This is a genomic window from Nocardioides psychrotolerans (genome assembly GCF_943371775.1).
GTDB classification, from domain to species: domain Bacteria; phylum Actinomycetota; class Actinomycetes; order Propionibacteriales; family Nocardioidaceae; genus Nocardioides; species Nocardioides psychrotolerans_A.
The window spans coordinates 1-114990 of record NZ_CALRWD010000001.1 but is presented as its reverse complement, the minus strand read 5'-3'; the positions used below and the strand labels follow the sequence as shown (position 1 = coordinate 114990).

The 114990-nt window shown below is 71.9% G+C and carries 101 protein-coding genes; 38 read left to right on the top strand and 63 right to left on the bottom strand.

Annotated elements, in window-relative coordinates; all coding sequences use genetic code 11:
* The first annotated feature begins 47 nt into the window (after positions 1-47).
* Positions 48-1148: a GNAT family N-acetyltransferase gene (locus AAG827_RS00505; RefSeq protein WP_341923794.1), complete on the top strand. Its 1101-nt coding sequence runs from the start codon at positions 48-50 to the stop codon at positions 1146-1148.
* On the opposite strand, the gene AAG827_RS00500 is transcribed toward AAG827_RS00505, so the two are convergent.
* From AAG827_RS00500 to AAG827_RS00490, 3 genes are all read right to left on the bottom strand, one after another.
* On the bottom strand, positions 1138-2358 hold the full coding sequence (locus AAG827_RS00500; protein ID WP_341923793.1) for an MFS transporter: 1221 nt from the start codon (positions 2356-2358) through the stop codon (positions 1138-1140). The two genes, AAG827_RS00505 and AAG827_RS00500, sit on opposite strands and share 11 nt — an antisense overlap.
* Positions 2359-2451: 93 nt before the next feature.
* On the bottom strand, positions 2452-2859 hold the full coding sequence (locus AAG827_RS00495; RefSeq protein ID WP_341923792.1) for a hypothetical protein: 408 nt from the start codon (positions 2857-2859) through the stop codon (positions 2452-2454).
* Between the two features lie 80 nt (positions 2860-2939).
* Positions 2940-5150: an NADP-dependent isocitrate dehydrogenase gene (locus AAG827_RS00490; protein ID WP_341923791.1), complete on the bottom strand. Its 2211-nt coding sequence runs from the start codon at positions 5148-5150 to the stop codon at positions 2940-2942.
* Positions 5151-5398: 248 nt separating this feature from the next.
* On the opposite strand from AAG827_RS00490, the gene AAG827_RS00485 reads away from it, so the two are divergent.
* On the top strand, positions 5399-6478 hold the full coding sequence (locus AAG827_RS00485) for an MIP family channel protein (protein ID WP_341923790.1): 1080 nt from the start codon (positions 5399-5401) through the stop codon (positions 6476-6478).
* Between the two features lie 4 nt (positions 6479-6482).
* On the opposite strand, the gene AAG827_RS00480 is transcribed toward AAG827_RS00485, so the two are convergent.
* Entirely contained in the window at positions 6483-7229 is a 747-nt protein-coding gene (locus tag AAG827_RS00480) for a hypothetical protein (RefSeq protein WP_341923789.1), read from the bottom strand.
* Positions 7230-7347: 118 nt separating this feature from the next.
* On the opposite strand from AAG827_RS00480, the gene AAG827_RS00475 reads away from it, so the two are divergent.
* The gene (locus AAG827_RS00475) at positions 7348-8334 is read left to right on the top strand and encodes a malate dehydrogenase (RefSeq protein ID WP_341923788.1); all 987 of its coding nucleotides are present in this window, start codon (positions 7348-7350) and stop codon (positions 8332-8334) included.
* Between the two features lie 78 nt (positions 8335-8412).
* Here AAG827_RS00475 and AAG827_RS00470 read toward each other — a convergent pair whose 3' ends face one another.
* From AAG827_RS00470 to AAG827_RS00450, 5 genes are all read right to left on the bottom strand, one after another.
* Complete coding sequence (locus AAG827_RS00470; protein WP_341923787.1) at positions 8413-8790, bottom strand: DUF3017 domain-containing protein; 378 nt, start codon at positions 8788-8790, stop codon at positions 8413-8415.
* Positions 8787-9635: a bifunctional methylenetetrahydrofolate dehydrogenase/methenyltetrahydrofolate cyclohydrolase gene (locus AAG827_RS00465; RefSeq protein ID WP_341923786.1), complete on the bottom strand. Its 849-nt coding sequence runs from the start codon at positions 9633-9635 to the stop codon at positions 8787-8789. The genes AAG827_RS00470 and AAG827_RS00465 overlap by 4 nt, the downstream gene beginning before the upstream one ends.
* A 141-nt stretch (positions 9636-9776) precedes the next feature.
* Complete coding sequence (purH, locus tag AAG827_RS00460; protein WP_341923785.1) at positions 9777-11333, bottom strand: bifunctional phosphoribosylaminoimidazolecarboxamide formyltransferase/IMP cyclohydrolase; 1557 nt, start codon at positions 11331-11333, stop codon at positions 9777-9779.
* A gap of 135 nt (positions 11334-11468) precedes the next feature.
* Positions 11469-12089, bottom strand: a complete 621-nt coding sequence (purN, locus tag AAG827_RS00455; protein WP_341923784.1) for a phosphoribosylglycinamide formyltransferase — start codon at positions 12087-12089, stop codon at positions 11469-11471.
* 10 nt (positions 12090-12099) lie between these two features.
* A complete protein-coding gene (locus AAG827_RS00450) occupies positions 12100-13380 on the bottom strand; it encodes a DUF6350 family protein (protein ID WP_341923783.1) in 1281 nt (426 codons plus the stop codon).
* Between the two features lie 116 nt (positions 13381-13496).
* On the opposite strand from AAG827_RS00450, the gene AAG827_RS00445 reads away from it, so the two are divergent.
* From AAG827_RS00445 to AAG827_RS00435, 3 genes are all read left to right on the top strand, one after another.
* On the top strand, positions 13497-15356 hold the full coding sequence (locus tag AAG827_RS00445) for a hypothetical protein (RefSeq protein WP_341923782.1): 1860 nt from the start codon (positions 13497-13499) through the stop codon (positions 15354-15356).
* Positions 15357-15464: 108 nt separating this feature from the next.
* The gene (locus AAG827_RS00440; RefSeq protein WP_341923781.1) at positions 15465-15989 is read left to right on the top strand and encodes a sigma-70 family RNA polymerase sigma factor; all 525 of its coding nucleotides are present in this window, start codon (positions 15465-15467) and stop codon (positions 15987-15989) included.
* Positions 15982-17382, top strand: a complete 1401-nt coding sequence (locus AAG827_RS00435) for a hypothetical protein (protein ID WP_341923780.1) — start codon at positions 15982-15984, stop codon at positions 17380-17382. Before AAG827_RS00440 ends, AAG827_RS00435 begins: the two co-directional genes overlap by 8 nt.
* A 90-nt stretch (positions 17383-17472) precedes the next feature.
* Here the strand turns inward: AAG827_RS00435 and sucD are convergent, their stop codons facing one another.
* From sucD to AAG827_RS00420, 3 genes are all read right to left on the bottom strand, one after another.
* Positions 17473-18354, bottom strand: a complete 882-nt coding sequence (gene sucD, locus AAG827_RS00430; RefSeq protein WP_341923779.1) for a succinate--CoA ligase subunit alpha — start codon at positions 18352-18354, stop codon at positions 17473-17475.
* Positions 18355-18364: 10 nt separating this feature from the next.
* Positions 18365-19525: an ADP-forming succinate--CoA ligase subunit beta gene (sucC, locus tag AAG827_RS00425; protein WP_341923778.1), complete on the bottom strand. Its 1161-nt coding sequence runs from the start codon at positions 19523-19525 to the stop codon at positions 18365-18367.
* A 150-nt stretch (positions 19526-19675) separates the two neighbouring features.
* The gene (locus AAG827_RS00420; RefSeq protein WP_341923777.1) at positions 19676-20050 is read right to left on the bottom strand and encodes a hypothetical protein; all 375 of its coding nucleotides are present in this window, start codon (positions 20048-20050) and stop codon (positions 19676-19678) included.
* Positions 20051-20337: 287 nt separating this feature from the next.
* On the opposite strand from AAG827_RS00420, the gene AAG827_RS00415 reads away from it, so the two are divergent.
* Positions 20338-21291, top strand: coding sequence for a M23 family metallopeptidase (locus AAG827_RS00415; protein WP_341923776.1), 954 nt, complete (start codon positions 20338-20340; stop codon positions 21289-21291).
* 55 nt (positions 21292-21346) lie between these two features.
* Here the strand turns inward: AAG827_RS00415 and pcrA are convergent, their stop codons facing one another.
* From pcrA to AAG827_RS00385, 6 genes are all read right to left on the bottom strand, one after another.
* Positions 21347-23725: a DNA helicase PcrA gene (gene pcrA, locus AAG827_RS00410; RefSeq protein WP_341923861.1), complete on the bottom strand. Its 2379-nt coding sequence runs from the start codon at positions 23723-23725 to the stop codon at positions 21347-21349.
* Positions 23726-23816: 91 nt separating this feature from the next.
* Positions 23817-24173 (bottom strand): hypothetical protein, encoded by a 357-nt coding sequence (locus tag AAG827_RS00405; protein WP_341923775.1) that lies wholly within the window; start codon positions 24171-24173, stop codon positions 23817-23819.
* A gap of 76 nt (positions 24174-24249) precedes the next feature.
* On the bottom strand, positions 24250-24717 hold the full coding sequence (locus AAG827_RS00400; protein ID WP_341923774.1) for a universal stress protein: 468 nt from the start codon (positions 24715-24717) through the stop codon (positions 24250-24252).
* Between the two features lies 1 nt (position 24718).
* Positions 24719-26155, bottom strand: coding sequence for an APC family permease (locus AAG827_RS00395; RefSeq protein WP_341923773.1), 1437 nt, complete (start codon positions 26153-26155; stop codon positions 24719-24721).
* A gap of 85 nt (positions 26156-26240) precedes the next feature.
* Complete coding sequence (locus AAG827_RS00390) at positions 26241-26921, bottom strand: response regulator transcription factor (RefSeq protein WP_341923772.1); 681 nt, start codon at positions 26919-26921, stop codon at positions 26241-26243.
* The gene (locus AAG827_RS00385) at positions 26914-28194 is read right to left on the bottom strand and encodes a PspC domain-containing protein (RefSeq protein WP_341923771.1); all 1281 of its coding nucleotides are present in this window, start codon (positions 28192-28194) and stop codon (positions 26914-26916) included. Before AAG827_RS00385 ends, AAG827_RS00390 begins: the two co-directional genes overlap by 8 nt.
* A gap of 144 nt (positions 28195-28338) precedes the next feature.
* Between AAG827_RS00385 and AAG827_RS00380 the strand changes: the two genes are divergently transcribed.
* From AAG827_RS00380 to AAG827_RS00345, 8 genes are all read left to right on the top strand, one after another.
* A complete protein-coding gene (locus tag AAG827_RS00380; protein ID WP_341923770.1) occupies positions 28339-29628 on the top strand; it encodes a PspC domain-containing protein in 1290 nt (429 codons plus the stop codon).
* On the top strand, positions 29625-29945 hold the full coding sequence (locus tag AAG827_RS00375; protein ID WP_341923769.1) for a hypothetical protein: 321 nt from the start codon (positions 29625-29627) through the stop codon (positions 29943-29945). The genes AAG827_RS00380 and AAG827_RS00375 overlap by 4 nt, the downstream gene beginning before the upstream one ends.
* Positions 29942-30169, top strand: coding sequence for a PspC domain-containing protein (locus AAG827_RS00370; protein WP_341923767.1), 228 nt, complete (start codon positions 29942-29944; stop codon positions 30167-30169). Before AAG827_RS00375 ends, AAG827_RS00370 begins: the two co-directional genes overlap by 4 nt.
* Positions 30170-30191: 22 nt before the next feature.
* The gene (locus AAG827_RS00365) at positions 30192-30734 is read left to right on the top strand and encodes a YbaK/EbsC family protein (RefSeq protein ID WP_341923765.1); all 543 of its coding nucleotides are present in this window, start codon (positions 30192-30194) and stop codon (positions 30732-30734) included.
* 51 nt (positions 30735-30785) lie between these two features.
* Positions 30786-32525, top strand: coding sequence for an ABC transporter ATP-binding protein (locus tag AAG827_RS00360; RefSeq protein ID WP_341923764.1), 1740 nt, complete (start codon positions 30786-30788; stop codon positions 32523-32525).
* A complete protein-coding gene (locus tag AAG827_RS00355; protein WP_341923763.1) occupies positions 32522-34285 on the top strand; it encodes an ABC transporter ATP-binding protein in 1764 nt (587 codons plus the stop codon). The genes AAG827_RS00360 and AAG827_RS00355 overlap by 4 nt, the downstream gene beginning before the upstream one ends.
* A 91-nt stretch (positions 34286-34376) precedes the next feature.
* A complete protein-coding gene (locus AAG827_RS00350) occupies positions 34377-36491 on the top strand; it encodes an acyltransferase family protein (RefSeq protein ID WP_341923762.1) in 2115 nt (704 codons plus the stop codon).
* A gap of 28 nt (positions 36492-36519) precedes the next feature.
* The gene (locus AAG827_RS00345) at positions 36520-37056 is read left to right on the top strand and encodes a GNAT family protein (protein WP_341923761.1); all 537 of its coding nucleotides are present in this window, start codon (positions 36520-36522) and stop codon (positions 37054-37056) included.
* A gap of 35 nt (positions 37057-37091) precedes the next feature.
* Here the strand turns inward: AAG827_RS00345 and npdG are convergent, their stop codons facing one another.
* On the bottom strand, positions 37092-37772 hold the full coding sequence (npdG, locus tag AAG827_RS00340; protein WP_341923760.1) for an NADPH-dependent F420 reductase: 681 nt from the start codon (positions 37770-37772) through the stop codon (positions 37092-37094).
* Positions 37773-37943: 171 nt separating this feature from the next.
* Between npdG and AAG827_RS00335 the strand changes: the two genes are divergently transcribed.
* Positions 37944-39983 carry an acyltransferase family protein gene (locus AAG827_RS00335; protein ID WP_341923759.1) on the top strand — a complete coding sequence of 680 codons (2040 nt, stop codon included), beginning with the start codon at positions 37944-37946 and terminating at the stop codon, positions 39981-39983.
* A gap of 107 nt (positions 39984-40090) precedes the next feature.
* Positions 40091-41119: an LLM class F420-dependent oxidoreductase gene (locus tag AAG827_RS00330; RefSeq protein WP_341923758.1), complete on the top strand. Its 1029-nt coding sequence runs from the start codon at positions 40091-40093 to the stop codon at positions 41117-41119.
* A gap of 438 nt (positions 41120-41557) precedes the next feature.
* On the opposite strand, the gene AAG827_RS00325 is transcribed toward AAG827_RS00330, so the two are convergent.
* Entirely contained in the window at positions 41558-42295 is a 738-nt protein-coding gene (locus AAG827_RS00325; RefSeq protein WP_341923757.1) for a MerR family transcriptional regulator, read from the bottom strand.
* 120 nt (positions 42296-42415) lie between these two features.
* On the opposite strand from AAG827_RS00325, the gene AAG827_RS00320 reads away from it, so the two are divergent.
* From AAG827_RS00320 to AAG827_RS00285, 8 genes are all read left to right on the top strand, one after another.
* Complete coding sequence (locus AAG827_RS00320) at positions 42416-43564, top strand: acyl-CoA dehydrogenase family protein (protein ID WP_341923756.1); 1149 nt, start codon at positions 42416-42418, stop codon at positions 43562-43564.
* A gap of 112 nt (positions 43565-43676) precedes the next feature.
* Entirely contained in the window at positions 43677-45545 is a 1869-nt protein-coding gene (locus AAG827_RS00315) for an AMP-binding protein (RefSeq protein ID WP_341923754.1), read from the top strand.
* Positions 45546-45735: 190 nt separating this feature from the next.
* A complete protein-coding gene (locus tag AAG827_RS00310) occupies positions 45736-47943 on the top strand; it encodes an MMPL family transporter (protein ID WP_341923753.1) in 2208 nt (735 codons plus the stop codon).
* Between the two features lie 76 nt (positions 47944-48019).
* Positions 48020-50563 (top strand): bifunctional FO biosynthesis protein CofGH, encoded by a 2544-nt coding sequence (locus AAG827_RS00305; protein WP_341923752.1) that lies wholly within the window; start codon positions 48020-48022, stop codon positions 50561-50563.
* A 340-nt stretch (positions 50564-50903) separates the two neighbouring features.
* Positions 50904-51959: a substrate-binding domain-containing protein gene (locus AAG827_RS00300; protein ID WP_341923751.1), complete on the top strand. Its 1056-nt coding sequence runs from the start codon at positions 50904-50906 to the stop codon at positions 51957-51959.
* A gap of 131 nt (positions 51960-52090) precedes the next feature.
* Positions 52091-52867 (top strand): ATP-binding cassette domain-containing protein, encoded by a 777-nt coding sequence (locus AAG827_RS00295; protein WP_341923750.1) that lies wholly within the window; start codon positions 52091-52093, stop codon positions 52865-52867.
* A 19-nt stretch (positions 52868-52886) separates the two neighbouring features.
* Positions 52887-54161, top strand: a complete 1275-nt coding sequence (locus tag AAG827_RS00290) for an ABC transporter permease (protein WP_341923749.1) — start codon at positions 52887-52889, stop codon at positions 54159-54161.
* 9 nt (positions 54162-54170) lie between these two features.
* The gene (locus tag AAG827_RS00285; protein ID WP_341923748.1) at positions 54171-55394 is read left to right on the top strand and encodes an ROK family protein; all 1224 of its coding nucleotides are present in this window, start codon (positions 54171-54173) and stop codon (positions 55392-55394) included.
* A gap of 10 nt (positions 55395-55404) precedes the next feature.
* Here AAG827_RS00285 and AAG827_RS00280 read toward each other — a convergent pair whose 3' ends face one another.
* The 3 genes from AAG827_RS00280 to xylB are packed head-to-tail and all read right to left on the bottom strand — an operon-like array spanning position 55405 to position 59213.
* Entirely contained in the window at positions 55405-56595 is a 1191-nt protein-coding gene (locus AAG827_RS00280) for an ROK family transcriptional regulator (RefSeq protein ID WP_341923747.1), read from the bottom strand.
* 2 nt (positions 56596-56597) lie between these two features.
* Positions 56598-57767 carry a xylose isomerase gene (gene xylA, locus AAG827_RS00275; RefSeq protein ID WP_341923745.1) on the bottom strand — a complete coding sequence of 390 codons (1170 nt, stop codon included), beginning with the start codon at positions 57765-57767 and terminating at the stop codon, positions 56598-56600.
* A gap of 48 nt (positions 57768-57815) precedes the next feature.
* Complete coding sequence (xylB, locus tag AAG827_RS00270; RefSeq protein WP_341923744.1) at positions 57816-59213, bottom strand: xylulokinase; 1398 nt, start codon at positions 59211-59213, stop codon at positions 57816-57818.
* A 127-nt stretch (positions 59214-59340) separates the two neighbouring features.
* Between xylB and AAG827_RS00265 the strand changes: the two genes are divergently transcribed.
* Together AAG827_RS00265 and AAG827_RS00260 are read left to right on the top strand one after the other, a co-directional pair.
* Positions 59341-59805, top strand: coding sequence for a DUF5709 domain-containing protein (locus AAG827_RS00265; protein WP_341923742.1), 465 nt, complete (start codon positions 59341-59343; stop codon positions 59803-59805).
* Positions 59806-59906: 101 nt separating this feature from the next.
* Positions 59907-60050: a GPGG-motif small membrane protein gene (locus AAG827_RS00260; RefSeq protein ID WP_170259047.1), complete on the top strand. Its 144-nt coding sequence runs from the start codon at positions 59907-59909 to the stop codon at positions 60048-60050.
* A gap of 37 nt (positions 60051-60087) precedes the next feature.
* Here the strand turns inward: AAG827_RS00260 and AAG827_RS00255 are convergent, their stop codons facing one another.
* Positions 60088-60474, bottom strand: a complete 387-nt coding sequence (locus AAG827_RS00255) for a VOC family protein (RefSeq protein WP_341923741.1) — start codon at positions 60472-60474, stop codon at positions 60088-60090.
* A 77-nt stretch (positions 60475-60551) separates the two neighbouring features.
* On the opposite strand from AAG827_RS00255, the gene AAG827_RS00250 reads away from it, so the two are divergent.
* The gene (locus tag AAG827_RS00250) at positions 60552-61412 is read left to right on the top strand and encodes a TIGR03619 family F420-dependent LLM class oxidoreductase (RefSeq protein ID WP_341923740.1); all 861 of its coding nucleotides are present in this window, start codon (positions 60552-60554) and stop codon (positions 61410-61412) included.
* A 19-nt stretch (positions 61413-61431) separates the two neighbouring features.
* Here the strand turns inward: AAG827_RS00250 and AAG827_RS00245 are convergent, their stop codons facing one another.
* The 7 genes from AAG827_RS00245 to AAG827_RS00215 form a co-directional block, all read right to left on the bottom strand.
* Positions 61432-61704 (bottom strand): Rho termination factor N-terminal domain-containing protein, encoded by a 273-nt coding sequence (locus AAG827_RS00245; RefSeq protein WP_341923739.1) that lies wholly within the window; start codon positions 61702-61704, stop codon positions 61432-61434.
* Positions 61705-61900: 196 nt separating this feature from the next.
* Positions 61901-62104 (bottom strand): hypothetical protein, encoded by a 204-nt coding sequence (locus AAG827_RS00240; protein ID WP_341923737.1) that lies wholly within the window; start codon positions 62102-62104, stop codon positions 61901-61903.
* A gap of 52 nt (positions 62105-62156) precedes the next feature.
* Positions 62157-63470: a calcium-binding protein gene (locus tag AAG827_RS00235; RefSeq protein ID WP_341923736.1), complete on the bottom strand. Its 1314-nt coding sequence runs from the start codon at positions 63468-63470 to the stop codon at positions 62157-62159.
* A 130-nt stretch (positions 63471-63600) separates the two neighbouring features.
* Positions 63601-65025 (bottom strand): alpha/beta hydrolase domain-containing protein, encoded by a 1425-nt coding sequence (locus AAG827_RS00230; protein WP_341923735.1) that lies wholly within the window; start codon positions 65023-65025, stop codon positions 63601-63603.
* Positions 65026-65111: 86 nt separating this feature from the next.
* Positions 65112-66695: a glutamine-hydrolyzing GMP synthase gene (gene guaA, locus AAG827_RS00225; RefSeq protein WP_341923734.1), complete on the bottom strand. Its 1584-nt coding sequence runs from the start codon at positions 66693-66695 to the stop codon at positions 65112-65114.
* 410 nt (positions 66696-67105) lie between these two features.
* On the bottom strand, positions 67106-68833 hold the full coding sequence (locus AAG827_RS00220; protein ID WP_341923733.1) for a GMC family oxidoreductase: 1728 nt from the start codon (positions 68831-68833) through the stop codon (positions 67106-67108).
* Positions 68830-70458, bottom strand: a complete 1629-nt coding sequence (locus AAG827_RS00215; RefSeq protein ID WP_341923732.1) for a succinic semialdehyde dehydrogenase — start codon at positions 70456-70458, stop codon at positions 68830-68832. Before AAG827_RS00215 ends, AAG827_RS00220 begins: the two co-directional genes overlap by 4 nt.
* 119 nt (positions 70459-70577) lie before the next feature.
* Between AAG827_RS00215 and AAG827_RS00210 the strand changes: the two genes are divergently transcribed.
* Positions 70578-71093 (top strand): hypothetical protein, encoded by a 516-nt coding sequence (locus AAG827_RS00210; protein ID WP_341923731.1) that lies wholly within the window; start codon positions 70578-70580, stop codon positions 71091-71093.
* Positions 71094-71104: 11 nt separating this feature from the next.
* Here AAG827_RS00210 and AAG827_RS00205 read toward each other — a convergent pair whose 3' ends face one another.
* From AAG827_RS00205 to AAG827_RS00150, 12 genes are all read right to left on the bottom strand, one after another.
* A complete protein-coding gene (locus AAG827_RS00205) occupies positions 71105-71731 on the bottom strand; it encodes a hypothetical protein (protein WP_341923730.1) in 627 nt (208 codons plus the stop codon).
* 18 nt (positions 71732-71749) lie between these two features.
* Positions 71750-73195: an aldehyde dehydrogenase gene (locus AAG827_RS00200; protein ID WP_341923729.1), complete on the bottom strand. Its 1446-nt coding sequence runs from the start codon at positions 73193-73195 to the stop codon at positions 71750-71752.
* 56 nt (positions 73196-73251) lie between these two features.
* Positions 73252-74373 carry a hypothetical protein gene (locus tag AAG827_RS00195; RefSeq protein ID WP_341923728.1) on the bottom strand — a complete coding sequence of 374 codons (1122 nt, stop codon included), beginning with the start codon at positions 74371-74373 and terminating at the stop codon, positions 73252-73254.
* A 3-nt stretch (positions 74374-74376) separates the two neighbouring features.
* The gene (locus tag AAG827_RS00190) at positions 74377-75510 is read right to left on the bottom strand and encodes a phosphotransferase family protein (RefSeq protein ID WP_341923727.1); all 1134 of its coding nucleotides are present in this window, start codon (positions 75508-75510) and stop codon (positions 74377-74379) included.
* 60 nt (positions 75511-75570) lie between these two features.
* Entirely contained in the window at positions 75571-76077 is a 507-nt protein-coding gene (rnhA, locus tag AAG827_RS00185) for a ribonuclease HI (protein ID WP_341923726.1), read from the bottom strand.
* Positions 76077-77183, bottom strand: coding sequence for a GuaB3 family IMP dehydrogenase-related protein (locus tag AAG827_RS00180; RefSeq protein WP_341923725.1), 1107 nt, complete (start codon positions 77181-77183; stop codon positions 76077-76079). The genes rnhA and AAG827_RS00180 overlap by 1 nt, the downstream gene beginning before the upstream one ends.
* 44 nt (positions 77184-77227) lie before the next feature.
* Positions 77228-77881, bottom strand: a complete 654-nt coding sequence (locus AAG827_RS00175; RefSeq protein ID WP_341923724.1) for a TetR family transcriptional regulator — start codon at positions 77879-77881, stop codon at positions 77228-77230.
* A 10-nt stretch (positions 77882-77891) separates the two neighbouring features.
* The gene (gene guaB / locus AAG827_RS00170; protein WP_341923723.1) at positions 77892-79394 is read right to left on the bottom strand and encodes an IMP dehydrogenase; all 1503 of its coding nucleotides are present in this window, start codon (positions 79392-79394) and stop codon (positions 77892-77894) included.
* A 166-nt stretch (positions 79395-79560) separates the two neighbouring features.
* Entirely contained in the window at positions 79561-80469 is a 909-nt protein-coding gene (locus AAG827_RS00165; RefSeq protein ID WP_341923722.1) for a GNAT family N-acetyltransferase, read from the bottom strand.
* A 166-nt stretch (positions 80470-80635) separates the two neighbouring features.
* The gene (gene groL / locus AAG827_RS00160; RefSeq protein WP_341923721.1) at positions 80636-82261 is read right to left on the bottom strand and encodes a chaperonin GroEL; all 1626 of its coding nucleotides are present in this window, start codon (positions 82259-82261) and stop codon (positions 80636-80638) included.
* Positions 82262-82339: 78 nt separating this feature from the next.
* Positions 82340-82633, bottom strand: a complete 294-nt coding sequence (gene groES, locus AAG827_RS00155) for a co-chaperone GroES (RefSeq protein WP_309648777.1) — start codon at positions 82631-82633, stop codon at positions 82340-82342.
* Between the two features lie 205 nt (positions 82634-82838).
* Entirely contained in the window at positions 82839-83858 is a 1020-nt protein-coding gene (locus AAG827_RS00150) for a hypothetical protein (protein WP_341923720.1), read from the bottom strand.
* Between the two features lie 71 nt (positions 83859-83929).
* Between AAG827_RS00150 and AAG827_RS00145 the strand changes: the two genes are divergently transcribed.
* Positions 83930-85090: a class I SAM-dependent methyltransferase gene (locus AAG827_RS00145; protein ID WP_341923719.1), complete on the top strand. Its 1161-nt coding sequence runs from the start codon at positions 83930-83932 to the stop codon at positions 85088-85090.
* 20 nt (positions 85091-85110) lie between these two features.
* Here the strand turns inward: AAG827_RS00145 and AAG827_RS00140 are convergent, their stop codons facing one another.
* On the bottom strand, positions 85111-85743 hold the full coding sequence (locus AAG827_RS00140; protein WP_341923718.1) for an MBL fold metallo-hydrolase: 633 nt from the start codon (positions 85741-85743) through the stop codon (positions 85111-85113).
* Positions 85743-86843: an S-(hydroxymethyl)mycothiol dehydrogenase gene (locus tag AAG827_RS00135; RefSeq protein WP_341923717.1), complete on the bottom strand. Its 1101-nt coding sequence runs from the start codon at positions 86841-86843 to the stop codon at positions 85743-85745. Before AAG827_RS00135 ends, AAG827_RS00140 begins: the two co-directional genes overlap by 1 nt.
* Before the next feature lie 197 nt (positions 86844-87040).
* On the opposite strand from AAG827_RS00135, the gene AAG827_RS00130 reads away from it, so the two are divergent.
* Both AAG827_RS00130 and AAG827_RS00125 read left to right on the top strand, forming a co-directional pair.
* On the top strand, positions 87041-87568 hold the full coding sequence (locus AAG827_RS00130) for a SigE family RNA polymerase sigma factor (RefSeq protein WP_341923715.1): 528 nt from the start codon (positions 87041-87043) through the stop codon (positions 87566-87568).
* On the top strand, positions 87565-88806 hold the full coding sequence (locus AAG827_RS00125; RefSeq protein WP_341923714.1) for a hypothetical protein: 1242 nt from the start codon (positions 87565-87567) through the stop codon (positions 88804-88806). Before AAG827_RS00130 ends, AAG827_RS00125 begins: the two co-directional genes overlap by 4 nt.
* Before the next feature lie 18 nt (positions 88807-88824).
* Here the strand turns inward: AAG827_RS00125 and AAG827_RS00120 are convergent, their stop codons facing one another.
* Positions 88825-89433 carry a hypothetical protein gene (locus AAG827_RS00120; RefSeq protein WP_341923713.1) on the bottom strand — a complete coding sequence of 203 codons (609 nt, stop codon included), beginning with the start codon at positions 89431-89433 and terminating at the stop codon, positions 88825-88827.
* A 148-nt stretch (positions 89434-89581) separates the two neighbouring features.
* Here AAG827_RS00120 and AAG827_RS00115 point away from each other — a divergent pair, with 148 nt between their 5' ends.
* Both AAG827_RS00115 and AAG827_RS00110 read left to right on the top strand, forming a co-directional pair.
* Positions 89582-90061 carry a hypothetical protein gene (locus tag AAG827_RS00115; RefSeq protein ID WP_341923712.1) on the top strand — a complete coding sequence of 160 codons (480 nt, stop codon included), beginning with the start codon at positions 89582-89584 and terminating at the stop codon, positions 90059-90061.
* Entirely contained in the window at positions 90058-91359 is a 1302-nt protein-coding gene (locus AAG827_RS00110) for a hypothetical protein (RefSeq protein WP_341923711.1), read from the top strand. Before AAG827_RS00115 ends, AAG827_RS00110 begins: the two co-directional genes overlap by 4 nt.
* 70 nt (positions 91360-91429) lie before the next feature.
* On the opposite strand, the gene tsaD is transcribed toward AAG827_RS00110, so the two are convergent.
* The 9 genes from tsaD to glmS all read right to left on the bottom strand — a co-directional run bounded on the left by tsaD (position 91430) and on the right by glmS (position 100580).
* Entirely contained in the window at positions 91430-92476 is a 1047-nt protein-coding gene (gene tsaD / locus AAG827_RS00105; protein ID WP_341923710.1) for a tRNA (adenosine(37)-N6)-threonylcarbamoyltransferase complex transferase subunit TsaD, read from the bottom strand.
* Between the two features lie 4 nt (positions 92477-92480).
* The gene (gene rimI, locus AAG827_RS00100) at positions 92481-92939 is read right to left on the bottom strand and encodes a ribosomal protein S18-alanine N-acetyltransferase (protein WP_341923709.1); all 459 of its coding nucleotides are present in this window, start codon (positions 92937-92939) and stop codon (positions 92481-92483) included.
* The gene (gene tsaB / locus AAG827_RS00095; RefSeq protein WP_341923708.1) at positions 92936-93571 is read right to left on the bottom strand and encodes a tRNA (adenosine(37)-N6)-threonylcarbamoyltransferase complex dimerization subunit type 1 TsaB; all 636 of its coding nucleotides are present in this window, start codon (positions 93569-93571) and stop codon (positions 92936-92938) included. The genes rimI and tsaB overlap by 4 nt, the downstream gene beginning before the upstream one ends.
* A 22-nt stretch (positions 93572-93593) precedes the next feature.
* The gene (gene tsaE / locus AAG827_RS00090) at positions 93594-94487 is read right to left on the bottom strand and encodes a tRNA (adenosine(37)-N6)-threonylcarbamoyltransferase complex ATPase subunit type 1 TsaE (protein ID WP_341923707.1); all 894 of its coding nucleotides are present in this window, start codon (positions 94485-94487) and stop codon (positions 93594-93596) included.
* Positions 94484-95572, bottom strand: coding sequence for an alpha/beta hydrolase (locus AAG827_RS00085; protein ID WP_341923706.1), 1089 nt, complete (start codon positions 95570-95572; stop codon positions 94484-94486). The genes tsaE and AAG827_RS00085 overlap by 4 nt, the downstream gene beginning before the upstream one ends.
* Positions 95569-96768 carry an alanine racemase gene (alr, locus tag AAG827_RS00080; RefSeq protein ID WP_341923705.1) on the bottom strand — a complete coding sequence of 400 codons (1200 nt, stop codon included), beginning with the start codon at positions 96766-96768 and terminating at the stop codon, positions 95569-95571. Before alr ends, AAG827_RS00085 begins: the two co-directional genes overlap by 4 nt.
* A 36-nt stretch (positions 96769-96804) precedes the next feature.
* Positions 96805-98208: an NAD(P)H-hydrate dehydratase gene (locus tag AAG827_RS00075; RefSeq protein WP_341923704.1), complete on the bottom strand. Its 1404-nt coding sequence runs from the start codon at positions 98206-98208 to the stop codon at positions 96805-96807.
* 157 nt (positions 98209-98365) lie between these two features.
* Positions 98366-98719 carry a holo-ACP synthase gene (locus AAG827_RS00070; protein WP_341923703.1) on the bottom strand — a complete coding sequence of 118 codons (354 nt, stop codon included), beginning with the start codon at positions 98717-98719 and terminating at the stop codon, positions 98366-98368.
* A 16-nt stretch (positions 98720-98735) separates the two neighbouring features.
* On the bottom strand, positions 98736-100580 hold the full coding sequence (gene glmS / locus AAG827_RS00065) for a glutamine--fructose-6-phosphate transaminase (isomerizing) (RefSeq protein WP_341923702.1): 1845 nt from the start codon (positions 100578-100580) through the stop codon (positions 98736-98738).
* A 66-nt stretch (positions 100581-100646) separates the two neighbouring features.
* Between glmS and coaA the strand changes: the two genes are divergently transcribed.
* Complete coding sequence (gene coaA, locus AAG827_RS00060) at positions 100647-101633, top strand: type I pantothenate kinase (protein ID WP_341923701.1); 987 nt, start codon at positions 100647-100649, stop codon at positions 101631-101633.
* Between the two features lie 12 nt (positions 101634-101645).
* Here the strand turns inward: coaA and AAG827_RS00055 are convergent, their stop codons facing one another.
* The 4 genes from AAG827_RS00055 to rplM form a co-directional block, all read right to left on the bottom strand.
* Entirely contained in the window at positions 101646-102332 is a 687-nt protein-coding gene (locus tag AAG827_RS00055; RefSeq protein WP_341923699.1) for a hypothetical protein, read from the bottom strand.
* Between the two features lie 70 nt (positions 102333-102402).
* The gene (gene glmM, locus AAG827_RS00050; RefSeq protein ID WP_341923697.1) at positions 102403-103749 is read right to left on the bottom strand and encodes a phosphoglucosamine mutase; all 1347 of its coding nucleotides are present in this window, start codon (positions 103747-103749) and stop codon (positions 102403-102405) included.
* Positions 103750-103763: 14 nt separating this feature from the next.
* A complete protein-coding gene (rpsI, locus tag AAG827_RS00045; RefSeq protein ID WP_341923696.1) occupies positions 103764-104264 on the bottom strand; it encodes a 30S ribosomal protein S9 in 501 nt (166 codons plus the stop codon).
* Between the two features lie 33 nt (positions 104265-104297).
* Positions 104298-104741 (bottom strand): 50S ribosomal protein L13, encoded by a 444-nt coding sequence (rplM, locus tag AAG827_RS00040; RefSeq protein WP_309648403.1) that lies wholly within the window; start codon positions 104739-104741, stop codon positions 104298-104300.
* Positions 104742-105020: 279 nt separating this feature from the next.
* Here rplM and AAG827_RS00035 point away from each other — a divergent pair, with 279 nt between their 5' ends.
* Positions 105021-106310, top strand: coding sequence for a citrate synthase (locus tag AAG827_RS00035; protein ID WP_341923693.1), 1290 nt, complete (start codon positions 105021-105023; stop codon positions 106308-106310).
* 81 nt (positions 106311-106391) lie between these two features.
* A complete protein-coding gene (locus tag AAG827_RS00030) occupies positions 106392-106883 on the top strand; it encodes a hypothetical protein (protein WP_341923691.1) in 492 nt (163 codons plus the stop codon).
* On the opposite strand, the gene AAG827_RS00025 is transcribed toward AAG827_RS00030, so the two are convergent.
* The 4 genes from AAG827_RS00025 to AAG827_RS00010 all read right to left on the bottom strand — a co-directional run bounded on the left by AAG827_RS00025 (position 106825) and on the right by AAG827_RS00010 (position 113575).
* Entirely contained in the window at positions 106825-108174 is a 1350-nt protein-coding gene (locus AAG827_RS00025; RefSeq protein WP_341923690.1) for a M1 family metallopeptidase, read from the bottom strand. The genes AAG827_RS00030 and AAG827_RS00025 overlap by 59 nt on opposite strands.
* The gene (locus tag AAG827_RS00020; RefSeq protein WP_341923688.1) at positions 108171-112028 is read right to left on the bottom strand and encodes a Pls/PosA family non-ribosomal peptide synthetase; all 3858 of its coding nucleotides are present in this window, start codon (positions 112026-112028) and stop codon (positions 108171-108173) included. Before AAG827_RS00020 ends, AAG827_RS00025 begins: the two co-directional genes overlap by 4 nt.
* Positions 112029-112092: 64 nt before the next feature.
* Complete coding sequence (locus AAG827_RS00015) at positions 112093-112545, bottom strand: EVE domain-containing protein (RefSeq protein WP_341923686.1); 453 nt, start codon at positions 112543-112545, stop codon at positions 112093-112095.
* A 64-nt stretch (positions 112546-112609) separates the two neighbouring features.
* Positions 112610-113575 (bottom strand): YihY/virulence factor BrkB family protein, encoded by a 966-nt coding sequence (locus AAG827_RS00010; RefSeq protein WP_341923684.1) that lies wholly within the window; start codon positions 113573-113575, stop codon positions 112610-112612.
* Between the two features lie 104 nt (positions 113576-113679).
* Here AAG827_RS00010 and AAG827_RS00005 point away from each other — a divergent pair, with 104 nt between their 5' ends.
* A complete protein-coding gene (locus tag AAG827_RS00005; protein ID WP_341923682.1) occupies positions 113680-114918 on the top strand; it encodes a trypsin-like peptidase domain-containing protein in 1239 nt (412 codons plus the stop codon).
* Positions 114919-114990 lie beyond the last annotated feature (72 nt).

Here is a 114990-nt window from a genome sequence, read left to right as displayed (position 1 = left end):
AGGGTTAACGGTTTGCCCGGCACCGCGCCGGTTGGCAGGGTGCTCCCATGTCGCTAGCTCCCACCCTCACCGACGGCGTCGTCACCCTCCGGGCCCACACCCCCGAGGACGCCTCGGGGGTCGTGGAGCAGTGCCTGGACCCGCTCTCGCAGCAGTGGACGGCCGTGCCGGTGCCCTACGCCCGGGCGGACGCCGACGCCTACGTCAGCGAGGTCTGCCCCGTCGGGTGGCTCTCCGACACCGAGTGGGCCTTCGCGGTCGAGGCCGAGGGCCGCTTCGCGGGCACCGTCTCGCTGCGCAACGAGGGCCACCGGCGCGCCGAGATCGCCTACGGCGCGCACCCGTGGGCGCGCGGCACCGGTCACCTCGAGCGCGCGGTGCGGCTGCTGCTCGACTGGGGCTTCACCGAGCGCGACCTCACGACAGTGGTCTGGTGGACGCGCCAGGGCAACTGGGCCTCGCGCAAGCTGGCCTGGAAGGTCGGCATCGAGGTCGAGGGCGCCGTGCGCCGGTGGGTGACGCACCGCGGCGAGTCCCATCCGTCGTGGGTCGGGACGTTGCTGCGCGAGGACGCCCGGGAGCCGCGGTCCCCGTGGCTCGACTGCCCCGTGCTCGTCGAGGACGGCGTGCGGCTGCGCCCGATCGTCGCCACCGACGCGGCGCGCATCCAGGAGGCGTGCTCCGAGGCCCGGACCCAGCACTGGCTGGGCCAGCTCCCGAGCCCCTACACCGTGGACGACGCGCTCGCCTACGTCGAGACCCGCACCCAGCAGCTCGCGGAGGCCACCGGTGTCACCTGGGCGGTCACCGCACCCGACGACGACGTCCTGCTCGCGACGATCGGGTGGTTCAACCACACCGCCGGCGTCGACTGCGAGATCGGCTACTGGACCCACCCGGACGCCCGCGGGCGGGGCCTGATGACCCGGGCCATGGGGGTGGTCACCCGGCACGTCGTGGCGGAGCTGGGCGTCGCGCGGGTCACGGCCTACGCCGCCGTCGACAACACGGCCTCACGACGGGTGATCGAGGCCAACGGCCTGCGCCAGTACGGCGTCGAGCGTCTCGGGATCCAGCTGCGGGACGGCCGCGCCGACATGGCGCTCTACGACGCGCTGGCCGCCGAGGTGCCGCCGCTCACGCGCTGACCGTCTCGCGGCGGTTGCTGCGGAGCTGGGCACGGGCCGAGACGACGAGCACGACGAAGCCGGCCACCGAGAGGCCCACCCCGACGAGGGCCGGCGCGCGGTAGCCGTAGCCGGCGGCGATCACCAGGCCACCGAGCCAGGCGCCGAGCGCGTTGGCGACGTTGAGCGCGGCGTGGTTCATCGCGGCGCCCAGGGTCTGGGCGTCGCCGGCGACGTCCATCAGCCGGAGCTGGAGGTTGACGACCAGCACCGACCCGAGCGTCGTGATGCCGAAGGCCACGGGCAGCAGCAGCCAGCCGTGGGGAGCCGCGAAGAAGAACAGCACGAGCAGCACGCCCATGCCGACCGAGGAGCCCAGCAGGGAGCGCATGATCGACCAGTCGGCGAGCTCGCCGGCCAGCCAGGTGCCGGCGACCATCCCGAGGCCGAAGACCAGCAGGAAGACCGGCACGGCGCCGTCGCCGAGACCGCCGAGCTCGGTGACGGTCGGCGCGATGTAGGAGAAGACGGCGAACATGCCGCCGAAGCCGACCGCGCCCACGAGCAGCGTGAGCCAGACCTGCGGCTTGGAGAAGGCCGCGAGCTCGCGACGGCCGGTCGCCTCGCTGTCGCCGGGGATCGACGGCACGAAGGCCAGGATCATCGCGACCGTCACCAGGGCGAGGATGGAGACCGCCCAGAACGCGGCGCGCCACCCGAGGTGCTGGCCCAGCCAGGTGGTGGCCGGCACGCCCACGACGTTGGCGACCGACAGGCCGAGCATGACCATCGCGACCGCGCGTCCCTTGCGCTCCGGCGGCGCGAGGCTGGCCGCGACCAGGGACGCCACGCCGAAGTAGGCCCCGTGCGGGAGACCGTCGAAGAACCGGGCCAGGGCGAGCAGCTCGAAGCTCGTCGCCAGCGCGCTGAGCGCGTTGAACACGGCGTACGCCGCCATGAGGGCGACGAGCAGTCCCCGGCGCGGCCACTTGGCACCGAAGAACGCGAGGACCGGCGCGCCCACCACGACGCCGAGGGCGTAGGCGGAGATCACGTGGCCGGCCGTGGGGATGGAGACGTCGACGCCGCCGGCGATCTCGCGGATCAGGCCCATCGTCACGAACTCGGTCGTGCCGATGGCGAAGCCGCCCATCGCCAGCGCCAGCACGGCCAGGGCGAAGTGCGGGGCCCGCGTGGGCGTGGGCGAGGTGGTCCCGAGGGTCGTCGACATCGTCACCCATCCTCCAACCGCCGGCCCGCGTGCTCCTATTCCTCAGGGCTGATCAGGCCGGTGACGTGCGGCACGACTCCGTGCGGGCCGGGCTCAGCAGAGGTTGCCGAACTCCTCGACCGCGGTGTCGAGGTCGGCCTCGGCGTCGGCCACGGCCTGGTCGTCGACCGGGGTGCCCTCACGGGCAGCGTCGGCCTGCGCGACGAGCTTGTCGAGCGCCTCGCGGGCCTGCGTGATCTTGCCGCCGGTCTCGCCGTCGACGCGTCCCTCGAGGGCCTTCAACGAGTCCCGCAGGGCAGTCAGCTCACGGCGCGCGGCCTGCGGGTCGGCGTTGAGCTCCTCGACGGCCTGCTTGGCCTGGTCGCTGGCCTCGTCCATCGCCGTGCGCGCCACGGAGCACGCCGCGTCGCTGGCGGTGTCGCGGGCGAGGTCCTCCACGTCGGAGCAGCCCACGAGAGTCACGGAGAGGAGCAGGGCGGCACCGGCGGCGAAGAGCTTCATGCGCCAGACGCTAGCCGAGTCGGCGCAATGTCACAGACCTGGCTGCAACATCGCGCCGACTCGGCGAGGGGTGGTGCGGGTCAGAACGCGGCGAGCGCCTCGTTGAGCGTCGTCGAGGGGCGCATCACGGCCTCCGCCTTGGCGTCGTCGGGCTGGTAGTAGCCACCGATGTCGGCGGGGTGGCCCTGGACGCCGTTGAGCTCACCGACGATCTTCTCGGCGTCAGCGGCCAGCGACTCGGCGAAGGGCTTGAAGACGGCCGCGAGGTCGGCGTCCTCGGTCTGCGCGGCGATCTCCTGGGCCCAGTAGAGCGCCAGGAAGAAGTGCGAGCCGCGGTTGTCGATGCCACCGATGCGACGGGTGGGCGACTTGTCCTCGTTGAGGAAGGTCTCGGTCGCCTTGTCGAGCGTGGCGGCGAGGACCTTGGCGCCCTTGTTGTCCGCGAAGTCGGCGAGGTGGTCGAGGCTCGCGGCGAGCGCGAAGAACTCACCGAGGCTGTCCCAGCGCAGGTAGTTCTCCTTGACCAGCTGCTGCACGTGCTTGGGGGCCGAGCCGCCGGCGCCGGTCTCGAAGAGGCCGCCGCCGTTCATCAGCGGGACCACCGACAGCATCTTGGCCGACGTGCCGAGCTCGAGGATCGGGAACAGGTCGGTGTTGTAGTCGCGCAGGACGTTGCCGGTCACCGAGATGGTGTCCTTGCCCTTGCGGATCCGCTCGAGGGAGTAGGCCGTCGCGTCGGCCGGCTTCATGATCTCGATCGTGAGGCCCTCGGTGTCGTGCTCGGGGAGGTAGTCGGCGATCTTGGCGATCAGGTTGGCGTCGTGGGCGCGGGCCTCGTCGAGCCAGAAGATCGCGGGCACGCCGGTGGCGCGGGCACGCGTGACGGCGAGCTTGACCCAGTCGCGGATCGGGGCGTCCTTGGTCTGGCACGCGCGCCAGATGTCACCGGGCTCGACCGTGTGCTCGATCAGCGCCTCACCGGCGCTGTTGACGACCCGCACGGTGCCGGCGGCCGGCACCTCGAAGGTCTTGTCGTGCGAGCCGTACTCCTCGGCCGCCTTGGCCATCAGGCCGACGTTGGGGACCGAGCCCATGGTGGCCGGGTCGAAGGCGCCGTGGGCGCGGCAGTCGTCGATGGTCGTCTGGTAGACGCCGGCGTAGGAGGAGTCCGGGATCACCGCGAGGGTGTCGGCCTCCTCGCCGTCGGGGCCCCACATGTGGCCCGACGTGCGGATCATGGCGGGCATCGAGGCGTCGATGATGACGTCGGAGGGCACGTGCAGGTTGGTGATGCCCTTGTCGGAGTCCACCATCGCCATGGTCGGGCCGTCGGCCAGGCCCTGGTCGATGGCGGCCTTGATGGCGTCGCCGTCGGGGAGCTGCGCGACCGCGTCGAGCAGGGCACCGAGGCCGTCGTTGGGCGAGATGCCCGCGGCGGCCAGCTGCTCGCCGTACTGCTCGAAGAGCGTCGGGAAGAACGCCTGCACCACGTGGCCGAAGATGATCGGGTCGGAGACCTTCATCATCGTGGCCTTGAGGTGGACCGAGAAGAGGACGTCCTCGGCCTTGGCGCGGGCGATCTGCTCGGTGAGGAAGCGGCGCAGGGCCGCGACGCTCATGAAGGTGCCGTCGACGACCTCGCCGGCCAGGACCGGGATCGACTCCTTGAGCACGGTGACGGCGCCGTCGGTGCCGACGTGCTCGATGCGCAGCGTGTCGTCGGCCGGGATCACGACGCTTTTCTCGTTGGAGAAGAAGTCGCCCTGGTCCATGGTCGCGACGTTGGTCTTGGACTCGGGGACCCAGGCGCCCATGCGGTGCGGGTGCGCCTTGGCGTAGTTCTTGACCGACAGCGGCGCGCGGCGGTCGGAGTTGCCCTCGCGCAGGACCGGGTTGACCGCGGAGCCCTTGACCTTGTCGTAGGCGGCGCGGGCGGCCTTGTCCTCGTCGGTGTCCGCGGTCTCGGGGAAGTCCGGGATGTCGTAGCCCTTGTCCTGCAGCTCCTTGATCGCGGCCTTGAGCTGCGGCACGGAGGCGGAGACGTTGGGCAGCTTGATGATGTTGGCCTCGGGCGTCTTGGCCAGGTCGCCGAGCTCGGCGAGGGCGTCGTCGACGCGCTTCTCGTCGGTCAGGCGGTCCGGGAACTGCGCGAGGATGCGCCCGGCGAGGGAGATGTCGCGCGTCTCGACCTCCACGCCGGCCTTCGCGGCGTAGGCCGCGATGATCGGGAGGAAGGAGTACGTCGCGAGCAGCGGCGCCTCGTCGGTGTGGGTGTAGATGATCTTGGCCATGTCCTGCGGCTCCTGAAACGGTGGCGAGTGGACGAAAAGTTCCTTGACGTCAAGATACCTGACCGCACGGTCGAGGTCCGACCCGGCCAGCCTCGCACCCCGGGCCGCGGTGCGGCAACGGAGGCGTACGACGGGTGGTGGCGGACGGTGGTCGCGTCGTCGTGGCTGCCTCCCCGGGAGCCTGCGTCAGGTCTAGAGTGCTCGCGTCCCGAGGTTTCGCACCACTCGTCCCAGGGGAAGGCACGCCCATGACTGAAACTCCCACCCCACCCACCACGGCCCAGAAGTTCAGCGCCGAGGTGATCGGTACCTTCGTCCTGGTGCTCTTCGGCTGCGGCACGGCCGTCTTCACCGGTGTCGACCTGGTCGCCACCGGGCTCGCCTTCGGCCTCGCCGTGATGCTCATGGCCTACGCCGTGGGCCGCGTCTCGGGCGGACACTTCAACCCCGCGGTCACGCTCGGCGCCATCATCGGCGGCCGGCTGCCGTGGAGCCAGGCCGGCCTCTACATGGGGGCCCAGGTCCTCGGCGGCCTGCTGGGCGGCGGCGTCCTGCTCGTCCTGCTCCTGGGCGTCGACGGGTTCTCGGCCTTCGACGACTCCATCGGCGCCAACGGGTGGGGCGACGACGGCACCGGCTACGCCCTCTGGGCGGCCCTGCTGATCGAGCTCGTCCTGACCGCCATCTTCGTCTTCGTCATCCTCGCCGTCACCGACGAGCGCAACGAGCACCCGGCCATGGCCCCCCTGGTCATCGGCCTGACGCTGACGGCCATCCACTTCGTCGCGATCAACGCCACCGGCACCTCGGTCAACCCCGCTCGCTCGATCGGCGCCGCGGCCTTCAGCGGCCCCGACCCGCTGATCCAGCTGTGGGTCTTCATCCTCGCGCCGCTCCTCGGCGGTCTCGCCGGTGGCTTCCTCTACCCCGCGGTCTTCGGTCGCGCCTCCGACCCGGTCCCCGGCTCGGGCTTCAGCTTCGGCTCCCGCCCCGCTGCTGCCGCCGTCCCCGGCTACGGCATGCCCGACCAGTACCAGCAGCAGTGGAACCAGCAGAACCCCGCCTACCCGCCCGCCACCCAGGCTCCGGCCCAGGCCACGCAGACCTCGATGCCGACGCCGACCGCGCAGCAGACGCCGCAGGCGGCCCAGGGTGGCCAGGCCGCGCAGTCCGGATGGGGCGAGCAGCCGATCATCCAGGACGGCTGGCAGTGGGACCCCCAGGCCCAGCAGTGGATCCCGGCCCAGCAGCAGGCACCCCAGGCCCAGTGGCCCTCCACTGACCAGGGGGGCGGCCAGACCCAGATCCGGCCGCCCGAGGGGCACTAGCGCGTCAGCTGTCGGCCTCGATCGTCGTGGCCGACAGCTCGAGCGTCTCGTCCGAGGCGCCGGTCAGGGTCTCTCGGTGGACCAGGCCGGCGCCTCGTGCGTAGAAGCCGCGCTGCACCAGGCCGTCGGGGGTGCTGACGTCGATCACGACCATGTCGTCGAGCTCCCCCAGCACGGTGTCCGCGGTCCCGTCCAGGGCCGCGACCTCGGCGGTGAGGCCGTCGCCGCCCGGCACCAGGGCCTCGCGATAGCCGTCGCCGACGCGCGGGGTGGCGAGCATCGCGATGCCGGCCTCGGCGCCGTCCACGCCGGCCTCCCAGTCTCCCTCCCGGCCCAGCCACCACACGTTGCCGCGGGTGTCCTGGGCGTAGTAGTCGGTGGTCGGCGTGGTCATCCAGCCGTCGACGTCCACCTCGCCGGGCCCCGGCGCTGTGAAGGTCGCGACGGTCTCGACCGCGGTCGCACTGACCCCCGCGACGGTGACCGGCGCGTCGGCCACCGTCACGACGACTCCTCCCCCGGGTCCGCCCGTGACCTCGTAGGCCCACCGTGCTCCGGGGGTCAACGGCAGCCACGGGTTGTCGACCCCGTCGACGTAGTCGTCCGGGTCCGGGCTCGGCGTCGGCACCGTCAGCTCGTCCACGCCCGCGGGTGGGCTCGGGTCCGAGGCCGTGCCGCAACCCGCGCCCAGGGCGAGCAGGGCGACCGCCGTGACCGCTCGTCGTACGACGCGGGGAGCGTGGTGGGTCATGGCGCCATCGTCTCCCACGCCCACGACCCCGGTCATCCGGGGCGCCTGCGCGCTGCTAGCGTCGGCCGGGATCCACCCACCGTCTGTCACGCCCCGTTCCTGCCTTGAGGAGTACCCCGTGAGCACAACCCCGTTGAAGGTCGCCGTCACCGGTGCCGCCGGCCAGATCGGCTACAGCCTGCTCTTCCGCCTCGCGAGCGGCTCGCTGCTCGGAGACCGGCCCATCGAGCTGCGCCTGCTCGAGATCACGCCCGCCCTCAAGGCCCTCGAGGGCGTCGTCATGGAGCTCGACGACTGCGCCTTCCCCGGCCTGGCCGGTGTCGAGATCGGCGACGACGCCGAGAAGATCTTCGACGGCGTCAACCTCGCCCTCCTCGTCGGCGCGCGCCCGCGCGGTCCCGGCATGGAGCGCGGCGACCTGCTCTCGGCCAATGGCGCGATCTTCACCGCGCAGGGCAAGGCCCTCAACGCCGTCGCCGCCGACGACGTCCGCATCGGCGTGACCGGCAACCCGGCCAACACCAACGCCCTCATCGCGATGACCAACGCCCCCGACATCCCGCGTGAGCGCTTCTCGGCGCTGACCCGCCTCGACCACAACCGCGCGATCTCGCAGCTCGCGGCAAAGACGGGCGCCTCGGTCACCGACATCAAGAAGATGACCATCTGGGGCAACCACTCCGCCACCCAGTACCCCGACCTCTTCCACGCCGAGGTCGGCGGCCGGAACGCCGCCGAGGTCGTGGGCGACCAGGCCTGGATCGAGAACGACTTCATCCCCACCGTCGCCAAGCGCGGCGCCGCGATCATCGAGGCCCGTGGCTCGTCCTCGGCCGCCTCCGCCGCGTCCGCCACCGTCGACGCCGCCCGCGACTGGCTGCTCGGCTCCGCCGCCGACGACTGGGTCTCCATGGCGGTCGTCTCCGACGGCTCCTACGGCGTCCCCGAGGGCCTCATCTCCTCCTTCCCCGTCACCACCAAGGACGGCGACTGGGAGATCGTCCAGGGCCTCGAGATCGACGACTTCTCCCGCGGTCGCATCGACGCCTCCACGGCCGAGCTCGCCGACGAGCGCGCGGCTGTCACGGAGCTCGGTCTGATCTGACCAGCCCTCGTCCCGACGTACGACGACCCGCTCCGAGCCTGGCTCGGGGCGGGTCGTCGGCGTTGGCGTGAGCTGCGCTCAGAGCGGCTGGTCGGGGATGGTCTCGGCGAGGAAGATCAGCAGCCCGCCGACCCCGGCGAGGAGACCGACGTCCACGAGCCGGTGGCGCACGGCGAGCATGCCGGCGTCACGCTCCGGCAGGACCAGCCGCAGGGCGGCCGCCGCCAGCAGCGACGAAGCGAGCCACCGGATGCCCAGGCGCCAGTTGCCCCCCAGGACGATCGCGAAGCCGATCGAGCTGGTGATGAGCACCCCGAGGTAGAACGCGCCGCCGATGGTGGAGGGGTAACGACGCTCGACGGTCGCCTGCTCGTCGACCTGCTCCTCGGTCTCGGGCGCGCCCGCGTGGACCGGCTCCTCGGGGAGCCGGTCGTCCGGGAGCGCGCTGTCGGTCACAGCCCGAGGGACTTCTCGGCGGTGGCCACGATGTTGGAGAGCAGCATCGCCCGGGTCATGGGACCGACCCCACCGGGGTTGGGCGAGACCCAGCCTGCGACGTCCCACACGTCGTCGGCGACGTCACCGGCGATCTTGCCGTCGACCCGGGAGACCCCCACGTCGAGGACGGCTGCACCCGGCTTGACCATCGCGGCCGTGATGATGCCGGGGACCCCGGCGGCCGCGACGACCACGTCAGCGGTGCGCACGTGGGCGGCGAGGTCGCGGGTGCCGGTGTGGCACAGGGTGGTCGTGGCGTTCTCGGAGCGCCGGGTGAGCAGCAGCCCGAGCGGCCGCCCGACGGTGAGCCCGCGACCGACCACGACGACCTCGGCCCCGTTGAGCTCGACGCCGTGGCGCCGCAGCAGCTCGATGCACCCGATCGGGGTGCACGGCAGCGGCCCCTGCTCCCCCAGCACCAGCTTGCCGAGGTTGGTGGGGTGCAGGCCGTCGACGTCCTTGTCGGGGTCGACGCGTGAGAGCAGGGCGAACTCGTCGAGCCCGGTGGGCTGCTGCACCAGGAAGCCGGTGCAGGCGGGGTCGGCGTTGAGCTCGTCGATCACCGCCTCCACCTCGGCCTGGGTCGCCGTCGCGGGCAGGTCACGGCGGATCGACTCGATCCCGATCTCGGCGCAGTCCTTGTGCTTGGCGCCGACGTACCAGTGGGAGCCCGGGTCGTCGCCCACGAGCACCGTCCCGAGGCCCGGGAAGACGCCCTGCTCGTTGAGCACGCGGACGCGTGCGGTGAGCTCGGCCTTGATCACCTTGAGGGTGGCCGAGCCGTCCAGTCGCTGTGCTGTCATCTGTCACATCCTTGCATCGGGAGGTCAGGGGTGGAGGTCGGCGCGCACGTCACCGGGTCTCGACACGCTCCGTCGCGACCTCGTGCCTCGGTCGCGGTCGCTGCTCGACCACCGACGATCGCACCGGCTGCGCCGTCGCGATCAGTGGAAGAAGTGGCGGGTGCCGGTGAAGTACATGGTCACGCCGGCGGCCTTGGCCGCCTCGATCGTGAGCTCGTCACGCACCGAGCCACCCGGCTGCACGATCGCGGCCACACCGGCGTCGATGAGGATCTGCGGGCCGTCCTCGAAGGGGAAGAACGCGTCGGAGGCGGCGACCGCGCCGCGGGAGCGCTCGCCCGCCCGCTCCACCGCGAGCTTGCAGGAGTCGACGCGGTTGACCTGGCCCATGCCGACCCCGACCGAGGCGCCGTCCTTGGCGAGGAGGATCGCGTTGGACTTGACCGAGCGGCAGGCCTTCCACGCGAAGGCGAGGTCGGCGAGGAGGTCGGCGGAGGCGGCCTCGCCCGTGGCCAGCGTCCAGGTGGTCGGGTCGTCACCCTCGGCGTCGACGTAGTCGCGCTGCTGCATCAGCAGTCCACCGGAGATCGCGCGCATCTCGACCTCGCCGCGGCCCAGGGGCCCGCACTCGAGGAGACGGATGTTCTTCTTCGCGGCCAGGACCTCGACGGCTCCGTCCTCGTAGCCCGGGGCGACGACGACCTCGGTGAAGACCTCGGCGACCTGGCGGGCCATCTCGACGGACACCGGCACGTTGGTGGCGATGACGCCACCGAAGGCCGACACGGGGTCGCAGGCATGCGCCTTGCGGTGGGCGTCGGCCACGTCGGCACCGACCGCGATGCCGCACGGGTTGGCGTGCTTGATGATCGCCACCGTCGGCTCGTCGAAGCCGTAGGCAGCACGACGGGCGGCGTCGGCATCGAGGTAGTTGTTGTAGGACATCTCCTTGCCGTGCAGCTGGGTGGCCTGGGCCAGCCCGGTGCCGACGGCGTTGACGTAGAGGGCAGCAGGCTGGTGCGGGTTCTCGCCGTAGCGCAGCACGGCGGCCTTGTCCCAGGTCGCGCCGGCCCAGGCCGGGAAGCCCTGGCCCTCGGAGGTGTCGGTGAGCACGTTGCCCATCCAGGACGCGACGGCCACGTCGTAGGAGGCCGTGTGCACGAAGGCCTCCGCGGCGAGCGCCTTGCGCTGCTCGTAGGTGAAGCCGCCGGCCGCGACCGCGGCGAGGACGTCGGTGTAGCGGGCCGGCGAGGTGACGATGCCGACCGACGGGTGGTTCTTGGCGGCGGCGCGGACCATGGAGGGGCCGCCGATGTCGATCTGCTCGACGCAGTCGTCGGGGCCGGCTCCGGAGGCGACCGTCTTCACGAACGGGTAGAGGTTGCAGACCACCAGGTCGAACGGCTCGACCTCGAGCTCGGCGAGCTGCTGGACGTGGGAGTCGAGGCGGCGGTCGGCCAGGATGCCGGCGTGGACCCGCGGGTGCAGCGTCTTGACGCGGCCGTCGAGGCACTCGGGGAAGCCCGTGAGGTCCTCGACCTTGGTCACGGGCAGGCCGAGGCCCTCGATGAGCGCCGCGGAGCCGCCGGTCGAGACGAGCGCGACGCCCGCGTCGTGCAGGCCACGGACGAGCTCCTCGAGCCCGGTCTTGTCGAAGACCGAGACGAGCGCGCGGCGGATCGGGATCTGGTCAGTCATGGTGGGGTCTCCTCATCGGTGGTGATGAGGGCACCCAGGCGTTCGATGCTCTCGCCGATCCCCGGAACGGGGCACTCCCTGGTGGTCCACCCACCTGCGCCAGTCGTGTGGTCCCAGCATAGGGCGCACCGGGGGTCAACGACCGAACCGGACCTTCCGCCCGGTGATCGTGACGCCCTCGCGGGCCATCCGCCCGACCGCGTCGACGAGCATCTCGCGCTCGGCCACCTTGATCCGGTCGTGCAGCGTCGCGGTCGTGTCGTCGTCCTCGACCGGCACCGCGCGCTGGGCCACGATCGGCCCGGTGTCGACGCCGTCGTCGACGACGAAGAGGGTGCACCCGCTGACCTTGACGCCGTGCTCCAGCGCGTCGGCCGGTCCGTGCATCCCGGGGAACGACGGCGACAGGGCCGGGTGGGTGTTGACGATCCGGCCGCCGAAGCGGCTGTGGAACTCCTCGCCCACGAGCTTCATGAAGCCCGCGAGCACCAGCAGGTCGGGCTCGAAGTTGGCCACGGTCTCGGCCATGGCCCGGTCCCAGTGCTCCCGGGTCGTGAAGTCCTGGACCCGCTTGACGAAGGTCGGGACGCCCGCGGCGTCGGCGCGCGCGAGGCCCTCGATGCCGTCGCGGTCCGCGCCGACCGCGACCACCGAGGCGCCGTACGACGGGTCGGTGCAGGCGTCGAGCAGGGCCTGCAGGTTGGTGCCGGAGCCGGACACGAGCACGACGAGGCGGGCGGGACGGGTCGCTGGCACGGACCGGAGTCTAGGAGCCTGCGCCTTCGAGCGTCTCGTCGGTCCGGGAGGCCCGGCGCTGCCACCAGGTGATGACCAGGCCGCCGACCAGGCCGCCGATGCCGAAGGCCGTGATCGCGTGGAGCAGCACATCGACGACCAGGGGGCCGACGTCGCGCATCCGGCCGGGGCCGACGGCGCCGCCGGCCACCGAGGCCAGCAGGCCGAAGACGACACCGGCGAGGACCCCACCGATGCAGCCGCGCGCCGCTCCCTCCTCCCAGCGCAGCGTCGGGTTGAGCCGCTGCGCGCGGACGGCACCCCAGGCGGCGACGAGGAACGGCACGGCCACGAGCAGGCCGGCCCACGCGGCCGTCGGCCCGGCGTCGGGCAGGGCGGCCAGCAGGGGGAACATCGGCAGCGGTCCGAGCAGGACGGCGGCGGGGCTCACCAGGGTGCCGACGCCCACCGTGAATCCGGGGCCGAGCAGGTAGGCGCCGGAGAACACGGCCGCGTTGGGCACCACCGTGGCGCTGAGCGCGGTGAAGAGGGTGGCGTCGCCCGCATCGGTGTGGAGCTGGGACATCACGTTGATCGCGGTGCTGCCGTCGACGAGCAGGGCGACCACAAAGGTCAGGAAGGTCACCGCGAGCCAGGCGAGGAGGATGCGTCGGCAGGCGGTCAGGCCGGCTCGCAGCGACGAGGGCACGAAGGACGCCCAGATCGCGGCCCGGCCGGAGCCGATCGCGATGGCCGAGCCGCCCAGGCCCCCGGCCAGGACGAGCGACCAGAGCACCACCCGGCCGGTGTCGGGAGCGGTGGCGGTCGTGCCGGCCAGGCTCGCGGTCAGCACCGCGACGACGACGTAGGCGGTGGTGAACAGGCCGGCTGCGAGCGGCACCGTGAGGTCGCGCTCGCCATCGGCGATCCGGTCGGCGTCGGGCCCGTGGCCCGAGACCGCCTCGCCGAGGCCGTGACCGACCCGCCACAGCGCCCAGGCGCACAGCGCCGTGACGCCGAGGGGCACGACGGTGACGGCGACGCCCTGCACGGTCACGCCCGAGCCGTGGGCCATCAACCAGCCGAGGGCGCCGGTGCGCAGCCCGTCGCGCGGGGTGCCGTGGGCTCCGGCGTCGGTGAGGAACCAGCCGACGACGCCCACCGCGAGGCAGACCACCAAGGTGCTGGTCGCGGCCACCACGCCGGCGAAGGTGGCGAGCAGGACCAGCGGACGTCGGGCGGTCAGGTCACGGGAGACCTCGGCCGCCGAGCGACTCCGCGCCGGGGCCGACGGTGGGAGGAGTGAAGTCATGGCCGTCCCATCTTCACGCGACCTCCGGGACCCTCGGCGCTCCCACGCCGGTGTGACTCGGGACGCGCCCGCGGGCTTTGGGGTCGCCGCAGCGTCTCGACTACCGTGGAGCGGCCATGAGGGACCCCCAGGAGTTCGACGCGTTCTACCGCGACGCAGGTGAGCGGCTGCTGCTGCAGACCTATGCCCTGACGGGGGACCTGACGGCGGCCCGCAGCGCGGTCCGTGACTCCTTCATCGTCGCCTGGCACCACTGGCGCAAGGTCTCGCGGCTCGACGACCCCGAGTCCTCGGTGCGGCCGCACGCCTGGCGGCACGCCCAGCGCCGGCACACGGCCCGGCTGTGGCACAAGGAGAGCGGCATCGACGCCGAAGTCAGGGCGACCCTCGACGCGCTGGCGACGCTGACCGTGACCCAGCGCAAGGTCCTGCTGCTCACGCAGCTGGCCACGGTGACGATGCCGCAGATGGCGCGCGAGGTCGGTCTGCCCCTCGAGGACGCCGAGCGTGAGCTCCAGACGGCGGCCTCCCAGTTCGCGCTGGCCCGCGACGTCGCGGCCGCCGAGATCCCGATCCAGCTCCAGGGCCTGGCACAGATCACCAGCGCCGTGCGATTCCCGCGCGCGCCGATCGTGCGGCGCGCGGGTGCCGCGCGGCGTCGCACGCACACCACCGTGGGGGTCGTCGGCGCGGTCGCCGCCTTCCTCGTCGCCGGGACGCTGGTGACCGACGTGACCGGGGTGCGCCCCGACCTCGACTTCACGGGCAGCCCGACCTCCTCATCCTCCTCCCCCTCCGGCGGCCGATCCACCGAGGCGACGCCGGAGGTCGTGCTCGACGAGTCCACGCTCCTCACCGAGGCCCAGGTGCGGCGCAGCTCGCCGGCGCGCACCTGGACGATCCGTCGCACGGGCGACAACTCCGAGGGCAGCGGCCTGGTCGCGCCCTGCCAGCAGTCGCGTTACGCCGACCCGCGAGGGACCGCGGCGCTCGTGCGCACCTTCGCCGCGGCTCCCGCCCCCCGCAAGCCCCAGACGACCGTCCTGCAGCTCACCGAGGAGTCCGCGAGCCCCCGGGCCGCCCGCCGGGCCTACGGCACCGCGCTCGAGTGGTACGGCGCGTGCCTGGTCGAGCGCGTGCAGCTCCTCGGCACCCGCACGGTCGGCTTCGTGGGTGACCAGGCGATGCTCATGACGCTGCGCAGCTTCGACGCCCCGGTGCAGACGATGAGCGTGGGGATCGCCCGCAGCGGCTCCTACGTCACCACGACCATCACCACCGTGCGTGACGAGGCGCGGCCCGACGTCGACGGCGCGGCCGGGCTGCTCGCCGACGCGGTCGACGGTCTCTGCACGCTGCCCGACGGCGGGAGGTGCGCCGGTGCGCCCCGCCTCGCCGACGCCGACCCGCTGCCCGTCGGCGCCGCGCCGGCGATGCTCAGCGAGCTGGACCTGCCGCCGGTGACGGGCGTGGAGCGACCCTGGGTCGGCACCGAGCCCCGTCGGGCCACGACCAACGTGGCCGCGACCCGCTGCGACGACGCGAGCTTCCAGGGCCGGTTCGAGGGCAAGCCCTTCACCAACAACCTGACCCGCACCTTCGTGATCCCCGAGGCGCGCCTGCCCGTGCGCTTCGGCATCACCGAGACCGTCGCCTCGCTGCCCCAGAAGCGCGCGGTGAAGTTCGTCGAGCAGATCCGCACCCGCCTCGCGGACTGCTCCGACAAGGACCTCGGCACCGACGTCGTGCGGGTCTCGCACGTCGACGAGGCCGGCACCGACCTCACCGTCTGGGACCTCACGACCGAGATCTCCGACAACGAGTCGGTGAGCTACTCGATGGCGATCCTGCGCAACGGCACGTCGGTCGCCCAGCTGACCTTCGTCCCCGACGGCAAGGCCACCCTGGCCGACGGGACCTTCGGGGCCGTCGCCGAGCGCGCGCTCCAGCGCCTCGCCCGCCTGCCCCGCCCCTGAGGTCCCCGCCGTCTGCTCCGGAGGATTCCGGGGCCATCGTGCAACCGTGGAGCCAGTCGCTGCGTATCCCTCCTGACAACCACGCACCACGACAGACGGGACGAGTCGATGGACGAACGGGAGTTCGACGACTTCTACACCGCCTCCTTCAGCCGGGTCACGCACCAGCTCACCGCGATGATCGGCGACCGGGACGAGGCACAGGAGTGCGTGCAGGAGGCCTTCGTGCGGGCCTGGGCGCACCGGCGCCGGCTCGAGAAGGCGCAGCACCCGGAGGCCTGGGTGCGCACCACGGCCTACCGGCTCGCGGTGAGCCGGTGGCGCCGCACGACGAGGGGCCGGCGCGCGCCTGACCGCGCGGTCGGGCAGGCCGGGGTCGCAGCCGCCATCGACGAGACACACGTCGCCCTCGTCGAGGCGCTGCGCCAGCTGCCGCAGGCGCAGCGGCAGGCCCTGGTGCTCCACCACATCGCCGACCTGCCGGTGCACGCCGTCGCCGCCGAGGTGGGTGTGCCCGAAGGCACCATCAAGGCCCGGCTCAGCCGCGGTCGCACAGCGCTCGCCGCGCTGCTCTCGGACCAGCCCCACGACCCACCCCACAGCGGACTCCAGGAGGGAGCAAGCCATGCGTGACCCCATCGACGCCCTCGAGAACTTCGACCCCGGAGGCTCCATCAACCCCCTCCCCGCCGCCGAGGTGCGCCGCCTCGGCGACCGCCACCGCCGTCGTCGTACGACGGGCATCGCGCTCGCCGCCGCCGCCGCGGTCGCCGTCGTCGCCACGGGCGGGGCCGTGATCGGCGACGACCGGGACGCCCGCTCGATCGACCCCGCCAACCCGACCCCCTCGGTCACGACCACCCAGACCGGCAGCTCGCCGCTCGACACGATCGACCTCACGGTCAACATGCCCCCCGACGACTCGGGCGAGCCGATCGCCCAGGCCCACGGCGGGGTCGGTCTGTCCGAGCTCGGCTTCTGCGACGCAGGGCAGCCGTTGCAGGACGACGGCCGCTCGGACTCGATCTCCGTGGCGTCGTCGGGACCGGAGCGATCCGACACCCGCGAGCTGGTCCTCTACCCCGACGTCGAGGGCGCCGCCCGCGTCCTCGACAACCTCGTCGACGCCGCCATCGGCTGCCCCCGGGAGGAGTCCGCCCCCGGCAGCGCGACGCTGCACGAGGTGACGCGGGGCTACGCCGGGGAGGACTCCTCGGTCGTCTCCGCCACCTACGAGACCGACGGCTCGGTCGGGCCCGGCGCCGAGATCATCCAGCTCGTCCGGATCGGCAACGCACTGCTGGTCACCTCCGGCTCCGGCGAGTGGGACCCGACGGCGCTCGAGCCGGTGCGGGCGCAGTATGCCGACGACATCGACCCGATCGTCGACCAGATGTGCGTCTTCGCGAGCTCCTGCGGCGGCGAGACGGCCTCGAGCGAGGCCCCGTCGAGCGAGCCGCCGAGCAGCGACGTCATCCCGGCCGGCTTCCCCCTCGCCGCGGGCTTCCCGACCGACAGCGAGCCGGGTCCCGACAACGGGCTGACCGGGCCGGGCGAGGACGTCGAGGTCCCCGAGGGGGTGGACGTGTGCGGGTCCGGCCTGCCGACCGCGCCGTCGATCGACCGGCTCGCCGCGCGGTGGGCCAACCCGGAGGACTACCGGTCCCGGGTGCTGCTGGCCTTCGAGGACGCCGAGGCCGCGATCGCCTACCAGGGGAACTTCCTGCAGAGCTACCGGTCCTGCCCCCGCGACCCCGGCTCTGACGGCTACGTCTCGCTCAACGACGTCCGCCGCACCGCGGTGGGCGGTGAGTCCTGGGCGGTCGTGCGCACCTTCGAGTTCCAGGGCTCCCCCGCCATCGGGCTGGAGGTCCTGCACGTGGTCCGGGTCGGGTCGGCGGTGCTGGTCGACGTCACCAGCGGCGAGGGCATGGCCGAGGGCGCCGAGGAGCAGCTCGCGTCCCAGACCGCCGCGGCCGCCGAGGTGGTCGCCGCGATGTGCGCCTTCACGGAGGCCGGCTGCTGACGCTGCCGCCCGTCGTACGACGAGACAGCACGGCCCGCCCGGTCAGACCGGGCGGGCCGTGGTGCGTGACGCCTCAGGGGCGTCGGTGGATCACATGCTCTGCAGGATGTCCCGCATCAGCTGGGCGGTCTCGGACGGCGTCTTGCCGACCTTGACGCCGACGGCCTCGAGGGCCTCCTTCTTGGCCTGCGCGGTGCCGGACGAGCCGGACACGATCGCGCCGGCGTGGCCCATCGTCTTGCCCTCGGGGGCGGTGAAGCCCGCGACGTAGCCGACGACCGGCTTGGTGACGTTGTCCTTGATGTAGGCCGCCGCCCGCTCCTCGGCGTCGCCGCCGATCTCGCCGATCATCACGATCGCCTTGGTGTCGGGGTCCGCCTCGAACGCCGCGAGGGCGTCGATGTGGGTGGTGCCGACGATCGGGTCGCCGCCGATGCCGATGGCGGTCGAGAAGCCGAAGTCCCGCAGCTCGTACATCATCTGGTAGGTCAGCGTGCCGGACTTCGACACCAGACCGACCGGGCCGGTGCCCGCGATGGTGTGGGGCGTGATGCCGGCCAGCGACTCGCCGGGCGTGATGATGCCGGGGCAGTTGGGACCGATCATCCGGGTGGACTTGCCGTCCAGGTAGGCCCAGACCTCGGCCGTGTCCTGCACGGGCACGCCCTCGGTGATGACCACGAGCAGGCCGATGCCGGCGTCGATGGCCTCGATGCAGGCGTCCTTGGTGAACGCCGGCGGCACGAAGACGACCGACACGTCGGCGCCGGTCTCCTTCATGGCCTCGGCGACGTTGCCGAAGACCGGGAGATCCTTGCCGGCCAGCTCGACCGACGTGCCGGCCTTGCGGGCGTTGACGCCGCCGACGATGTTGGATCCGGCCTGGACCATCAGGGTGGTGTGCTTGGAGCCCATGCCGCCCGTCATGCCCTGGACGATGATCTTGGAGTCCTTGTTGAGGTAGATAGACATGTCTTCGTCCTTACGCGTTCGCGAGCTCGGCGGCCTTGTCGGCCGCTCCGTCCATGGTGTCGACCTGGGTGACCAGCGGGTGGTTGAGCTCGTCGAGGATCCGACGGCCCTCCTCCACGTTGTTCCCGTCGAGGCGGACGACGAGCGGCTTGGTGGCCTCGGCGCCGAGGATCTCCAGGGCACCCTTGATGCCGTTGGCGACCTCGTCGCAGGCGGTGATGCCACCGAAGACGTTGACGAACACGCTCTTCACCTGGGCGTCGTTGAGGATGACGTCGAGGCCGTCGGCCATGACCTGCGCGTTGGCGCCGCCGCCGATGTCCAGGAAGTTGGCGGGCTTCACGCCGCCGTGCGCCTCACCGGCGTAGGCGACGACGTCGAGCGTCGACATGACCAGTCCGGCGCCGTTGCCGATGATGCCGACGGCGCCGTCGAGCTTGACGTAGTTGAGGCCCTTGGCCTTCGCCTTGGCCTCGAGCGGGTCGGCGGCGTCCTTGTCCTCGAACTGCGCGTGGTCCTCGTGACGGAACTCGGCGTTCTCGTCGAGGGAGACCTTGCCGTCGAGTGCCTCGAGGGTGTCGCCCTCGAGCCGGGCGAGGGGGTTGACCTCGACCAGGGTGGCGTCCTCCTCGACGAAGACCTTCCACAGGTTGAGCACCAGGGTGACGGCCTGCTCGACCAGCACCTCGGGGAAGCCGGCCTCGGCGACGATCTCGCGAGCCTTGGCCTCGTCGACGCCGGTGCCGGCGTTGATCGGGATCTGCTTGACGGCGTCGGGGTTGGTCTTCGCGACCTCCTCGATCTCGACACCACCCTCGATGCTGGCGATGCAGAGGTACTGGCGGTTGGCGCGGTCCAGCAGGAAGGAGAAGTAGTACTCCTCGAGGATGCTGGCCGCCGGCGCGATCAGCACGCGGTGGACGGTGAGGCCCTTGATCTCCATGCCGAGGATCGCGGTGGCGTGCTCCTCGGCCTCGTCGGGGGTCTTGGCGAGCTTGACGCCACCGGCCTTGCCGCGACCGCCGGCCTTGACCTGGGCCTTGACCACGCACACACCGAGCTTCTCAGCCGCGGCGCGAGCCTCGGCAGGCGTCGTGGCGACGATGCCGGGGGCACCCGGGACGTCGTGCTTGGCGAAGAGCTCCTTCGCCTGGAATTCCATCAGATCCACAGATCCACCGTGTCCTCATAATTGAGCGGGCAGCCGTGTACGGCCGCGCGCCGTGCTTTGGGGTGTCCCCGGCACCCTAGACCCGTCGTGCCGCCCAGGACGAGACCAGCACGACGTGACGCGGGGCATACGACCGACGGGTAACAAGCCTCAGTCGCGTACGTCGCGTGGTCGCGCGCCCAGCGCGGCCGCCACCCGGTCGACGACTCCGGCCGCGCCGCGGGTCTCCACGACCAGCACGTCACCGGCCCCGGCGCGCTCCAGCTGCGTCCGGAGCCCGTCGAGGAAGACCGCCTCCCCCGCCCTCGTCCCCGCCGTCTCCCCCGCTGTCTCCCCCGCGGTCTCCCCCGGCTCCAGCGCGACCACGAGCACCTCGGCGTCCTCCTGGACCACGCACGCGACCACGTGCTCCGGTCGGTCCTGCGGGCCGGCGTGGACGACCTCGAGCCCGGCGTCACGCAGTGCTCGGCCCGGCGCCCTGCCGAGGTCGCCCGCCCCGTGCTCGACGACGACGACGCGGATCATGCAGGCAGGCTAGATCACCCCTGGGTCGACGCCCGCCTGTGACCAGGACCACAGCGCCGGCCGCGGGCGGACCGACGCACGACGCCACCGGGCTGCGCCTGGACCGTCCACAGATACCCGGGCGGGATTTTCGGACCCGTGACCCATCCGTTACAGTTCTTGTTCCTGCGCTTGACCCCACGGGTCGAGCGCTTGCCACTGTCAGAGCCGACGTACCAACGAAAGCGGAGACACCACGCATGGGCAACCACCGAGCGGATCGACGCCCCACAGGACGCCGACCCTCGGTGACGACCGGTACCCGCGGCGCTGACGCGGCAAACGGCGAGGTCAGGCCCTACGTCGGACGCCGCATCGCGACGGCCCCCGTGACCGCCGCCCCCGTCGTCTCCGTGACCGCGCCGACGTCGATCCTGGTCGACGTCGTGGACAGCTCCGACCGGCCCGCTCCCGGTGTCACGACGGCCGGCAAGCGCAGGGCCGTCAAGCACTCGGGCGGCCGCGGCCCCCTGGTCAAGGGCATCCCGTCCGCGCCCGTCCTGCTCGGCATCGCCACCCTCGCCGTCTCGATCGGTGGCACGATCAGCTCCGCCGGCCCCGAGCTGGCCGACAACGCCCCCGCCCAGCTCAGCGCGGCCAGCGCTCTCAGCGGAGCCAGCGGCTCCGGCAGCGTCAACACGCTGGAGCGCTCGGCGACCGTGAGCCGCGACTCGCGTCGACAGTCCCTCGACCAGGCCACCGACCCCGAGCTGGTCGAGGCCGCCGAGGCCCAGGCCAAGCAGCGCAACGCCGCCCTGGCGCAGTTTGCCGAGCAGGCGCAGGTGCAGGCCGACAAGATCGCCCTCAACCAGTGGGTGATGCCGCTGAGCCCGGTGGTGCTGACCGCCCGCTACGGCGAGTACGGCCTCTGGGCCAGCTACCACACCGGCCTCGACTTCAACGGCAACACCGGCGACCCGATCATGTCGGTCGCCAACGGTGTCGTCACCTTCGTCGGCTACGACGGCTCCTACGGCAACAAGACCGTGGTGACGCTCGAGGACGGCACCGAGATCTGGTACGCCCACCAGACCACCCAGGCCGTCTCCGTGGGTGACGTGGTCCAGGCCGGCGAGGTCATCGGCACCGTCGGCGCGACCGGCAACGTGACCGGCTCGCACCTGCACCTCGAGGTCCGCCCCGGTGGCGGCGACCCGGTCGACCCCTACCAGGCGATGCTGGTCCACGGCGCGGTCTTCTGACCCACCACCCGACGCCGGGGCTCCCCGGTGTCGACTCCCGCTCCGAGGTGCTCGGTCAGAGCTTCTCGACCGGTGCGTAGCGCAGCAGCAGCCGCTTGACTCCCTCGGAACCGAAGTCGATCGATGCGACCGTCTTGTCGGCCACTCCCTCGAGCGCCACGACGGTGCCCATCCCGAACGAGTCGTGGATGACACGGTCGCCCGGGTCCAGCGACGGGATCTCGCGCGCGGGCTTCGCCTTGGACGCCGCGTCTGCGCGGGCCGCTGCCGAGGAGAAGTTGCGCCGACCCGCCGCGGTCGGCGTGCCGAGGCTGGCCGGGGACCCGCTGGCCAGGTCGGGGCGGCCCCACCGGGTCTGGGCGGCCTCGGTCCGACGCCAGTCGACGAGATCGATCGGCAGCTCGTCGAGGAAGCGCGACGCCGGGTTGTGCGAGGGAGCACCCCAGGCGGAGCGGACGACGGCGCGGGAGATGTAGAGGCGGGTCCGCGCGCGGGTGACGCCGACGTAGGCCAGACGGCGCTCCTCCTCGAGCTCTGTCTGATCGCCGAGGGAGCGCGAGTGCGGGAAGACGCCGTCCTCGAGCCCGGTCAGGAAGACCACGGGGAACTCCAGGCCCTTGGCGGTGTGGAGGGTCATCAGGGTGACCACGCCCTGGTCGTCGTCGTCGTCGGGGATCTGGTCGGAGTCGGCCACCAGGGCCACCCGCTCCAGGAAGTCCCCGAGGCCGGGTGCGACCAGGCCGGCGTCGACGTCGGCCGGGTCGGCGCTGGGGCCGGCGACCGGGTCGTCGGAGAACTCACGGGCCACGGCGACGAGCTCGGCGAGGTTCTCCAGACGGGTGGCGTCCTGCGGGTCGTCGGAGGCCTCGAGCTCGGTGAGGTAGCCGGAGCGGGCCAGCACCGACTCGAGGATCACGTCGGCGCGCTCGCCGGCCTCGACCATCGACTGCAGCTCCTCCACCATCGCGACGAAGCCGCGGATGTTGGTGAGCGAGCGGGTCGCCAGCCCCGGGGCCTGGTCGGCCCGGCGAAGCGCCTCCCAGAAGGTCAGTCCGTCGCGCTCGGCGAGGAGACCGACGCAGGCCACCGCGCGATCCCCGATGCCGCGCTTGGGCGTGTTGAGGATGCGGCGCAGCGAGACCTGGTCGTCGGGGTTGCTGAGCATCCGGAGGTAGGCCAGGGCGTCGCGCACCTCGCGACGCTCGTAGAAGCGCACTCCTCCGACCACCTTGTAGGGCTGGCCGGTGCGGATGAACACCTCCTCGAAGACCCGGGACTGGGCGTTGGTGCGGTAGAACACCGCGACGTCGCCGGCGCGTCCACCGGCATCGACGAGGGTGTCGATCTCCTCGGAGACGAAGCGGGCCTCGTCGCGCTCGTCGTCGGCGACGTAGCCGACGATGCGCTCGCCGTCGCCGGCGTCGGACCACAGTCGCTTGGGCTTGCGGCTCTTGTTGTGCCCGATGACCGCGTTGGCCGCGGTCAGGATGGTCTGGGTCGAGCGGTAGTTCTGCTCGAGCAGGATCGACGTCGCGTCCGGGAAGTCCTGCTCGAAGTCCATGATGTTGCGGATGTTGGCACCGCGGAAGGCGTAGATCGACTGGTCGGCGTCACCGACCACCATCAGCTCGGCGGGCTCCACGCGCTCGGCCTCGGACAGCTCGGGGTCGTCCGCGCAGAGCTGGTGGACCAGGGCGTACTGCGCGTGGTTGGTGTCCTGGTACTCATCCACCAGCACGTGCCGGAAGCGTCGGCGGTAGGTCTCGCGCACCTCGGGGAAGGCCTGGAGCAGGTGCACGGCCGTCATGATCAGGTCGTCGAAGTCGAGGGCGTTGGCCTCGCGCAGCCGGCGCTGGTAGAGCGTGTAGGCGGCGGCGTACTGCTCCTCGAGGTGGTTGTGCGTGTCGGCCGCGGCCGCCTCCGCGTCGCGCAGCTCGTTCTTGTGGTTGGACACCCAGTGCAGGACCGGTCCGGGCTGGAACTTCTTGGCGTCGAGGTCGAGGTCCTTGATGACCAGGCCCATGAGGCGCTTCTGGTCGGCGGAGTCGTAGATCGAGAAGTTGGACTTGTAGCCGAGCTTGTCGATCTCCTTGCGGAGGATCCGGACGCACGCGGAGTGGAACGTGCTGACCCACATGATCCGCGCGCGCTTGCCGACCAGCTCCTCGACGCGCTCCTTCATCTCGCCCGCGGCCTTGTTGGTGAAGGTGATCGCGAGGATCGAGCCGGGGTGCGCCTTGCGCTCGGAGATGAGCCAGGCGATGCGGCGGGTGAGCACCCGTGTCTTGCCCGACCCCGCGCCCGCGACCACCAGCAGCGGCGTCCCGGCGTGCTGCACGGCCGCCGCCTGCGGCTCGTTGAGCCCCTCGAGCAGCTCCTCGCGGGTCGGACCGCGGCGTGTGGTGCGGGGCTCGTCGGGGTCGTGCCCGTCCATGCCGGGGAACGCGAACTGGGGGGCTGACGACGGGGTGCTCATGCTGGGTCCCAGCCTACGTGCGGCCGCCGACGGTGGCGGCGGCGAGTCCTCAGGTGTGGGCGGGCGACCAGAGCACGGCGACACCGATGTTGATCACGGAGAGGGCGATCAGGCCGACCCAGAGACCCGGGGGGATGCGCTCCTTGCGCATGTTGGCCATGACCAGGATCAAGAGCACCAGGCCGATGGCGAACTTCACGCCGATCTTGGCGTGGTTGACCGGGTCGTCCCCGGCCTCGAGCACGCCGACGAGCGCGAGACCGGCCAGGAAGGCCGTGCCGACACCGTCACGCATGGCGGAGTTGACCGACTTCTCGGGCGCTCCGGCCTGGACGACGAGGCCGCCGAAGAGTGCGGCGAAGCCGAGGATGTGGATGATCAGCAGGACGAGGCGCACGGTCTCCATGCGCGCAGACTAGTGGGATCCGCGCGAGGCGCGCGCCACCGACCCGTCGCCGTGACCCGGCGGCAGTCCTCCCGGCTCAGGACTTCGTGCGGGTCCGAGACGTCCGGGGCGCGCGCGGGGCCGGGCGCACGACCAGCACCGGGCACGGGGCCGAGTGCTGCACCCGTTGGGCGGTGCTGCCCAGCAGGACCGTGTCGCTGAGGCCGCGGCCGCCGGCGGCGACGACGACCAGGCCGGCGTCGTACTGCCGGGCGGCCTTGATGATCTCGTTGGCCGCGGAACCGCTGCGGATGCGCTTGTTGACCTGGGGACCCCAGCCGTCGTAGACCGCCGCGATGGTGTCGACGGCGCTCTGCGCGGCGTCGCGGAACGACCCGTCGAGCTTGCCCTCCGAGAGGTCGTCAGCGAAGGCGACCGAGGCCAGCGGCCGGATCACCGCGACCACCGAGATCTCGGTGATCTTGGCCGGGTCGGCGAACGCCTTGAGCTGCTTGGCGGCGGCCAGCGACTGCCGGGAGCCGTCCGTGGCGACGATGACGTGCATGTCAGACCTCCGTGGCCGAGGAGTCGAGATCGGGGGTGCGGGAGCCGGTGCCCTTGCTGCCGAAGAGGTATTCGGCGAGGAAGAGCACGAAGCCGACGCCGAGCAGGCCCGCACACCAGATCAGCGAGTGGGGGTCGTCGTAGACGGTGAAGAAGAGGATCGCCACGTTGCCCACGAGCCCCACGAACAGCAGCGGGGTGTTGGCGCGGTAGAACGGCTGGTCCTCGTCCTGGCCACGCAGCTTGAGGCACGCGACGATCACCAGGGCATAGATCGCCAGCAGGAGCACGACGGTCACCGTGGCGAGGCGACCGACGAGGTCGATGCCGCCGCCTGCCTCCGTGACCAGCGTGCCGATGACCAGCAGCGAGCCGACGACGACACCGGAGAAGATCAGGCCGACCCAGGGGCTGCGGCGGGTCGGGTGGACCTTGGCGAACACGCCGGGCACGACGTCCTCACGGGCCATGCCGTAGAGGACACGGGGCTGCGTGACGATCGTGACGAGGGTCGTGTTGGTGATCGCGATCAGCGCGATGACCGAGAAGAGCGTGCTCATGAACGACGTGGAGATGGGCAGGATCCCCGCCTCCACCACCTCGAGCAGGGCCGCGTCGGAGTTGGCCAGCGTCTCGGTCGGCACGGTCAGTGCGGCAGCCATGGAGACCAGGACGTAGACCACGCCGGCCACGATCATGCCGCCGACCAGGGAGCGCGGGAACGCCTTGTAGGGGTCGATCGTCTCCTCGGCGACATTGGCGGTGTTCTCGAAGCCCGTCATCGCGAAGAACGAGAAGGAGATGCCGGCCAGGACGGCGAGTGCCGGGCTGCTGTAGTCGCCAGAGGTGTCGACCTGGGTCAGGACGCCGAAGTCGGCGTCGCCCTGGCCGATGAAGACGATGCCGATGATGAGCACGATCAGCAGGCCGCCGACCTCGACGAAGGTCATCAGCATGTTCATCCACACCGACTCCGTGATGCCGATGAAGTTGACGACCACCAGCAGCGCGACGAAGACCAGCGAGATCAGCAGGGCTGGAGGACCGGACCAGAGGGTGTCGAAGTAGGACGCGAAGCCCACCGCCAGCGAGCCCGACGCCGCCATGCTGGCGGCCAGGAAGGACACGGTGATCAGGAAGGTGAGCGGGCGGCTGCCGAACGCCTTGTTGACGTAGAGCGAGGCGCCTGCGGCCCGGGGGTACTTCGTCACCAGCTCGGCGTAGGCCGCCCCCGTGATCGCCGCGACGGTCACGCCGAGGGCGAAGGCGATCCAGAAGGCTCCGCCCACAGCCGCGGCGACCAGTCCGATGAGGACGTAGATGCCGGAACCGAGCACGTCGCCGAGGGTGTAGAAGAAGAGCAGGCGGCCGGTGATCGACCGCTTGAGCTCACCGTCCTGTTCGGACTCTGCCGTCGTGTCGGGTGTCGCTGTGCTCACGGGGTGCCTCCTGGATCGTCTGACGCGTTCGGGGCCGACTACCCATCAGGGTGAGGTCGCAAACACGTCGGGACCCGGCGAGCGCTCAGAGCAGGCGACGGTCCGAGGCCCACCGGGTGAGCTCGTGGCGCGAGGAGAGCTGGAGCTTGCGCAGCACCGACGACATGTGCGTCTCGACGGTCTTGATCGAGATGAAGAGCTCCTTGGCCACCTCCTTGTAGGCGTAGCCGCGGGCGATCAGTCGCATGACCTCGCGCTCGCGCTCGGTGAGCCGGTCGAGGTCCTCGTCGACGGCCGACACGTCGATCGAGCCGGCGAAGGCGTCGAGGACGAAGCCGGCGAGACGGGGCGAGAACACCGCGTCACCCTCGGCGACCCGCTGGATCGCGGAGACCAGCTCGGGACCGGTGATCGTCTTGGTGACGTAACCGCGCGCTCCTCCCCGGATCGTCCCGATCACGTCCTCGGCCGCGTCGGACACGCTGAGTGCCAGGAAGCACGGCACGAGGGACCCGGGCCGCGGGGACGCCGCGATTCGCCGCATCACCTCGACTCCCCCACCACCCGGCAGGTGCACGTCGAGGAGGACGACGTCGGGCTGGTGGGCGAGGATCGCCGCGAGCGCCTCGTCGACGTCGGCGGCCTCGGCCAGCACCTCGACGCTCCCGGCCCCGACGGTCGTCAGCTCGCCGCGCACGCCGCTGCGGAACATCGCGTGGTCGTCGACGATCACGACGCGGACCGGGGTCGTCCTGGGCTCAGTCATGGTGCTCCTCCTGGGTGGGTCGCGGCAGGTGCAGTCGCACCTCGGTGCCCTCTGTGTCGGACCGAACGTCGGCGGAGCCGCCGTGGCGCTGCATGCGGTCCACGATGCTGTGGCGTACGCCGTAGCGGTCGCCGGGCACCTGGTCGAGGTCGAAGCCGGGCCCGCGGTCACGGACGAAGACGTCCACCGCCGCGGCCGTCACCTCGGCATAGACGTCGACCCGGCCGACGCCGGCGTGCTTGGCGGCGTTGGTGATCGCCTCGCGCGTCGCTGCGACGGCGGGGCGCAGCGACTCCTCCATCGGGCAGTCGCCCACCGTGACCACGTCGACGGAGATGCCGTGGGCGTCCTCGACCGCGGCCGCGACACCACGCAGGGCGCTGGCGACGCTGCTCTCGTCGAGGGACTCCCCGGAGTAGAGCCAGGCACGCAGGTCGCGCTCCTGGGACCGAGCGAGCCGGGCGACCGTGGCGGCGTCACCGGGGTTCTTCTGGATGAGCGCGAGGGTCTGCAGGACCGAGTCGTGCAGGTGCGCAGCGACGTCCGCGCGCTCCTGGGTGCGCACCCGCTCCGAGCGCTCGGCGGTGAGCTCGGAGGCCAGCCGGAAGACCCAGGGCCCGATGACGATGCCGAGACCGACCACGCCGAGGAGTGCCGCCACGGTCACGTCGCGTGCGATCGACAGCGACCCGCCGCGCAGGGAGAAGAGCAGGACGGCCAGCACGATGAGCGACAGACCGGCGAGCAGGCGCGCGTAGGCGGCCCAGCTCCCGTCGCCGAGCACCACCCGCACCGGGTCGATGCGTCCCGTCGAGTCGAGCCACCGCTCACGCTGCGCCTCGTCGGCCTGTCGCCACAGCAGCGCCACCCCGACGGCTCCGATCACCAGCGGCCACAGCCAGCCACCGCGGCCGACGACCGCCTCGAAGAGCAGCACCGCCCCCACACCCAGCGCCAGCAGGGCGATGACCGGGCCGAGGTCGGTGAGCCGCCGGATCCGGCCGGGTCGGCGCCCACCCCGCGTGGCGCTCTCCAGGCCGGGCGCCTGCGTCGTGAACTGCGGCTCCGCCGGCAGCATCAGCCACAAGCCGGAGTAGAGACCCACGCCCAGCCCGCCCAGCGCCGAGGTCGCCACGAAGAACGCCCGGACCCAGAGGACCGGCAGCGCCAGGTGCCGCGCCAGGCCGCCGGCCACGCCACCGATGATCGGCTCGTGGAGGTCGCGGTAGGCGCGGCGTACCTCGGGCGGCGGCGGGGCGGCGGCGGTGCTCATGTCAGGGTCAATCGTCACACACGGCAGGCCCCCGCCCTATGAGGGCGAACCCCGGCTCCACCCTGAGTCCCCGAGCCCTCGGCGGCGCCAGGATCAGGGACGTCCCCGATGGTGCGCGGCGTCCTCGGGGTCCAGGGTTGAGGCATGACCACGACCCCGCCAGACGCCCCCACCGGCCCGCCGCCCGGATCCCCACCGGGACCCGGCGACGGCCCGCCGCACGAGGGTCCCCACGACGGGCCCCAGGACGGGCCCCGCGTCAGCCGCGACCAGGTCCGCGACCTCGGCCGCCTGCGCCGCTCGGCCTACGACCGCAAGGTCGCCGGTGTCGCCGGTGGCCTCGCCCGCCACCTCGACGTCGATCCGATCATCCTGCGGGTCGGCTTCGTCGTGCTGGCCTTCTTCGGCGGTGCCGGGATCCTGCTCTACGGCGCGTGCTGGTTGCTCGTCCCCGACGAGGGCACCGGCGACGCGACGGTCCGGCTCGACGAGCGCAGCCGCTCGGTCGCCCTGATCGTGGTCGGCGCCCTCGCGGCGCTCGCCCTGCTCGGCGACTCCCTCGGCGGCTTCGGCTTCCCGTGGCCCCTCGCCATCATCGGGCTGGTCGTGCTGCTCGTCGTGTCCAACCGCGGTCAGGAGTCGCGCCGGCAGGCCCGTGCGACGTCGACCTATGCGACGCCGACCTACGCGACGCCGACCTACGCCACGCCGACCTACGCCGCGCCGCCACAGCAGGCACCGGCCTACGGCCACCCGTCGTACGCCGGAGCGCCGCCGACGTGGACCCCCGTCGCACCCGCGCCGCTGCCCCCGCGCCCCCGCAACCCCCGGCGCCGCGGCCCGATCCTCTTCTGGTTCACGTTGGCGCTGTGCGCCCTCGGCATCGGCGTGCTGGGCATCCTCGACCTGGCCGGCGCCTCGGTCCACGGGGCCACCTACCCCGCCCTGGTGCTGGCGACGACCGGCGTGATGCTGCTGCTTGGCGCGTTCTACGGCCGGGCCGGCGGCCTGATCCTCGTCGGGCTGATGGCAGGAGTCGCCACCCTCGGCGCCACGGCTGCCCAGGAGGTCGACGCCGACCGGATCGACGCCGCACCACGCTCCGCCGCGCAGGTCGAGAGCAGCTATGAGATCTTCGCCGGCGAGATCGTCCTCGACCTCACCGACGTCGCCGACCTGGAGGACCTCGACGGTCGCACCGTGCGGGTGGAGAGCGTCTTCGGCCGGATCGAGGTGATCGTGCCCGACGGCCTCGACGTCGACGTCCGGTCCACCATCGACGGGGGCGGGCATAGCGCGCTCTTCGGCAGCGACAACGACGGCTCCGACTCCCGCTTCCACGACGGCGGCGACGACGCCCCCGTCCTCGTGCTCGACACCCAGGTCGTCTTCGGCGAGATCGTCGTCGACACCGAGGAGAGGCTTACCCGATGAACGACACCACCGCCCTGACCACCGAGCCCGAGTCGGGCCGTCACCCGGTCAACGTCGCCCATCTCGTCATGGGCATCGCCTTCCTGGGCCTGGCCCTGGTCTGGTCGCTCGTGCAGTACGACGTCGTCGAGGGCCGCGACATCCGCTGGCTGCTGCCGGTCCCGTGGGTGCTGGCCGGCGCCGCGGGGCTGGCTGCCATCGCCGTGACCAGCACCCGCCGCCACCAGAAGCACCACGCGGGCTGGGTCGGCGAGCAGCCCACCCGGCCCCCCGTCCAGCCCCCGTCCGAGCCGCACCCGCAGGAGGAGCAGTCATGACCGACCCCCACGCACCCTGGACCCCACAGGCCCACCCCGGCCCGCGCCGACTGGTCCGCGACCGCGACGACCGGATGATCGGCGGCGTCTGCGCCGGGCTCGCCCACTACCTCGACGTCGACGTCACCCTGGTCCGGGTGCTCACCGTGCTGGGAGCGGTCTTCAGCGCCGGCACCGTCGCGTTCGTCTACCTCGTCGCGTGGATCATGGTCCCCCGGCGCTAGGGACATGGCGCAGGATGGGGCCGTGGACCTCCCCCGCCTCGGCACCCTCCGGACCCTGCCCGCCGCCGACCACCCGGAGCTGCTCGCTCCGAGCGTGGCGGCGGCGTTGGCGTCCTGGCCCCACGCCCACCTGGCGGGTGTCGCCGAGATCGACCCCGACCTCGCCGACACCGCCGCCTTCTCCGAGGCCTACGCGGTCCCGCTCGAGGCGAGTGCCAACTGCGTGCTCGTCGCCGGCAGGCGCGACGGCCAGGAGCGCATCGCCGCCTGCCTCGTGCGCGCCGACACCCGCGCGGACGTCAACGGCGTCGTCAAGCGCCTCCTCGACGTGCGCAAGGCCTCCTTCCTGCCGATGGAGCGCGCCGTGGAGGAGTCCGGCATGGAGCACGGCGGCATCAACCCCGTCGGGCTGCCGCCCACCTGGCGCCTGCTCGTCGACGCGCGGGTGACCGAGGTCGACGTGGTCCTCGTCGGCTCCGGCGTACGACGCTCCAAGCTGCTGCTGCCCGGCTCCACCATCGCCGCGCTCCCCGGCGCCGAGGTCGTCGACGGCCTGGCCGGCTGACAGCCGAAAACGGTTCGCGCGGAGCGGCCTGCCCTCCGTACCCTGGGACGAGTGCGCCTCCTCCCTCTCGACCACCCCGGGACCGCCGACCACCGGTCGCCCGGACGCTTCCTGTGGTGGCTCGCACGCGGCCAGTGGAAGACCCTCGCGGGGGGCATGGCCTTCGGCATCGTCTGGATGAGCACCCAGGCCGTGATGCCCGCGGTCATCGGTCTCGCGATCGACCGCGGCGTGGCCGACAAGGACGGCAGGGCGCTGCTGCAGCTCGCCGGGCTGATGCTGCTCATCGGTCTGGTGCAGGCGGCCAGCGGCATCATGCGCCACCGCTTCGCGGTGACCAACTGGCTCACCGCCGCCTACACCACGGTGCAGCTGGTCGCCCGCCACACGGTGCACCTCGGCGGCACGCTGCCCCGCAAGGTCTCCACCGGCGAGGTGGTCGCGATCGGCACCAGCGACATCTCCCACCTGGGCCAGGTCATGGACGTGTCGGCCCGCTTCGCCGGCGCGGTCGTCTCGTTCTTCCTGGTGGCGGCGATCCTGCTCCAGACGTCGGTGACGTTGGGCCTGGTCGTGCTGCTCGGCGTGCCCCTCCTGATGCTGCTCGTCGGGCCGCTCCTCTCGCCGCTGCAGAGCCGCAGCGCGCGCCAGCGCCAGCTGATGGGCGAGCTCTCCAACACCGCCACCGACATCGTCGGAGGCCTGCGGGTGCTGCGCGGGATCGGTGGCGAGCAGGTCTTCCACGACCGCTACCGCCGCGAGAGCCAGACCACCCGCCACGCGGGGGTCCAGGTCGCCAAGCTGCAGTCGGTGCTCGACGCGCTGCAGGTCTTCCTGCCCGGGCTCTTCGTCGTGATCATCGTGTGGATCGGCGCGCGCTACGCCGTCGCCGGTCGCATCACGCCGGGCGAGCTCGTCGCGTTCTACGGCTACTCGGCGTTCCTGATGATCCCGCTGCGCACGGCGACCGAGTACGCCAACAAGGTCATCCGCGGCCTCGTCTCCGCCCGCCGCGTCTGCAAGGTGCTCTCGCTGACCCCCGACGTGACCGAGCCGGGCGACCCCGCGGCCCCTCCCGCTCCGATGGCCGAGCTGCGCGACGCACGCTCGGGCCTGCGGGTCCGCCCGGGTGCGATCACGGCCCTGGTCAGCGAGCAGCCCGACGACACCGCGGCGCTGGCCGACCGGCTCGGCCTGTGCTCGGCCGAGGTCGACGACGACGTCACGCTCGGCGGGGTGCCGCTGACGCAGCTGCCCCGTGCCGACGTACGACGCCGCATCGTCGTCTCCGACACGAGCGCAGCGCTCTTCTCCGGACGCCTGGCCGACCGGCTCGACGTGACCGGCCGAGCGCGCACCACCGGCGACCTCGAGCGCGCGCTCTTCACCGCCTCCTCCGACGACATCATGGACGCGCTCCCCGACGGCCTCGACACGGTCGTCACCGAGCGCGGACGCAGCTTCTCCGGCGGCCAGCGCCAACGCCTGGTGCTCGCCCGCGTGCTGACGGTCGACCCCGAGGTCCTCGTGCTGGTCGAGCCGACCTCGGCCGTCGACGCGCACACCGAGGCCCGCATCGCCTCGCGCCTGCGCGCGCACCGCTCCGGACGCACCACGCTCGTCGCCACCTCCAGCCCGCTGATGCTAGACGCCGTCGACGAGGTCGCCTTCCTCGAGGGCGGGGTGGTCGTCGCCACCGGCAGCCACCGGGAGCTGCTCGACACCCACGCGCGCTACCGCGCGGTCGTGACCCGCGAGACCGAGCTCGTCCCCGCCGGCGGTGACGCATGAGCACGACGCTGCCCATCGCCGGCCCCGGCGCCATGCGCGCCTACGTCGGCGTCCTCGTACGACGCCACCCCCGGCTCGTCTGGGGCGCCCTGGCCCTGCACGTGCTCGCCGCCCTCGCAGGGCTCGCGGCCCCACGGCTGCTCGGCGGGCTGGTGGAGAGCGTCGAGACCGGCACGACCACCGACCACGTCGACACGATCATCGGCCTGCTCGCGGTCTTCCTGGTGCTCCAGACGGTGCTGACCCGCTATGCGCGCTACGTCAGCCAGGTGCTCGGCGAGGAGGTCCTCGCCGAGCTCCGCGAGGACTTCGTCGGCAACGCACTGGCGCTGCCCGTGGGGGTCGTGGAGTCGGCCGGTTCCGGCGACCTGCTGACCCGCACCAGCCGCGACGTGGAGCAGCTCGGCTGGTCGGTGCGCTGGGCCCTGCCGGAGTGGACCATCGCGGTCATCACCGCGATCCTCACCTTCACCGCCGCCCTCAGCGTCGGCTGGTGGGTCGGGCTGCCCTGCCTGCTCGGCATCCCCCCGCTGATGATCGGGCTGCGGTGGTACCTCGCCCGCGCCAAGGACGGCTACCTGCGCGAGAGCGCGTCCTACTCCGCCATCAACGCCTCCCTCACCGAGACCGTCGAGGGCGCCCGCTCGGTCGAGGCGCTGGGGCTCGGGCAGCAGCGCATCGACGCGATCGACGACGACATCCGCGAGTCCTACACCGCCGAGCGCTACACGCTGTGGCTGCGCACGGTGTTCTTCCCGAGCATGGAGCTCAGCTATCTCATCCCCACGGTCGCGACGCTGCTCTTCGGCGGCTACCTCTACACCCAGGGCCAGGTGTCGCTGGGCGACGTGACGACCGCGGTGCTCTACGTCCAGATGCTCATCGATCCGGTGGACCGGATCGTGTCGATCCTCGACGAGCTCCAGATGGGGGCCGCGTCCCTGTCGCGGCTGCTCGGCGTCGCGCAGGTGCCCGACGACCGCACCGCGACCGGTGAGGTGCCCGACGGCGAGGGGATCGACGCCCACGACGTGCGCTTCTCCTACGTCGAGGGACGCGACGTGCTGCACGGCGTCGACCTCACCGTCGGGGTCGGCGAGCGGATCGCGATGGTCGGCCCCTCCGGCGCGGGCAAGTCCACGCTCGGCCGGCTGCTGGCCGGCATCCACCCGCCGCGCACCGGCGCCGTGACCGTCGGCGGGGTCGGGCTCGTGGACCTGCCGCTGGCCGACCTGCGCGGCCACGTCGCGCTCGTGACCCAGGAGCACCACGTCTTTGTCGGCACGTTGCGGGAGAACCTCGCGCTCGCGGTCTCGACAGGCTCGACCAACGAGAGCGGCGCCTCCGACGACGCCATCCGCGCGGCGCTCGCCGCCGTCGACGCGCTCGACTGGGTCGACGCGCTGCCCGAGGGGCTGGACACGGTCGTCGGCTCCGGGGGTCGCGCGCTCACGGCCGCCCAGGCGCAGCAGATCGCGCTGGGCCGCCTGGTGCTCGCCGATCCCCACACGCTGGTGCTCGACGAGGCGACGTCGCTCATCGACCCGCGCGCCGCCCGCCACCTGGAGCGCTCGCTCGCGGCCGTGCTCGAGGGCCGCACGGTGATCGCGATCGCGCACCGGCTCTTCTCCGCGCACGACGCCGACCGGGTCGCGGTCGTCGAGGACGGCGTCATCGCCGAGCTCGGCTCGCACGACGAGCTGGTCGCCGCCGGTGGGTCCTACGCCGCGCTCTGGGACAGCTGGAACGGCGGCCGCTGACCCGTCGTACGACGCCTGAGCGTCCTCACTTCTGGGGAAAGGACCTCGTCGTTTCGTCGTCCGGGTGCGCTCTTGTTATTTTCGTCGGATCATGGACCCGACGAGCGCGACCCCGCAGCCGCGCAAGCAGGGGTTCCGCCAGGACGTCCAGGGCCTGCGCGCCGTCGCGGTCCTCACGGTCCTCGCCGCCCACGCCGGCGTCGCGTTCCTCCCGGGCGGCTACGTCGGGGTCGACGTCTTCTTCGTCATCTCGGGCTTCCTGATCACCCAGCTGCTGGTGACGGAGGCCTCGCGCTCGGGCCGGGTCTCGCTCAGCGGCTTCTACGCACGCCGGGCCCGACGCATCCTGCCCGCCGCGAGCGTCGTGCTGGTCGCGACCGTGGCCGCCTCCGTGCTGTGGATGAGCGTGCTCGAGGCGATCGACCTCGCCAAGGACGCGCTCTGGTCGGCGGTCTTCGCCGCCAACGTGCGCTTCGCCCAGCAGGGCGTCGACTACTTCGCTGCCGAGGCCGCTCCCTCGCCGCTCCAGCACTACTGGTCGCTGGCGGTCGAGGAGCAGTTCTACCTCGTGTGGCCGCTGCTGGTCGGCGCCGTCGCGTGGGTCGTCGCCCGCCGTCGCGCGACGGCGGGCCGGCCCGACAGCGTCCTGCGCGGCCTCGTCGTGGCGATCGTGGCGATCGGGCTCGCCAGCTTCGTGTGGTCCCTGGTGCGCACCGGGGCGGAGCCCCAGTCGGCCTACTTCTCGACCTTCACCCGTGCCTGGGAGCTCGCCGTCGGCGCGGGCGTCGCCCTGGCCGTGCAGGCAGGTCGCACGCTGCGCCACCGTCGCGGCGCCGAGGTGCTCGTGTGGGGCGGTCTCGCCTCGATCCTGGTGGCGTGCGTGGCCTTCGACGAGACCCTGGCGTTCCCCGGCTACGCCGCGGCGCTGCCCGTGCTCGGCACGGCCGCGGTCCTCTACGCCGGCGCCCACGCCGGCGTGACCACGAGCGCCGGGCGGCTGCTGTCGCTGCGACCGATGCGCGCCGTCGGCGACTGGTCCTACTCGCTCTACCTGTGGCACTGGCCGCTGCTGATCGTCCCGCCGACCGCGCTGGGTCGTGACCTGCGGCCCCTCGAGGTCGTGCTGCTGGTGGCGCTCGCCTTCGAGCTGGCCTACCTCACCTACCGCTTCGTCGAGCAGCCCTTCCGCACACGCCGGGTCTCCTCCGTGCGGCCCCGCCGGGCGCTGATCCTCTACCCCGTGTTCCTCGGCCTCGTCGGCTCCACGGCCGGCGCCGGCTGGGCGTGGTCCGACTACCGCGTCAGCGAGCACGGCGACTCCCCTGCCGTCACGACCAGCCAGTTCGGCATCACCGACGACGGTCCCGACGCGCTCGTGCGTGCCTCGGTCCTCGCCGCCCAGGCGCGCCAGGCCACGCCCAGCGACCTGACCCCCGACCTGGTCGACCTCGAGGACGACCTCGCCGACGTCGGTGACTGTCTGTACGAGGGCGGCACCACCTGGGAGCTCTGCCCGCGCGGGGACGACGACGGCGACAAGACCCTGGTGGTCATCGGCGACTCCCACGCGCGCGCCTGGATCCCCGCCTTCGACCAGATCGCCGAGCGGTCCGGCTACCGCGCCTTCTACCTCGTCAAGGCCCAGTGCAGCGCCGCCCTGGTGGACCCCTCCGAGGCGTTCACCGGCGACCCCTGGCCCGAGTGCGAGGAGTTCCACCGCTGGACCGAGGAGCAGATCGGCGAGCTCGACCCCGACCTCGTCGTGATGACCTCCTCGGCCCCGATCACGGGCCTCTACTCCGAGGGCCGCCGGCTGCGCAGCATGGACGACATCGCCGGCGAGCTGGGCGTCGGCCTCGCCGACATGTTCCGCGCCTACACCCCGCTCACCGACCGCCTGGTGATGCTGGTCGACGTGCCGCGACTCTCCCTCGACCCCGGCGTGTGCCTCTCGACCTTCGGGTCCGACCTCGGTGACTGTGCGCAGCCCCCCGACGCGACCGGCGTACGCATGCGGGACCTGACGGTCGACGTCGCCACCGAGGCCGGCGTCGAGGTCGTCGACCCGGAGACCTGGTTCTGCGCCGACGGGCTGTGCCCCACCGTCGTGGGCTCGACGATCTCCTACCGCGACCGCGGCCACATCACCTCCACGCGCGCTGCCGAGCTGGCCGAGCCCCTCGGCACCGCCCTCGGCATCTGGTAGCCGCCGCACCGTGTCGTACCGTGCCGCCATGCTGAACCGACGGATCGGGCCGGTCGAGGTCCGCGACCTGGAGCCGTGGCACGCCGAGGAGCTCGCGGAGTTCTTCCGTCGCAGCGGCGCCGACCTCTACGAGTGGCTGCCGTGGGAGAGCTTCGAGTCAGCGGAGGCGACGCTGCCGTTCCTGACCCGCTTCGCCGAGGGCCGCGGCGCGGACAACCGTCGCCTCTTCGGTCTGTGGCTCGACGGCACCCTCGTCGGCGGCACCCTCTTCCCCACGATCAACGCCCGGGCCGGCACCGCCGAGCTCGGCGTCTTCCTCGCCCGTGAGGCCCGTGGCCGTGGCATCGTCACCCAGACCGTCGAGGCCATGATCGCCTGGGCGTTCGAGACCCGCGGGCTCCGCCGTCTCGAGTGGCGCTGCTCGCCCGGCAACCTCGCCAGCCGCGCCATCCCGCAGCGGCTCGGCTTCACGCACGAGGGCACGCTGCGTCAGGTCTTCCAGGTCCGCGAGGACCTCCACGACCTCGAGGTCTGGTCGCTGCTGCGCCACGAGTGGCGCGGCTGACCCGACGGTGGCCGGGCCCCGCGGGGCCCGACCGGTCAGTGACCGGCGAGCCCCGAGATCCGCACGCCCGAGTGCGCCTTGTAGCGCTTGTTGATCGAGATCAGCACCGCCGTCAGCGGCTCCAGCTGACGCGCCAGGCGCAGGGCGCCGGCGTCGATGCCGTCGCGGCTCGTGACGCTGCGGGCCAGCTCGATGGCGACGGCCTTGGCCTCGGCCGAGTCGCCGCAGACGAGCACGTCCTCGTCCTCGAGGTAGTCCTTCTCGCCCCACAGCGTCACCGCGGACACGTGGTGGAACGCACCGACCACCGAGGAGTCCGGCGCGATCCGCTGCGCCGACTCCGCGGCCGAGCCCTCACCGGCGTCGACGACGCGACCGTGGGGACCGCGCTTGTCGAAGGCCAGCGGGTTGACGCAGGAGATGACGACCTTGCCGGCCAGCGGGAGCGTGGCGACCAGCTCGTCGTGGCCGTCGTACGGCACGGCCAGCAGGACGACGTCGGCGTCGGCGCAGGCGTCGAGGTTCGAGGCACCCGTGACCACACCTGCGTCGGCGACACCGTCGAGGCGGGCCGTGACCTCCTCGGCCACCGGGACGGCCTTCTCCGCCGCCCGCGAGCCGAGCACCACCGTGTGACCGTGACGTGCGAAGCGGTAGCCCAGCCCCTTGCCCTGCGGGCCGGTTCCACCGATCACGGCAATGCGGTACGACGTCACTCTGGGCTCCTAGCAAGTGAGGGATGAGGCGGTGCAGCACTATCCCACCGGCCCGTGTCGTCTGGGTGGGGGCGGTCACCCTTTGGTACCGTCGAAACAGGATCCGAACACAGATCCGAAGGCATGGGGTGGCGATCGGTGGGGACACGCTTCCGCGGTGACGTCCAGGGCTTGCGCGCAGTCGCTGTCCTGGCGGTCGTCGCTGCCCACGCGGGGGTGCCCTTCCTGCCCGGCGGCTTCGTCGGCGTCGACGTCTTCTTCGTCATCTCCGGCTTCCTGATCTCCGGGCTGCTGTTCCGCGAGGTGTCCGAGTCGGGCCGGGTCTCCCTGGCGTCCTTCTGGTCACGCCGGGCCCGCCGGATCCTGCCCGCGGCCACGGTCGTCACGCTGGTCACGGTCACCGTCGCCATCATCGGGCTCAGCCTGATCGACGCGCGCCAGGTCGTCGTCGACGCCCTGTGGTCCAGCCTGTTCGCCGCCAACGTCCACTTCGCCCAGCAGGACATCTACTACTTCACCTCCGGCAGCGGCAGCTCACCGCTCCAGCACTACTGGTCGCTGGCCGTCGAGGAGCAGTTCTACGTCGTGTGGCCGCTGCTGCTGCTCGGCCTTGTCGCCCTCAGCAGGGTCGGACGCCGGGGCCAGGCACCTGCCCACCTCCCGCGTGCGACGATCACGGTCGCCCTGGTCGTCATCACGGCCGCGTCGTTCGGCTGGTCCCTCCACCAGACCGCCGAGCAGCCCGGATCGGCCTACTTCTCGACCTTCACCCGCGCCTGGGAGCTCGGGGTCGGTGGCCTCGCCGCGCTCGTCGCCGTGCCGCTCGCACGACGTCTGCACCGTCACCTGCTCACCGTGCTCGGCGCTGTCGGTGTCGCCGCGATCCTCGTCGCGTGCGTGGCGTTCACCCCCGAGACCGCGTTCCCCGGCTACTCCGCCGCCCTGCCGGTGCTCGGCACCGCGCTGCTGCTGGTGGCCGGGGCCGGGGCGTCCCGCCCGCTCACCACCGAGCTCCTCGACAACCCGCCGATGCGGATGCTCGGCGACTGGTCCTTCTCGATCTACCTGTGGCACTGGCCGGCGCTGATCCTCAGCGAGGGCATGCTCGGTCGCCCGCTGCTGGCCTGGGAGACCGGTCTCGTGGTCCTGGCCGTCCTTGGACTGTCCGGCCTGACCTTCCGCCTCGTCGAGACGCCCTTCCGCACCGGTCGTCCCGCCGCGGCCCTGCGGGTGCCGCGCGCCCTCGCGCTCTACCCCGCGAGCCTGGTGCTTGTCGGCGCCACCTGCCTGGCGGGCTGGCAGTGGACCGCGGTCCAGGGCGGGGAGACCGGCGACAACCCGCCCATCACCGTGACCGGCAGCCACGACGACGCGGTCGCCCTGGTCCGCGCCTCGGTCGACGCCGCCCGCGACGAGGTCGCGATCCCCAGCGACCTGACCCCCGACCTGCTCGAGCTGCGCGACAGCATCGCCGACGTCGGCGAGTGCGACTACGCCGAGGACGTCCGCGCGCTCTGCCCGCGTGGCGCCGAGAACGGCGAGCGCACCCTGGTCGTCGTCGGCGACTCCCACGCGCGCGCCTGGATCCCGGCCTTCGACCGGATCGCCACCGAGGGCGACTGGACGGCCTACTACCTCGTCAAGCCGCAGTGCACCGCCGCCCACGTGCTCGTCGCCCCCGTCAACGAGGCCCGTCCCTTCACCGAGTGCGTCGCCTTCCAGGACTGGGTGATCGACATGGTCAGCGGCCTCGAGCCCGACCTCGTCGTCGTCGCGTCGTCACCCCCGGTCAACGGCGTCTACGACGGCAGCGCCCGCTACGAGGCCACCGACAAGGTGGCGCCCCTGCTCGCCGACGGCTACGACGAGCTCTTCGCCGAGCTGCTCGGCAGCGCCAAGCGCGTGGCCCTGCTGCGCGACGTCCCCAAGTCGCCCGACGACCCCGGCACCTGTCTCACCCAGGGCGACCCGAGCCTCGGCGACTGCATGTTCAACCCCGTCGAGCGCTCCGAGATCCTCGCCGAGGTCGCCGTCCAGTCGGCACTCCTGACCGGCACCGAGGTCGTCGACCCGACCCCCTGGCTCTGCTACGACGGCGACTGCCCCGTCGTCATCGGTGGCACGTTGTCCTACCGCGACACCGACCACATCACCACCGAGTACGCCGCGTCGCTCGCCGGCGCCCTCGGTCGCGCGCTCGACATGCTCTGAGCCCGACGTACGCCTGGCGATCACGTCACACCCCACCCCCCTTGCCACCGCGAGAGCGGGCTTGCCAGAGTGACGGCCCACACCCAACCGATCCCAGGGGACCCTTCATGAAGCTGTCCATGCCGCTCGTCTACGCCGGCAACCCGCGCGAGTCCGCCGACCAGGTGGCCGCGCTGGAGAAGGCAGGGCTGGACACCATCTGGGTCGCCGAGCCCTACGGCTTCGACGCCCCCACGCTCATGGGCTACCTCGCCGCCAAGACCGAGACCGTCGAGATCGGCGCCGGCATCCTCAACGTCTACTCCCGCACCCCCGGCGCGCTGCTGCAGACCGCGGCCGGCCTCGACAACGTCTCAGGTGGCCGCGCCGTCATCGGCCTCGGTGCCTCGGGCCCCCAGGTGATCGAGGGCTTCCACGGGATGCCCTACGAGAAGCCGCTGGGGCGCACCCGCGAGGTCATCGAGATCATCCGCATGGGCCTGCGCCGGGAGGCGCTCGTCAGCGACGGCATCTTCAAGCTCCCGCTCCCCGAGGGCCAGGGCCTCGGCCTGGGCAAGCCGCTCAAGCTCCTCAACAAGCCCGAGCGCCCCGTCATCCCCCTGTGGGTCGCCGCTCTCGGCGACGGCAACGTGAAGATGACCGCTGAGGTGGCCGACGGTTGGCTGCCCTTCCTCTTCCACCCCGAGAAGGCCCACCAGGTCTGGGGCGAGGCCCTCGCCAAGGGCACCGCCAAGCGCTCCCCCGACCTCGCCCCCCTCGAGATCAGCGCCGGCGGCATGGTCGCGATCGGCGAGGACGTCAAGGGCATGCTCGACTTCATGCGCCCGATGTATGCGCTCTACGTCGGTGGCATGGGCGCCCGCGGCAAGAACTTCTACAACGAGCTCGCCTGCCAGTACGGCTACGAGGAGGAGGCCAAGAAGATCCAGGACCTCTACCTCGACGGCCACAAGCGTGACGCCGAGGCGCTCGTGCCCACCGAGTGGCTGGAGGCCGGCAACCTCGTCGGCCCCGCGTCCTACGTCAAGGAGCGCATCGAGGCCTTCAAGGCCGCCGGCGTCACCAACCTCTCCCTCTCCCCCGCCTCCGACGACCCCGCGGGCACGATCGCCCAGGTCAAGGAGTGGGTGAGCTGACGTTCCGACGCTGGCGCGTCGGGTTGGTGTGGGACTCGTGGGAGTGCTCCACGGGAGTGCGCCTACGGCAGGCCCGGGCCTGCCTCCGGCACCCTCCCGCGCGGACACCCACCCTCGTCCTCGTCGGTGGTGAGGAGGTGGATCTCCCACGCCTCGCCACGCCCGTCCGTGGCCGGCCAGCCACGTGCCTCACCTCCACCACCCACGAGTCGAGACAGGGTGCTGTCCTGCGTGGGCGTGGCCGCAGGGCAGGGGTGGTCTGCGGGGGCTAAAAGGGCTTGGCCGCGGCGCCGGTGGACCTGCGCGACCACCGACGACGTCTCCCGGCGACGCGCCGCCCCCTGTCCGCCGCAGGCCATCCCTGCCAGGCGGCCGCGCCCACCCAGCGCACCGGGGCGATGACCACACCTTCCCGACGCGCCAGCGTCGGAAGCAGGATCAGTCGCGAGCGAGCGAGCGGGTGATGACCTGGTTGGCGGCGCGCTGGAAGCCGGCGACGACCGCCTCGAGGGTGAGCTGTCGCAGTCGCGGGAGGGTCTGCTCGAGGCGGACGGCGTCCTCGGGCGAGTGGGGCTCGCGCCGGTAGGGCTCGAGCAGCTCGTCGCGCAGGATGTCGGTGAGCTCCTCGGCCAGGGCCCCCATGTGGCGGCGGATGGCCTCGTCGGCGCGGGAGATGCCGGCCTCGGGGATGTCGAGGTCGAGCAGACCGAGGCCGACCTCGAGGTGGGACATGACGACCCAGCCGTCGCTGCCCTCCTCGATGCACCCGAGGTTGGTGAGCAGGCGCAGGTCGGTGTCGGAGAGGGTGCGACCGGCGCGCTTCTCGAGCTGGCGCAGGGTCAGCTGCTCGGGCGGCCGGCCGGTCCAGGAGGTGAGCATGGTGCGCTGGAGCACGAGGTCCTCGACCGTCGCGTCGGCGGGCACGCCGGCGAGGAAGCCCTCGATCGCCTGGAGCGTGAAGCCGTGCTCCTGCAGGGCACGCACCATCTCGAGCCGCGCCCGGTGGACGTCGTCGTAGTAGGCGACGCGGCCGCGGCGGATCGGCGGCGGGAGCAACCCCAGGCTGGCGTAGTAGCGGGTGGTGCGGACGGTGAGCCCGACGCCCGCGGACAGCTCGTCGATGGTCAGCAGGTCGCCGGACGGGTCCGCGGAGGCGTCGACGGCGGGAGCACTCATGACTGTCACAGTAGTGCTGGCACAGCATTCCTGACAGGTTCTGGGACGAGCCCTTGAATGCTGACAGTGATGCTGTCACAGTTGCGCTGACACACCCGTTCCCCGACCGGAGGCCCCCGCATGCCCGAGACCCCGTCCATCTACGAGCAGGAGCACGACGACTTCCGCGCGATGGCCCGCGCCTTCATGGACAAGGAGGTCGCCCCCTTCCACGACCAGTGGGAGAAGGACGGACAGGTCAGCCGCGAGGTGTGGACCAAGGCCGGCCAGGCCGGGCTGCTCTGCTTCGACGTCGACGAGCAGTACGGCGGCATGGGCATCCACGACTTCCGCTACAACGCGATCGTGTCCGAGGAGATCTCCCGGATCGGCGCCAGCGGGCTGGGCTTCCCCGTCCACACCGACATCATCGTCCCCTACATCAGCCAGCTCGGGACCGAGGAGCAGAAGCAGCGCTGGCTGCCCGGCCTGGTCAGCGGCGAGATCATCTCGTCGGTCGCCATGACCGAGCCCGGCGCCGGGTCCGACCTCCAGGGCATCAGGACCAGCGCGGTCGACAAGGGCGACCACTACGTCCTCAACGGCTCCAAGACCTTCATCAGCAACGGCATCATGTCCGACCTGGTCATCGTCGTGTGCCGCACCGACCCCGACGCCGGTCACCAGGGCATCAGCCTGCTGGTCGTCGAGCGCGGCATGGAGGGCTTCGAGCGCGGCCGCAACCTCGAGAAGGTCGGCATGAAGGCCCAGGACACCGCCGAGCTCTTCTTCGACAACGTCATCGTCCCCAAGGAGAACCTCCTCGGCGAGGAGGGCTCCGGCTTCATCTCGCTGATGGTCAACCTGCCCCAGGAGCGCATCTCGATCGCCGCGATCGCGGTGGCAGCGTGCGAGCAGGTCCTGGCGATGTGCCTCGACTACGCCAAGCAGCGCGAGGCGTTCGGCAAGCCGATCGGCAAGTTCCAGCACAACCGCTTCCTGCTCGCCGAGATGGCCACCGAGGTCCACATCGCCCGGGTCTTCGTCAACGACTGCATCCTCAAGCTCAACGCCGGCGAGGTCGACACCGCGCTCGCCTCCATGGCGAAGTGGTGGACCACCGAGCTCCAGACCAAGCTCGTCGACCGCGGCGTCCAGCTCCACGGCGGCTACGGCTACATGATGGAGTACCCGATCGCGAAGGCCTTCGTGGACAGCCGGATCCAGACGATCTACGGCGGCACCACCGAGATCCAGAAGGAGATCATCGGGCGCAGCATGGGCATCTGAGGCCTCCCCCGGCACGGTGGCGGTTGTCGCACCACGTCCCTTGTGACGGGGTGTGACAGCCGCCACACTTGTCTCCACCACACCTGCCTGCCTGTCGAGGAGAGACCTGCCGATGACCAGTGACGCACCCACCGAGGTGCTGGCCAAGCGAGCCGAGATCGAGGAGCGGATCGCGGGGCAGACCCTGGCCGACGTGCTCGCCCGCACGGTGGCGCAGCACGCCGACGAGCCGGCGTACTCCGACAAGCACCGGCTCGAGGGCGACGCCTCCTGGCGCACCCTGACCTGGGCCGAGGTGCGCGAGCGCAGCCTCGACGTCGCGGCCGGCCTGATCGAGCTCGGGGTGGTCCCGGGCGACACGGTCGCGGTGATGGCGACCAACCGGATCGAGCACGTGCTCGCCGACATCGGCGCCGTGCACGCCGCGGCGACGCCCATGTCGATCTACAACACGCTCTCCGTCGAGCAGGTCTCCTACGTCGCCGGTCACGCCGAGCCGACCGTCGTCATCCTCGAGGGTGCCGACCACCTCGCCCGCTGGTCCCAGGCCCTCGACGCGAGCGCGAGCGTGCGTCGGGTCGTCGTGATCGACGCCGACGCCTGCCCCGCCGGCGACCGCTTCATGACGTGGGACGCGTTCCTCGCCTCGGGGGCGGCCTTCCACGCCGCCAACGCCGCCGAGGTGGAGAGCCGCCACACGGCCCTGACCCCGGAGTCACCGGCGACGATCCTCTACACCTCCGGCACGACCGGCAACCCCAAGGGTGTGGTGCTGACCCACCACAACGTCATCTACGAGGCGGTCAGCACCCTGGAGTCGGCCGGTCTCGTGGGACCGCAGCGCCAGGTGAGCTACCTGCCGTTCGCCCACATCGCCGAGCGCGTCCTCGGCATCTACGGCCCGCAGCTGCTCGGTGGTCACATCCACTGCATCGGTGACCCCGCCCAGCTGCTGGCCACGCTCGGCGAGGTCCACCCCACGGCGTTCTTCGGCGTGCCGCGCGTCTGGGAGAAGATCAAGACCGGCCTGTCGGCCAAGCTCGCCGCCGACCCCGACCCCGCCAACGTGACGATGGTCCAGGACTCCATGGCCGCCGCGCTCGCCTGGGTGCAGGCTCAGGAGGTCGGCGGCACCATGACCCCCGAGATCGAGGAGGCCTACGCCGCCGCCGACGCGCGGATCCTCGGCTTCCTCAAGCTGCTCCTCGGCCTCGACCAGGTCACCTGGGCCGGGTCGGCCGCGGCCCCCATGCCGATCGAGGTCGCCAAGTTCATGGCCGGTCTCGGCCTCAAGGTCTTCGACGTCTACGGCATGACCGAGACCTGTGGCGCCGTGACCGCCAACGGCCCGGCCGGCTTCAAGCTCGGCACGGTCGGTCGCCCCAACCCCGGCATGGAGATCCGTCTCGCCGAGGACGGCGAGGTCCTGGTGCGCGGCCCCGTCAACACCCCCGGCTACCACCGCCAGGAGGACGCCACGCACGCCCTCATCGACGAGGACGGCTGGGTCCACACCGGCGACATCGGCACCCTGGACGAGGACGGCTTCTTCGCGATCGTCGACCGCAAGAAGGAGCTGATCATCACCTCGGCGGGCAAGAACATCGCGCCGTCCAACATCGAGAACTACCTCAAGGAGTCGCCGATCATCGGCCACGCGATGGCCATCGGCGACAACCGCCCCTACGTCGTGGCGATCCTGACCCTCGACGGCGAGGTCGCCCCGGTGCTCGCCGAGCGCATGGGTCTGACCTACACCGACCTTGCCGACCTCGCCCAGAAGCCCGAGATCCAGGCGATGGCCCAGGCCGCCGTCGACGCCGCCAACGAGCGGCTCTCGCGCCCCGAGCAGGTGAAGGCCTTCGAGCTGCTGCCCGTCGAGTGGACCGCGGAGTCCGAGGAGCTCACCCCGACCCTCAAGCTCAAGCGCCGGGTGGTCAACCAGAAGTACTCCGACGTGCTGGACCGCCTCTACGGCTGACCCACCAACGTCGAGTCGGCGCGATGTTGCAGCCCTGCGTGCAACATTGCGCCGACTCGCGCTGTGGTCTGGACCAGCGGACGCAGTGCGACGGGCGGCGCACGCCTGCGCGATGAGTCCTGGGCGGGACCGGAGTCTGATCGGGGAAATCCCTGATGCGGACCGTCCCGCCCCCTGAGAGGCTCCCGCCATGCACCGACAGATCGCCGGCAGGCTCACCGGCAGCGTCACCAAGTGGATCGTGCTCCTCGGTGCGGTCGTGGTCGTCGTCCTCATGGCCCCCCTCAACGCGCAGCTCGTCGACGTCCAGAACAACGAGGCCTCCTCCTGGCTGCCGGAGTCCGCCGAGTCGACCCAGGTGCTGGAGGAGCTGACCGGCACGGTCGACCCCAACGACATCGACACCCTCGTCGTCTACTACCGCGAGGGCGGCCTCACCCCGGAGGACCTGGCGGCGATGGACGCGCACGCCGCCGAGATCGCGACGATCGACGGGGTCACCGACGAGGGCGTGCTGTCGCCCAACGCCGCCCAGCAGGCGGGGATCCCCGTCCCGCTGGTCTCCGAGGACGGGGAGGTCGCCAACCTGGCCTTCACCTTCAACTTCGGCGCCGACGGGTGGCTCAGCATCCCCGACGCGGCGACGGAGGTGCGCGACATCGCCCGCATCGACGGGGTCACGGTGCACCTCGCGGGCTTCGGCGGGCAGGCGGCCGACGCGTCGGCCGCCTTCGAGGGCATCGACACCAACCTCATCTTCGCGACGTTGCTGGTCGTCATCCTGATCCTGCTGTTCACCTACCGCAGCCCGATCCTGTGGCTGCTCCCGATCATCTCGGCCGTCTTCGCCTACATGATCTCCGGCGGCGTGGTCTACCTCCTGGCCAAGCACGCCGACCTCACGGTCAACGGCCAGAGCCAGTCCATCCTCGGCATCCTGGTGATCGGCGCGGGCACCGACTACGCCCTCCTGCTCGTCGCGCGCTACCGCGAGGAGCTGCGCCGTCACGAGGACCGGCACGAGGCCATGGCCTTCGCCCTGCACCGCGCCACGCCGGCCATCCTCGCCAGTGCCGCGACGGTGGTCATCGGGCTGCTGTGCCTGGTGTTCTCCGACCTCAACTCGACCGCCGGCCTCGGCCCGGTGCTCGCGGTGGGCGTCGCCGTCACCTTCCTGGTCATGGTGACCCTGCTGCCGGCCCTGCTGGTGATCTGCGGACGCTGGATCTTCTGGCCCAAGCGCCCGACGTTCGGCTCGGAGGAGCCCACCGGCGCGGGCATGTGGGCCAAGGTCGGCGCCGCGATCGCACCCCGGCCGCGTCGCGTGTGGATCGTGACGACCGGCCTGCTGCTCCTCGCGTGCCTCGGCCTCTTCAAGCTCGACCCGTCGGGCCTGGCCCAGGACGAGCAATACACGAAGGCGTTCGACTCGATCAAGGGACAGGCCCTGCTGGCCGAGCACGGTCTCGCCGACACCTCCAACACGATCCAGGTGGTGACCGACGCCGACGAGGTCCCGGCCGTCGTGGACGCCCTGGCCGGCGTGGACGGCCTGGGCCAGCCGAGCGAGGCCGTCGACATCGGTGACGGTCGCGCCTTCCTGACCGCCACGCTGGGCAGCGACATGTCCTCGACCGCCTCCTTCGACGCGGTCGCGTCGGCCCGCGACGCCGTGCACGACGTCGACGGGGCCGACGCGCTGGTCGGCGGCGGGTCGGCGTTCTACCTCGACACCAAGATCGCCTCCGAGCGGGACAACAGGGTGATCATCCCGATCGTCCTGGTGGTCGTGCTGCTGATCCTGATGATCCTGCTCCGCGCCCTGGTCGCGCCGCTCATCCTCATCGGCACCGTCATCTTGTCCTTCGGCGCGGCGCTGGGCATCTCGGCCGTGCTGTTCACCGAGGTGTTCACGAGGATCGGGCTCTTCGAGGTCAACGACGGGTTCGCCCACGCCGACCCGGGCTTCCCGCTCTTCGCCTTCGTCTTCCTGGTGGCGCTGGGCATCGACTACAACATCTTCCTCATGACGAGGGTGCGCGAGGAGACCGCCCAGCACGGCACCCGCAAGGGCTCCCTCATCGCCCTGTCGTCCACGGGCGGCGTCATCACCTCGGCCGGGCTGGTCCTGGCGGCGACGTTCCTGGTCCTCGGCTCGCTGCCGCTGGTCTTCCTCGCCCAGCTCGGCGTCGCGGTGGCCCTCGGCGTCCTGCTGGACACGATGATCGTGCGCTCGGTGCTGGTCACGGCGATCAACCTCGACCTCGGTGGTCGTGTCTGGTGGCCGAGCACGCTGGACCGGGCCGGTCACGAGGTGACACCGCCGGAGCCCGGGGAACCGGGGGCCGTCTCACCGGCCGCGGAGCCGGACGGAGACACCGCGGGGGCGCGGGTGTGACAGCACCGTCCTGGAACAGGTTCCACGTGGTGGGCCGGGGAATCACCCCGTCGCACCGCTGGTTAGCCTGACCACAGTGACCGAGCAGCCCGAGCGACCCACGCCCCAGCAGATCCGTCGCGCCCTGGCGCGAGCGGAGCGCGGGGCCGCGCTCGACGTCGCCGAGGCCGCCGTTCTCCTGGCAGCGACCGGCGCCGACCTCGACCGGTTGACGACCGCGGCCGCGCGCGTGCGCGACGCCGGGCTGGTGGCGGCCGGTCGACCCGGTGTCGTGACCTACTCGCCCAAGGTGTTCATCCCGGTCACCAAGCTGTGCCGCGACCGCTGCCACTACTGCACGTTCGTGGAGTCGCCGGGCGAGCTCCGTCGCGCCGGGCACGCGATGTTCCTCTCCCCCGACGAGATCCTCGACATCGCCCGTCAGGGCGCCGAGCTCGGCTGCCTCGAGGCGCTCTTCACGCTGGGCGACCGCCCCGAGGACCGCTGGCCCGAGGCGCGCGAGTGGCTCGACGAGTCGGGCTACGACTCCACCCTGGCCTACGTGCGCGCCATGGCGATCCGGGTGCTCGAGGAGACCGGGCTGCTGCCCCACCTCAACCCCGGCGTCATGTCGTGGGAGGAGATGAACCGCCTCAAGCCGGTCTCCCCCTCGATGGGGATGATGCTCGAGACCACGTCGCGCCGGCTCTACGAGACCAAGGGTGAGGCCCACTTCGGCTCCCCCGACAAGGACCCCGACGTCCGCCTGCGGGTCCTCGAGGACGCCGGGCGCCTCTCGATCCCCTTCACCACCGGGCTCCTGGTCGGGATCGGCGAGACGCTGACCGAGCGCGCCGAGACGATCTTCGCGCTGCGCCAGGTCTCCACCCAGTTCGGAGCCGTGCAGGAAGTCATCGTCCAGAACTTCCGGGCCAAGCCCGACACCGCGATGCGCCACTCGGGCGACCTCGACCTCGACGACTTCCGCGCCGCGATCGCCGTGACGCGGCTCGTCCTCGGCCCCAAGGCCCGCCTGCAGGCTCCCCCCAACCTCGTCGACCTCGCGGAGTGCCGCGCGCTCCTCGACGCCGGCATCGACGACTGGGGCGGCGTGTCGCCCCTGACCCCCGACCACGTCAACCCCGAGCGCCCCTGGCCCAGCCTCGAGCGACTGACCTCGATCACCGCCGAGTGCGGCTTCGAGCTCAAGGCTCGCCTGACGGTCCACCCGGAGTACGTCCGCGCCGGCGAGCCCTGGCTCGACCCCCGCATCAGCGCCCACGTGGCTGCCCTGGCCCTGCACGACGGCCCCGACGCCGGCCTCGCGCGCCCCGGCGTACGACCCTCGGGGCTGCCGTGGCAGGAGCCCGACGGCGGCTTCGCCTCGGTGGGTCGCACCGACCTCCACTCCGCCATCGACGACGCGGGCCCCGACGGGGGCCGCAGCGAGGACCGCCGCTCCGACTTCGGCGACGTCTACGGCGACTGGGCCTCGGTCAAGGACGCCGCAGGCTCGACGTCGCTCATCGACGGCGCCCCGGCCGTGCTGCACGCCGAGGGCGCCGACGCGCTGCGCGCCGCCGAGGCCGACCCCGGCAACCTCTCCGACGAGCACGCCCTGACCCTCATGACCGCCGAGGGCGACCTGCTGCGCCAGGTCACCCGCCTCGCCGACGACCTGCGTCAGCAGGCGGTCGGCGACACCGTGACCTACGTCGTCAACCGCAACATCAACTTCACCAACGTCTGCTACGTCGGCTGCCGCTTCTGCGCCTTCGCCCAGCGCCGCACCGACGCCGACGCCTACACCCTCTCGCTCGACGAGGTCGCCGACCGCGCCGCCGAGGCCTGGGACCTCGGCGCCACCGAGGTCTGCATGCAGGGCGGCATCGACCCCGAGCTGCCCGCCACCGCCTACTTCGACCTCGTCTCCGCGGTCAAGCGACGCGTGCCCGACATGCACGTGCACGCCTTCTCCCCCATGGAGATCGTCAACGGCACCGCCCGCACGGGCCTGTCCATCGAGGACTTCCTCATCAAGGCCCGCGAAGCCGGCCTCGGCTCCCTGCCCGGCACCGCCGCAGAGATCCTCGACGACGAGGTCCGCTGGGTCCTCACCAAGGGCAAGCTCCCCGCCCGCACCTGGATCGAGATCGTCTCCACCGCGCACCGCGTGGGCATCCCCACGACCTCCACGATGATGTACGGCCACGTCGACAACCCCCGGCACTGGGTCGGCCACCTCCGTGTCCTCTCACGCATCCAGGACGACACCGGCGGGTTCACCGAGTTCGTCCCCCTGCCCTTCGTGCACACCTCCGCACCCATCTACCTCGCCGGCGTCGCCCGGCCCGGGCCCACCCTGCGCGACAACCTCGCCGTCCACGCGATGGCCCGCATCCTGCTCCACGGCCGCATCGACAACATCCAGACCAGCTGGGTCAAGCTCGGCGTCGAGGGCACCCAGGCCATGCTCAACGCCGGCTGCAACGACCTCGGCGGCACGCTCATGGAGGAGACCATCTCGCGCATGGCCGGCTCCGAGCACGGCTCCGCCAAGACCGTCGCCGAGCTCCGGGAGATGGGCGCCGGCATCGGCCGCCCCGTCCGCGAGCGCACCACCACCTACCAGCTGCGCTGACGAGCGGGTTCGCGTCGCCATCCGCGTCCCGAACAACAAACCCTCCGGCTCCGGCACCGCACGACACGCCGCGTCCGCAGGCATGCCGGCACGGAGGCGGCGCCCCGGGGTGCGTGCTCGATCAACGGCATACGCCAGCGAGGACTAGGCGATCTAGCCCCTTCGTGCCATCTCGTCATCTGCAGGTAACAATCTGGCCTCGGAGTCTTTACGTGACCGCAGTCACTCATTATGTTGTGCGAGACAACAAACAGGTGAGGCCGGAGCGGGCTGGTCGCACCATCACCGCGAGGAGGCGGGTCGCATGAAGCGACAGCACACTTTGGTAGTAGCCGGACTCATGGGTGCCGCCCTGGCGCTCAGCGGGTGTGGGAGCGACGACGGCGGCTCGGCCTCCGACGGGGGCAACGGCGGAAGCGACGCGGCCGGCAAGGTCGGCGTCATCCTGCCCGACACCGAGTCCTCGGTCCGCTGGGAGAGCGCGGACCGTCCCGCGCTCGAGGCCGCCTTCGAGGAGGCCGGCGTCGAGTACGAGATCCAGAACGCCGAGGGCGACGCGGAGCGGATGACCCAGATCGCCGACACGATGATCGGCAACGGCGTCACCGTCCTCGCGATCGTCAACCTCGACTCCGAGTCGGGTGCCGCGATCCAGGAGAAGGCCGCCTCCGCCGGCGTCGCCACCATCGACTACGACCGCCTGACCCTCGGCGGCACCGCCGAGTACTACGTGTCGTTCGACAACGTCGTCGTGGGCGAGCTGCAGGGCCAGGGCCTGGCCGACTGCCTCGGCGAGGAGGACGCCAACATCGTCTACCTCAACGGCTCCCCCACCGACAACAACGCCACCCTCTTCGCCGAGGGCGCCCACAGCGTCCTCGACGGCATGAGCAACTACTCGGTCGTCGGCGAGCAGGCCGTCCCCGACTGGGACAACGAGGAGGCTGCCACGATCTTCCAGCAGCTCTACACCGCTGCCGACGGTGACGTCGACGGCGTCCTCGCCGCCAACGACGGGCTCGGTGGCGCCGCCATCAGCATCCTCGAGGGCAACGGCCTCGCCGGCAAGGTCCCGGTCACCGGCCAGGACGCGACCGTCGAGGGTCTGCAGAACATCCTCGCCGGCACCCAGTGCATGACGGTCTACAAGTCCGCCACGCTCGAGGCGGGTGCGCTGGCCGACACCGCCATCGCGCTGGTCAACGGTGAGGACGCCGAGACCACCGGCACGACCCTGGACTCCGAGAGCGGCCGCGAGGTCCCCTCGATCCTGCTCGAGCCGCAGGCCATCACCAAGGACACCGTCGCCGACGTCATCGCCGACGGCGGCCAGTCCGCTGCCGACGTGTGCGCGGGCGACTTCGCCGACCTGTGCGCCGAGGCCGGCATCTCCTGATCGGCCCCTGACCTGGTCCCCCGGGGTGGCGATCCCGCCCCGGGGGACCGGCCGGCAGGCCTGCGCCTGCCACCTGCTCCACCCTGTTCCTGCACGTCCCCCACAGCCATTCCCTGACCGGAGGTAGGTCCATGACCGAGCCGCTCCTCGAGCTCCGCGGTGTCAACAAGAGCTTCGGTGTGGTCCACGTCCTCCACGACGTCGACTTCGCCGTCTACCCGGGCCAGGTCACGGCCCTCGTCGGCGACAACGGCGCCGGCAAGTCCACGCTGGTCAAGATCATCGCCGGCATCTACGGCCGCGACACCGGTGACTACCTCTTCGACGGTCAGCCGGTCAACGTCCACGGCCCGCGCGACGTCGCGGCCCTCGGCGTCGAGGTCGTCTACCAGGACCTCGCGCTGTGCGACAACCTCGACATCGTCGAGAACATGTTCCTCGGCCGCGAGGAGACCAAGGGCATCGGCCTCGACGAGGTGAGCATGGAGTCGCGCGCCCGCGAGACCCTCGCCTCCCTGTCGGTGCGCACCGTCAAGTCGGTGCGCCAGAGCGTCTCGAGCCTCTCCGGCGGTCAGCGCCAGACCGTCGCCATCGCCAAGGCCGTCCTGTGGAACTCCAAGGTCGTGCTCCTCGACGAGCCCACCGCCGCCCTCGGCGTCGCCCAGACCCGCCAGGTCCTCGACCTCGTGCGCCGTCTCGCCGACCGTGGGCTCGGCGTCGTGCTCATCTCGCACAACATGGGCGACGTGCTGGAGGTCGCCGACCGCATCACCGCGCTCTACCTCGGGCGGGTCGCTGCCGACGTGCACGTCGAGGACGTGACGCACGGCCAGATCGTCGAGCTCATCACCGCCGGACGCTCCGGGGACCTCGGGATCACCGAGAACCCCGCGACCGCGACCGTCTGACCAGGACCGGAGACCCCTCATGACCGTCGGATCCGACACCCCCGCGAAGGTCGCCGACAGCGACTTCGCCAGCGACAGCCACCAGTCGGCGACCATCGCCGACTCCGCCCGCGACTACCTCAACCGGCTCCGTGGCGGCGACATGGGCTCGCTGCCCGCCATCCTCGGGCTCATCTTCCTGTTCGTCGTCTTCTCGTCGCTCAACGACCGGTTCCTGACGACCTACAACATGGCCAACCTGGTCGTCCAGGCCGGCTCGATCTGCGTGCTCGCCATGGGCCTGGTCTTCGTGCTGCTGCTCGGCGAGATCGACCTCTCGGCCGGTGTCGCCGGAGGCGCAGCCGCGACCATCACCGCGCTGATCCTCATCGACTACGACCTGTCGTGGTGGATCGCCACCCTCGCCGGCATCGCCGTCGGCGCCGTGATCGGCGTGGTGATCGGTGCTCTGGTCTCGACGCTCGGCATCCCGTCCTTCGTCGTCACCCTCGCCTTCTTCCTCGCCCTGCAGGCGGTCCCGCTCAAGTTGATCGGCTCCGGCGGCTCGCTGCGCTTCAACGACGAGGTGCTGCGCGGGCTCTCGATCAAGAACGTCCCGGTTACCGCCGGCTGGATCGCGGCCGTCGCGATCGTCGTCCTCTTCGCGGCCCTGTCGCTGTGGCGCTACCGCTCGCTCTCGGCGCGCGGCCTGGTCCACCCGCCCCTCGCGCTGGTCGTCCTGCAGATCGCGGGGCTCGGGATCATCGTCCTGGGCCTCACCGCCCTGCTCAGCAGCAACCGTGCCCCCAACCCGGACATCTTCGTGATCAGCGGCATCCCGTGGGTCCTGCCCGTCGTGGTCGCGCTGCTGCTCTTCTGGACCTTCGTGCTCACCCGCACCCGCTTCGGTCGCCACCTCTACGCCGTCGGCGGCAACGCCGAGGCCGCGCGCCGCGCCGGCATCAACGTCACGCGCATCAAGGTCACCGCCTTCGTGATCTGCTCCTCGATGGCGGCGATCAGCGGGCTCCTGGCGGCGTCCTACACCGGCAAGGTTTCCCCCGGCTCCGGTGGCGGCAACGAGCTCCTCTACGCCGTGGGTGCTGCGGTCATCGGTGGCACCAGCCTCTTCGGCGGCCGCGGTCGCGCGATGGACGCCATCGTCGGCGGCCTGGTGATCGCGACGATCCCCAACGGTCTCGGGCTGCTCAACCAGGCGAGCTACATCAACTTCCTCGTCACCGGTGGTGTGCTGCTGCTCGCCGCGAGCGTCGACGCCATCTCGCGGCGCCGACGTTCCGCAGCAGGCGTCTAGGCCAACCTCATGAGCCGCCAGCGCACCGGCCTCGGCACCAACCAGGAGGCCGTCCGGCGCCACAATCTCGGGACCCTGCTGCAGCACGTCCACCGCGCCGGGCACAGCTCCCGGGCCGAGCTCACCAGCATCATGGGGCTCAACCGCAGCACCATCGCGGGCCTGGTCGGGGAGCTGGAGTCGCTCGGGATCACCGAGCACGCCCTCCCTGCCCAGGCACGGGGCGGCGCGGGCCGACCCTCCTCCGGGGTCGGGCTCTCCGACAGCGGGCCGTTCGTCATCGCCGTCGACCTCGGCGTCGACCGGATGGTGGTCGCCCGCGTGGGTCTCGGCGGCGTGATCCACGAGCGAGCAGCAGCCCCCATCGTCGGAGGGAGCGAGGCCTGGCAGGTCGCAGGCTCGGTGGCGACCCTGGTGCGCCGGGTCGTCGAGGACGCCCCAGCGTCCGCTCCCCTCGTCGGCATCGGGATCAGCGTCCCGGGACTCGTCCGGCGCACCGACGGGCTGATCCGCCTGGCCCCCAACCTGGAGTGGCACGACGTCTCGTTCGGCTCGATCATCCTGGCCGCCCTCGGCGTCGACGTCCCGGTCTCCATCGCCAACGACGCCGACCTCGGCGCGCTCGCCGAGCACCACCGCGGCGCCGGCATCGACATCGACGACCTGATCTACGTCTCCGGCAACGTCGGCGTCGGAGCGGGCGTCATCGCCGGTGGCATGCGGCTCGAGGGCGCCGGCGGCTATGCCGGCGAGATCGGCCACCTGCGCTACAACCCCGAGGGCCTGCTGTGCCACTGCGGCAACCGCGGGTGCTGGGAGACCGAGGTCGGTGCGCACGCGATCGCCCGTGCGATCGGCATCCCCGAGGAGCAGGCCGCGTCGCTGGGCGAGGTGCTGGAGGGCTATCGCGAGCCGACCCCGGAGCTGCGCCTGATCGGCAGCCACCTCGGTCACGGGCTGGCCGGGTTGGTCAACGCCTTCAACCCCCAGGTGGTCGTGCTCGGCGGCTACTTCCGTGCGCTCTTCCGCCTGGTGCGCGTCGACGTCCAGGCCGCCCTGGCCGATCGCGCGCTCCCGGCTCCCCTGGAGTCGGTGACCCTCGCCCTGCCCGGCCTCGGCGCCGACTCGGTCCTGCTGGGTGCCGCCGAGAACGCCCTCGAGCCGCTCTTCGTGGACCCCGTCGCGAGCCTCGGCACCGCGCTCATCGGGGTGGGCACCAAGCTCGCGGGCTGACCTGACTGCGTCACTCGACGACCGCCACCGCCACCTCGCCGGAGAACACCGCCTCGAGCGAGCGCTCGGCCGCGCCGAGAGCCGCCGCCTCCATGCCGAGCGTGGAGAGCCTCAGGTCGGGGCGACGCTGGGCGGGTGAGGGCAACCGACGGTCCAGGGCGTCGCGGGCCGGCTCGAGCACCCGCTCCCCCAGCGCCACGAAGTAGCCACCGAGGACGATCACCTCGGGGTCGAGCACGTTGGCCAGGATCGCCAGCCCCAGGCCGACGTCGTGGCCGAGGCGGCTCAGCGCCGCACCCACGCGCGGGTCGTCGTCCGCCCGTGCGGCCACGGCCTCCGCGGAGCGCAGGGGCGTCTCGAGCTCGGGCATGCCTGCGGCGGCGAGCATCGCGTGGAGGCCGATCGAGGCCTCCCAGCAGCCCTGCCGCCCGCAGCCGCACCGGGCCGCGGAGTCGCCGATGGGCATGTGACCGACCTCGCCCGCGAAGCCCGTCGAGCCCCGCAGCAGCCGGCCCTCGTCGACGATGCCGGCGCCGATCCCGACGGTCCCCGTGAGGTAGAGCGCGTGGTCGGCTCCGACCGCCGCCCCGTGGTGCGACTCGGCGAACGCCGCGCAGTTTGCGTCGTTGCCGACCGACACCGGGCAGCGGCCGTCCAGCGCCTCGTCGACGGCTGCCGCCACGACGTCGTCGGCCACGTGCAGGTTGGGCGCCCACGCGACCGAGCGGTCGTCTCCGCGCACCAGCCCGGGCACGGCGACCATCGCACCGAGCAGGCGCCCCCGCGGCCCCCGTCGTACGACGTCCCGTGCGAGCGCGAGGAGCGTCGGGAGCGGGTCGCCGGTCACCGGCCGCGTCTCGCTGAGGCGGACCCGGCCGCCCAGGTCGAGCAGGACCGCCGACACGAAGTCGACGTTGAGCTCGAGGCCGAGACCCAGCAGCCCCTCCCCCGTCAGCGACACCGGCCGACCGGGGCGCCCGCGCGCACCCGGGGCGACCACCGTGTCGGCTTCCGACACGGCGGCCGCCTCGACGAGCGCGCTGACGATCACCCCGACCGTCGCCTTGGCCAGACCGGTGCGCTTGGCGAGCTCGGCCCGGGTCGCCGGACCCTGCTGGCGCAGGCTCCTCAGCACGACCGCGGTGTTGAGCCGGCGCAGCCCCTCCGTGCTGGCCGGAGGGGCTCCCGGCTGCTCGGCCACGGTCAGCGGACGCCGTAGAGGTGCTCGAGCGCGAGCTGGTCGAGCTTCTCGAAGCCGGCGCCGCGCGCGGCGAGGACCTCGGGGTCGGGCAGGGCCCACTCCTGCAGCTGCGCCCAGGTCTCCCCGTCACCCAACGTCGGCTGCGACAGCTCGGCCACCTTGGCCGCCTCGAGGGCAGCCTGGACCTCGGGGTCGGCACGGAAGGCCTTGGACTTCTCGCGCAGCACGAGGTAGTTGGTCATGCACGCCTCGGCCGAGACCCACACGCCCTCGTCGTCCTCGGTGCGGAAGGGCTTGAAGTCGAAGTGGACGGGGCCGTCGTAGCCGCCGGCGAACAGCGTGTCGACGACCCAGAAGGCGCCTCGCACGTTGCCGGCGCCGAAGCGAAGGTCCTGGTCGAACTTGGGGCCGCCCTGGCCGTTGAGGTCGATGTGGAAGAGCTTGCCCTGCCACATCGCCTGGGCGTAGCCGTGCGCGGCGTTGAGGCCGGCCATCTCCTCGTGACCGATCTCCGGGTTGACCCCGACGCTCTCGGGCCGCTCGAGGGTCTCGATGAAGGCGAGCGCGTGACCGATCGTCGGCAGCAGGATGTCGCCGCGCGGCTCGTTGGGCTTGGGCTCGATGGCGAAGCGCAGGTCGTAGCCCTTCTCGGCGACGTACTGGCCCAGCACGTCGAAGGCCTCCTTGTAGCGGTCGAGCGCCGCCGCGACGTCCTTGCCCGCGCCGGTCTCCGAGCCCTCGCGCCCACCCCAGCAGACGTAGGTCTGCGCGCCGAGCTCGGCGGCGAGGTCGATGTTGCGCATGACCTTGCGGATCGCGAAGCGACGCACGTCGCGCACGTTGGAGGTGAAGCCGCCGTCCTTGAAGACGGGGTGCGTGAAGAGGTTGGTGGTCGCGGTCGTGACGGCCAGGCCGGTCTCGGCCAGCCCCTTCTTGAAGCGCTCGATGATCGCGTCGCGGGCACCGTCGTCACTGCCGAAGGGGATCAGGTCGTCGTCGTGGAAGTTGACGCCGTAGGCACCCAGGCCCGCGAGGCGCTCCAGCGCGTAGACGGGGTCCATCGGGGCGCGCGTGGCGTCGCCGAAGGGGTCGCGCGCGGTCCAGCCGACGGTCCAGAGGCCGAAGGAGAACTTGTCCTCCGGGCGGGGTGCGGGGATCTGGAGCTGGCTCATCGGGGTGCCTTTCGTGGGGTGCTGCGGACGAGATTGCGGTGACTCAGGTCAGGACCAGGTGGTGGTGCGCTCGCGCAGGCGCGCATAGCCCTCACGGACGTACGCCGTCGGCCCGTCCGTGAGCCCGGACGTCAGCTCGACGGTGTCGGCGAGGTGCCACGTGGGCGGTGCGGGAGTGCCGGCGAGCGCCCACGCGGCCTGGCGTGCGGCGCCGAGGGCGACGTACTCCCCCGGCGGGGGCAGCGTGACCGGGCGGCCGAGGACGGCCGGCGCCAGCGCCTGCAGGGCCGGGCTGCGCGTGGCACCGCCGACCATCCAGATGCGCTGCGGCTCGTCACCGGTCGCTGCGGCGAGGTGGTCGACGGCGTCGGCGAGCGAGCACAGCAGGGCCTCGAAGGCGGCGCGGGCGAGGTCCTCGCGCGTCGTGGCGTCGGTGAGGCCGGTCCAGGTGCCGACGGCGTCGGGGCGGTTGGGCGTGCGCTCGCCGCCGTAGTAGGGCAGGAACGTGACGCCCCCGGCCCCGGGCTCGGAGGCGAGCGCGAGGTCCGAGAGCGTGGCGAGGTCGACCCCGAGCCAGCGGGCCTGGTGGTCCAGGATCCGCGCGGCGTTCATCGTGGTGACCATCGGCAGGTAGCCACCCTGGGCGTCGGCGAAGCCGGTGACCGTGCCGGTGCCGTCGGCGACAGAGGTGTCGCTGATGCACGAGGCGACCCCGGAGGTGCCCACCGAGACGAGGACGTCACCGGGTCCGAGGCCCAGGCCCAGCGCGGCCCCCATGTTGTCGCCGGTGCCAGCGGCCACCACCTGACCCGAGGCCGTGCGACCCGCGACAGCGCCGGGTGCCACGACCCGGGGCAGCGTCGCCTCGTGGCCGAGCGCGGCCGCGAGGAGGTCGTGGCGCCAGGCGCCCTCGGCGGTGGCGAAGTAGCCGGTGCCCGAGGCGTCGCCCCGGTCGGTGAAGGCGTCGGCGCCGGGAGCGCAGGCGTGCCGGGACACGTAGTCGTGGGGCAGCAGCACCTCGGCCACCCGGGCCGCAGCGGAAGGCTCGTGGTCGCGCAGCCAGCGGAGCTTGGTGACGGTGAAGGAGGCGACCAGGACGCTGCCGAGCGCGCTGGCGCAGGCGTCTGGTCCCCCCATCTCGGCGATCAGGTCCTGAGCGGCGCCGGCGGAGCGGGTGTCGTTCCACAGCAGGGCGTCGTGCACGGGCTCGCCGTCCGCGTCCAGCGCCACCATCCCGTGCTGCTGACCGGCGACGGCCACCGCGTCAGCCCGCTCGAGAAGCCCGTCGGTCGCCTCGTCGAAGGCGGTCAGCCACGCCCGCGGGTCCACCGCGGTGCCGGACGGGTGCGGCGCGCTGCGCTGCGCGACGACGGTGCCGTCGGTCGCGTCCACGAGGACGGCCTTCGTCGACTGCGTCGAGGAGTCGACCCCCAGTACCAAGCTCACAGCCCTATTAAGTACGAGACTCGAACTTAAGTCAAGGGTGCGCATGCCGGTCGTCACGTGGGGGTACCGGCGCCTCCGGGGAACATCCCCGTCCGGCGTAGGTTGGAAGAACACCAGGAGGTCAGCCATGACAACGCCGGACAACGGACCCGCGGACGGGGACCAGGAGATCTACGACGGCTACAGCGTCGACGACGAGGACCAGCTCACCCCCGAGGACACCCTCGAGGAGGCCGACGTCGACGACGAGCTCGAGCGTGGCTACTCGCCGCCCGAGAGCTACTCCGCCGGCCAGGGCTACGGCAACACGCCCTGGGAGGAGGAGCACCGCGAGACGATCGACCAGCGGATCGGCCAGGAGGTCCCCGACCCCGACCCCTACGCGGAGACGCCCGACGACGACGTCGACGACGGCGAGGTCGGCACGGCTCGCGCCGGTCGCCTGGTCGACATCGACGAGGGCTCCGGCGAGGACACCGAGAAGGACCTCGTCGGCACCGACGTCGGGATCGACGGCGCCGCAGCGTCGGCCGAGGAGGCCGCCGTGCACGTCATCGAGGAGGAGTGGGCGCCGGACATCGATCCGCGCTGACCCTCCACCTCACGCAGCACCAGCACCACCCGCAGTACCGCACCACCCGAGCGACGGGGCAGACCCCGTCGCATCCCCATCCCCATCAGGAGTACAACACCATGGTCTTCATCCTCTGGATCCTCGCCGTCATCCTCGTGATCGCCGGCATCGTGCAGCTCTTCAAGGGCGAGACCCTCTGGGGCATCGTCTTGATCATCGTCGGCTTCGCGGTCGGCCCGGGCGGCTACAGCATCTTCAAGTAGCACCCGCTCCACACCGAGGACGGCCGCGAGGTCGGGGTCAGTCGGCGACGACGACCTCGACCTCGAAGCCCTCGGAGTTCTCCACGTAGAGCGCGACGTGCTGCTCGCCACCGGCATGGGGATAGCGGTCGGCGAACATCTCGTGCCACCCGTGGGCCGACGACTCGGCCCGGAGCCGGTCGAGCCGGGCCCTGCTCTCCACGTGCAGCGCCAGGTGGTTGAGCCCCGTGCGGTGCCGGTCGTGGGGCTCGTCGACCTGGTCGGAGGAGCGCTCGAGGAACAGGTAGGTCCCGTCGGGATGCACCCACGAGGCGCCCTCGATGTCGACCTCCCACTCCAGCTCCCCGAGCAGCCAGCCCCACTCGTCGACCGCGAGGTCGACGTCGCTCACCCAGAGGTCGAGATGGTGGATCGCGCGCGCCATGCGCCCACCCTAGGCCCTGGCGCCACCCCGGGAACGGACGACAGGAACACGTTCTAGTTCGCCGCTAGGCTGGGGCCATGCGCTTCTCCATCGTCACGGCGTTCCAGCCGTGCGACCACCTGATCCCGCTCGCGAAGGCCGCCGACGAGCTGGGCTACCACGCGATCTCGATCCCCGACCACGTCGTGGACCTCGAGGAGCTCGCGACGCCCTACCCCTACACGCCCGACGGCAAGCGTCGCTGGGACATCGAGGCCGAGTGGCCCGACCCGTGGGTGCTGGTCGGCGCCCTGTCCGCGGTCACCACGCGGGTGCGCTTCTTCACCAGCATCTACGTCGCCGCGATGCGCAACCCCTTCCAGGTGGCCAAGACGGTCGGCACGGCCGCGGTCCTGTCCGGCGACCGGGTCTCGCTCGGCGTGGGCATCGGCTGGTGCCGCGAGGAGTTCGAGCTGCTCGGTGCCAGCTTCGGCACCCGCGGCAAGCGCACCGACGAAGGCCTCTCGCTGATGAAGGCCCTGTGGGAGCCCGGGTGGACGGAGTTCGAGGGGCAGTTCTACACCGCGCCCAAGCTGATGATGAACCCCTCGCCCCGCGCGCAGGTCCCGATCCTGGTCGGCGGCCTGTCGGAGATCGCCTTCCAGCGAGCGGCGCGCCACGACGGCTGGGTCGGCGACATCTACACGATCGAGGAGGCCGTCGGGCACGCGGCGCGGCTCCAGGAGATCCGGGCCGAGCACGGCGCCACGGGCGACTTCTCCGTGATCACCGCACTGTCCGACGCGTTCCTGCCCGAGCACTTCGCGACCGCCGAGGCCGGCGGCATCACCGAGGTCTGGACGATGCCGTGGGTCTACTACCACGGCATGGACGCCACACTGGAGCAGAAGCTCGACGGCATGGAGCGCTTCGCCGTCGACATCATCGGCGCCCTCTGACGAGCCCTCGCCACGCCAGTCAGTGGTCGCGCAGGGCCTCGACCAGCTCCGCCTTGGTCATCGACGACCGGCCCTCGACCTCGAGCTCCGCGGCCCGGGAGCGGAGGTCGGCGACCGTCCACTCGTCGTACGACGGGCTGGCCCCGCCGCGCCTGCCCACGGCCGAGCGCGACGTGGTGGCGGCGGCGTTGGCGATCCGCGCCGACTTCTCCTTGCTGTTGCCCTCGTCGCGCAGCTTCTCGTAGAGCTCCGGGTCCTTGACGCTCGGTCCTGGCTTCTTCTCGGCCGGCATGGCGATCTCCTCTCGGGTGGCGTGCCTCCACGCTAGGGAGGCCCTCGGCGTCGGACATCACCGCTGCGGGTGAACACCCGGGACCGCCCACGTCCGATCGCGTGGCCGGTGGGCAGTCTGCCCGGTGGGCGGTGACCCCTGGGGGATGTCCGGATGGCTCATCACCCACAGGTCACCGCTTGGCGACCCGGCAGGCTCAGGCTCGCCGCCGGCTGCGCCACCACAGGAAGGTGGCGACCAGCCCGATCAGCACCATCGCGCCGTAGGAGACGACCATCCGCGTCGCACTCTCGCCCTCGAGCCGGCTCAGCTGCACGCAGTTGAACAGCACGACCAGCCAGACGACCACGAGCACGGCGTCGGCGACGCGGCGCTTGAGGAAGCCCTTGACGCGCTTCACGACGGCGTACGACGAAGGGCTGGGCGGGGCACGCCCGTCACCCTAGCCGCGCTCACCACAGCGTCGGCAGGCTCCCCAGGACCACCCGGCGCCACGCGGCACCCAGGCCCATGCGCTCGGCGGCCGCCCGGTTCATGGCGACCTCGACGGTGCACCGCCGCGGGCTGTCCAGCGGGTCGACCTGTCCCATGTAGACGACCCGGCCACCGGGGTTGGGCAGGCCCGGCTCGGAGGCACCGTCGCTGCAGAAGAGCCGGTCGTAGGCGCCGTCGTCCGTGGCGATGATGGTGTCGAAGCCCTGCTCGCCGAAGACGATGTCGACGCCGTCGCCGGGATAGATCGTGTCGGCGTCCTCGTCCCCGGTGACACCCAGATCACACTCGGTCGTCTCGTCGGCCTGGTAGTCGGGACCGAAGCCCGGGCAGGAGTCGTCCCCGGGGCCGGCGTCGAGGACGTCCTCGCCGGCACCGCCGTCGAGCTCGTCACTGCCGGCCTCGCCGTAGACCGTGTCGTCACCGGGGCCGCCGGCGGCCGCATCGTCTCCGGGACCGCCCCAGAGCGTGTCATTCCCCTCGCCACCGCTCAGGGCGTCGCCGCCCTCGTCGCCGTAGAGGACGTCGTCGCCCGCGCCGCCCTGGACGTAGGGCAGGTAGTCCCCGGTCGGCGACGGCTTCGGGCCGCGGTCGTCACCGTCGCCGCCACGGAGGACGTCCACCCCGTCCAGCCCCTGGAGCTGGTCGACGCCGGGGCCCCCGTCGGCGGTGTCGTCACCGGGGCCGGTGTTGATGCGGTCGTCACCGAGTCCGCCGAGAACGACGTCGATGCCCGGGCCGGTGCTGATCAGGTCGTTGCCGTCGTCACCCTCGCCCCGGTCGTCGCCAGGCCCGAGGTTGATGTTGTCGTTGTCATCCCCGCCCCGGCCGATGTCGTTGCCGTCACCGCCGACGATGAGGTCGTTGTCGGCTCCACCGACACCGGTGTCGTCGCCGAGACCGCCGTTGAGGTTGTCGTCCCCACCGCCCCCTTGGCCGACGTCGTTGCCGTCACCGCCGCTGAAGAGGTCGTTGCCGGGGCCTCCGATGCCGACGTCGGCACCGGAGGCGCCGCCGAGGTTGTCGTTGCCGGGGCCACCGTCGAGGCGGTCGTTGCCCTCGGCGCCGGAGACCTTGTCGTTGCCACCCTTGGCGTAGACCTTGTCGTTGCCCAGCCGCGCGTTGATCGTGTCGGCGTTGTTGGTGCCGTAGATCTTGTCGTTGCCGCTGGTGCCCGCGATCGTGGCGGCACCGGCGAGCGTGGGCACGAGAGCGAGAGCGGAGCCGGCGAGGAGGATCCGCAGGCGTCGGGACGGGAGCGCGGGAGCAGCCATGGCCTCACGCTAGCCCCGCACGTCCCCCGGGCCGGGCACTTTGGCACAGAAGGCCCGCTCACGTCGCGGCGCTCCACGCCGGAGGCGCACGGGTGGGCGAGCGGACCGCCCTGGTGGGGGCTCCCCTGGATCAGCCGCCGAAGGCCGGCGGGCGGTAGGAGCGGCTCCGACAGGGGCTGCGGTCGGGCTCCGCGAAACGCTCGCGCACACGGCACACCCGCCGCATCTGGTCACGGGCATCGGGTCGCAGCAGCCAGCCCTGCTCCACAGCGCGATCGGTGGCCGCACCCATCAGGCGTTGGTAGCGCGCGAAGGTGCCGTAGCGCTGCTGGACCTCGGCGTCGCTGAACGGCACGGTGATGCCACCGAGGTTGCACAAGGTGCTCTCGTAGGTCGCCACCGGCACCTCCATGGGCGCCAGTCGGATGCCTCCGCGGGTGTTGCGGTCCGCGTCCTTGGCGAGCGCACCACCGGAGAACTCGTAGCGCGGTGTCAGCGCCGGTCGGCGCCCGGTGCGGACCCAGACGTTGAGCTGGTGCAGCGCGGTCGAGACGGCGTAGTGGTTGGGCATGGTCGCCCCCGCGACGGTGCAGACGTTCTGCAGGGGCGCGACCACCTGACCGTAGTTGCCGGCCTCGTCGATCAGCCGCCGGTAGCCGCTCCGGTCCTTGGCAGGGCGCCCGGCGACCCGCGGAGCCTGCCCCAGGACCTGCTGCACCCCGATGAAGTAGTCGGAGTGAGCGGCGCCGGCGACCTCCCACAGCCGGTAGTTGCGGTCCCGCGTCGGCGGGGCCGGATCGGCCTCGCGGTCACTCAGCAGGTGCAGCACCGGGACGTCCAGCGCAGCGTCGAAGGTCTTCTCACCACCGCCGTGGATGAGGAAACCGTCGATCGCCGCGCCCTCGCTCTGGACCTCGTTGACGTAGGAGTACAGGCGACTGGCCGACTGCGACTGCCCGGCGGCGATGATCCGCTCCACCCCGAGGCCGGGCATCGGGTCCAGACCCCGACCCTGCCCCCGCAAGGCGCGAGCCACCTGGGTGAACATGTCCGCTGCGAAGTCGTCGCCGGGATGCGAGATCGCCGCGTAGCGCACCGGGTCGAGGACCTGGGGGGTCAGCGGGCTGCAGCAGAGCCCGGCAGCCTGGACGCTGACGTGCACGAAGGCGAACCCCTCGCGCAACAGCATCTCGCGGGCCTCGAGGCTGTCGACGGCGTTCTCGAACTGCGCCGTCACGTTGACCCAGTCGAGCATCACGGTGCCGTTGAAGTCGCGCTCGTCGCGAGGGCGCGTCACGATGATCCGGGTCGTGTACGGCGCGCGCGAGCCGTCGAGCGCGGTCGCGACGCCGGACACGAGGTACTCCCGCTGCGTGTAGCCGAACGGACCCAACAGGTGCCAGGAGTCCCACAGCGGGGAGCCGCGCAGCCCCGCCGGTGGGGCGCTCAGCCGCGGCACGGCCACGCTCGCCGGATCGAGGCGGCCCGACGGGTCGGCGACCACCGGCATCGACCACCCCGTCGCCAGCAGCAGCACAGCGAGGAGCCCCGTCAAAGCACGACGTGATGTCATACCTGACGTAACGCACACCACATGGTGGGGTTATGCCAGGACCTGGCTTGCCCTGGATCGTGCTCGGGCTACTCCCACTCGATCGTGCCGGGCGGCTTCGAGGTGATGTCGACGGTGACGCGGTTGATCTCGCTGACCTCGTTGGTGATGCGCGTGGAGATGCGCTCCATCAGGTCGTAGGGCAGCCGCGCCCAGTCGGCGGTCATGGCGTCCTCGGAGGTGACCGGTCGCAGGACGACCGGGTGGCCGTAGGTGCGGCCGTCACCCTGCACACCGACGGAGCGTACGTCGGCCAGCAGCACCACCGGCATCTGCCAGATGTCGCGGTCGAGACCGGCGCGGGTCAGCTCCTCGCGGGCGATCGCATCGGCCTGGCGCAGGATGTCGAGGCGCTCGCGGGTCACCTCGCCGATGATCCGGATCCCCAGGCCGGGGCCGGGGAACGGCTGGCGGTGCACGATCTCGGCAGGAAGGCCCAGCTGCTCGCCGACCAGGCGCACCTCGTCCTTGAAGAGCGTGCGCAGCGGCTCGACGAGCTCGAACTCGAGGTCGTCGGGCAGGCCGCCGACGTTGTGGTGGGACTTGATGTTGGAGGTGCCCGCTCCCCCGCCCGACTCGACGACGTCGGGGTAGAGCGTGCCCTGCACGAGGAACGCGACCTTGTCGCCGTCGTCGCCGGAGACGGCGTCGGCGAGGATCTCGGCCTCGGCGGCCTCGAAGGTGCGGATGAACTCGCGGCCGATGACCTTGCGCTTCTCCTCGGGGTCGACGACCCCGGCCAGCGCGTCGAGGAACTGCTTCTCGGCGTCGACGACGACCAGGTCCACGCCCGTGGCGGCGACGAAGTCGCGCTCGACCTGCTCGGTCTCGCCCTGGCGCATCAGCCCGTGGTCGACGTAGACGCAGGTGAGCCGGTCACCGATGGCGCGCTGCACGATGGCGGCAGCGACGGCGGAGTCGACGCCACCGGAGAGGCCGCAGATGGCCTGGCCGCGCTCGCCGATCTGCGCCTGGATCTTGGCGATCTCCTCCTCGACGATGTTGACCATCGTCCAGGTCTGGCGGCAGCCGGCGATGTCGTGCAGGAAGTGCTCGAGGACCTGCTGGCCGTGCTCGGAGTGCAGCACCTCGGGGTGCCACTGCACCCCGGCCAGCCCGCGGTCGACGTCCTCGAACGCCGCGACCGGGGTGGCGGCGGTGGAGGCGAGCACGGAGAACCCCTCGGGCGCCTCGGTGACGGAGTCGCCGTGCGACATCCACACCAGGTGGTCACCGGGGATGTCGGCGAGCAGGGTGCCGGGCGCGCTGACGGAGACCGCCGTGCGGCCGTACTCACGCGCACCCGAGTGGGCGACGGTCCCGCCGAGGCCCTGGGCCATGAGCTGGAAGCCGTAGCACATGCCGAACACCGGGGTCCCCGACGTGAAGATCGCGGTGTCGATGCTCGGCGCCCCGTCGGCGTAGACCGAGGACGGACCGCCGGAGAGGATGATCGCCTTCGGCTTGCGCGCCAGCATCTCCTCCACCGGGAGGGTGTGCGGGACGATCTCGGAGTAGACCCGTGCCTCGCGAACGCGGCGGGCGATCAGCTGGGCGTACTGCGCCCCGAAGTCGACCACCAGGACCAGATCGTGCTCCGCAGCCTGCGTCATGCGGCGATCCTATCGGCGGGCGCGGGGTGCCTCTGCCACCGGTTCCTGCGCTGGTACGACGCCGTCCCCCGGCCCTGCTTCCCGGCTCACCGGGTCTCGACACGGCCTCGCCCAGGGGCTCGGCCGGCTCGACCGACGAGAGGGGCCGGCTCGGGCCGGCTCGACCTCCTCGCAGCCTCTTTCAACGCTTCGCGTTGAAAGGCTCGGAAATGCACCAGGGCCCGGCCGGGGAGGGAGGGTGGCCGGGCCCTGATCGTCCACGCAGACTGTTGGACAGCGCCTGGACCGATGGAACCGGCGATTGGGAGGGAGCATGAGTGCCGGTTCCGAAGCGTTCAACGAGCCCGCGTGGTCCCGGTTACGGCCCCGGCCCGACCCATGAGGTGTCGGTCTAGACCGGGGCCCTCGAGTCAGGTGACCTGGACGATCGGCAGCCGCAGGGCACCGGGAGCACTGGCCGGCACGACGGGCGCGACCGGCGCCACCGGGGCGATCCGCTCGTAGCCGGCGCCGAGCAGCGGACGGGGGTCGGGCTCGCCCTTGTTGGGCCACAGGGCCATCGCCCGCTCCGCCTGGGCGGTGATCGTCAGCGACGGGTTGACCCCGAGGTTGGCCGAGATGGCCGACCCGTCCGCGACGTGCAGCCCGGGGTAGTTGAAGACCCGCTGGTAGGGGTCGACGACCCCGTTGTCGGCGTCCGTGCCGATCGCGCACCCACCGATGAAGTGGGCGGTCAGCGGCATGTTGAAGGGCTCGCCGACGTTGCCACCCGCGGTGCCGCCCAGGATGCCCGCGATCCGTCGTACGGCCTCGTTGGCGACCGGGATCCACGTCGGGTTGGGAGCACCGTGACCCTGCTTGGACGTCATGTGCCACCGGCCCGTGACCTTGTTGCGCTTGCCGTAGGTGGTGATCGAGTTGTCGAGGCTCTGCATCACCAGGGCGATGACGGTGCGCTCCGACCAGTGCTTGAGGTCGTAGAGCTCGAAGAGGTTCCTCTTCTCGGTCCACATCGTCTTGGCCCACGTCTTCCAGCGGGGCTCGTCACCGTCACCGTCGGTCAGGACCGTCTGCATCAACGCCATCGTGTTGAAGCCCTTGCCGTAGCGGCAGGGCTCGATGTGCGTGTGCTCGTCGGGGTGGAAGCTGGAGGTGATCGCCACGCCGTAGGAGTAGTCGGTCGTGTCCTTGGACGGTGCGATCGCGCCGAGGATGGACTCGGAGTTGGTGCGCGACAGGTAGCCCAGGCGGCTCGAGAGGGCGGGCAGCCAGCCCTCGTCCTTCATCCGGTGCAGCAGCTTCTGGGTGCCCAGCGAGGCCGCCGCGAAGACGACGTGCTCGGCGGTGAGCTTGCGCGTCGTCGCGGCCGTGGCCCGCTTGGCCTTGGTGTACTTGATCGTCACCTCGTAGCCACCACCCGGGCGCGGGCGGACGCGGGTCACGGTGCTGAGCGGCATCACCCGGGCGCCGCGCTTCTCCGCGAGGTAGAGGTAGTTCTTGACCAGGGTGTTCTTGGCGTTGTGGCGGCAGCCCGACATGCACTCGCCGCAGTTGATGCAGGCGTTGCGCTCGGGGCCCTCGCCGCCGAAGAACGGGTCGGCCGTCGCCTCGCCGGGCTGCTGGCCGGGGCCGCCGAAGAACACGCCGACCGGGGTCGGGTGGAAGGTGTCGCCCACGCCCATGTCGTTGGCGACCTGCTCCATCACGTCGTCGGCCGGGGTGCGGACGGGGTTCTCCACGACGCCGAGCATCCGCTTGGCCTGGTCGTAGTAGGGCGCCAGCTCGTCCTTCCAGTCCGTGATGCCCGACCACTGCGGGTCGGCGTAGAACTGCTCGAGCGGCTCGTAGAGCGTGTTGGCGTAGACGAGCGACCCGCCGCCGACGCCGGCGCCGGCGACGATCAGGGTGTCGCGCAGCGCGTCGATGCGCTGGATGCCGTAGCAGCCGAGAGCCGGGGCCCACAGGTAGCTCTTGATGTCGAGGGTGCCCTGGGAGAAGTCCTTGTCCTCGAAGCGCGGGCCGGCCTCGATGACGCCGACCTTGTAGCCCTTCTCGGTCAGGCGCAGGGCGGAGACGGACCCGCCGAAGCCGGACCCGATCACCAGGACGTCGTAGTCGTAGGTGTTGTCGTTGCTCATGCTCGTCCCAGCTTCTTCATCAGTCGGAGGTTGGCGGTCATCACCTTGGCGTAGGCCTCGTCGGACATCCCGAGCATCGGCGCGAAGCGGATCAACCGCTGCGTCGCCACGGCCTGGCTCTCGGTGTAGCGGTGGATGCCCTCGCTGCCCTGCCGGCGACCCATGCCGGACTCGCGCATGCCGCCCATCGGCGAGTCGATGCTCGCGAAGGTGGCGCCGAAGGCCTCGTTGATGTTGACGGTGCCGCACTTGATGTGACGCGCGATCGCCCGGGCGCGGGCACCGTCCTGGCTGTAGATGGAGGCGTTGAGGCCGTAGTCGCCCTCGTTGGCGCGGGCGACCGCGTCGGCCTCGTCGTGGAAGCGGTAGAGCGCGATCACCGGCCCGAACGTCTCGTGCCCGAAGCACGTCATCTCGGGCGTGACGCCCTCGAGGATCGTCGGCTCGAAGAAGAACGGGCCCAGGTCGGGACGGGCGCGACCACCGGCGAGCACCCGCGCACCCTTGGCGACGGCGTCCTCGACGTGGGCGACCACGGTGTCGAGCTGGTCCTGGGAGATCAGCGAGCCCATGTCGTTGCCCCAGTCGAGCGTGGCACCCAGGGTCATCGCCTCGGTGCGCGCCACGAAGCGCTCGACGAACCGGTCGTAGACCTGGTCGGCGACGAACATCCGCTCCATGGAGACGCACAGCTGGCCGGCGTTGGAGAACGACGCCCGCACGGCACCCTCGGCGGCCTTCTCGAGGTCGGCGTCGCGCAGCACGAGGAGCGGGTTCTTGCCGCCGAGCTCGAGCGAGCAGCCGATCAGGCGCTCGGCGCACCCGGCCGCGACCCGCTTGCCGGTCGCGGTCGAGCCCGTGAAGCAGATGTAGTCGGCGCGGCTGATGATCGACGGGCCGATGGTGGACCCGGGCCCGGCGACGACCTGCCACAGGTCCTGCGGGAAGCCGGCGTCCTCCAGCAGCTCCTTGGCCAGCAGCGCCGAGAGCATCGTCTGGGCGTCGGGCTTGGCGACCACGGCGTTGCCGGCGAGCAGGGCCGGCAGGCCGTCGCAGAGCGCCATCGTGAAGGGGTAGTTCCAGGGCGAGATGATGCCGACGACACCCTTGGGCACCCGGTTGACCTCGACCCGCGTCAGCCCCGGGACGACGCCGAGCTTGCGCTGGGTGTCGAGGTGCTGGTGGGCGGTGCGGCCGTAGTAGCGCGCGGTCAGCGCGATGTGCAGCGGCTCGTCGAACGCGTGCTTGCGGGCCTTGCCCGACTCCCACACGATCAGGTCGATGATCTCGTCCTGACGGTCGAGCACCAGGTCGTGCAGGCGCATCAGCATGGCGGCGCGCTCGTCGACGGTGGTGCGGGCCCAGACGGCCTGCGCGCGCCGGGCGCGCACGAAGGCCTCGGCCACGTCGGCGTCGCTCGACTGCGGGATGTTGGCCAGCGGCGCGCCGTTGAGCGGCGAGAAGACCGCGGCGGTCGTGCCGGTCGTCGCGAGCAGCCGGGCGGTGAGCGCATCGACGTACTCGGGCTCGAGGGCGTAGGACGCGGTCGGGTCGTGCTCGGGATCGGCCGGTCCCTCGGTGAGCGGGTTGACCCCGCCGGAGGGAGTGGGGCTCTGGTCACTCATGTACCGAGAGTATGTGAGCGGCGTCTCCCTGCCTACCGATTGGTATCGAAATGTGGCTCTTTACACACGAAGCCCGCTTGTCAAGCGTGCTCTTGGCGGCGCCGGGGTAGACCACTCCCATGCTCATCACCCTGCGCACGGTCGTCCTCTCCGTCGCCTCCACCCTGTTCTTCTTCGCCCTCGCGCTCTACTTCGTGCTCGGCACCAGCGAGACCGCCTACGACGTGCCGCCCGCGTGGTTGCTCGGCGCCCAGGTGGTCGCCGCGCTGGCGATCCACCTGCTGCTGACGGCCGTGGGCTACCGCGCCCCGGTCATCGCCCCCGGCACTCCCCCGGACCAGGCCGCCACGAGGTCCGCGGCCGCGTTCTCCAGCACGACCATCCTGCGGATGGTGCTCTCGGAGTCGATCGCCATCGTCTCCGTCGCGGCCGCGTTCATCGTGACGCAGGGCGAGTACGTCGCCTACCTCACCGGGGCGCTGCTCGCGCTCGCGCTGCTGGCCTTCCACGCCTTCCCGCGTGAGCGCACGATCAGCAGGGTCCAGGCCAGCCTGGAGCGCGAGGGCGGCACGTCCTTCCTGCGCGAGAAGCTCGGCGCACCCGCCCAGCAGACCGGCCCGATCCAGCGTCTCTGAGCCCTCGTCGCTCAGCCCGGCAGCGGGCCGTACGGCGACCGGTCGCCGCTGGCCTCCATCGTGCTCACGGGCGCCACCGCCTCGAGGCGGCAGCCGAGCCGATAGCTCGCGTCCTCCTCCCCCGCCCGGGTGCCGTCGACGTCAGCCCACGTCTCGCGGGTCAGCTCGCGCTGCACCCTCTCGACGGTCCAGGTGTAGATCAGCGACGGCATCCCCGGCAGCGCGTGCAGCTCGTCCATGTAGAAGAACGGGTCCACCGACAGGTGGATGGTGCCCGCCAGCCAGGTGCCGGCGGCCGGCGGCTCCAGATCGTCGAGGACCAGCCACTGCGTGGAGGCCATCAGCCCGACGTCCAGCACGAAGGCCTCCTCACCAGGACCGGGCGCCGTGCGCAGCACCTCCCCCACCACGTCGTACGACGTGCCCCGCCCGGTGTGGGCGCAGCGCGGCGTGCGCTCGTGCTCGGGCGGGACGACCAGACGAGCGGCACGCCGGTAGCCGAGCTCGAGGGCGAACTGCCGACGCTCACCGACGGCCACGTCGGTGTAGTTGCCGTCCTGGATCACCCAGGCGTCGAGCCCGATCCACCACAGCCGCGACGTCAGGTCGGAGCCGGGCACTCCCGAGTGGTCGTCCATGCCGCCATGGTCTCCGGCTCAGCCCTCGAGGTACACCGATTTCAGCTCGGTGTACTGGCCCAGGCCCTCGGCGCCGAACTCGCGACCGATGCCCGAGGCCTTGAAGCCACCGAAGGGCGCGGCGAAGTCCATCGTGTAGGTGTTGACGCCGTAGGTGCCGGCGCGGACGCGGCGGGCGACGTCGAGACCGGCCTCCTGGTCACCGGTCCACACCGTGCCGGCGAGCCCGTAGTCGGAGTCGTTGGCGATGCGCACCGCGTCGTCGACGTCGTCGTAGGCGATGACCGAGAGGACGGGCCCGAAGATCTCCTCCTGCGCGATCCGCATGGAGTTGTCGACGTCCGCGAAGACGGTGGGCCGGACGTACCAGCCCCGGTCGAGACCGTCGGGCATGCCGTTGCCGCCGGTGACGATGCGCGCACCCTCCTCCTGGCCCAACGCGATGTACTTCTCGACCCGCTCCTGCTGCCGCTGCGCGACCATCGGGCCGATCTCGGTGGCCGGGTCGGCGGGGTCGCCCACCACCATCGCGCCGACCGCCTCGGCGAGCGCGTCGACGACGGTGGCGTAGTTGGCGCGGCTGGCCAGGATCCGGGTCTGGGCGACGCAGGCCTGCCCGGAGTTCATCAGGCCGGTGAACTTCAGCCCCTCGATGGTCTTGGCGAGGTCGGCGTCGTCGAGCACGATCGCGGCCGACTTGCCACCCAGCTCCAGGCTCACGCGCTTGAGCTGCTCGCCGCAGATCGCGGCGATCTTGCGACCGGCGGCCGTGGAGCCGGTGAAGGCCACCTTGTCGATGCCGGGGTGGCTGACCAGGTGCTCGCCGACCTCGCGACCGGCGGTGACGATGTTGACGACGCCGGCCGGCACGCCGGCCTCCTGGAGCAGCTCGGCCATCAGGTAGGTGTCGAGCGGGGTCTCGGGCGCGGGCTTGACGACGACCGTGCAGCCGGCGAGCAGCGCCGGGATGACCTTGGACATGATCGTGAACTGCGGGACGTTCCACGGCGGGATCGCCGCGACCACCCCGACCGGCTCGTGGCGCACCATCACCGGTGTGCCGAGGTTGCCGACCCGGGTCGACTCCCAGGGATACTCCCGCGCGATGGTCAGGAACGCCTCGATCTGCATCCACGGCGCCGGCGCCTGCGCGAGGTTGGCGAACGAGGTCGGCGAGCCCATCTCGGTCGTGATGAGGTCGGCCATCTCGCCCAGCCGCCCGGCGTAGAGCATCGAGAAGGCCTCGATCACCGCGATCCGCTCGGCCGGCGACATCCGCGGCCACGGCCCCTCGTCGAAGGCGCGGCGGGCGGCGGCGACGGCGGCGTCGATGTCGCCGACGCTGCCCTCGGGGACGGTCGCCACGACCTCCTCGCTGTGCGGCGAGACGACCTGGAGCAGGTCGCTGCCGACCGGGGCGGCCCAGCCGCCGTCGATGTAGAACGCGTCGCGGTCGAGAGTCACGGGTGTCTCCTCAGGTGGGGCTGCATCAGGGGCAGGGCACGGGGTCAGGTGCAGGGTCAGGGGGCGAGGGTGAACCAGTCGGCGAAGCCGCTGGGGTCGTGCCGGCCGAGGGCGCCGTGCTCGAAGAGCCCCCAGCCCTCGGCGGTGCCGTCGGGGCCCTCGCAGGTGGCCCGGCCGACGTGGTCGATCACGCCGAACATGACGCGGCCGGCGACGTCGGCGGCGACCATGTCGTAGGTCAGCCGCTCGGTGAACGCCGGGCCCTTCCACATGCCGTGGGTCCAGTCGGAGTCACCGCCGTAACCACCACCGACGTGCAGCGGCACGGCCAGCTTGGACTCGACCTCGAGTCGCAGGGTCTCGCCGCGAGGAGTCGTGCAGGTGATGGTCGCGCCGGTCGGGACCCGGGTGCCCGAGGCGTAGTGGACCGTCACGTGCGGCCAGCCGAGCTGCTCGACCCGCCCGTCCTTCCAGACCCGCGTGCAGTCGTTGAGCCCCCGGTAGCCGGACGGGTCCTCCTGGAGGATCAGGATGATCGCGAAGTCCTCGAAGGCCATCGGGACGTAGAGCCACCACATCCCCTCGAACTCCGGGACGAGCGGTGCGCCGGCCGGCACGGCCTCGCCGACGGGTCGGATGCCCCAGGAGCGGTCACGGGTGCCGATCCAGGTGTCGGGCGTGACCGCGACGTCGGTCCCGTCGATGCTGAGCGTGCCCTCCCAGGTGCCGACCTGGGCGAAGCGCTGGGCGTCCAGCGTCACGCGCGACTCGGCACGCATGACGTGCCGCTCCTCCTGGAGCACGGGGAAGAGACCCTCCCAGGTGAGGTCCATCGCGATGCCGTCGGTCTCCTCGAGCACCAGGCGCAGCTTCTGCAGCGGCTCGACGACCTCGATCCGGTAGGCACCGACGTGCTGGTCGAGCCGGTCGTTGCCGTGCGGGTCGATCGCGTCGGAGAGGTGCACCGCGGTCTGCTCGTCACCGCGGCGCACGAGGACGAAGGCGTCCTTGGTGCCGAGGTTGGGGTAGAAGCCGGCGCCGGTGATGACGAAGATGTCGCCGGTGCGGTCGTGGGCGTTGAAGTAGCAGCGGTCGTAGAAGTTGCGGTCGCTGGAGCCGGCCCAGGTGACGGGCAGCGGCAGCTGGTGGATGGGGTACTCGTCGAGCGGTCCGACCATGGCTCAGGCACCCGCCCCGTCGAGGATCGATTCCATCAGCGGCTTGTGGTGCATCAGGGTCTCGATGTCGTCGGGGCGCTCGATCTCGCCGAAGTGGATGGACCGGGCGCCGGTGCGCATGAAGACGATGCACCACTGCACGGCGTTGTAGACGTGGTACCAGGTGAGGTCGCCGACCGTGGTGCCGCTGGCCTGCTCGTAGGTCGCGACGATGTCCTCCTCCCGGAGGAAGTGCGGCATCCCGGGCAGCTCGAGCATGCCGGTGATCGACTCGAAGACCCGGTGGGCGAAGACGATCCACGACAGGTCGAGCTCCCGCGGACCGATCGCGGCCATCTCCCAGTCGAGGACGGCCACGGGGCTGAAGTCGCGGTAGATCACGTTGCCCACGCGCGAGTCGCCCCAGCACAGCACGGTCTCACCGGTCTCGGCCTCGGCGAGGTGCTCCTCGAGCCACGCCAGGCCACGCTCGGCCAGCGGCGAGCGGCCGATGTCGGCGACCGCGAAGTCGTACCACGCCCGGGTGCGGGCCAGGTTGCGCGCGAGCGGCGTCTCCCCCGGCTGGTGCGGGTCCAGGAAGGCGAACGTCGAGCCGGCGTCGGGGATGGCGTGCAGCGCGGCGATCACCTCCACGGTGCGGTCCTGCAGTCGACGCTGGTCGGCGTGGTCGGCGTCGTGGAGCCAGTTGTCGCCGAAGTTGTAGGGCAGCACGTCCTGCGGGATCACCCCGTCGACGCGGTCCATCAGGAAGAACGGCGTCCCGAGCACCGTGCCGGTCGGCTCCATCCAGCGCACGGCGGGAACGGGCACGTCGGTGAGCTCACCGACGAGCCGCATGGCGTCGTACTGCTCCTGGAGGGCGTAGGACGGGAACACCGGGAAGTCGGCGGCGGCCGGCGCCACGCGGGCGACGTACTCACCGTGTCGCGGCTCGCCGTCCTCGGTCCAGGTCGCGTCGAGGATCATCGTCTCCGACGACATCCCATTGGCGTCGATGCCGGAGTGCAGGACCACCTGCGGGTCGGCCCCGGCCGGCAGCAGGGTGGCCAGCCAGTCGGCCAGGAGCGCGGGCACCGTGGCGGCGTCCCGGCTCGAGCGCTGGAGCTTCATGTCTGCGGGCGGGGGTGCCTGGGTCACGCGCTGGCTCCTGTGACGTAGGTCTCAACTTGACAGGTGTCAGCATCACTGGAACGTGTTCTAGTTGTCAACGGCTCCCGGGTTGCGCGCGGCCTCGACGGCCTCGGTGAGGCCGCGGGCCGCCAGCCGGTCGGCCAGCTCGTTGTCGGGATGACCGGCGTGGCCCTTGACCCAGTGCCACGCGACGTCGTGCTCCTCGCAGGCCGCGACGAGCAGCTGCCAGAGGTCGACGTTCTTCACCGGCTGCTTGGCCGAGGTCTTCCAGCCGTTGCGGGACCACCCCTGGACCCACGTCATGATGCCGTTGCGCACGTAGGTGCTGTCGGTGTGGATCTCGACGACCGAGCGGCGCTTGAGCATGCCCAGCGCCCGGATCGGGGCCATCAGCTCCATGCGGTTGTTGGTCGTCTCGCCGGCCTCGCCGCCGCAGATCTCCAGCTCGTGGCTGCCCTGACGCAGGATCGCGCCCCACCCGCCCGGGCCGGGGTTGGGGATGCAGGCGCCGTCGGTGTGGATGACGACGGGAGGTCCGCCCGCAGCACGTGCGGACTCGGGGACGGTGCTCACTACTCGACGACGACCTCGACCCGCTGGAACTCCTTGAGGTCGGTGTAGCCGGTGGTGGCCATCGCGCGCTTCAGCGCGCCGATGAGGTTCATCGTGCCGTCGGCGACGCGCGAGGGACCGAAGAGGATCTCCTCCAGGCTGCCGACCTGCTCGAACTCGACGCGCTGCCCGCGCGGGAGGTCGGCGTGGTGGGCTTCGGCACCCCAGTGGAAACCGCGCCCGGGGGCGTCGGTGGCCCGTGCGAGCGGCGACCCGACCATGACGGCGTCGGCGCCGCAGGCGATGGCCTTGGCGATGTCGCCCGACTTGCCGATGGAGCCGTCTGCGATGACGTGGACGTAGCGACCACCGGACTCGTCGAGGTAGTCACGCCGGGCGGCGGCCACGTCGGCGACCGCGGACGCCATGGGGACCGCGACACCGAGCACGGTGCGGGTGGTGTGGGCCGCTCCCCCACCGAAGCCCACGAGCACCCCGGCCGCGCCGGTGCGCATCAGGTGCAGCGCCGCCTGGTGGGTGGCGCAGCCGCCCACGATGACCGGCACGTCGAGCTCGTAGATGAACTCCTTGAGGTTGAGCGGCTCTGCCTGCGAGGAGACGTGCTCGGCGCTGACCGTGGTGCCCCGGATGACGAACATGTCCACGCCGGCGTCGACGACGACCTTGGCGAACTCCTTGGTGCGCTGCGGGGAGAGCGACCCGGCGACCGTGACGCCGGCCTCGCGCACCTCGCGCAGCCGCTCGTTGATCAGCTCGGCCTTCACGGGCTCGGTGTAGATCTCCTGCATCCGTGCGGTCGCGTCGATGCCGCGCAGCCCGGAGACCTCATCGAGCAGCGAGAGCGGGTCCTCGTAGCGCGTCCAGAGGCCCTCGAGGTTGAGGACGCCCAGGCCGCCGAAGCGCCCCAGGGCGATCGCGGTGTCGGGTGACATGACCGAGTCCATCGGGGCCGCGAGGACCGGCAGCGAGAAGCGGTAGGCATCGATCTGCCAGTCGATGCTGACCTCTTCGGGGTCACGCGTGCGGCGCGACGGCACGATGGCGATGTCGTCGAAGGAAAAGGCACGGCGGGCGCGCTTGGCGCGTCCGATCTCGATCTCGGTCACCGGCGAAGGTTACTAGAGCCGGCGCCCCGCCCCACCTCGGCGCGTCAGTCGCTGCTGTAGCCGTAGCGCCGGACGATGTCGTGCAGGCCGTTGCGCAACCACACGGCGTACGTCGACGCGGGGCGACCGAGCTCGACGGTGAACGCCAGGTAGCACTCGCCCGTCGTGAGCGCGTAGATCGTCTCCGCGAGCCCCTCGTGGGTGTCGACGACCTCCTCGTCGACGCCGAGCAGCAGCGCCGCCATCCGTCGCGACGTCGCGAGGCGGCCCTGCTGCAGCCCCTTGACGACGTCCGCGGCCTCCTGGTCGGCGTCGGCCGCGTGCTTGAGGGCGGGGACCAGCGGTGCGAGGCCGGCGAGCGCGGCCGTGGCGAAGCTGACGAGGGCCTCGATCCGCTCCTCGACCGTGCCGAGGTCCTCGAGGCCGAGTGTCTCGACGGCCGCGTCGAGGTCGGGGTTGGGTCCAAAGCCGGCCCGACGGAAGGCCGTCAGGAGCAGGCGGACCTTGCTCCCGAAGCGCTTGAGGACCAGCTCCTCGGACACCTCGGCGCCGGCCGCGATGTCGGCGATGGTGGCGCGGGTCCACCCGAGCTCGACGAAACGTCGCGACGCGACGTCGAGGATGCGCTGCTGACGCTCCTCGGCGGCCTGCTGCCGCTTGGTGTTGTCGTAGGGCCGCCGGACCCGGTGCGAGCTCATCTGGCTCGTCTCATCTCCCCGAGTAGTTGGGGGCTTCGACCGTCATCTGGACGCCGTGCGGGTGGCTCTCGGTCAAGGACGCCGACGTGATGCGCACGAAGCGGCCCTTCTCCTGGAGCTCGGGGATGGTGCGGGCGCCGACGTAGAACATCGACTGGTTGAGCCCGCCGATGAGCTGGTGGGCCACGGCACCCAGGGGGCCGCGGTAGGCGACCTGGCCCTCGATGCCCTCGGGCACGATCTTGTCGTCGCTGGAGACCTCGGCCTGGAAGTAGCGGTCCTTGGAGTAGGACTTCTTGCCTCGGCTCGACATCGCGCCCAGCGAACCCATGCCGCGGTAGGACTTGAACTGCTTGCCGTTGACGAAGACCAGCTCGCCCGGGCTCTCGTCGCAGCCGGCGAGAAGCGAGCCGAGCATGACGGTGTCGGCACCGGCGACCAGCGCCTTGGCGATCTCGCCGGAGTGCTTCATGCCGCCGTCGGCGATGACCGGCACGCCCGCGGGCTTGGCCGCCAAGGACGCCTCGTAGACCGCAGTCACCTGCGGGGCGCCGACCCCGGTCACGACCCGGGTGGTGCAGATCGACCCGGGTCCGACCCCAACCTTGACCGCGTCGGCACCGACGTCGACGAACGCCTGGGCGCCCTCGCGGGTGGCGACGTTGCCGCCGATCACCTGCACGTGGCGGGTGGCCGGGTCGTTCTTCAGCCGCTCGACCATCTCCAGCAGCATGCGGACGTAGCCGTGGGCGGTGTCGGCGACGAGCACGTCGACCCCGGCCTCGATCAGGGTGGTGGCACGCTGCCAGGCATCACCGAAGTAGCCGATGGCGGCACCCACGAGCAGGCGCCCGTCGGCGTCGTAGGACGCGTGGGGGAACTGCTCGGACTTCACGAAGTCCTTGACCGTGATCAACCCCGCGAGGCGGCCCTGGTCGTCGACGAGCGGGAGCCGCTCCCGCTTGTGCTTGCGCAGCAGCAGGGTGGCCTCGTCACGCGAGATGCCGACCGGACCGGTGATCAGCGGCATCGGGGTCATCACCTCGTCGACCTTGGTGGTCGCCCACTCCGCGACCGGGGTGAACCGCAGGTCGCGGTTGGTGATGATGCCGAGCAACCGCTCGTCGGTGTCGACGACGGGCAGGCCGGAGACGCGGTACTCGCCGCACCGCTGGTCGAGGTCCTCCAGCGTCGCGTCCGGGCCGATCGTGACCGGGTTGGAGATGATGCCGGTCTGGGTGCGCTTGACGAGGTCGACCTGGTAGGCCTGGTCCTCGATCGAGAGGTTGCGGTGCAGCACCCCGATGCCGCCCTCGCGGGCCATGGCGATGGCCATGCGCGACTCGGTGACGGTGTCCATGGCGGCGCTGATGAGCGGGACCTTCAGGGACAGCTCACGGGTGAGCCTGGAGGTCGTGTCGATCTCGTCGGGCGCCAGGTCGGAGTGTCCTGGCAGCAGGAGGACGTCGTCGTACGTCAGGCCCAGAGCGGCGAACTTGTCGGGGAGTTCCACCCTCGCAGTCTAGTGTCCGTTCCTCGACTTCGAGCCCCAACGTCCGCCCACCATGGTCTGCTGCTCCAGACTTAACGGCTGCTTCATAGCGCCTAGCAGGCTTCTTGAGGATCGGCACCTGCGGGGGTCGTGAACGGCGCCTGCGCACCGGTCCTGTGCCCGTGGGTCAGGGCCCGCAGAGCGCCAACGGCTTGAGGTCGCGCACGCCGATCCGCACCGTCAGCACGTCGCCGGCCATGCGGATGCGCCCGCGCAGCCCCGACGCCATCACCATCGGCATGACCGCCTGGTTGTCCGAGCGCGTGGTGAGCAGCACGGCCTCGGCGCCGAGGGCCGTGGCCAGCCGGGCCGAGTCGCTGAGCAGCCGAGTGCCGATCCCGCGTCGCTGCCAGGCGGGGTCGACCTCGAGCTCGACCGCGTGCGTCCCGGGCTCGGCCGGGTCGGCCGGCAGCACGGTGGCGACCCCGACCGTCACGTCGTCGATCGTCGCGACGACCGAGCGACCCTCGACGCCGTAGGCCGGCGTGCTGCCGCCCGTGCCCAGGCGCCTGCTGTCGGAGATGACCACCGCGGGATGCGGGTGCGGCTCACGGCCCAGCACGTCGCTCACCAGCTCGGCCATGGCCATCCCGCGGGCGTGCTCGGTGGCCGTGAAGGGCGCGCTGCGTCGGATCTGCACCTGCACCTCGCCGACGGTCATGTCCATGACGTCCTGGGCGGTGCCCGTCGCTTCCACGTCGGCGTCGAAGAGCGCCGCGACGACCTCCGGGAACGACGAGGGCCGGTCGAGGATCGCGCGCGCCGCCTGGACGTAGCGGGTGGGCTGGTCGGTCAGGGCCGCCTCCGTGCAGACGGCTGCGCTCACCGACTCCCCTCCGGCCCGGCCCACCAGGTCGCTGATGTCGGACTCCTGCCAGGCGTCCGGCGTGCTGAGCACCAGCTCGTCGGTGACGGCCTCGACGCCCGGGAACACCTGGACACCGAGGATGTTGACCCCCGCAGCACCGCACTCGGCAGCCAGTGCCGCCAGGGCGCCAGGTCGTTCGGGCAGGGTCGCACGCACTCTCCACAACATGGCCCCAGCGTCTCCCGACGGCGTTGCCGATCCACGTCGCCCGTGTTTCCTGCGTGCAACAGATGTCCGGTCAGGGCGACGGTCTCCGACGGGTCTGGACGAAATGACGCCGACCCGCCACAGGGTCTGTGACGGGTCGGCGGGTGGAGCGGGTGGAACCGATGGATCAGTGGCCGTGGCCGTGACCGTGACCGCCGGCAGCGGGAGCGTCGTCCTGCTCCTCCGGCTTCTCGACGATCAGCGTCTCGGTCGTGAGCAGCATGCCCGCGATCGAGCTGGCGTTGACGAGGGCCGAGCGGGTGACCTTGACGGGGTCCAGGACGCCCTGGGCGACCAGGTCGCCGTAGGAGTCGGTCGCGGCGTTGTAGCCGTTGCCGACACCGAGCTCGCGGACCTTGGTGGTGACGACGTAGCCGTTGACACCGCCGTTCTCGGCGATCCAGCGCAGCGGCTCGTCGGCGGCCTTGCGCACGATGCGCACGCCGACGGCCTCGTCACCGGTCAGGCCGAGGTCGCCCTCGAGGACCTTCACCGCGTGGATGAGGGCGGAGCCGCCACCGGCGACGATGCCCTCCTCGATCGCGGCGCGCGTCGCGGAGACGGCGTCCTCGATGCGGTGCTTCTTCTCCTTGAGCTCGACCTCGGTGTGAGCGCCGACCTTGATCACGCACACGCCGCCGGCGAGCTTGGCGAGGCGCTCCTGGAGCTTCTCGCGGTCCCAGTCGGAGTCGGTGTTCTCGATCTCGGCCTTGATCTGGTTGACGCGACCCTCGACCTCGGTGGCGTCGCCGGAGCCCTCGATGATCGTGGTGTCGTCCTTGGTGATGACGACACGACGGGCCTGGCCCAGCACCTCGAGCCCGACCTGGTCGAGCTTGAGGCCGACCTCGGGAGCGATGACCTGGCCACCGGTGAGGGTGGCGATGTCCTGCATCATCGCCTTGCGGCGGTCGCCGAAGGCAGGTGCCTTGACCGCGACGGCGTTGAACGTGCCGCGGATCTTGTTGACGACCAGCGTCGAGAGGGCCTCGCCGTCGACGTCCTCGGCGAGGATGAAGAGCGGCTTGCCGGCGGCGATGACCTTCTCCAGCAGCGGCAGCAGCTCGGCGATCGCCGAGATCTTGCCCTGGTGGAGCAGGATGTAGGGGTCGTCGAGGACGGCCTCCATGCGCTCCGGGTCGGAGACGAAGTAGGCCGAGATGTAGCCCTTGTCGAACTGCATCCCCTCGGTGAAGTCCAGCTCGGTGCCCATGGTGTTGGACTCCTCGACGGTGATGACACCGTCCTTGCCGACCTTGTCGAAGGCCTGCGAGAGCAGGTCACCGATGTGGGCGTCACGGCTGGAGATCGTGGCCACGGAGGCCATGTCCTCGACCGAGTCGACGTCGCGGGCGGCCTCGCGCAGGGCCTCGCCGACAGCGGCGGTGGCCTTGTCCATGCCTCGCTTGAGGCTCATCGGGTTGGCGCCGGCGGCGACGGCGCGCAGGCCCTCGTGGACCATCGCCTGCGCCAGCACGGTGGCCGTGGTGGTGCCGTCACCTGCGACGTCGTTGGTCTTGGTGGCGACCTCCTTCGTCAGCTGGGCGCCGAGGTTCTCGAACGGGTCGTCCAGCTCGATCTCACGAGCGACGGTCACGCCGTCGTTGGTGATCGTCGGGGCGCCCCACTTCTTGTCGAGGACGACGTAGCGGCCCTTGGGGCCGAGCGTCACCTTGACGGCGTTGGCGAGAGCGTCGACGCCGCGCTCGAGGCTGCGGCGGGCGTTCTCGTCGAACTCCAGGATCTTGGGCATGGTGCTCCTTCAATGAGTTCGGGTCGTGTGCCGGAGAGCGCGCGTCAGCACGGCCTCAGGCACACGACCCGGTGAAAATCAGGAAACGACGGCGAGGACGTCGCGGGCGGACAGGATGAGGAACTCCTGGCCGGCGTACTTGACCTCGGTGCCGCCGTACTTGCTGTAGATGACCTTGTCACCGACAGCGACGTCCAGCGGGACGCGGTTGCCGTTGTCGTCGACGCGGCCGGGGCCGATCGCCTGGACCTCGCCCTCCTGGGGCTTCTCCTTGGCGGTGTCCGGGATGACCAGGCCCGAGGCCGTGGTCTGCTCGGCCTCGAGGGGCTTGACGACGATCCGGTCCTCGAGAGGCTTGATGTTGACCGACACGATGCCGACCTCCACTTTCTCTGACTCTGGGGTTGATCTGACTGGGAGGACGGCGTCCTCCCCACGTTGGGGCTTGCTCGGAGCGGTACGCCGTCGCGGGGGTCGCACTACGCCTGCAAGCTCTGGCACCCTCGTGGTGAGAGTGCCAATCAGAAACTAGCACTCACCCCGGAGGAGTGCCAGCAGCGGTCCGGGAAAGCCGGCCTCAGAGGGTGCAGGTCTGGACCCGTCGGATCTCCCGCGGCGCTCCGGCCGCGACCGCCTCGTCGTCGTCCTCAGGGGTGGCGACCAGCACCCGCCGCACGTCCAGCGGGCCGTCGCCGCCGATCTCCTCCACGTCGAACACGGCGACCGCCGACCAGGACCCGTCGTCGTGCGGACCGGCGACGTCCCCCTCCTCGGCCGGGAACAGCTCGACCGGCGCAGCACCGTCGAGCCTCACGCGCACGTCGGAGGTCGTCTCGTAGGAGACGTAGTCGCGCCCGTTCCATCCGGCGAGGGGCGCGCGCGTGGACACTCGGGCCACCACCCACTCGCGGCCGGGCTGCGCCCAGCCCAGGGGTCCGTAGTAGGGCACGGGCGTGGCGACCCGGCCCGTGACCTCGGTGCCGAAGAACAGGACCCGGGGGTCGTCACCCGAGAGAGGGGACGGCGGGCACTGGGTGAGACCGAGTCGCACCGCCTCGTGGTAGAGCGCGTTCGGCCCGTCGGCCCGGGTGTCGCCGTAGGCGTCCTCGATGACCTGGGTGAGGCCGTCGTACTCGATCTCGAGGGACACGTCGTCGACGTCGGCCGCGACCACGACGGCCGCCGCCGAGATGCCTTCCTGGTCCAGCGCGCCGAGGTCGTGCGCTTCACCGTCGGCGAGCAGCGTCAGCTGCGGCGACACGTCAGCGGGTGGCTCCATGACGAAGGTGTCGCCCGGCACGCCGGACAGGCTCCACTCCACCAGGACGAACTGCGTGCCCTCCTTCGCCTCCGGGCTGATGCCCGCGTCGCCGGCCGTGATCGTGTCCACGCTGGTCCGGGGGGTGCTCACGAGGAAGTCGTAGCGGGAGGTGGGCAGCACGACGTAGCTGTGCCGCCCCTCGATCGAGCCGGGCAGCCCGACCGGCAGCACGGTGCCCACGGACGCCGCGCGGAGGTCGTCCTCGGAGCCGTCGCCTCCCGTGCAGGACGTGAGCACCAGCGAGAGGGCGAGCGAGAGCAGGAGGGGTCGCAGCATGCTCCGGAGCGTTCCGCCCTGCCGACCGGACCAAACCGTCGGCGCACCTGCGGGCCTGACAGGATCACCGCGTGGACCTCGACGCCTTCCGCTGGCTCCTGACCGACGACGGTCAGCGCCTGCTCGCGCAGGCGACCCCGCTCGCCGACGAGGACCCGCTGCGCGCCCAGACCACCCTGCGCCGTACGGCGGGCGCGGAGCACGCCGCCGCCGCCCTGACCCAGGCGCGGCTCCGACGACGGGCGCAGGCCAAGTTCGGCGACGAGGCCGCGCTGATGTACTTCACGCCCGACGGCCTCGAGCAGGCCACGCGCGCCGTCGTGGCCAGCCACCGCGCCGGACGCCTCGCCGCCTTCCGCACCGCCTCGCTGATCGACCTCGGCTGCGGCATCGGCGGTGACCTCGTGGCCGCCTCCAAGGTCGGCATCGTCGTGGCGGGGGTCGACCTCGACCCGGTCCGGGTCGCGGTGGCGGAGGCCAACCTGGCGGCCCTGGAGCTCTCGGGCGCGGTCGGCGTCGCCGACGCGACCCAGCTCGACACCTCCCCCTTCGACGTCGCCTTCGCCGACCCGGCCAGGCGCTCGGCCCGCGGCCGGTCCTTCGACGTCGACGACTGGACGCCGCCGTGGCCCTTCGTCGAGGGGCTCCTGCGTCGCGACTCCTGCGTCAAGGTCGCCCCCGGCATCCCCCACGACCTGGTGCCCGACGGCGTCGAGGCCGAGTGGGTCAGTGACCACGGCGAGGTGAAGGAGGCCGCGCTCTGGTCCGGGCGCCTCGCCACGACCCGTCGCCGCGCGACCGTCATCGGTGACGGCGGGCTGGCCACGCTCACCGATGAGGACGACCCTGGCGGCGAGGTGCGGGAGGTGGGGGGCTTCCTCTACGAGCCCGACGGCGCCGTGATCAGGGCCGGCCTCGTCACCGCGGTCGCGGCGGGTGTCGGCGGTGGGCTGGTCGACGAGCACATCGCCTACGTCACCTCCGACGCGTCCTTCCAGACGCCCTTCGCCCGGGGCTACCGGGTGCTGGAGGAGCTGCCCTACCGCGAGAAGCCGCTCCGGGCGGCCCTGCGCGAGCGCGGCATCGGCCGGCTCACCATCAAGAAGCGCGGCGTCGACGTCGTGCCCGAGCAGCTGCGCAAGCGGCTCGCCCTGGCCGGTGACGACGAGGGCACGATCGTGCTCACCCGTGTCGCCGGCCAGGGCACCTGCCTGCTGGTCCAGCCGTTCTGATCCTGCTGAGGGCTCAGCCCTCAGCCCAGGCCGATCGTGGCCTTTTCGGCCGCGATCGTGGTGTCGTCGCCGTGACCGGTGTGGACGACAGTGTCGTCGGGCAGGCCGAAGAGCTTGGCCCGGATCGACTCCACGATCAGGTCGGCGTCGCTGAAGGAGCGACCGGTCGCTCCCGGGCCACCGTTGAAGAGGGTGTCGCCGGTGAAGACGCAGCCGAGGTCGGGGGCGAAGAAGCACACCGCGCCCGGGGCGTGCCCGGGCGTGTGCAGCACCTGCAGCGTGGTGCCGCCGACCGTGAGCTCGACGCCGTCGGCCAGGTCGAGGTCCCACAGCTCGTCGGTGTGGGTCAGCTCCCACAGCGGCTTCTCGGCCGGGTGCAGCATGATCGGCGCACCCGAGCCCCCGTTGACGGCCACCCGCAGCGCGGGGGCCACGCGCACGTGGTCGTCGTGCGCGTGGGTGCACAGGATCGCCTTGACGGTGCGGTCCCCCACCAGCGCCAGGATGTCGTCGACGTCGTGCGGGGCGTCGATGACGACGCACTCGGTGTCGTCGCCGACCACCCAGATGTTGTTGTCGACCTGGTGGGTCTCGCCGTCGAGGCTGAAGATGCCGGACGAGACCGCGTGGTCGATCCTGGTCGGGCCGGCCATCAGATGATCACGACCGAGCGCAGCACGTCGCCGTGGTGCATCCGCTCGAAGGCGGCCTCCACGTCGCCGATGCCGATCTCCTCGGTCACGAATGCGTCGAGGTCGAGGCGACCCTGCTGGTAGAGGTCGACGAGCATCGGGAAGTCGCGGGACGGCAGGCAGTCGCCGTACCAGCTGGACTTGAGCGAGCCACCACGACCGAAGACGTCGATCAGCGGCAGCTCGGGCACCTTCATGTCGGGGGTGGGCACGCCGACGAGGACGACGGTGCCGGCCAGGTCGCGGGCGTAGAACGCCTGCTTCCAGGTCTCGGGGCGACCGACGGCCTCGACGACCACGTCGGCACCCTCGGCGCCGTCGTAGGTCTCGGCGCAGATGCGCTTGATCTCCTCGACGGGGTCGGTCTCGGAGGAGTTGACGACGTGCGTGGCGCCCATCTTCTGCGCCTGCTCGAGCTTCTTGGCGTCGATGTCGACCGCGATGATCGGCGACGCACCGGCCAGCGCCGAGCCGGCGATCGCGGCGACACCCACGCCGCCGCAGCCGATGACGGCGACGGACATGCCGCGGGTGACGTTGCCGGTGTTGATCGCGGCACCGAGGCCGGCCATCACGCCGCAGCCGAGGAGACCGACGGCGGCCGGCCGGGCCAACGGGTCGACCTTGGTGCACTGCCCGGCAGCGACCAGGGTCTTTTCGGCGAAGGCGCCGATGCCCAGGGCCGGCGACAGCTCCGTGCCGTCCTCGAGGGTCATCTTCTGCGTGGCGTTGTGCGTGGCGAAGCAGTACTGCGGCTCGCCGCGGTTGCAGGCGCGGCAGTCACCGCACACCGCGCGCCAGTTGAGGATCACGAAGTCGCCGGCAGCGACCGAGGTGACGCCCTCGCCGACCGCCTCGACGATCCCGGCCGCCTCGTGGCCCAGGAGGAACGGGAAGTCGTCGTTGATCCCGCCCTCGCGGTAGTGCAGGTCGGTGTGGCACACGCCGCACGCCTGCACCTTCACGACCGCCTCGCCCGGACCGGGGTCCGGGACGTTGATCGTCACGACCTCGACCGGTGCTCCCTTGGACAGCGCGACGACCGCCTTGACCTGCTGCATGGTGTCCCCTTCGTCTTCGACTCTCGAGTTGGTTCGTCCACACCGTATTGATGCTCTGGTTGGCGCCGTGTCGGCGGGCAGGGAAATCTCCGTGACCGAGATTGCAACCATCGGGAGCGACCTCGCGTCTTGGACACGTGAAGCACTCGACCGCGACGCTGCAGCCCCCGGCACGGGGCGCAGGCCACACTGGGCAGATGGGTGCCAGGGCCGAGGCGCGCGACGCCGAGTTCACGGCCTACCTCCATGCCCGGCAGCCGAGCCTGCTGCGCACCGCCTACCTGCTGACCGGCGACAAGCACCAGGCCGAGGACGTCCTCCAGACGTCGCTCGCCAAGCTCTACCTCGCCTGGGACAAGGTCCGCGACCGCGACTCGGTCGATGCCTACGTCCGCCGGATCATGGTCAACGAGAACAACTCGCTGTGGCGACGCGGTTGGCGCAAGCGTGAGTTCGCCACCGAGGTGCTCCCCGACGCGCCCGTCACCGACGCCTACGACGACGGGCAGGGCGCCGCGCTCTGGGCGGTCGTGCAGTCCCTGCCGCCCAAGGCCCGCGCGGTCGTGGTGCTCCGCTACTACGAGCAGCTGACCGAGGCCGAGACCGCCGACCTGCTCGGCATCTCGGTCGGCACCGTCAAGTCCCAGTGCAGCCGCGCGATCGCCACCCTGCGCGACCGCGTCCCCGCAGACCTAGACCCCGCGCAGCGGGAGGAGGACCGATGAGCGACCACGACTGGGAGTCCCGGATGAGCGAGGAGCTGGACCAGCGCGCCCGCCGTCTCGACGACGCCCCGTTCTCGCTGGACCAGGTGAAGGGCCGTGCCGGCTCCATCCGGCGCACCCGCCGGCTGGCCGTGGCCGGCGCCGTCCTCGCCAGCGCCGCGGTGGTGGTCCCGATCGCGGTGGTCTCCGGGCAGGGCCTGGGTGACACCGACTCGACGCCGGGCCCGGCGACCTCGTCCACCTCGCCCTCGGCCCCGCCGACCCGCGCCACCGACGGCGTCACCCCCGCCCCCGTCCCGACCGCCGACGCGATCGGCATCGACTACCTCGACGGGACCACCTGGGTGCACCCCGACGGCACCACCGTCACCCTCGACACCGCCTACCGCGGCGGCGCCGTCCTCGGCGGGAGCCTGCTCGGCGTCCGCAACGACGACGACACCGGCCGTCACTTCATCGACGTCGTCTCCCCCGCCGGTGAGGTCGGCGAGTCGATCGAGATCACGTCGGGGATAGCCGTCAACGATGACCGGACGGTGGTCGCCTTCGTGGAGCCCGACGGCGACCTGATGACGATGTGGGACCCCACCGCGGGTGCCGACGGCCGCGCGGCGATCGCCTCGGGGCTGTCCGTGGGCATCATCGCCGTCGACCCGGTCGCGATCGTCGGTGGACCGACGTGCGGCCCCGAGGACGAGTGCCGGGTGCTCTACAACACCGGCGACGGCGTGAGCCCGCCGCGCGTCGCCTCCTCGGCCGGCACCGACGAGCCCGTGGTCCCGGGAGACGTGCCCGGCGTCGCGGTCAGCGACGCCTCGGACGCCGGCCTGGTCACGGTGCAGCAGGCCTCCCAGGACCTGGGCTCCTGCAACGGGCTCTACGACGTCACCTCGGCGGCGTACCTCTGGGACACCTGCGACCGCTTCCTGCTCGACCTCAACCCCTCCGGGTCGCTCGTCGCCACCACGCACGCCTACCTCGACGGCCCGGGCAACGCCTACGTCGCGCTGCTGGACACGGCCACCGAGCAGGAGGTGGCGCGCTTCGACCCCGCCGAGGGCGTGGTCGTCACCGAGACCTGGCTCGACGACGAGACGCTGCTCGCCCTGGTGCTCGACAGCCGCGGATCCAGCATCTGGAGGCTCGGCGCCGACGGCAGCTCGGAGCGGCTCACCTCACGCTCCGACCAGGGTGGCGACGACATGAGTCCCACGCACGTCCTGCTCGACGGCTACTGAGCCGTCGCCGGCAGCCGATCAGCCGATGCTGATCGAGGCCAGCACCGAGTCGACCAGCTCCTGGCGCTGGGCGGGGGTGAAGGTGGCAAGGTTGAGGGAGATGTCGACCGCGTAGGAGAGCCCGTCCTCGGAGGTCCCGAAGGCGTCGAGATGGCGGATCCGGTCGGTCGGTCCGGCGAGGTGGTACCACTCGCGGCCATCGATCTCCACGGGGTCGAGGATCTTCGGCCTGGTGAGGTAGGCGCCCCCGTTCTGCGCGATCTCCGCCTGCTGCTGGATCGACAGGACCCCGTCACCGAGGTCCTCGATCTCCGTCACGAAGATCGAGGACAGGCCTTCACTGGCCTGCCCCGAGAAGGGATCGCCCTCCCGCGTCAGCGTCCAGCCCTCGGGCGCGCGGACCGACAGGTTGGTCTGCGTGAGGTCGGGACCCGAGGCCGCCTCGACCTCCGGGGTCGCCGGCTGCTCCGGGGACGCCTCGGCCGTCGGCTCGTCCGAGGAGGGAGCGCTCTCCTCCGGGGTGGAGGCGGTGCCTCCGGCGCCCGGGGCGGGGTCGTCCTCGCCTGAGCAGGCGGAGGTGAGGGCCAGGACGGCACACAGGGACAGGGACCCGAGACTGCGCTTCACGACGTGCTCCTCGACAGGGGTGGGGCGGTTGGTGCGAGGCCACGATAACGGCTCTACCGCACGCCGCAGAGGGATGTTTGGGCGCGCGGGGGCGCGGGTAAGCCGCTGGGGCAAGGTAAAGACCGAGCCCGCAGGAGTGGAGCGTCTCATGGCGGACGAGCAGGACTACACGACGGCCACGACGGCCATCACCAGCGCATCTGACGGGGCGACGGTCGCGATCACCGTCGACGCGATCCAAGGCATGCTGCAGGGCATCGAGGTCGACGAGGCCACGATCAAGGCCATCGTCAGCATCCTCGACAGCAGCATCGACGGGCTCGCCCTCCCCCTCGAACCGGTCCGTCAGACGGCGTTCGGGGGATCCGAGTGGGGCTCCATGCTCGCCTTCCACACCGATGTGGCCCACGGCAAGGTCCGCGACGCCATGACCGACATGGTCACGGGCCTGAGCGGCTTCCGTGAGGGCATCGACACCTACGTGACGGGAGTCGAGACGGCGGACGTCGTCTCCGGGGAGGACTCGCGCGGGATCCAGTCGGTCATCGACTCGTTCGTCCCGTGCCTGGCCCAGCCGGACGTCACGACCAACACCAGCTGCAACGTGCCCACGGGGGGCAGCCGATGATCACCGGTCCTCAGCAGCAGCGGCTCGAGAAGGCCCTGGCCGGCGCCTCCGACGTCGCCATCGGCAACGGCTCCATCGAGTGGCTTCGCTGCTCCGAGCTGCTCGACAACGTCGCGGACGCCCTCGAGAAGGCGGCTGCGGCGGAGAAGACGATCGGCGGCCAGACCGGTCCGGCCATGGCCAAGGCCTTCCGCATGTCGGCCGAGGGCATGCGCGGAAAGTCGCAGGACCTGGCCCGCGGCAGCGAGGCGCTCGGTGTCGCCTCCAACGCGATCATGGCGGCCCAGGTCGGACAGTCGGAGATGAACCGCTTCTTCCCCCAGGCGCCCGACCCCGGTCCCTACCACCCTCAGCCCGGCCCCCAGGACGACGCCGACGTGACGGCCGCGTCGGACCACCAGGAGCTGGTCGACGCGTTCACCGGCTCCTTCAACTCGCGCGAGAACATCGCGCGCCAGTGGGCCGACCGCATCGACACCGACTTCGCCGAGTCCACCAAGACCATGCAGCAGATCCACGGCGAGAGCTTCGCTCCACCGGGCGACAGCGACGGCCCTGGCACGTCCACCCCGCCGACCACGTCGCCCCCTCCCGGCACGCGTCGTCCGCCCACCGGAGGGGTGGTCGTGGTCGGTGACCCCGACGACCCGCGACCGCCGCGACCGCCGCGGCCCCCGGAGACGGAGACGCCGATCTGCACCCTCACGCCGCTGCCCCCGCTGCCCCCCACGCCGATCCCGGTGGTCGAGCCGCTCCCGCCCGTGCCCACCCCCGTCCCGACCCCGGTGTCGGAGGTGCCGACCCTCGGCCCGACCGGTGTCTCGACCGTCGCCCCCTCCGGTGGCCTCGTCGGGCCCTCGATCGGCGCGATCGCCGGCGGTGGGCTGGCGGGTGCCGCCCTGCAGGGCATCCGCGGTGCGCTCTCCTCCCCGAGCAGCGCCGGAGCGTCCGCCGTCCGACCGATTGGCAGCACGGGCCGTGCCGGAGCGCCCGGAGCCCTGGGTCGCGGGGCGGCCAGCCCCGGGAGCGCCACGGGTCGCGGCTCCGGAGCGCGTACGCCGGGTGGTGGCGCCGGGCGCGGTGCGTCCGGTGGTCGCGGGGCCGGTGGACGCGGAGCAGCCGGCGCCGGTGGTGGCGCAGGCGGACGACGTGGCGGCAAGGCCGCAGCAGGAGCCGGAGCGGCTGCCGGTCGCCGAGGCGGCAAGGACAAGGACGGACGCGGCGCGGACCGCGACCTCTTCGACGACGGCCAGGACTGGATCGACGACGCCGATGCCGCTCCCGGCGTCATCGACTGACGCAGCGACGAGGTCCACGGACCGGTCGACACGAGGAGGCCCTGCCCGACGGGCAGGGCCTCCTCGAGCGTCAGACCAGGACCGTGGTGACCGGGAGGCTCGAGTCGGCGGGCAGGCCGAGGGACGACGGGGTGCGCCCTCGCGCCACCATCTCGGCCCCGAGCGCGGCCACCATGGCGCCGTTGTCGGTGCACAGGCCGGGCCGCGGGACCCGCACCCGGATGCCCAGCCGGGCGGCCCGCTCCTCGGCCATCGCCCGCAGCCGTGAGTTGGCGGCCACGCCGCCTCCGATGAGCAGGTCCTCGATGCCCTCGCTCGACGCGGCGTCGAGCGCCTTGCGCACCAGGACGTCGCAGACGGCCTCCTGGAAGCTGGCGGCCACGTCGTTGACGGGGACGGGCTCGCCGGAGCGCTCGCGCGCCTCGACCCAGCGGGCCACCGCGGTCTTGAGGCCGGAGAACGAGAAGTCGAAGCGGTGCCGCTCGAGGTCGCGACGGCTCGAGAGACCACGCGGGAAGTCGATCGCGACGCTGTCGCCCTCACGAGCGACCCGGTCGATGTGCGGGCCTCCCGGGAAAGGCAGGCCCAGGAGCCGGGCGACCTTGTCGAAGGCCTCCCCGGCCGCGTCGTCGATGGTGGCACCCATCGGGTCGACCCCGACCGTCACGTCGGTGACGCGCAGCAGGCTGGAGTGGCCCCCGCTGACGAGCATCGCCAGGCACGGCTCGGGCAGCGGTCCGTGCTCGAGCTGGTCGACGGCGACGTGCGCAGCCAGGTGGTTGACGCCGTAGATCGGCTTGCCGAGCCCGAGGGCGAGCGCCTTGGCGGCCGCGACACCCACGAGGAGGGCACCGGCGAGGCCCGGCCCGCTGGTCACCGCGATCGCGTCGACGTCGCGCAGCGCGATCCCGGCGGTGTCGCAGGCGCGCTCGATGGTGGGCACCATCGCCTCGAGGTGGGCGCGACTGGCGACCTCGGGCACGACGCCGCCGAAGCGGGCGTGCTCCTCGACGCTGCTCGCGACGGCGTCGGCGAGGAGCGTGTGGCCGCGGACGATCCCGACACCGGTCTCGTCGCACGAGGTCTCGATGCCGAGGACGAGGGGTTCGTGCTTCACGCGCTCATCCTCCCCCGCAGGCCGGACCGAGCGCACGTCGCATCACCACGGCGGTCGACCCGTCGCGGTAGTAGCGGGGGCGACGGTCGACCTCGACGAAGTCGCGGCTCGCGTAGAAGGCCAGCGCCGGGGCGTTGGTCTCGCGCACCTCGAGCAGCACCCGGTCGGCCCCGCCGTCACGGGCGAGCGTGACGACCTGCTCGAGGAGGGCCGAGGCATGGCCGCCGCGGCGCAGGCCGGGCTGCACGGCGATGCGCTGGAGCTCGGCGATGTCGGCGACGACGCTAGCCACGGCGTAGCCGGCCAGCACGCCGTCCTGCTCGGCGACGAGGTAGTGGATGGTCGGCAGGGCACCGAGGACGCCCTCCCTGACGAGTCCCTCCGACCAGGCGTCGATGCCCAGGGCCTCGTCCTCGAGGTCGGCGATCGCCGTGACGTCACCCGCGGTGGCGCTGCGGATCACGAGACCTTCTTCGGCGAGCGGGGCGCCTCGGCATCGGGTCGGCGGAGGTACATCGGCTCGGGGTCGTAGAGCTCGGCGAGCTCCTCGCTCACCACGCGGGCCAACCAGCCGGCGCTCGGCCGCGCCGGCCCGGTGTGGCGGGGGAAGTCGTCGGGGTAGAGCGTCCCGCCCTCACCGACCACCGGGAGGTCGGTGGCCAGGGTCGCCGGCTTGTCGACGACCGGCCCGGTGAGGCGGGCGCCGTCGGCGTCGTACGCCGCGAGGTAGACCTCCTTGCGGCGGGCGTCCGTCGCGACGACGAAGTCGCGGCCGCCGAGCGTGGCGGCGGCCTCCGCGGCGAGGACGTCGAGGGAGCAGACGCCGTAGACGGGGATCTCCAGGACGAAGCCGAGCGTGCGGGCAGTCACGAGTCCGACGCGCAGCCCGGTGAAGGGGCCCGGCCCGACGCCGACACCGATCGCGGTGAGGTCCTGGCGGACGATCCCGGCCCGGGCCATGGCCTGCTCGATGAGGGGTGCCAGCTGCTCGCCGTGCTTCATCGCCAGGTCGGACACGAGCTCGACGACCACGTCCTCCCCGTCGTGCAGCGCGACGCTGACGGTGGGTGAGGCGGTGTCGAACGTGAGGAGCACGGGACGAGGGTAGCCGCGCCGGTCAGGACACCCAGCGGGTGCCGATGCCGACGACCTCCACGTGGCGCGGGTCGAGGTCGCCCTCGGCCTCCTCGTCGGAGCGGCTGATGCGCACCTCGAGGCGGGAGTCGGACAGCGTCTCGGCCATCCCCTCCCCCCACTCGACGACCGTGACGGCCTGGTCGAGGGAGGTGTCGAGGTCGAGGTCGTCGAGCTCGGCCATGCCGCCGAGACGGTAGGCGTCGACGTGCACCAGGTCAGGACCACCGCGCAGCGAGGGGTGGACGCGTGCGATGACGAAGGTGGGCGACGTGACGCCCCCGCGAACACCGAGGCCCTCGCCCAGCCCCTGGGTGAAGGTGGTCTTGCCGGCCCCGAGTCCGCCCGAGAGCACGAGCAGGTCGCCGGGGCGCAGGTCGGCGCCGATGCTGGCGCCCAGCGCGCGCATGTCGTCGGCGGTGGGCACGTCGTAGAGACGCGGGAGCGGGCGCGAGAGCTCGACGTACGGCGTGCGGCGGTCGGCCTGGGCGAAGCCGCGACGCTCCCAGAAGGCGATGTTGGCGGGCAGCTCCTCGCGGGCCACCACCGTGAGCCGGGCGCGCCCGATCCACGCCTCGACGGCGGTGTCGACCATAGCCGCGGCCACGCCGTGGCCCTGCGCAGCCGGCAGCACGCCGAAGCGGCGCAGGTAGACGGTGTCGCCGACGGGGTCGAAGAGGAGGGTGCCGACGGGCTCGCCGTCGACCCGGGCCACCAGGCCGCCGTTGAGGGCCAGGCGGGTGGCGATCGACGAGACCGTCTCGAGCAGGGCGTCGGCGGGCGGGTCGAGCGCGGGCCGGTTGCCGAAGGCTTCGCGGATGATGTGGTGGACCACCTCGGCCGACTCGTGGCCGACGCGACGGACGCTGAGGCTCACCGCTGCGCCGCCCGCGCGGTGGCGGCCGTGATCAGCTGGTCGAGCTCGGCGGTCACCTGGTCGTGCCTCTCGATGGGGAGCATGTGGCCGGCACCCTCGCACTCGAGCAGGCGCGAGCCGGCGATGCGCTGGTGGAGCTTGCGGCTGTGGCCGATGGAGGTCAGCCGGTCAGCGGTGCCGCAGAGGATCGCGGTCGGCACCCGGGAGAGGACCTCGACGGCGTGGAACTTGTCGAGCCGGCTGAAGCTCGGGAAGAACTCCGCCACCACCTCGAACGGCGTCTCGGAGAGCATGTCGTCGACGAACTCCACGTAGGAGGTGGGCACCTCGTCGCCAAAGGCGAACAGGTCGGTCGCGACCATCGCGATCGCGCGTCCGGCCCGGCGCAGCCCGTCGACGGCCAGGTGGCCGCGGTGCAGCGTCTTGACGGCCTGGTGCGTGACACGGCCGCCGAGGCGTCCGGGCACCATCGGCAGCAGGATGCGCCCGACGTCGAGCCCTCCGGCGGTGGTCGAGACGAGACCGACGCCGACGACGCGCTCCCCCACCAGCTCGGGGAACTGCTCGGCGAGGGCCACGATCGTCATCCCGCCCATGGAATGGCCCACCAGCACCACCGGGCCCTCGGGCACGACCTCCTCGAGGATCTGCTTGAGGTCGCGCGCGAGCTGCTCGATGGTGGCATTGTGCCGCGGCGATCGCCCCGACCGGCCGTGCGAGCGCTGGTCGTAGAACACGGTGCGGACCAGACCGCGGTAGGCCGCGCGCTGGAAGTGCCAGGAGTCGAGGTTGAGGCAGTAGCCGTGGGCGAACACGACGGTCACCTCGGGGTCGGGCCGGCCACGCCGCCAGCGCCGCTTGGGCTCCTGCTCGGGCTCGGCGGCCTCGTCGACCTCCACGTGGAGGGGGACGCCGTCCTCGGCGACCACCGTGACCGGGGTGGAACGCAGGGAGCCGAAGTCCGCGTCGGTGACCGAGCGCTCGCCCATCGCCCGGCTGCGGCGGGCGACGCCGAACGCCGTGCCGGCGAGGACGACGCCGAGGGCGCCGGCGGCGGCACCGGCGATGCGTCCTGCGGCGCTCATCGGGTCTCGTCCCGGCTCACGGTGTCGTGCGCGTTCTCGGTGTCGCTGTCGACGTGGGTGCGTGTCATGCGGCCTCCGATCCTGGTGACGATCTCGTAGCTAATGGTGTCGCACGCCTCGGCCCAGTCCTGCGCGGTGGGCTCGCCGTGGCGCCCGGGGCCGAGGAGGAGGACCTCGTCGCCGGCGTGGGGGGTGCTGTGGTCCTCGGGTCCGAGGTCGACGAGGAACTGGTCCATGCAGACCCGACCGCGGATCGGTCGCTGGATCCCGGCGACGCCCACCGAGGCGACGCCGCTCGCGTGGCGCGGCACGCCCTCGCCGTAGCCGGCGGGCACGAGGCCGACGGTCGTGGGCGCCGGGGCCGTCCAGGTGTGGCCGTAGGAGACGCTGTCGCCGACGGCCAGCGTCTTGACCAGGGCGAGGCTCGCGCGGACGGTCATGGCGGGGACCAGGCCGAGGTCGGGCGTGTGTCCGGGTGCGGGGTCGAGACCGTAGGACGCGATGCCGCAACGGACGGCGTCGAACCGCGCGCTGGGACGCAGGATCGCCGCCGCCGAGTTGGCCAGGTGACGCAGCTCCGGGCGCAGCCCCGCCTCGTCCGCGAGGGCCAGCGCATCGCGGAAGGCCAGCTCCTGCTGGTCGTTGGCCGGGTGCTCGGGCTCGTCGCTGCAGGCGAGGTGGGACCAGATGCCGGTGACCCGCCAGTGGCCGGACTCCTCACCGGCACGGGCGCGCGCGAACAGGTCGACCCAGGCCTCGCGAGGGGCGCCTCCGCGCGACAGGCCGGTGTCGACCTTGAGCTGGACGCGGGCGGGGCGCCCGTCGGGGCGCCCTACGGGGCGTCCGACGGACTCGGCTGCGGCAGCGATCTCGTCGAGCTCGGCCACGGAGTAGGCGGTGAGGTCGATGTCGGCGGCGATGGCCTCGGCGTAGGGCTCTCCCGGCACGGTGAGCCAGCACAGCAGGCGGCCGGTGTCGCCGGCGGCGCGCAGCGCGAGCGCCTCGTCGGGCGTCGCGACGGCCAACCAGGTGGCACCGGCGTCCCGGGCGGCGCCTGCCACCTCGACCATGCCGTGGCCGTAGCCGTCGGCCTTGACCACGACGATCACCTCGACGCCGGAGGTCTCCTGGAGGACCCGCACGTTGTGCCGGATCGCGGCGAGGTCGACGACGATCTCGGCGCGGGCGGGGGTCATGGTCGGCGATTCTTCCATCTCGGGTGCCGGCGCCGGTCAGGCGAGGAGGTCGCGCACGACCACGGGCACCGCGCCGGCGACGTCGCCGGCGACGATCGGACCGCCGCCGGAGGCGAGGGTGGCGGCCGCCCCGTGGAGCCAGGAGCCGACCGAGGCGGCGTCGAAGGGGTCGAGCCCGGCGGCCAGCAGCGCGCCGACCAGGCCGCCCAGGACGTCACCCGCTCCGGCGGTCGCGAGCCAGGGGGTGCCGGTGGTGGTCACGCGGACGCGCCCGTCGGGTGCCGCGACGAGCGTGTGGCGGCCCTTGAGCAGCACCACGGCGTCGTACGTCGTGGCGGCGCGGCGCGCGTGCTCGAGCGGCGCGGCCTCGATCGCGGCGCGGTCGGCGCCGGTCATGGCGGCGAGCTCACCGGCGTGGGGCGTGAGGACGGCGGGGCTGGTCAGGGGCGCTGTCACGTGCACGAGTGCGTCGGCGTCGATGACGCACGGGACACCGCTCTCGCCGTCGCGCAGCACCGCGGCGAGCTCGGCGGCAGCGTGCGGGCCGCTGCCCGAGCCGACCACCCAGGCCTGGACCCGGCCGTCACCGACGACCTCCGGGTGGACGTCGCGCACGCGGGTCGCCACGTCGGCGTCACCGACGTAGCGCACCATCCCGCACAGCCCCGTCGACGCGCCCGCGACGCTGAGCAGCCCGGCGCCGGGGTAGTCGCTGGATCCGGCTCGGACGCCGACGACGCCACGGGTGTACTTGTGGGCGTGGGTGCTCGGCCGCGGCAGCAACGCTGCGACGTCGGCGGGCTGGAGCGCCTCGACGTCGGCCGGCGGCAGGTCGAGCCCGAGGTCGACGAGGTGGACCGCGCCGCAGGCGGCCGCGGCCGGGTCGACGAGGTGGGCGACCTTGTGGGTGCCGAAGGTGACCGTGACGTCGGCGCTCACGTGGGGACCGGGGGTCGCGCCGGAGTCGACGTCGACGCCCGAGGGGACGTCGACCGCGACGACGGGGATGCCGGCGACCTGGTTGCGCGCCGCGATGGCGTCGGGCCTCAGCCCGGGGCGGCCGCCGATGCCGACGATGCCGTCGACCACCAGGTCGGTGCCGGGCGCCGGTCGGCTGGTGGCCGCGTCGAAGCGGCTCGTCCGGCCACCGGCAGCCAGCAGCGCCTCGCTGCCGGCCTGGTGGACCTGGTCGGCGAACGTCCAGGCCTCCACCTGGCAGCCGCGTCGCTGCAACAACGCGCCGGCGAAGAGCGCGTCCCCCCCGTTGTTGCCGGGGCCGACCAGCAGCAGCACGCGTCCGCCGTACGGCGTGGCGAGGAGGTCGACCACCGCCTGCGCCAGCCCGTGCGCCGCGCGGGCCATCAGCGCACCCTCCGGCATCGTTGCCAGCAGCACGTCCTCGGCCGCCCTGACCTGCTCGACGGTGTGTGCGTGCCTCATGGCGGCCACGCTAGTCGGGGTGGCCGGTGGGCGGTGGGTCGGTGGGCCGGAGACAGCGCTGGGGCACGTTGTGCGGCACAGGACTCGAGAGGGCGGGCACCGCCTTGGCTGACCCTGGTGGTCGGCCGAGCCGCGTCGAGCACACGACCCAGCCGCGTCAGGACTCCAGCACCACGACCGCGGACGCGATGCCGGCGTCGTGGGAGAGCGAGAGGTGCAGGTGGGCGACGCCGAGCTCGGCGGCGCGGGCGGCGACGGAGCCGCGGATCTCCAGGAGCGGACGTCCGGAGTCCTCCGAGACGACCTCCGCGTCGTGCCAGTGCATGCCGACCGGGGCACCGAGGGCCTTGGCCAGCGCTTCCTTGGCCGCGAAGCGTGCGGCGAGCGACGCCAGGGGGCGGGTGGCCTCGGCCGGGGTGAACAGGCGGGCGGAGAGACCGGCGGTGCGCGCCAGCGACTCACCGAACCGCTCGATGTCGACCACGTCGATGCCGACGCCGATCACGGGCACGACGCCACCGGGAGCATCACTCGACCGTCACGGACTTGGCCAGGTTGCGCGGCTGGTCGACGTCGTGGCCCATGGCGGTGGCGAGCTCGCAGGCGAAGAGCTGGAGCGGCACGATCGCGACGAGCGGCTGCAGCAGCACCGGCACCTTCGGCAGTCGGATGAGCACGTCGGCGTAGGGCTCGATCTTGGTGTCGCCCTCCTCGGCGAGGCAGATCGTGCGCGCACCGCGGGCGCGGACCTCCTGGATGCCGCTGATCATCTTCTCGTGGAGCTGGTCGCGCCCCTGGGGCGGCACGACGCACAGCACCGGCAGGCCCTCCTCGATAAGCGCGATCGGGCCGTGCTTCAGCTCGCCGGCGGCGAAGCCCTCGGCGTGGATGTAGGCCAGCTCCTTGAGCTTGAGCGCCCCCTCGAGCGCGACCGGGTAGCCCGCGTGCCGGCCGAGGAAGAGCACCGACCGGGTGTCGAGGTGGGCGCGGGCGAGCTCGTAGACCTGCTCGGCCGACTCCAGCACCGTGGCGATGTGGTCGGGCATCTCCTCGAGCTGGTGGACGATCTCGGTGATCTCGTCGCCGTAGCGGGTGCCCTTGACCTGCGCGACGTAGAGCGCGAGCAGGTAGCAGGCCACCAGCTGGGTGAGGAAGCCCTTGGTGGAGGCGACGCCGATCTCGGGGCCGGCGTGGGTGTAGATGACCGCGTCGGACTCACGCGGGATCGTGGAGCCGTTGGTGTTGCAGATCGCCAGCACCTTGGAGCGCTGCGTGCGCGCGTGGCGGATCGCCTGGAGGGTGTCGGCGGTCTCCCCCGACTGGCTGATCGCGACGACCAGCGTGGAGTAGTCGAGGATCGGGTCGCGGTAGCGGAACTCCGATGCCAGCTCGACCTCGACCGGGGTGCGGGTCCAGTGCTCGATGGCGTACTTGGCGACCATGCCGGCGTAGAACGACGTGCCGCAGGCGATGATGATGATCTTGTCGACGTCGCGCAGCTCGTCGTCGGAGAGCCGCATCTCGTCGAGCTGCAGCAGGCCCGCCGGAGTACGACGTCCCAGCAGTGAGTCGGCCACGGCGCGCGGCTGCTCGAAGATCTCCTTGCGCATGAACCAGTCGTGGCCGTCCTTCTCGGCGGCGGACAGGTCCCAGGTGACGTGGTAGCGCTTGCCCTCGGACGGGTTGCCGTCGAAGTCGGTCACCTCGACGCCCTCGCGGGTGATCGTGACGACCTGGTCCTGGCCCAGCTCCATGGCCTCGCGCGTGTGCTCGATGAACGCGGCGACGTCGGAGCCGAGGAAGTTCTCCCCGTCGCCGATGCCCACCACGAGCGGGGAGTTGCGACGAGCCGCCACGACGCGCGAGGGGTCCTGGCTGTCGATCGCGACGAGCGTGAAGGCGCCCTCGAGCTGGCGGCACACGCGCTGCATCGAGGTCGTCAGGTCGATGCCGGACTCCACCTGGAGCTCGAGCAGCTGGGCCGCGACCTCGGTGTCGGTCTCGGAGAGCATGACGTGGCCGTCGGCCTCGATGCGGTCGCGCAGCTCGGCGAAGTTCTCGATGATGCCGTTGTGCACGAGCGCCACGCGGCGCGAGCCGCCGGAGTGCGGGTGGGCGTTGACGTCGTTGGGCGCGCCGTGGGTGGCCCAGCGGGTGTGGCCGATGCCGGTCGTGGACGCGGGCAGCGGGTGGTCGGCGATCGCCTTCTCGAGGTTGGCGAGCTTGCCGGCACGCTTGTCGGAGGCCAGCTCGCCGTCGACGACGAGGGCGATCCCGGCCGAGTCGTAGCCGCGGTACTCGAGGCGACGCAGCCCCTCGATCACGACACCCTGGGCCTGCTGGGGGCCGACGTACCCGACGATTCCGCACATGGCTCTCACTCTAGAGGTGAGACGCCGCCACTCCGGGCAGGCGGGTGGCCTGCAACAATCACGGCCATGTCGACAGGCGGGGGCCATCGCACCGGTGGCCCCGAGGACTCTCCTCGCGAGTCCTCCCCCTACATCGAGCTCGACCGCTCCGCCTGGGCCGCGCTGGCCCACGAGACGACCAACCCGCTGACGGCCGGCGAGATCCGCAGCCTGCGCGGGCTCGGCGACTCCCTCGACCTCGACGAGGTGCAGGAGGTCTACCTGCCGCTGAGCCGGCTGCTGAGCCTCTACGTCGAGTCGGCCGGCAAGCTGCACCGCGAGCAGGAGTCGTTCCTGCACCAGCGCACGCCGCCGCGCACGCCGTTCGTGATCGGGCTCGCCGGCTCCGTGGCGGTCGGCAAGTCGACGACCGCGCGCGTGCTCCAGCAGATGCTGGCCCACTGGCCCGAGCACCCCAACGTCGCGCTGATCACCACCGACGGCTTCCTCTACCCCAACGCCGAGCTCGAGCGCCGCGGCATCATGCAGCGCAAGGGCTTCCCCGAGTCCTACGACCGCCGCGCGCTGCTGCGCTTCGTCGTCGACATCAAGTCGGGCAAGGACGAGGTCGAGGCGCCGACGTACTCCCACCTGGTCTACGACGTCGTCCACGACCAGAAGGTCGTCATCAAGCGGCCCGACATCGTGATCATCGAGGGCCTCAACGTCCTCCAGCCGGCCCGGGTCCGCGACGACGGTCGCGCAGGGCTCAGCGTCAGCGACTTCTTCGACTTCTCCGTCTACGTCGACGCGGGCACCAGCCACATCCGCGACTGGTACGTCGAGCGCTTCCTGCGGCTGCGCGAGACGGCGTTCCGCGACCCGGGCTCCTACTTCACCAAGTACGGCGACATGACCCACGAGGAGGCCGTCGCCGAGGCGACCCGGATCTGGGACACCATCAACGGGCCCAACCTGGCCGAGAACGTGCTGCCCACCCGCTCGCGCGCCACCCTGGTGCTGCGCAAGGACCGCGACCACTCGGTGCGCTACGTGCGGCTGCGCAAGCTCTGAGGTGCCGCTGCGTCACCGACGGGCTCGCAGGCTCCTCAGGATCCGCCTGACGGTCTCCTCGGTGGCCGATCGTGGGCCGAGGTCGCGCACCAGCACCGCGCTGACGACGCCGTCGCGCGCACGCGAGCTCACGAGGTGCAGCTCGACACGCTGCGGCGTGCACGGGTCACGGTCGTGCAGCCGGATCGTCGTGCGCGAGGCGGCGGCCGGGGCGCCGTCGGCGAGCCGGACCGTCGTACGACGGGTGGCCAGGGGCTCGCCCGTGGTGCCGGCGATGCCTGCGGTCCAGGCTGCCTGGAGACGTCGGTCGACCACGCCGGGGTCGAGGCCCGGGACCGGCCGGGTGAGGCCCACGAAGGCACGGTTGGACGGCGCGGCGGTGCCGCTCGGGCAGTAGCCGTCGTCGAGGACCGCGGGGCCCCTGACGCCGACCACCGGCTCGCCCTCGGGGTCGGCGTAGAAGAGCATCCCGTCGGGGTCGGGGACGCTCCAGCCCTGGGAGGCGGGCGGCACGCGCACCTCGGCGTACGACGATCGCAGGACCTGCCAGGTCGGCTGCGGGTCGGCGGTGGCCACCCGCGCCGGCTCCCCCCTCTGCGCGAGCAGCACGACCGCCGCGCTCACGGTCACGACCAGCGTGGCCAGCCCGCCGAGCAGGGTCGCCGGTGTGGTCGCGCGCATGCTCGTGGGGAGGCCCATGGTCCACGTCTACCGGTGGGGCGCCCCCGGTGCGACCGCTCCTCCACAGGGTGCTGCTGCGAGGCCTGCCTCAGAGCGCAAGCTGCTGGCGCACGACCCCGGCGAGACGCTCGGCGACGGCGCGGGCGAGCTCGGGGGTGGGGGCCTCGACCATGACGCGCACGAGCGGCTCGGTGCCGGAGGGGCGCAGCAGGATCCGGCCAGTGTCGCCCAGGGCGTACTCCTCCTCGGCGACCGCGGCGGCGAGGACGGCGTCCTCGTCGGTGCGGGCCTTGTCGACGTCGGGGACGTTGACCAGGACCTGCGGGAGCCGGGTCATGACGCCCGCGAGGGAGGCGAGCGACTGACCGGTCGAGGCCATGCGTTGGAGGACGTGCAGGGCGGTGAGGGTGCCGTCGCCGGTGGTGGCGTGCTCGCTCATGATCACGTGGCCGGACTGCTCGCCGCCGAGGGAGTAGCCGGAGACGCGCATGGCCTCGAGCACGTAGCGGTCGCCGACCTTGGTCTGGCGCACCCCGAGCCCGGCAGCCTTCATGGCCTGCACGAACCCGAGGTTGCTCATGACGGTCGCGACGACGGTGTCCTTGACCAGGTGGCCGGTCTCGGCCATGCCGAGGGCGAGGATCGCGAGGATCTGGTCGCCGTCGACGGTCTCGCCGGCGGCGTCCACGGCCAGGCAGCGGTCGGCGTCGCCGTCGAGCGCGAAGCCGGCGTCGGCGCCGTGCTCGAGGACGGCGGCGCGCAGCGGGCCGAGGTGGGTGGAGCCACAGCCGTCGTTGATGTTGAGCCCGTCGGGGGCATCCGCGATGGCGATGACCTCGGCGCCGGCCCGCCGCAGCGCGAGCGGGCCCGACTCGTGGGCGGCGCCGTGGGCGCAGTCGAGGACGACCTTGAGGCCCTCGAGCGGCCGGTCGAGGGTGGAGACCAGGTGCTCGACGTACTCCTCGACGGGGGTGGCGTAGGGCGAGACGCGCCCGATGTCGCCGCCCGTCGGGCGGACCCACGGGCGCTCCAGGTGGGCCTCGATGTCGCGCTCGACGGCGTCGTCGAGCTTGACCCCGCCGCGGGCGAGGAACTTGATGCCGTTGTCGGGCATCGGGTTGTGCGAGGCGCTGATGACGACGCCGAGGTCGGCACCCAGCGACTGGGTGAGGTGGGCGACGCCCGGGGTCGGCAGCACCCGCAGGCGCAGCACGTCGACCCCGGCCGAGGCGAGCCCGGCCACGACCGCGTGCTCGAGGAACTGCCCGGAGATCCGGGTGTCACGACCGACGACCGCGAGGGGGCGCTCCCCCTCGTAGTCTCCCCGGTCGACGAGGACACGTGCGGCGGCAACGGAAAGGTCCAGGGCCAGCTCAGCGGTGAGTTCACCGTTGGCCAGGCCCCGGACCCCGTCCGTGCCGAAGATGCGCGGCATGTCGCCTTAGGCGATCAGCGCTTGCTGAACTGCGGCGCCTTGCGCGCCTTCTTGAGACCAGCCTTCTTGCGCTCGATGACGCGGGCGTCACGCGTGAGCAGCCCGGCCTTCTTGAGCGCCGGACGGTTGGCGTCGGTGTCGATCCAGTTGAGGCAACGGGCCACGCCGAGGCGCAGCGCGCCGGCCTGACCGGTGATGCCGCCACCGTGGATGCGGGCGATGACGTCGAACCGACCCTCGAGCTGCAGCTCGGCGAACGGCTCGTTCACCACCTGCTGGTGCAGCTTGTTGGGGAAGTAGTTGTCGAGCGTGCGACCGTTGACGGTCCACACGCCGGTGCCGGGGACGATGCGCACACGGGCCACGGCCTCCTTGCGACGGCCGGTGGCCGCTGCGGGGGCGATGGTCGCCGGGCGGGCGGGGGCGTCCGCGGACGGAGCGCTCTCGGAGCTGTAGGCAACGCCCTGCTCGTCGGTCTCGTAGGTCTCCTCGACCTCGGTGCTGGTGTCAGCCACTGTGTTCCTCAACCTTGCTTTCGACGTCGATGATTACTGGGAGATCTGCGAGATCTCGAAGGGGACGGCCTGCTGGGCCGAGTGGGGGTGGGTCGGGCCGCTGTAGACCTTGAGCTTCTTCATCAGCGCGCGACCGAGCTTGTTCTTGGGGAGCATGCCCCACACGGCCTTCTCGATCGCCTTGCGAGCGTCCTTGTCGAGGACCTCGCCGATCGGGGTGGAGGTCAGACCGCCCGGGTAACCGGAGTGGCGGTAGGCCATCTTCGTCGTGCGCTTGGTGCCGGACAGGTGGACCTTCTCCGCGTTGACGACGATGACGAAGTCACCGACGTCCATGTGCGGGGCGAAGATCGGCTTGTGCTTGCCGCGGAGGAGGGTGGCGACCTCGACGGCGAGGCGACCCAGGACGATGTCCTGGGCGTCGATGACGTGCCAGTCGCGCTGGATGTCGCCGGGCTTGGGGCTGTACGTGCGCAAGACGCTTCTACTTTCCTTCGTTCGTGGACCCGCCGGGATCGATCCCGGGGGTGGTGGTGCCGCGACTTCTGACGAACACGGGCCGGCCTGCCACCGAGGTGGGGACCGGCACTGCATCCCGGCTGGATCACCACAGGGAGACCAGGTCGGGACGCGGCAGGAGTCGCGACCGGCAAGACTACGGCTCCCGCGCGCGGCGGGTCAAAACGACGCGGGCCGGAGCACACAAGGTGGACACGGGTTAGCGCGCGCCTAGGACAGCGGTTTAGGTTGGAGAGCGTGACTGACTCTCTCACCGTCCGCGACAACCGCACCGGACAGGAGTACGACGTACCGATCCTCGACGGCACCATCAAGGCCGCCGACGTCGGGAAGATCCGCACCGCCGAGGACGCGCCAGGTCTGGCCGTCTACGACCCGGGTTTCGTCAACACCGCCTCCTGCCGCAGCGCCGTGACCTTCATCGATGGCGACAAGGGCATCTTGGAGTACCGCGGCTATCCCATCGAGCAGCTGGCCGAGAAGTCCAACTTCCTCGAGGTGGCCTACCTGCTCGTCCACGGCACCCTGCCGACCCAGGCCGAGCACGAGGCCTGGGTCCACGAGATCACCTACCACACCTTCGTCCACGAGAACGTCAAGACCTTCATGCAGGGCTTCCGCTACGACGCACACCCCATGGGCATGCTCATGGCGTCGGTGGGGGCCCTCTCGACGTTCTACCCCGACGCGCGCAACATCTCCGACGCCGACAACCGGCACATGCAGATCGTCCGCATGATCGCCAAGATGCCGACCCTCGGCGCCTGGGCCTACCGCCACGCGCAGGGCAAGCCCTACGTCTACCCCGACAACGACCTGAGCTACACCGCCAACTTCCTCTCCATGCTCTTCAAGATGAGCGAGTCGAAGTTCGAGGCCGACCCGCGCCTGGTCAAGGCTCTCGACGTGCTCTTCATCCTGCACGCCGACCACGAGCAGAACTGCTCGACCAACGCGGTCCGCTCCGTCGGGTCCTCGCAGGTCGACCCCTACTCGGCGGTCTCCGCCGGCGTGGGCGCCCTCTTCGGCCCGCTGCACGGCGGCGCCAACGAGGCCGTCCTGCGGATGCTGCGCCGCATCGGGTCGAAGGAGAACATCCCGGCCTTCATCGAGGGCGTCAAGAACGGCAACGAGAAGCTCATGGGCTTCGGCCACCGGGTCTACAAGAACTTCGACCCGCGCGCCACGATCATCAAGAAGGCCTGCGACGACGTCTTCGAGGTGACCGGCGTCAACCCGCTGCTGGCCATCGCCCAGGAGCTCGAGAAGATCGCGCTCGAGGACGAGTACTTCATCAAGCGCAAGCTCTACCCCAACGTCGACTTCTACTCCGGCCTGATCTACGAGGCCTTCCAGTTCCCGCCCGAGATGTTCACCGTCCTCTTCGCCATCGGCCGCACGCCGGGTTGGCTGGCGCAGTGGGTCGAGCTCGTGCAGGACAAGGAGCAGAAGATCGCGCGCCCCAAGCAGATCTACACCGGCGACCGCACGCTCGACTTCGTCCCCGCCGCCGAGCGTTGGGCCTGAGCCCTGCACCTGCGCCGTAGCAACGCGGCCGACGTCGCGCCCCTCCGGGCGCTGACGGCGGCCGCGTCGCTGTCTCCCACGGTGCACGTCACCGCGCTCTGGGGGCCGGGGTCACGGGAGGCCCGGCGTGCTCGGGCAGAGACGCACCTGGTCGCGGAGCTGGGGCTGGCGCGGGTGGCCCGCTTGTGCGTGCGGTGTGCCAGCCCCCACCACGGCCGACCGGTCCCCCTCGGTGGCGGCGAGGTCGTGCACCTGAGCCTGGCCTACGCCGAGGACGTGGTGCTGGCGGCCTGGAGCACAGCTCCGCTCGGCGTCGACGTGGAGCGCGAGGCACCCGGACGCGACGCGGGCGACTACGGCGACCTGCGGGCATGGACACGTCTGGAGGCCGTCGCCAAGACCACCGGTGAGGGCCTGGCCCGGGAACCCTCCGAGCTGCCGGACCTGTGGACCGCACCGCTCCCGCTGCCCGTCAGCTGGGTCGGCTCGGTCGCGTGCGCCGAGCCGGCCGGGCTCAGCTGGCGTGAAGAGCGTCCTGGGCGTCCGGGAGCTCCGGCAGCTCCAGCTCGTTGAGCCACCCCTCGAAGAGCTCGTCGAGGTCCTCGCCCGTGTGGGACGCAGCGTGCGCCAGGAAGTCGGCGGTGCTGACCGTGCCGCCGCGGTGGGCGGCCACCCAGGCCTGGAGCAGCCCGAAGAAGGCGCCGTCGCCGACCGTGAGCCGCAGCGCGTGCAGGGTGAGCGCGCCGCGCTTGTAGACGCGGTCGTCGAACATGAGCTCCGGCCCGGGGTCGGAGAGCAGCAGGTCCTGGTCGAGGCCGGCGAGGCGCTCGTGGTGGGTGCGGGCGTGGACGTCGGCCGCGTCGCCTCCCGACCGCTCCGACCACAGCCACTCGGCGTAGCAGGCGAAGCCCTCGTGCAGCCAGATGTCGCGCCACGCGCCGAGGGTCACGGTGTTGCCGAACCACTGGTGCGAGAGCTCGTGGGCCACGAGCCGCACCGACTCCCAGTCCGAGGTGAGGAAGTTGCGCCCGAAGGTCGACAGGCTCTGCGACTCCAGCGGGATCTCGAGGTCGTCGGCCGTGACGACGACGGTGTAGAGCGGGAAGGGGTAGTCGCCGAAGAGCTCGGCGAAGGTGGCCAGCATCTCGGGCTGTCGGCCGAACGCGTCGTCGACGCCGCTGCCCGCGTCGTGGGGGACGACGGCGTACATCGGGACGGTCGCGTCGAGCTCGCGGGCGTCGTAGCGCCCGATCTGGACGGTGGCGAGGTAGGTCGCCATCGGCTCGTCCTGCGTGTAGGTCCAGGTGACCGAGCTGCCGTGGCGCCTGCGGCTGCCGAGCAGGCCGTTGGCGACGACGTGGTAGTCGGGGTGGGTCGTCACCGAGATGGCGTAGGACGCCTTGTCGTCGGGCCGGTCGTTGCAGGGGAACCAGGTGGGGGCGCCGTGCGGCTGGCCGGCGACGATGACACCGTCGGCGAGCTCCTCCCAGCCGGCCTCGCCGTGGTGCTTCTCCACCAGGGGCCGCGGGTTGCCGGAGTAGGACACGACCATCGTGAAGGTCGTGCCCTGGGCGAGGGGCGTCGCCAGGGTGATGACCAACCGCCCCTCACGGGTGCGGTACTTGGCCGGCAGGCGACCGTCGACCTTGACCTTGGTGACGTCGAGGTGGGCCAGGTCGAGGACGACACGATCGAGGTCCTCGTCGGCGACGGCCTCGATCGTCGCGGTGGCCCGCAGGCGGTTGCCGTCGATGTCGTAGACCAGGTCGAGGGCGTAGTGGGTGGCGCCCCAGGAGGGGTCGCCGTGACCGGGGAGGTAGGGGTCTGCCGTCGGCAGGTCGGACCCGAGTCCAGGCAGCTTCACCGGTCGATCACCCAGGGGCCGATGGGGTTGCCGATCCAGGTCGTCTTGTCGGGCAACGACTCGCCCCTCATCACCAGTGACACAGGCCCGACCGTAGCGTGCCGGCCGAGGGTCGCCGCCGGGAGGATGACGCTGTTGGGCCCCAGGGTCGAGCCCCGCCTCAACGTGACGGTGTCCATGCTGAGCATCCGGTCGTGGAAGAGATGGGTCTGCACGACGCTGCCCTGGTTGACCGTCACCCCGTCGCCGAGGTCGACGAGGTCGGTCTCGGGGAGCCAGTAGGTCTCGCACCACACGCCCCGACCGATGCGCGCGCCCATCGCGCGGAACCACACGTTGATCAGCGGGGTGCCGGCGACCGCCCGGGCGAACCACGGTGCGGCGAGGACCTCCACGAACGTGTCGGCCAGCTCGTTGCGCCACACGAACGAGCTCCACAGCGGATGGGCTCCGGGACGCACCCGGCCGACGAGCAGCCACTTGGCGGCGACCGTGACGGCCGCGGCCAGCAGGCCGCCGACGGCGAGGACCGGACCGGCCAGGAGCACCGCGACGACGACGCCGGGGCCGTCCAGCAGCGCGGTGAGGCCCAGTGCGGTGACCGCGGTGAGGCCCAGCGCGAGCATCACCGGCAGCAGCCGGCAGAGCTCGACGGCGGCACGCAGCACCTTGAGCCGCGTGGGTGGGTCGTAGGTGCGGCCGGCGTCGGCGGTCTCGGCGGCACGGCGCAGCGGCGCCGGCGGGCTGCCCAGCCAGGACTCCCCCGCCTTGGCCGACTTGCGTCGCGGTGCCGCCGAGAGGACCGCCACGAGGGATGCCTTGGGCACCTTGCGACCGGGTGCCGCCATGCCGGAGTTGCCGACGAAGGCTCGCTTGCCGACCTTCACCCGCTCGACCCGCAGCCAGCCCCCACCGAGCTCGTAGCCGCCGATCAGGGTGTCGTCAGCCAGGAAGGCCTGGTCGTTGACCGTCGTCAGCGACGGCACCATGAGCACCGTGGAGGCCTCGACCCCGTGGCCGATGCGGGCCCCGAGCCGGCGCAGCCACCACGGCGTCAGCTGGGAGGAGTAGAGCGGGAAGAGCCAGGTGCGGGCGTCGTCGAGCACCCGGACCGTGGCCCACACCGCGAGGCCCTGGCGGCTGCGGACCGGGTGGACGCCCGCGGTGATCGCGCGCGCGGCCACCCGCACGACGGCCCAGACCAGCAGCGCGAGCAGCCCGAGCCCCAGCACCGTCGCGACCGGGAGCCAGACGAGCAGCCCCAGCGCCTCGTCGTACGACGTGGGGCCGGTGAGGACGAGCAGCGGTGCGACGACTGCCAGGGCAGCGAGCGCCGGCAGCAGCGCGAGCAGCGTCGCGACAGCGCCGTAGGCCAGGAGCCAGGCCGGGTGGTCGGCGGGCTGGCCGGCCCAGGGGCCGCGCGCGGCGCCGGCGACGCGGACGGCGGGCGAGCCGGACCAGTACTCACCGGCGGGGACCGAGCCGAACACCGAGGACCCGGGCGCCACCTCGGCGTCGTCGCCGACGTCGGCCCCGGGACACATCATCGAGCGCGCCCCGAGGCGGGCCCGGGCGCCGACGCGGATCGGGCCGACGTGGAGGACGTCGCCGTCGATCCAGTAGCCGCTGAGGTCGACCTCGGGCTCGATCGAGCAGCCCTCGCCGAGCGTCAGCCAGCCGGTGACCGGCGGGAGGCTGTGCAGGTCGACGTCGGGCCCGACCTCGGCGCCGAGCAGCCGGGCGTAGAGCTTGACGAAGGGCGCCCCCGCGAGGCCGGTCGCGCCGAGCTCGTCGGTGAGCCGGTTGGCCAGCCAGAGCCGCAGGTGGGCCTTGCCGCCGCGGGGGTGGTCGCCGGGCGTGACCGGGCGCAGCAGGAGTCGGCAGCCGGCGGCCGCGAGGAGCATCCGGCCCGGCGAGCTGACGAAGAGCACCCACGACACGACGACCAGCGCCCACGGGAGCCGGGGCAGCCAGTCGAGCCCGACCAGGGACAGGGCCCAGCAGCCGAGGGCGATCCAGGTGAGCCAGCGGGGCCCGGCCACCGCGCGCAGCGCCAGCGTGGCCACGACCTGGCCAGCCTGGGTCTTGACCGGGATCGGCGGCACGGTGCGGTCGGAGACGGGGCCGGCCTCCTGCATCTGGTCGAGGTAGGCCGCCATGGCGCCGATCGTCGGCTTCTCGTAGACGTCGCCCACGGCGACGTCCGGGAAGCGCGTGCGCAGGCGGCTGACGATCTGGGCCGCGGTGAGGCTGCCGCCGCCCTCGTCGAAGAAGTCGGCGTCCGGTCCGCTCACGGTGGCACCGAGGACCTCCTGCCACAGGGTGGCGATCCAGGCGGCGGTGCCCTCCAGCCCGGCCGGCGCCTGGTCGGGCGCGACCAGCGGCCACGGCAGCGCGTCGCGGTCGACCTTGCCGGAGGTGCGGGTCGGGAGGGCGTCGACGACGGCCAGGCGCGGCACCAGGGCGGCCGGGAGGTCGCGGCGCAGCCGCTCCAGCGACGCCGCCTGGTCGAAGGGCGGGTCGGCGGACGGGTCGATCGCGACGTAGCCGACCAGGAGCTGGTTGCCGGCGGCGGAGCGTCGTACGGCGGCGGCGGCCGCGCCCACGCCCGGCAGGCCGAGCAGGGCGCTGTCGATCTCACCGAGCTCGATGCGCCGGCCGCCGAGCTTGACCTGGTCGTCGGCCCGACCCCCGAAGAGCAGCCCCGCGTGGTCGAGCACCACGAGGTCGCCGGAGCGGTAGGCGCGGTCCCAGCCGAGGGTCGGCATCGCGGCGTACTTCTCGGCGTCCTTGGCCGGGTCGAGGTAGCGGGCCAGGCCCACTCCCCCGATGATCAGCTCCCCGGTCTGCCCCTGCTCGACGGGGACGCCGTCGGCGTCGACGACCGCGAGGTCCCAGCCGTCGAGCGGCAGGCCGATGCGCACCGGGCCCTCCCCGGTGAGCAACGCACCGCAGGCGACGACGGTGGCCTCGGTGGGGCCGTAGGTGTTCCACACCTCGCGACCCGGTGCGACCAGCCGGGCGACGAGCTCGGCGGGGCACGCCTCGCCGCCCATGATCAGCAGACGCACCCGCTCGAGGGCCTCGGAGGGCCACAGCGCGACCAGGGTCGGGACCGTCGAAACGACCGTGACCCGGTTGGCGACCAGCCAGGGCCCGACGTCGACGCCGCTGCGCACCAGGGCGCGTGGGGCGGGCACGAGGCAGGCGCCGTAGCGCCAGGCGAGCCACATCTCCTCGCAGGACGCGTCGAAGGCGACCGACAGGCCGGCCATCACGCGGTCGCCGACGCCGAGCGGCTCGGCCTGGAGGAACATCCGGGACTCCGCGTCGACGAACGCGGCAGCACTGCGGTGGGTGACGGCGACGCCCTTGGGCGTGCCCGTCGAGCCGGAGGTGAAGATGACCCAGGCGTCGTCGTCGAGCCCCGGCTCCTCCGGCTCCCGGGCCGGGCCGGGACGGCGCAGCGCGACGGTGAGGTCGTTGCCGACGACGGCCGCCACGTCGGCCTCGTCGAAGACCAGCCGGGCCCGCTCGTCGGGGTCGTCGGCGTCGACCGGGACGTAGGCGGAGCCGGCGAGCAGGATGCCGAGGACCGCGACGTAGAGGTCGGTGGTGCCGGAGCTGACCCGGACCCCGACCTTGTCGCCCCGCCCGACGCCGAGGGCGTTGAGCTCGGCGGCCAGCTCGTCGGCGGCCTCCTCGAGCTCGGCGTAGGTGAGGACGCCGGCGCCGGCGTCGACCGCGCTGTCCTCGGACGCCTGGGCCACGGTCTCGCGGAAGATGTCGACGAGGGTCCTGGCCGCGGGGGCCAGGTCGCCGCGCAGCAAGGGGGCGATCGGGGCCTGGGTCACCCGCGAACGTTGTCGGTCCCAGGTGAACAGCAGGTGTCGCGGCCACCTGGTGGTCGCCTGGCGGTCAGGTCGGGGCGTGCGTCACCGCGTCCCGCAGCGCTCCGGCGACGACGCCGAAGTCGCCGGCCGTGACCTCGAGGACGCCGCTGCGGAAGGGCAGTCCCCACCGCTGCTCGTCGGTGACGAAGCCGAGCAGCGGGATCAGCGGGCGGATCGGCACCCGCCCCACCTGCTCGAACGTGACCTTCCGGCGCCACGGACGGACGTCGTCGCCCCCGTGCACCTGGTAGGGCTCGTCGTCGGCGACCTCGCCGAGGGCCGTGAGCTGCTGGAGGACGACCTGGGAGCCCAGGGCCGGGCGCGGGGAGTAGAACGCGACCAGGTCACCACGGCTGAGCGCGCGCAGCCGGGCGTCACGCCCGTGGTCGGCCTGGGTGAAGCCGCCCTCGACCCCGAGCAGGACGTGGTCGAGGCTGATCGTGAGGACCCAGTAGCGCCGGGTGTCGAGGTGCGTCATCACCCCAGGCTGGCAGCCGGCACCGACAGTGGCCGCCGCTCGGGCACAGGCTCGGGCGACCCCCTCAGACCTGGTGCTGGTGCGGGCGTCCCGGGTCGTCGTACGCCGGCTCGGTCTGGTGGCTGCGCAGGGCCTCGAGCTGGGCGCAGATCGCGAGGCCGAGGAACAGCGAGATCGAGGACAGCAGGCTCCACAGCAGCAGCGCGACGATGCCGGCGAGGGGGCCGTAGGTGCTGCCGAAGGACCCGCTGAGGTTGACGTAGAGCGCGAGGCCGGCGGCGGCGAGCATGCTGAGCGCGACGGTCACGCCCGAGCCGAGAGCCAGCCAGGACAGGGCCGGCTGACGCCGCCGGGGGGCGTGGTCGAAGAGCACCGCGATCGTGAAGACCAGCAGCAGGAGCCCCACCGGCCACCGCGCGACCTGCCAGATGGTGTGCAGGCCGGCGGACCAGCCGTACTCCTCCACCATCGCGTCGCCGAACGCCCCACCGGCGACCAGGAGCAGGAAGCCGAGACCGACCGGGAGTGCGAGGACGCCGGTGAGGACCGCCGCGCGGCCGTACTTCGCGAGCGCCGGGCGGTCTCGACGGATGCCGTAGATCCGGTTGGCGCCGCGCTCGACCTGCGCCATCGCGGTCGTCATGGAGACCAGGGCGAAGAGCAGGCCGAGCACGAGCGCGAGCTCACCGGTGCCCTCCGAGCCGCTGGAGATCGCGTCGACCAGGGCGTCGTCGCCGCTCGAGCCCGGGGAGACGGCGTTGACCGTGACCGCCACCACCCGCGCGGGCCGGTCCTCGTCGATGTCTGCCGCCAGGCCGGTGACGGCGAGCATGAACGGCACCACCGCGAGGCACGTCTGCAGGGCGAGCGCGCGGCTGTTGGTGAAGCCGTCGCCGTAGCGGAAACGCACGAAGCTCCCGACGAGCACCGCCTTCATGCCGTGGTGTCGCGCCAGGTGCCAGGCGTCCTCGGCGTCGAGCTCCTCGCCGTCCATCTCGGTCGTGACGGGGACCGTCCGTGCCGTCGTCATGGCGGCACCCTATGTCCCCCTCCGCCGTGCCGACTCGGCGCTTCTTGTCGACTCCCCAGCCCGGTCTCAGACTCGTCACAGGCTCGGGGGCCAGAGTCGGGGACATGAACGACTACCCGACCACTCCACCCCCGGCCTCGAACCCCTACGAGCCCGCCCGGTCGCCCCTGCCGCCCCCCGCCCCAGCCTTTCCGGCGCCCCTCCAGGGTCCGCGCCGCGGTCGGGTCGGCTTCGCCGCCGCCGTCGTCGGTGCCTCGCTCCTCGTGGGCGGGGCGGCCGGCGTCGGTGGCGCGGCGGCCTGGAACACGTACGACGAGCCCGGTGCGGGCGGTGCCTCGGCAGCCGCGTCCGAGCGCACCACGTCGCAGGTCGTGAGCACCCCCGACTCCGCCGCCCCCGAGGGCAGCGTCGAGCAGGTCGCCTCCTCGGTGCTGCCGTCGGTCGTCAAGCTCGACGTGAGCGGAGCTGACGGGGCGGGCTCCGGCTCGGGGATCATCCTCAGCTCCGACGGCCAGATCCTGACCAACGACCACGTGGTCGAGGTCGCGGGCGAGGGTGGCGACATCACCGTCTCGTTCAACGACGGCACCAAGGCCTCGGCCACCGTGCTGGGCACCGACCCGCTGACCGACACCGCCGTGATCCAGGCCGAGGGCGTCAGCGGCCTGACCCCCGCGTCGATCGGTGAGTCCGGCAACCTCGACGTGGGCGAGCAGGTCGTCGCCATCGGCTCGCCGTTCGGCCTCGAGTCGACCGTGACGAGCGGCATCGTGAGCGCGCTCAACCGCCCGGTCGACGTCGGCTCGGACGGCAACGGCAACTCCACGACGTACCCCGCCGTGCAGACCGACGCCGCCATCAACCCCGGCAACAGTGGCGGTCCGCTGGTCGACATGGACGGCAACGTCATCGGCATCAACTCCTCCATCCGGACCGCGTCGAGCGGGTTCAGCGAGGAGTCCGGCTCGATCGGCCTCGGCTTCGCGATCCCGATCGACTCGGTGCTGCCGATCGTCGAGCAGATGGCCGCGGGCGAGACCCCCACCCACGCCAAGCTCGGCGTCACCGTCCGCGACGTCGCCAACGCGACCGGCGCCGAGGTGACCGAGGGCGCCCAGATCGGCGAGATCACCGACGGCTCCGCCGCCAAGTCCGCCGGGCTCCAGGCCGGCGACGTCGTGACACGGATCGACGACCAGGTGATCACCGGGTCGGACTCCCTGGTCGCGACGATCCGCAGCTATCGCCCGGGTGACGAGGTCGAGGTGACCTTCGAGCGCGACGGCGAGTCGCAGACGACCAGCCTCACCCTCGACTCGGACGCCGACACCAGCAGCTCCTGAGTCGACGGCTCGGCTCGTGGCCGGGATAGTGCGGGACGTTGTCGACCTTCCAGCGGCCCGGGAAGGTCGACA

Coding starts and splice junctions, on each gene's coding strand:
- AAG827_RS00505 (WP_341923794.1), top strand. CDS start 48: ATGTCGCTAGCTCCCACCCTCACCGACGGCGTCGTCACCCTCCGGGCC.
- AAG827_RS00500 (WP_341923793.1), bottom strand. CDS start 2,358: ATGTCGACGACCCTCGGGACCACCTCGCCCACGCCCACGCGGGCCCCG.
- AAG827_RS00495 (WP_341923792.1), bottom strand. CDS start 2,859: ATGAAGCTCTTCGCCGCCGGTGCCGCCCTGCTCCTCTCCGTGACTCTC.
- AAG827_RS00490 (WP_341923791.1), bottom strand. CDS start 5,150: ATGGCCAAGATCATCTACACCCACACCGACGAGGCGCCGCTGCTCGCG.
- AAG827_RS00485 (WP_341923790.1), top strand. CDS start 5,399: ATGACTGAAACTCCCACCCCACCCACCACGGCCCAGAAGTTCAGCGCC.
- AAG827_RS00480 (WP_341923789.1), bottom strand. CDS start 7,229: ATGACCCACCACGCTCCCCGCGTCGTACGACGAGCGGTCACGGCGGTC.
- AAG827_RS00465 (WP_341923786.1), bottom strand. CDS start 9,635: ATGACAGCACAGCGACTGGACGGCTCGGCCACCCTCAAGGTGATCAAG.
- purH (WP_341923785.1), bottom strand. CDS start 11,333: ATGACTGACCAGATCCCGATCCGCCGCGCGCTCGTCTCGGTCTTCGAC.
- AAG827_RS00450 (WP_341923783.1), bottom strand. CDS start 13,380: ATGACTTCACTCCTCCCACCGTCGGCCCCGGCGCGGAGTCGCTCGGCG.
- AAG827_RS00445 (WP_341923782.1), top strand. CDS start 13,497: ATGAGGGACCCCCAGGAGTTCGACGCGTTCTACCGCGACGCAGGTGAG.
- AAG827_RS00440 (WP_341923781.1), top strand. CDS start 15,465: ATGGACGAACGGGAGTTCGACGACTTCTACACCGCCTCCTTCAGCCGG.
- AAG827_RS00435 (WP_341923780.1), top strand. CDS start 15,982: ATGCGTGACCCCATCGACGCCCTCGAGAACTTCGACCCCGGAGGCTCC.
- sucD (WP_341923779.1), bottom strand. CDS start 18,354: ATGTCTATCTACCTCAACAAGGACTCCAAGATCATCGTCCAGGGCATG.
- AAG827_RS00420 (WP_341923777.1), bottom strand. CDS start 20,050: ATGATCCGCGTCGTCGTCGTCGAGCACGGGGCGGGCGACCTCGGCAGG.
- pcrA (WP_341923861.1), bottom strand. CDS start 23,725: ATGGACGGGCACGACCCCGACGAGCCCCGCACCACACGCCGCGGTCCG.
- AAG827_RS00405 (WP_341923775.1), bottom strand. CDS start 24,173: ATGGAGACCGTGCGCCTCGTCCTGCTGATCATCCACATCCTCGGCTTC.
- AAG827_RS00400 (WP_341923774.1), bottom strand. CDS start 24,717: ATGCACGTCATCGTCGCCACGGACGGCTCCCGGCAGTCGCTGGCCGCC.
- AAG827_RS00390 (WP_341923772.1), bottom strand. CDS start 26,921: ATGACTGAGCCCAGGACGACCCCGGTCCGCGTCGTGATCGTCGACGAC.
- AAG827_RS00385 (WP_341923771.1), bottom strand. CDS start 28,194: ATGAGCACCGCCGCCGCCCCGCCGCCGCCCGAGGTACGCCGCGCCTAC.
- AAG827_RS00380 (WP_341923770.1), top strand. CDS start 28,339: ATGACCACGACCCCGCCAGACGCCCCCACCGGCCCGCCGCCCGGATCC.
- AAG827_RS00375 (WP_341923769.1), top strand. CDS start 29,625: ATGAACGACACCACCGCCCTGACCACCGAGCCCGAGTCGGGCCGTCAC.
- AAG827_RS00370 (WP_341923767.1), top strand. CDS start 29,942: ATGACCGACCCCCACGCACCCTGGACCCCACAGGCCCACCCCGGCCCG.
- AAG827_RS00355 (WP_341923763.1), top strand. CDS start 32,522: ATGAGCACGACGCTGCCCATCGCCGGCCCCGGCGCCATGCGCGCCTAC.
- AAG827_RS00350 (WP_341923762.1), top strand. CDS start 34,377: ATGGACCCGACGAGCGCGACCCCGCAGCCGCGCAAGCAGGGGTTCCGC.
- AAG827_RS00345 (WP_341923761.1), top strand. CDS start 36,520: ATGCTGAACCGACGGATCGGGCCGGTCGAGGTCCGCGACCTGGAGCCG.
- AAG827_RS00330 (WP_341923758.1), top strand. CDS start 40,091: ATGAAGCTGTCCATGCCGCTCGTCTACGCCGGCAACCCGCGCGAGTCC.
- AAG827_RS00325 (WP_341923757.1), bottom strand. CDS start 42,295: ATGAGTGCTCCCGCCGTCGACGCCTCCGCGGACCCGTCCGGCGACCTG.
- AAG827_RS00320 (WP_341923756.1), top strand. CDS start 42,416: ATGCCCGAGACCCCGTCCATCTACGAGCAGGAGCACGACGACTTCCGC.
- AAG827_RS00315 (WP_341923754.1), top strand. CDS start 43,677: ATGACCAGTGACGCACCCACCGAGGTGCTGGCCAAGCGAGCCGAGATC.
- AAG827_RS00310 (WP_341923753.1), top strand. CDS start 45,736: ATGCACCGACAGATCGCCGGCAGGCTCACCGGCAGCGTCACCAAGTGG.
- AAG827_RS00300 (WP_341923751.1), top strand. CDS start 50,904: ATGGGTGCCGCCCTGGCGCTCAGCGGGTGTGGGAGCGACGACGGCGGC.
- AAG827_RS00295 (WP_341923750.1), top strand. CDS start 52,091: ATGACCGAGCCGCTCCTCGAGCTCCGCGGTGTCAACAAGAGCTTCGGT.
- AAG827_RS00290 (WP_341923749.1), top strand. CDS start 52,887: ATGACCGTCGGATCCGACACCCCCGCGAAGGTCGCCGACAGCGACTTC.
- AAG827_RS00285 (WP_341923748.1), top strand. CDS start 54,171: ATGAGCCGCCAGCGCACCGGCCTCGGCACCAACCAGGAGGCCGTCCGG.
- xylA (WP_341923745.1), bottom strand. CDS start 57,767: ATGAGCCAGCTCCAGATCCCCGCACCCCGCCCGGAGGACAAGTTCTCC.
- AAG827_RS00265 (WP_341923742.1), top strand. CDS start 59,341: ATGACAACGCCGGACAACGGACCCGCGGACGGGGACCAGGAGATCTAC.
- AAG827_RS00260 (WP_170259047.1), top strand. CDS start 59,907: ATGGTCTTCATCCTCTGGATCCTCGCCGTCATCCTCGTGATCGCCGGC.
- AAG827_RS00255 (WP_341923741.1), bottom strand. CDS start 60,474: ATGGCGCGCGCGATCCACCATCTCGACCTCTGGGTGAGCGACGTCGAC.
- AAG827_RS00250 (WP_341923740.1), top strand. CDS start 60,552: ATGCGCTTCTCCATCGTCACGGCGTTCCAGCCGTGCGACCACCTGATC.
- AAG827_RS00245 (WP_341923739.1), bottom strand. CDS start 61,704: ATGCCGGCCGAGAAGAAGCCAGGACCGAGCGTCAAGGACCCGGAGCTC.
- AAG827_RS00235 (WP_341923736.1), bottom strand. CDS start 63,470: ATGGCTGCTCCCGCGCTCCCGTCCCGACGCCTGCGGATCCTCCTCGCC.
- guaA (WP_341923734.1), bottom strand. CDS start 66,695: ATGACGCAGGCTGCGGAGCACGATCTGGTCCTGGTGGTCGACTTCGGG.
- AAG827_RS00220 (WP_341923733.1), bottom strand. CDS start 68,833: ATGAGCAACGACAACACCTACGACTACGACGTCCTGGTGATCGGGTCC.
- AAG827_RS00215 (WP_341923732.1), bottom strand. CDS start 70,458: ATGAGTGACCAGAGCCCCACTCCCTCCGGCGGGGTCAACCCGCTCACC.
- AAG827_RS00210 (WP_341923731.1), top strand. CDS start 70,578: ATGCTCATCACCCTGCGCACGGTCGTCCTCTCCGTCGCCTCCACCCTG.
- AAG827_RS00205 (WP_341923730.1), bottom strand. CDS start 71,731: ATGGACGACCACTCGGGAGTGCCCGGCTCCGACCTGACGTCGCGGCTG.
- AAG827_RS00195 (WP_341923728.1), bottom strand. CDS start 74,373: ATGGTCGGACCGCTCGACGAGTACCCCATCCACCAGCTGCCGCTGCCC.
- AAG827_RS00175 (WP_341923724.1), bottom strand. CDS start 77,881: ATGAGCTCGCACCGGGTCCGGCGGCCCTACGACAACACCAAGCGGCAG.
- AAG827_RS00165 (WP_341923722.1), bottom strand. CDS start 80,469: ATGTTGTGGAGAGTGCGTGCGACCCTGCCCGAACGACCTGGCGCCCTG.
- groL (WP_341923721.1), bottom strand. CDS start 82,261: ATGCCCAAGATCCTGGAGTTCGACGAGAACGCCCGCCGCAGCCTCGAG.
- AAG827_RS00150 (WP_341923720.1), bottom strand. CDS start 83,858: ATGCTGCGACCCCTCCTGCTCTCGCTCGCCCTCTCGCTGGTGCTCACG.
- AAG827_RS00140 (WP_341923718.1), bottom strand. CDS start 85,743: ATGGCCGGCCCGACCAGGATCGACCACGCGGTCTCGTCCGGCATCTTC.
- AAG827_RS00135 (WP_341923717.1), bottom strand. CDS start 86,843: ATGCAGCAGGTCAAGGCGGTCGTCGCGCTGTCCAAGGGAGCACCGGTC.
- AAG827_RS00130 (WP_341923715.1), top strand. CDS start 87,041: ATGGGTGCCAGGGCCGAGGCGCGCGACGCCGAGTTCACGGCCTACCTC.
- AAG827_RS00125 (WP_341923714.1), top strand. CDS start 87,565: ATGAGCGACCACGACTGGGAGTCCCGGATGAGCGAGGAGCTGGACCAG.
- AAG827_RS00115 (WP_341923712.1), top strand. CDS start 89,582: ATGGCGGACGAGCAGGACTACACGACGGCCACGACGGCCATCACCAGC.
- AAG827_RS00110 (WP_341923711.1), top strand. CDS start 90,058: ATGATCACCGGTCCTCAGCAGCAGCGGCTCGAGAAGGCCCTGGCCGGC.
- AAG827_RS00085 (WP_341923706.1), bottom strand. CDS start 95,572: ATGAGCGCCGCAGGACGCATCGCCGGTGCCGCCGCCGGCGCCCTCGGC.
- alr (WP_341923705.1), bottom strand. CDS start 96,768: ATGACCCCCGCCCGCGCCGAGATCGTCGTCGACCTCGCCGCGATCCGG.
- AAG827_RS00075 (WP_341923704.1), bottom strand. CDS start 98,208: ATGAGGCACGCACACACCGTCGAGCAGGTCAGGGCGGCCGAGGACGTG.
- glmS (WP_341923702.1), bottom strand. CDS start 100,580: ATGTGCGGAATCGTCGGGTACGTCGGCCCCCAGCAGGCCCAGGGTGTC.
- coaA (WP_341923701.1), top strand. CDS start 100,647: ATGTCGACAGGCGGGGGCCATCGCACCGGTGGCCCCGAGGACTCTCCT.
- AAG827_RS00055 (WP_341923699.1), bottom strand. CDS start 102,332: ATGGGCCTCCCCACGAGCATGCGCGCGACCACACCGGCGACCCTGCTC.
- glmM (WP_341923697.1), bottom strand. CDS start 103,749: ATGCCGCGCATCTTCGGCACGGACGGGGTCCGGGGCCTGGCCAACGGT.
- AAG827_RS00015 (WP_341923686.1), bottom strand. CDS start 112,545: ATGACGCACCTCGACACCCGGCGCTACTGGGTCCTCACGATCAGCCTC.
- AAG827_RS00010 (WP_341923684.1), bottom strand. CDS start 113,575: ATGACGACGGCACGGACGGTCCCCGTCACGACCGAGATGGACGGCGAG.
- AAG827_RS00005 (WP_341923682.1), top strand. CDS start 113,680: ATGAACGACTACCCGACCACTCCACCCCCGGCCTCGAACCCCTACGAG.